Below are 110,554 nucleotides of genomic sequence, written 5' to 3'. Positions count from 1 at the left end.
TCGCGCAGGGCCTCCAGGAGCCGGCCTTGGATCGCCGGCAGCAGTTCCTGGCGCTGCCAGTCCTGCAGGTCCTTCTGCAGGGCCTGCGCCGCCAGGCTGGTGCGTGCGCGCTGCGCGGCGCGGGCGGGCGTGCGCTCCGCGGCGAGCAACGCGGCCAGTTCCCCGGGCGGGATGCGCGCGGCCACCGCCTGAGCCAGCACCGGCAGGGCGTGGCGTGCCTCGAAGGCGCGCACGCGGGCGGAAATCTGCTGGCGCCACGCGGCCTGCTGGGCGCGCGTGGTTTCGGGGGGCCAGTGTGGTTCGATGGATTCCAGCGCCTGCACCTTGGCCTGCATCAGCTTGCGGTAGGTCTCGCCCGGCGCGAGCAGCAGGATGAGTTCGCCCGCCTGGCGCTCGTGGTCGCTGCGGGGCGCAGGGGCGTCGGCGTCCGCGAGAGGCCCGGCTCCGGCCACTGCGGCCTGCTGCCAGGCCAGGACTTGGGCGTGGATGTGCTGCGCCAGCGCGGCCTGCGCTGCCTCGACGGCGGGCAGGGCCTGGCGCACGAAGGTTTGCCCCGCGGGCGTGCGGTAATAGGCGCGCAGGGCCTGTGCCTCGTCTTCGCCCAATACGCGCTGGTAGGCGGCGGTGGCCATGGGCAGCAGACGGGTGCTCCAGTCGAACTGCGCGCGCAGCCAGGGGGAGAGCTCGGCGTGCAGGCGCTGCTTGCGCGCGCGGCGCTGCGGATCGGCTTCGTCGTCGGGGCGCGGGGCGTAGCGGGCGTCGATCTGGTCGAACGACGTGGCCAAGCGGGCGGGCAGGCCTTCGTCCTCGAACAGCCCGGCGAGCGTGTGCGCGCTGGCCGGCGTTGCGGGTGGCTGCGGCGCGGATGCGGCCGCCGCGGGGGGCGTGGCCGGGGCGGCCGGCGCCTGCGCGAACGCTGCATGCCAGGCCAGGGGCGCTGCCAGCAGCCAGGCCGCGCGGTGCGCGAGCGGCCTGCGGGAACGGTGCAGGATCATGGGGACTCCCGGGATGCGGTACGGGCGGAAGCAGGCAGGGCGGCTGCCACGGCGCGGCCCAGCTCGATCACCGCCAGCGCGTAGTAGCTCGACCAGTTGTAGCGCGTGACGGCGTAGAAGTTCTCCGTGCCCGCGACGTAGCTGGGCGGCGCGGCGCCGTTTTGCAATTCCACCAGCGCCAGCGGGCCGGCATGCTGGCTGCCTTCGGCGTCCAGTACCGCACCCAGTGCGGCCATGCGGGCAGCGCTGAAGCTGGGCAGGATGTCGGGGGCGAGCAGGGTGTCCAGCTGCACCCGCGCCGGGTCGGGGTCGAACGCCACGGCGTAGTGCGTCGGCATGCCGGTCTTCCAGCCGTGGCCCACGAAATAGTGGGCCACGGAGCCGATGGCGTCCACGGGGCTGTTCCACAGGTCGATGCGGCCGTCGCCGTCGAAGTCGACCGCGTAGCGTGCCCAGCTCGACGGCATGAACTGGCCCAGGCCCATGGCGCCGGCATAGCTGCCGCGCGGCGCGTGCGGGTCGATGCCGGTGCGGTCCATGAGGGTGAGGAACTGCTCCAGCTCGCGCGCGAAGAAGGCCTGGCGCTCGGCGGCGCGCGGGTGGGCGGCGGGGAAATCGAAGGCCAGCGTGGCGAGGGAGTCGATGACGCGCAGGCTGCCCATCTGCTGGCCGTACAGCGTTTCCACGCCGATGATGCCGACGATGAGGTCGGCCGGCACGCCGTATTCGCGCTCCGCGCGCGCCAGCGCCTCGGCATGGGCCTGCCAGAAGCGTACGCCCGCGCGGATGCGGATGGGCTCGACGAAGCGCGCGCGGTAGGCGGCCCAGTTCTTCGGCGTGCCCTTGGGTGGCGGCAGCACGAGGCGCGGCACCTGCGGCAGCAGGCGGGCCTGGCCGATGGCCTGGCGTACCCATTCGCGGTCCAGGCCGCGGCGCTCGGCCAGGTCGTCGGCGAACTGCATGGCCTGGGCGCTTTCAGCGTAGTGGTAGGCCGGTGCGGGTTTTTTGGGGGGCTTTTGGGCTGTAGCGCTTATGGAGAAAGCGCAAGCAGCTATCGTAAGAATAGCGTTTCGGATCGCAGCGTTCATGGTGCGGGGGCGGGCCAGGGCAGGCGGCGCAGTTCGCGCCGCAGTGAGGTGAGGGTGGTGGCGGGCCGGGGGCGTAGCGGGCCTGCTCCACGCGCAGCAGCCATTGGGCGGCGGGCTCGGCCGGCGGGCCGAAGCGCTCGCGCGCCTGCCGGGCCATGCTGCGCGGCGGCGTGTGCGGGGGGAGCGGCAGGCCCGCGCGGGCCAGGCGGGTGCGCGCCTGCAGCAGCAGGCGCTGCCAGGGGTCGTGGCGGCGGCGCTCCCAGGCGGCCCAGAGCACACCGCCGGCGGCGGCCAGCGCGGCCAGCACGCCCATGAGGCGCACCAGGTCCTGCGCGCTGGGCGACTGCATGCCCAGCGACTTGAGCAGGTCGAGCTGGCGCCCTTGCGTGTAGTTGAGCACCCACTGGTTCCAGCCGTTGTTCATGGCCTCCCAGGCAGCGCGCAGGTGCTGCACCATCGTGCGGCCGACCACGGCGTCCATGGCCGTGCCGAACACGCCGCGCGGCGCCTGCAGGCGCTGGAACAGGCCCACGCGGTCGGGGGCGATGGCGCCCGTGGGGTCCACGCGCAGCCAGCCGCGGCCTTCCTGCCAGACCTCGGCCCAGGCGTGGGCGTCGCTCTGGCGCACGGTCCAGTAGCCGTCGATCGCGTTCATCTGCCCGCCCTGGTAGCCGGTGACGATGCGCGCAGGCACGTCCAGGGCGCGCATCAGCACGACGAAGGCCGAGGCGATGTGCTCGCAGAAGCCCTCCTTGCGGTCGAACCAGAAGTCGTCGGCCGTGTGCTCGCCGTACACGCCGGGTTCCAGCGTGTAGGTGTAGCCGCCGGTGCGCAGCCGCGCGAGGGCGGCGTCCACATAGGCCTGCGCGCCGCCGGCCGCCAGTTGCGGGTCTGCCTGCATCTGCCGGGCCAGGGCCTGGGTGCGCGGGTTCAGTCCGGGGGCAGCTGCACGTAGGCGCGCATCTCGGGCGTGCGGCGCTGCGGGCCGTGGCTGAAGCGCAGGTGGCTCTCGGCACGGTAGCGCAGCACGCTGAGGATGGGGCGCGAGGCCATCCATTGCAGCTCGGGCGACATTAGCGCCCAGGTGCCCTGGGGCAGCTCGGGGCGCTCCCGCGCGGCATCCAGCGTGAGCAGCCAGGGGCGGCGGCTGGGCTCCAGCGTGACCTCGTAGCGCAGCGGCTCGCCTTCCACCTGCAGGTGCGCGGGCGTGGGGCTGGCCCAGGTGATGGCGCGTGCCTCGGGCTGCGAGAGGGCGTACCACTCGCGCCCGTTGAAGGCCGTGAGCACGGGGCCGCGGAAGTACAGGCTGCTTTGCGGCGGAGGCTCCCCGCCGGGGCTGCCGTCGGGGGTAAGGAAGCGCACGCGCAGGGCCACGCTGTCGTCGAGCACCAGCGAGGCCATGCTGCCGATGCTCATCTGCCCCGCGAGGCCGCTGCGCCCGGCCAGCGTTTCGGCGGGCACGCCCCACAGCGGCGCCATGCGCGGGAACAGCAGGAAGAGCGCCAGCATGATGGGCGCGCCCAGCAGCGCCATGCGCGCGGCCGTGCGCATCGATTGCGCCAGCGGCGGGCGGCCCACGGGCAGGTGGGCGTTGACCAGGGCCGTGAGCAGGCCCAGCAGCGCCACCAGCATGGCGGCGGCGGTGGCGAGCGACTGCGAGAACAGGAAGTTGGCCAGCAGCGTGAAGAAGCCCAGGAAGAACACCACCATGGCGTCGCGCCGCGCGCGCAGCTCCAGCGTCTTGAGCGCCAGCAGCATGACGATGAGGGTGACGCCCGCCTCCGTGCCGACGATGGTGCGGTGCGTGAGCAGCGTCAGCCCCACGGCCAGCGCCAGCAGCGCGCCTACCACCCAGCGCCCGGGCAGCGGCCGCGCGCGCCAGGCCAGCCAGCCGCGCCAGGCCAGCAGCGCGATGGCCAGCGCGATGGTCCAGGCCGGCAGGTGGCCCGCCAGCGGGCCGATGCAGCAGGCCACGACGGCCAGCAGGAACAGCGTGTCGCGCGCATCGCGCGGCAGGTGGGCGAGGGTGCTACCTTTGTGATAGCTGCTCGCGCTTGTTGGTATTGGGCTGGAGGCCATTTCCGTTCTTAATGCAGGGCCAGGGCTTCCAGGCAGCGGTGGCGGTGGGCCGCGCCGCTGCCCTGGCCGATGGACTGGCCCGGCAGGCGCAGGCCGTAGTCCACGCCCAGGCGGTCGGCCTGCAGCACCCAGGCGGCCAGGCGGGCGATGCGCGCCTCGGGGTCGTGCAGGCCGGTGGCGGCGGCGTCCAGCCAGAGTTCGTGGCGCTGGGCCTGCTGGGCGTCGCGGCTCACCATGTCGCCGGTGCCAGTGGCCAGCGCCTGGGCGGCTTTCTTCCAGACCACCAGCTTGAGCGGGTCGCCGCGGCGGTAGGCGCGCACGCCATCGAATTCACCCGCGCCGCGCGCCTGGGCGCTGCCGCCGCTGCCGGCGCGCGGCTCGCCGGGGGGCAAGGGCGGGGCGGGCACCTCGGGGCGCGGGTAGACCAGCACCTGCGCGGCCGGGCGCCACAGCGCCCACACGCGGAAGGTGCCCAGCGGGTAGAGCGTCTGCGCCGTGAGCGTGGGCACGTCCTGCAGCCCGCGCCGCTCGGGCCGGAAGGCCACCTGCACGCTGGCACTGCCGCCGGCGGGCACGTCGCTCCAGACCCATTCGGTGGCGCGGCCGCCGCCGTGCACGGCCACCGCGATGGCATGGCGCGGCGTGCGCCGCGCGTTGTGCAGCTGCACCTGCAGCAGTGTGGCGCTGCCCAGGAACTGCGGCTCGGGCGCCGCCAGGTGCAGCGTGAGGCCGCGCAGCGTGGCGTGGCACAGGTGCATGCCCACGGCCACGCTGCCGGCCAGCAGGAAGGTGAGCAGGTAGCCCAGGTTGAGCTGGAAGTTGATCGACGCCACCAGCAGCACCAGCAGCGTGAGCGCCAGCATCCACCCGGCGCCGGTGGGCAGGATGTAGACGTTGCGCTGGGTGAGCGCGAGCGTGTCGGTGCGCGGCAGGCGCGCGGTCCACCAGCGGCGCCAGCGCTCGGCGAGGGCGGCGCGCATCAGGGCAGCGGCACGGACTCGACCATGGCGCGCACCTGCTCCACGCTGCCCCGGCCCGCGTCGCTCACGGGCACCAGGCGGTGGGCGATGGTCTGGGGCAGGATGGCCTGCACGTCGTCGGGCGCCACGTAGTCGCGCCCTTCGATCAGCGCCTGCGCCTTGGCCGCGCGCATGAGCGCGATGCCCGCGCGCGGCGACAGGCCCTGCAGGAACCAGCGGCCCGAGCGCGTGGCGGCGATCAGGTCCTGCACGTAGTTCAGCAGCGGCTCGGCCGCATGCACGGCCAGCACCTGCTGCTGCAGCGCGGCCAGCTCTTCTAGCGAAAGCAGCGGCAGCAGGCTGCCCACCATGTCGCGGCGGTCGCTGCCGGCCAGCAGCAGGCGCTCGGAGGCGCGGTCGGGGTAGCCCAGCGAGATGCGCATCAGGAAGCGGTCGAGCTGGCTCTCGGGCAGCGCGAAGGTGCCCAACTGGTCGTGCGGGTTCTGCGTGGCGATCACGAAGAACGGATGGGGCAGGGCGCGCGTCTCGCCCTCCACCGACACCTGCTTTTCCTCCATGGCTTCGAGCAGCGCGCTTTGCGTCTTGGGGCTGGCGCGGTTGATCTCGTCGGCCAGCAGCACCTGCGTGAACACCGGGCCGGGGTGGAACACGAAGGACTCCTTGCCGCGCTCGTAGACCGACACGCCGGTGAGGTCGCTGGGCATCAGGTCGGCCGTGAACTGCACGCGCGAGAACTGCAGGCCGAAGGTGTGCGCCAGCGCATGCGCCAGGGTGGTCTTGCCCACGCCCGGAACGTCCTCGATGAGCAGGTGACCGCCCGCCAGCAGGCAGGCCACGCAGTCCTGGATTTGTAAGCTTTTCCCAATGATCACCGTGTTAAGCTGGTCCAGGAGCGATTTGATCTTGTGCTGTGCGTGCATGGCGCGACGTTATCCGAAAAACGAACGAGAGACGGGGTTGACTGTGAGCAAAACGGGCTATTACACCCATCGCGACTGCTGGAAGCACGAGATGGGGCCAGGACACCCCGAATGCCCGGCACGGCTGGACGCCATCGAGGACCGGCTGCTGGTGACTGGCATCGCCGACGCGCTGGACCACCGCGAAGTGCCGCTCGCTCCCCTGGCCGATATCGAACTGGCCCACGACCGCATGTACATCGCCTCGCTGCGGGGCCTGTCGGACCGCCTCATCGATGAAGAGGACGCGGGCGGCCCGGCCCACATGCAGCTCGACACCGACACCTCCATCAACCGCCACACCTGGAACGCCGCGCTGCGCTCGGCCGGCGCGGCGCTGGCGGCCACCGACGCGGTGATGGCCGGCGAGATCGAGAACGCCTTCTGCAGCGTGCGCCCGCCCGGGCACCACGCCACGCGCGACAAGGCCATGGGCTTTTGCTTCTTCAACAACGTGGCCGTCGCCGCCAAGTACGCGCTGCAGCGCTACAACCTCCAGCGCGTGGCGGTGGTGGACTTCGACGTGCACCACGGCAACGGCACGGAGGACATCCTGGCCGGCGACCCGCGCGCGCTCATGGTCAGCATCTTCCAGCACCCGTTCTACCCCTACAGCGGCGACCAGAACCCCGCGCCCAACATGCTCAACGTGCCCGTGCCGGCCTATACCAAGGGCATGGACGTGCGCGACATCGTCGAGATGGTCTGGATGCCGCGCCTGGAGCAGTTCAAGCCCGAGATGATCTTCGTTTCCGCAGGCTTCGACGCCCACCGCGAGGACGACATGGGCCAGCTCGGCCTGACCGAGCAGGACTACACCTGGATCACCATGCGTATCAAGGACGTGGCGCGGCGCTTTTCCAACAAGCGCATCGTCTCGTGCCTGGAGGGTGGCTACATGATGGGGCCGCTGGCGCGCAGCGTCGAGGCCCACATCCGCGTCCTCGCCGATCTGTAAGGACCGCCATGACCGCCACCGATTCCCTGCTCCACGTTGCGCGCGATGCGCGCGGCGTGGCCACCCTCACTCTGAACGACCCGGCCCGTTTCAACGCCCTGGGCAGCGACATGCTCGCCGCCCTGCAGCAGGCGCTGGACGGCGTGGCGGGCGACGAGTCCGCGCGCGTGGTGGTGCTGGCCGCCAACGGCCGCGCCTTCTGCGCCGGGCACAACCTCAAGGACATGGCGCAGAACCCCGAGCTTGCCTACTACCAGCAGCTCTTCGCGCAGTGCAGCCGCGTGATGCTCGCCATCCACCAGTTGCCGGTGCCGGTGATCGCGCGCGTGCACGGCATGGCCACGGCGGCGGGCTGCCAGCTCGTCGCGCAGTGCGACCTGGCCGTGGCCAGCGACGCCGCGAGTTTCGCCACCAGCGGCATCCACTACGGCCTGTTCTGCGCCACGCCCAGCGTGCCGCTGGTGCGCAACGTGCCGGCCAAGCAGGCCATGGAGATGCTGCTGACGGGCGACTTCATCGACGCGCGCACGGCGCTGGAGCGGGGCTGGTCAACCGCGTGGTGGCGCCCGAGGCGCTGGACGCCGAGGTGGAGAAGCTCGTGCAGTCCATCCTGGACAAGCCGCGCGTGGCCGTGGCCATGGGCAAGGCGCTGGTGTACCAGCAGCGCGAGCTGGGCATCACGGCCGCCTACCAGCTCGCCGGGCAGACCATGGCCGTCAATATGATGGACGAGGCCGCGCAGGAGGGCGCACGCGCCTTCGCGGAGAAGCGCCAGCCGGCCTGGAAGCAGCAGGCGTGAGCGATGGAGTGGCTGGACCGGCTCGCCCATGACTTCCAGCGCTCCAGTACCTGGCTGGAGCTGGCGCTGCTGGTCGGAGCCGTCGCGGTCGCCTACGCCCTGAGCCGCGTGGCCGGGCGCGGCCAGCCGCCCGACTCTGTATGGTTCGGGCGCCGCACGCTCGACGGGTTGCTGTTCCCCATGCTGGCGCTGGCGCTGGTCTACGCCTGCCGGCTGGCCGTGGCGCACTACCAGCCCGTGTTCCTGCTGCGCGTGGCCGTGCCCGTGCTCACATCGCTGGTGCTGATCCGGTTCGTGGCGCGCGTGCTGGCCATGGCCTTCCCGCGCTCGGCGCTGATGCGGCTGCTCGAGCGCATCGTTTCGTGGCTGGCCTGGGGCGTGGCGGTGCTGTGGATCGCGGGGCTATTGCCGCGCGTGCTGCAGGAGCTCGACGAGATCACCCTGTCCTTCGGCAAGTCCACCATCAGCCTGCTCATGCTGCTGCAGGGCGGCCTGTCGGCGGCGCTGGTGCTGGTTACGGCGCTGTGGGCGTCGTCCACCATCGAGCGGCGCGTGCTCGACGGCGCGGTGAGCGACCTGTCCATGCGCAAGGTGGCAGTGAACGCCACGCGCGCGCTGCTGCTGTTCATCGGCCTGATGTTCGCGCTGTCGGCCGTGGGCGTGGACCTCACGGCGCTGTCGGTGCTGGGCGGCGCGCTGGGCGTGGGCCTGGGCTTCGGGCTGCAGAAGCTGGCGTCCAACTACGTGAGCGGCTTCGTCATCCTGCTGGAGCGCTCGCTGCGCATCGGCGACAACGTGCGCGTGGATGGCTTCGAGGGGCGCATCACCGACATCAAGACCCGCTACACGCTGATCCGCGCAGGCAACGGCCGCCAGTCCATCGTGCCCAACGAAAGCCTGATCACGCAGCGCGTGGAGAACCTCACCGATTCCGACCGCAAGTTCAACCTGACGACGAATCTCACCGTGGCCCACAGCAGCGACGCGGCCCGCGTGCAGCGCATCCTGTGCGACGCCGCGGCGGCGCAGCCGCGCGTGCTGGCCGAGCCCGCGCCCGTGGCCTACCTGGTCGACTTCGTGCCCGACGGACTGGCCTTCACCCTGAACTACTGGATCGCCGACCCCGGCGCCGGCACGGCCAACGTGCGCTCGGCCGTGAACCTGGCCGCGCTCGAAGGGCTGCGAGCGGCAGGCATCGACATTGCCCCGCCGCAGCGCGTGGTGCGCGTCGCGCAGGCGGCATCCGAGGGAGGAGCAGGGCTCGACCCCGGCACGCCGGGCTGGCATAATCCATAAAAGCACGATCGTTCTTTTTGTGATTTTTCCCACCGGCCGTTTTCCCGATGCGGAGCATGCTGCGGTGCGCAATAGAATGGATCGGTTTACGTGAACGTCAAGCATCAACAACTGAAGGAGCCGCAGCAATGAAGGTCTTGGTCCCCGTCAAGCGCGTGGTGGACTACAACGTGAAGGTCCGAGTGAAGTCGGACGGCACGGGAGTGGACATCGCCAACGTGAAGATGAGCATGAACCCCTTTGACGAAATCGCCGTCGAGGAAGCCGTGCGCCTGAAAGAAAAAGGCATCGCCACCGAAGTGATCGCCGTCAGCTGCGGCGTGGCGCAGTGCCAGGAAACCCTGCGCACGGCCATGGCCATCGGCGCCGACCGCGCCATCCTGGTGGAAACCGACGCCGAGTTGCAGCCCCTGGCCGTCGCCAAGCTGCTCAAGGCCCTGGTCGACAAGGAGCAGCCCCAGCTCGTCATCCTGGGCAAGCAGGCCATCGACGACGACGCCAACCAGACCGGCCAGATGCTCGCGGCCCTGGCCGATCTGCCCCAGGCCACCTTCGCCAGCAAGGTCGAAGTCGCCGACGGCAAGGCTGACGCGCCCCGGGCCAGCGTCACCCGCGAAGTCGACGGCGGCCTGGAAACCCTCTCGCTCACCCTGCCGGCAGTCATCACCACCGACCTGCGCCTGAACGAGCCGCGCTACGTCACGCTGCCCAACATCATGAAGGCCAAGAAAAAGCCGCTCGACACCCTCAAGCCCGAAGCGCTGGGCGTCGACGTCGCCCCGCGCCTGAAGACCCTCAAAGTCTCCGAGCCCCCGAAGCGCGGCGCCGGCGTCAAGGTGCCCGACGTGGCCACCCTCGTGGCCAAGCTCAAGAACGAAGCCAAGGTGATCTAAAAATGCCCGTACTCGTCATCGCAGAACACGACAACGCCTCCATCAAGAGCGCCACCCTCAACACCGTCACCGCCGCGCAGGCCTGCGGCGGCGACGTGCACGTGCTCGTCGCCGGAGAAAACGCGGGCGCCGCAGCAGACGCCGCCTCCAAAATAGCCGGCGTCGCCAAAGTCATCCACGCCGACGGCGCCAGCCTCAAGGACGGCCTCGCCGAAAACATCGCCGCGCAGGTGCTGCAGATCGCCGGCAACTACAGCCACATCCTGTTCCCCGCCACCGCCAGCGGCAAGAACGCCGCCCCGCGCGTGGCCGCCAAGCTCGACGTGGCGCAAATCAGCGACATCACCAAGGTCGACAGCCCCGACACCTTCGAGCGCCCCATCTACGCGGGCAACGCCATCGCCACCGTGCAAAGCGCAGACAGCGTCAAGGTCATCACCGTGCGCACCACGGGCTTCGACGCCGCCGCCGCCACGGGAGGCAGCGCCGCCGTCGAAACCGCAGCCGCTGCGGCAGACAGCGGCAAGAGCGCCTTCGTCGGGCGCGAAGTCACCAAGAGCGACCGGCCCGAGCTGACCGCCGCCAAGATCATCGTCTCGGGCGGGCGGGCGCTGGGCAGCAGCGAGAAATTCCAGGAAGTGCTCACGCCGCTGGCCGACAAGCTGGGCGCGGCCATCGGGGCCAGCCGCGCGGCGGTGGACGCGGGCTACGCGCCCAACGACCTGCAGGTGGGCCAGACGGGCAAGATCGTGGCGCCGCAGCTGTACGTCGCGCTGGGCATCTCGGGGGCCATCCAGCACCTGGCCGGCATGAAGGACTCCAAGGTGATCGTGGCGATCAACAAGGACCCGGAGGCGCCGATCTTCAGTGTGGCCGACTACGGGCTGGAGGCGGACCTGTTCGCGGCCGTGCCGGAACTGGTGCAGGCTTTGTAAAGCCGCCCCGCAGGCAAGAAGGCATCGCGTGCGATGCCTTTTTTTGAGATTTGCATTGGAGTTGGAGATCCCCATGAGTTACACCGCCCCCGTGAAGGACATGCTGTTCACCATCGAGCATCTGGCGAACATCGGCCAGGTCGCGCAGATCCCGGGTTTCGAGGATGCGGGCCTGGACACCGCCGCCGCCGTGCTGGAGGAGTGCGCACGGTTCAACGAGGGCGTGGTGGCTCCGCTCAATGTGGAAGGGGACCGCAACCCTTCGTGGTTCAAGGACGGCGCGGTCACCACTACGCCCGGCTTCAAGGAGGCCTTCCGCCAATTCGCCGAGGGCGGCTGGCAGGGCCTGCAGCACCCGGCCGACTTTGGCGGCCAGGGGCTGCCCAAGACCATCGGCGCGGCCTGCGGCGAGATGCTCAACAGTGCCAACCTCAGCTTCGCGCTGTGCCCGCTGCTGACCGACGGCGCCATCGAGGCGCTGCTCACCGCGGGCAGCGACGAGCTCAAGGCCACCTACCTGGAAAAGCTCATTTCCGGCCAGTGGACCGGCACGATGAACCTCACCGAGCCCCAGGCCGGCTCCGACCTGGCGCTGGTGCGCAGCCGCGCCGAGCCGCAGCCGGACGGCACGTACAAGGTCTTCGGAACCAAGATCTTCATCACCTACGGCGAGCACGACATGGCCGAGAACATCGTGCACCTGGTGCTGGCGCGCGTGTCGGGCGCTCCCGAGGGCGTCAAGGGCATCAGCCTGTTCGTGGTGCCCAAGTTCATGGTGAACCAGGACGGCAGCCTGGGCGCGCGCAACGACGTGCACTGCGTGAGCATCGAGCACAAGATGGGCATCAAGGCTTCGCCCACGGCCGTGCTGCAGTATGGCGACAACGGCGGCGCCGTCGGGTATCTGGTCGGCGAGGAGAACCGCGGCCTGGAGTACATGTTCATCATGATGAACGCCGCGCGCTACGCCGTGGGCGTGCAGGGCATCGCGGTGGCCGAGCGTGCCTACCAGCACGCCGTACAGTACGCGCGCGAGCGTGTGCAGAGCCGCCCCGTGGACGGCAGCGTCCGGGGCAGCGCTGCCATCATCCACCACCCCGACGTGCGCCGCATGCTCATGACCATGCGCGCCTTCACCGAGGGCTGCCGCGCCATGGCCAGCGTGGCCGCCGCCGCCTACGACGCGGCGCACCACCACCCGGACGCGCAGGTGCGCGCGGACAACGCCACGTTCTACGAATTCATGGTGCCGCTCGTGAAGGGTTACAGCACGGAAATGAGCCTGGAGGTCGCCTCGCTGGGCGTGCAGGTGCACGGCGGCATGGGCTTCATCGAGGAGACCGGCGCGGCCCAGTACTACCGCGACGCCAAGATCCTCACCATCTACGAGGGCACGACGGCCATCCAGGCCAACGACCTCGTGGGCCGCAAGACCGCGCGCGACGGCGGCCAGACCGCCAAAGCCATCGCCGCGCAGATCGAGAAGACCGAGGAGCAGCTGCGCGCCAGCGGCACGGCCGACGCGCAGGCCGTCGCCACGCGCCTGGCCGCTGCGCGCCAGGCCTTCCTGGATGCGGTGGACTTCGTCGCGGGCGGCGCCAAGGCGCAGCCCAACGACGTGTATGCGGGCAGCGTGCCCTACCTGATGCTCGCGGGCAACCTCGTGGCAGGCTGGCAGATGGCGCGCGCGCTGCTGGTGGCGCAGGAGCTGTCCGCCAAGGGACAGGACACGGCCTTCATGCAGGCCAAGATCACCACCGCGCGCTTCTATGCCGAGCACATCCTCACCCGTGCGCCCGGCCAGCGCGACGCCATCGTCGACGGCGCGGCCAGCGTCACGGCGCTGGCGCTCGACGCGTTCTGATCGATGCTTCTTTTTTGATAGCTGCTGGCGCTTGATGGATAAGCGCTGCAGCCCATTTTTATTCAGGAGACTGCCCGCATGTCCAAGCTGCCGCCCGCGCTGCAAAAACTCTCGCTGCCCGTCATCGGGTCGCCGCTGTTCATCATCAGCAACCCGCAACTGGTGATCGCGCAGTGCCAGGCCGGCATCGTCGGCTCCATGCCAGCGCTCAACGCGCGCCCGGCCGCGCAGCTCGAGGACTGGCTGGCGGAAATCACCGAGACGCTGGCTGCCTGGGACAGGGCGAACCCCGACAAGCCCTCGGCCCCGTTCGCGATCAACCAGATCGTGCACAAGAGCAACGACCGGCTGGAGCACGACATGCAGGTGTGCGCCAAGTACAAGGTGCCGATCGTCATCACCTCCCTGGGGGCGCGCGAGGATGTGAACCAGGCCGTGCACGGCTGGGGCGGCGTGGTGCTGCACGACATCATCAACAACAAGTTCGCGCACAAGGCCATCGAGAAGGGCGCCGACGGCCTCATCGCCGTGGCGGCCGGCGCGGGCGGCCACGCGGGCGTGAAGAGCCCGTTCGCGCTCATCCAGGAAATCCGCCAGTGGTTCGACGGCCCGGTGGCGCTGTCGGGCTCCATCGCCTCGGGCGGCGCCATCCTCGCCGCGCAGGCCATGGGAGCGGACTTCGCCTACATCGGCTCGGCCTTCATCGCCACGCACGAGGCGCGCGCGGTGGATGCGTACAAGCAGGCCATCGTGCAGGGCAGCTCCGACGACATCGTCTACAGCAACCTGTTCACGGGCGTGCATGGCAACTACCTCGCACCCTCGATCCGCGCGGCGGGGCTGGACCCCGACAACCTGCCCGAGTCCGACCCGAGCAAGATGAACTTCGGCGGCGGCGCGCAGAAGGCCTGGAAGGACATCTGGGGCTGCGGCCAGGGCATCGGCGCGGTGACCGAGGTGACCTCGGCAGCGGCGCTCATCGAGCGCCTCCGGCGCGAATACCAGGCCGCGCGCGAGCGCCTCGCGCTGGCCTGAGCGGCGCCCTGCAGAGCTGGGCCAAAAGGCGCACAATGCCGCCTTTCCGTGCGCCGCCGCAGGCGGCGCCTCCAGCGCCCACCTTCCCATGTCTCACGCCCGCCGCAGTGCATTGATCGACTGCGCCAAGGCGATGGCCTGCACGGCCATCGTGTGGCACCACCTCGCGTTCTACGGCCCCCTGTCCGACGTGGTTCGCCAGGGCCTGCCGGGGCTGGTCGACTGGCTGGCCGAAGACGCGCGCATGGCCGTGCAGGTGTTCCTGGTGCTGGGCGGCTACCTGGCCGCCGCCAGCCTGGCGCCGCAGGGGCGGGCGCGCTTCGGCGACCCCTGGCCCAAGGTGGCGGGGCGCTTCGTGCGGCTGGTCGTGCCGTATGCGGTGGCGCTGGTGCTGGCCATCGTGGTGTCGGCGGCCGTGCGTCCGTGGTTCGACGATGCATCGGTCTCCGGCGAGCCGGAACTGGGGCAGCTGCTCGCGCACGCGCTGCTGCTGCAAAGCATCCTCGACGAGGAATCGCTCTCGGCCGGCGTGTGGTACGTGGCCATCGACTTCCAGCTCTTCGCGCTGACCACGCTGCTGCTCGCGGGCGTGGCGCGTGCAGGCGCCGCGCTGGGCGATCGCGCGCTCTTGTGGAGGCCTGCAGCGGTGACCGGTGCGCAGGCGCTGGTGGTGCTGGGCGTGGCGGCGTCGCTCTACGGCTTTAACCGCGATGCGCGCTGGGACATGTGGGCGGTCTACTTCTTCGGCGCCTACGGCCTGGGCATGCTGGCCTACTGGGCCGCGCATGCGCCCGATGCGCGGCAGGCCCTGGGCTGGGCGCTGCTCATCGCGGCGCTGGCGCTGGGTGCGCTGCTGCTGCAATGGCGCGCGCGCATCGCGCTGGCCGCCGGCATGGCACTGCTGCTGGCGCTGGCCCTGCGGCGGCCCGTGCTGGCGCAGTGGACGGGCTGGGCGCCGCTGCGCAGGCTGGGGCTGATCTCGTACTCGGTCTTCCTCGTGCACTTTCCGGTCTGCCTGCTGGTGAACGCGGCGGTCAGCCGGCTGTGGCCCGGCTCCGTGGGCCTGGCCCTGGGCGGCATGGCGCTGGCCTTCGCGCTGTCGGTCGCCGCGGGCCACCTGCTGTACGAGCGCGTGGAGCGCCACATGCCCACCTGGCGCGTGGCGCTGCGCTGGCAGGCATCCCTGGTGGGCACGGGCCTGCTGGCGGCATTGCTGGCGGGCGTGCGCTGAGCAGAAAAAGCAGCCCTGGGGCTGCTGCGGCAGGGGGCGGGCGCTGTGTTCAGCGGTGCAGTTCGCCCGCGCTTTCGGGCTGGAACTCGAGGGCATCCACGCGCACGGTGACTTGGCCCGTGGGGCTGGGCATCTGGAATTCATCGCCCACGGCCAAGCCCAGCAGGGCGATGCCCACGGGCGCGAAGATGGACACCTTCTCGCCCGAGCCGTCCATCTCCTTGGGATAGACCAGCGTCAGCGTGTTGGTCTTGCCCGACTCCAGCAGGGTGAAGCGCACCGTGGAATTCATGGTCACCACGTTGGGCGGCATGTCCTTGGGGTCCAGCACGTCGGCGCGGTCCAGTTCGGCCTCCAGGGCCTCGCGGCCGGGGAAGGGGGCCGCCTGTTTCTCCAGCAGCGCCTCGATGCGCTCCAGGTCCAGCGACGACAGGGTGATAGGGGGCTTGCGCAGCATGGTATGGCTCCGTTGCGAATGGTCTGTACGGTGGCGGGTGCCGTGCCTCGCGGGGTGCATGCGGCCGGCGCCCTGGTGTTCAAACGGACAAAAGCCCGGGCAACGGGGTTGTCCGGGCCAAGGCGTTGTCTCTGGGGAAGCACCATGGTGGTGCAACGGACCGATTGTGCAGGCGGACAGGCCGGCTGCCAAGCTATCCCGCACGGCGCGGGTGCGGATTGCGCGGGACTTGCCAAAAGGCCGGGGATTGCGTAAGCGCAAAATAACTGTATATTTATACAGTATCATGCCTACCCCAGCTCCTCCCTTTGACGATTCGCCGCCCGCCGTCTGGGTGCCCGTGCACGCCATCAAGGGCCGTGGCGCCGCGAGCCGGCTGGCGCACCGCTTTGAGCGGCAGGCGCGCGAGGCCTTCGACGATGGGTGGGACGCCCCAGGCGAGAAAGCGGACACTCCCGGCGCGCCGCGCACCCAGGTGATCTGGGAAGACGCGCGCAGCGCCCTGTGCAGCAACGACTCGCCGGACATCTTCTTCGAGCAGTCCGTGAACCCCTACCGCGGCTGCGAGCACGGCTGCGTCTATTGCTACGCCCGGCCCACGCACAGCTACCTGGGCCTGTCGCCGGGGCTGGACTTCGAGACCCGCATCATCGCCAAGCGCAACATCGCCGAGGTGCTGCGCGCCGAGCTGGCGCGGCCGGGGCACCGCCTATCGGCGATCAACATCGGCTCGGCCACCGACTGCTACCAGCCCGTGGAGCGCGAGCTGCTTCTGACGCGCGGGCTGATCGAGGTGATGCGCGATGCGCGCCACCCCTTCACGCTGATCACCAAGGGCAGCGGCGTGGAGCGCGACCTGGATTTGCTCGCGCCGCTGGCGCGCGACCGCCTCGCGGCGGCCTGCGTCACCATCACCACGCTGGACGGCGATCTCGCGCGCATCCTGGAGCCGCGCGCCGCAGCGCCGCACCGGCGGCTGCGCACCATCCGCATGCTGGCCGACAGCGGCGTGCCCGTGGGCGTGAGCGTGGCGCCGCAGATCCCCTTCATCACCGAAGACATGGAGCAGGTGCTGGCCGCCGCGCGCGAGGCGGGCGCGACGAGTGCCTTCTACACCGTGCTGCGCCTGCCGTGGGAGCTGAACCCGCTGATGCGCGAATGGCTGGAGCTGCACTACCCGCAGCGCGCCGCGCGCGTGCTGGCGCGCGTGCAGGATCTGCACGGCATCGGCGAGGAGGCACGTGCCGCAGGCAAGGCCTATGCAGCCAGCCACGCCTCGCGCATGAAAGGCACGGGCCTGTGGGCCGACCTGCTGCGCCAGCGCTTCACGCAGGCCTGCGCGCGCCTGGGGCTGAACCGCGAGCGCATCGAGCTCGACTTGTCGCAATACCGCCCGGCGCTGGCGCGCGGGCAGGGCGTGCTGTTCTAGCCCAACTGCTGCGCGTGGTGCCGCAGGTGGTCGCCGATGAAGCTCTGGATGAAGTAGTAGCCGTGGTCGTAGCCCGCATGGCGGCGCAATGTGAGCGGCTGGCCGATGGCGGCGCAGGCGGCCTCGAAGGCCTCGGGCAGCAATTGCTTTTCGATCAGGAATTTGTCGGCCAGGCCCTGGTCGACGAGGATGCCGCCGGGGTAGGGGGCGATGGGCTGGTTCTGCATCAGCACCGTCGCGTCGTGCTCGCCCCAGGCAGTGCGGTCGGCGCCCAGGTAGCCGGTGAAGGCCTTCTCGCCCCAGGGGCAGTTCATCGGGTTGGCGATGGGCGCGAAGGCCGAGACGCTTTGGAACCGGCCCGGATGGCGCAGCGCCAGCGTGAGCGCGCCGTGGCCGCCCATGCTGTGGCCGAAAAGCCCCAAGCGCCTGCCGTCGATGGGCAGGTGGGCTTCGAGCAGCGGCAGCAGTTCCTTGAGCAGATAGCTTTCCATGCGCCAGTGCGCGGCCCAAGGGGCTTGCGTGGCGTCGAGGTAGAAGCCCGCGCCCACGCCGAAGTCCCAGGCGTCCGATTCGCCCGCCACGCCCGCGCCGCGCGGGCTGGTGTCGGGCGCGATCAGGGCCAGGCCCAGCTCGGCGGCGAGCTGCTGCGCGCCGGCCTTGATAGGGAAGGTTTCCTCGGTGCAGGTCAGGCCCGCCAGGTAGAGCAGGGCGGGCACCTTCTCGCCCGCCACCGCCTTGGGCGGCAGGAAGACCGAGAACTTCATCGGCAGCCCCGTTTCGCGCGAGGCGTGCTGGTAGAAGCGCTGCGCGCCGCCGTGGCAGGCGTGGGCGCTCTGGAGTTCGAAGGGAGTGGCCATGGCGTGTCAGGCGTAGTGCACGACGCTGCGGATGGATTGGCCCGAGTGCATCAGGTCGAAGGCTTCGTTGATGCCGGTGAGCGGCATGGTGTGCGTGACGAAGGGCGCGAGCTGGATCTTTCCGCTCATCGCGTCTTCCACCATGCCGGGCAGCTCGCTGCGGCCCTTCACGCCGCCGAAGGCCGTGCCCAGCCACTTGCGGCCCGTCACCAGCTGGAACGGGCGCGTGCTGATCTCCTGCCCCGCGCCGGCCACGCCGATGATGACGCTCTGGCCCCAGCCGCGGTGCGCGCATTCGAGCGCGGCGCGCATCACGTTCACGTTGCCGATGCACTCGAAGCTGTGGTCCACGCCCCAGCCGGTCATCTCCACGATCACCTGCTGGATGGGCTTGTCGTGGTCCTTGGGGTTCACGCAGTCGGTCGCGCCGAAGGTGCGCGCGAGGTCGAACTTGCCGGGATTCGTGTCGATGGCGATGATGCGCCCGGCCTTGGCGATCTGCGCGCCCTGGATCACCGCGAGGCCGATGCCGCCCAGGCCGAACACGGCCACCGTGTCGCCCTCCTGCACCTTGGCGGTGTTCTTCACCGCGCCCAGGCCCGTGGTCACGCCGCAACCCAGCAGGCACACCTGCTCGGGGTTGGCGTCGGGGTTCACCTTGGCGAGCGACACCTCGGCCACCACCGTGTACTCGCTGAACGTGGAGCAGCCCATGTAGTGGTAGATGGGCTGGCCGTTGTAGCTGAAGCGCGTGGTGCCGTCGGGCATCACGCCCTTGCCCTGGGTGGCGCGCACGGCCACGCACAGGTTGGTCTTGCCGCTCTTGCAGAACAGGCATTCGCCGCACTCGGCGGTGTAGAGCGGGATCACGTGGTCGCCGGGCTTCACGCTGGTCACGCCTTCGCCCACTTCCACGACGATGCCCGCGCCCTCGTGGCCCAGCACGGCGGGGAACACGCCCTCGGGGTCGTCGCCGCTCAGGGTGAAGGCGTCGGTGTGGCACACGCCGGTGTGGGTGATCTTGACCAGCACCTCGCCCTTTTGCGGCGGGGCGACGTCGATCTCGACGATCTGCAGAGGTTCTCCGGCCTTGAAGGCCACGGCGGCGCGGGATTTCATGGGTGGTGCTCCTTGTGGGGGTTCTCGGGCTACTTCAGGTACGAGCGCAGCAGGGCCAGCGTTTCCTCCACCGCCTGGGGCGTGGGGGCCGGCTGCTGCGCCAGGGTTTCGCGCAGGTGGCTGCCCAGCAGGTCGGCCATCAGCCCGTGCACCGCGCCGCGCATCGCGGCGAGCTGCTGCAGGATGGGGGCGCAGTCGCTGCCTGCCTCCACCGCGCGCTCCAGCGCCTCGGCCTGGCCGCGGATGCGGCGCAGGCGGGAGATGGCGCGTTGCTTGTCTTCGGCGGTGTGAGGCATGCCAGTGCTGTATGGGTACTAGGGATAAGTATATAAGCGTTACGCTTGATGGATGTGCGCAAAAACCATGAAATATGCGTCTACTAGGGGGTAGTATGTGCCGCTGCAGGCAAAAAAAAGCCCGGGCGGGCCACCCGGGCGGTGGGTGAGGCGGGCCTCAGGCGCCGTGTTCCCAGTGCCGCACGCAGGCCCGCGCGAGCGCCTGGGCCGGGTCGGTGCTGACCGCCAGCAGCTGCGGCGCCGCATGCCGCAGAGCGATGGGCACCTCGGTGCAGGCCATCACGAGCTGCGTGGCACCGCGGCCGAGCAGGCGCTGCGCCGCATCGGCGATCAGCCGCCCGCCGGTGGCGATGTCGCCGGCCTTGATGGCGTAGCAGCCGGGGGTGAACAGGTCGTCCAGTTCCTGCGGACTGTGCGTCAGGTAGTCCAGCCCGGCCGCCTCCAGGCGCGCCTGGTAGAGCCGCTGGGCCAGCGCGCCCCGCGTGGCGATGATGCCGATGCGCTCGCCGGGGCGGTGCCGCGCGCGCAGGGCGTCGATGGTGGCGTCGACGATGTGCAGGATGGGCGCCGCGCTGTGCGCGCCGAGCGCGTCCCACCACAGGTGCGCGGTGTTGCACGGGATGGCGATGCAGGTCGCGCCTGCCGCATTCAGGCGCGCGATGCCCTCCCGCATCGCGGGCAGCGGGTCCTCGCCGGTGCCCGCCAGCGCCAGCTGGCGGTCGGGAATCTGCGGCACGTTCCAGGTGACGGTGGGCACATGGTCCTGGTCGCGCCGCGCGGCGCGTGCCTGCAGGAGCTGGTGCAGGAAGTCCAGCGTGGCCAGCGGCCCCATGCCGCCCAGAACACCTATGAGCCGGGCCATGTCAGCTATCCATAGTGTTGTGCGCCGCCCGCTTCGCACGGAACGGGCGCGCCCCATGCGCGGGCCACCGCGCAGGGACCGCCCCGCCGCGCTGGTGGCGTCCGCCTCCCGCAGCGCGCAGCGCGAAGAGAGAGGGGGAAGGCGCGAAGCGACTCAGGGGGTGTTTCACTTCAGGGCGCGAGCGTGGAGCGGTAGGCGAACAGGCCCGCCGCGCCGCCGGTGTGCACGAACACGATGTTCTGCCCCTCGGTGAACACGTCCTTGCACACCAGGTCGATGAGGCCCGCGAGGCCCTTGCCGCTGTAGACCGGGTCGAGCAGGATGCCTTCGGTGCGCGCCAGCAGGTGCACGGCCTCGACCATGCCCTCGGTCGGCACGCCGTAGCCGCCGCCCACGTAGTCCGCGTTGGCGACCACGCGCTCGCCGGGGAAGTCGCCGCGCACGCCGAGCAGCGCCCAGGTCTCGCGCGCGAGCCGGCGCACGTTGTCCTCCTGGCGCTCGCGGGGCGCGCGCACGCTGATGCCGAGCACGGGGATGTGGCTGCTCACCGCCTCGAAGCCCACCACCAGCCCCGCCTGCGTGCCGGTGCTGCCGGTGGCGTGCACCACGTGGTCCACGCGCAGGTCGAGCGCGTTCGCCTGCGCGATGATTTCCTGCGCCGCCACCACGTAGCCCAGCGCGCCGATGGCGTTGGAGCCGCCGCCGGGGATGAGGTAGGGCACCTCGCCGGCGGCGCGCAGGCGCTCGCCCACGGCGGCCAGCTCGGCGTTCATGTCCAGGCCCGCGGGCCGCGTCTCGATGGCCGCGGCGCCCAGGATCTGGTCGAGCAGCACGTTGCCGTTGCGGTAGTAGTCCTCGGGCGCGCCGCTCACGCGCTCCTCGAGCAGCACCGTGGTCCTGAGCCCGTGCCGGTTGGCCGCGGCGATGGTCTGGCGCACGTGGTTCGATTGCGTGGCGCCCTGGGTGACGATGTGCGTCGCGCCGTGCGCCAGCGCGTCGCCGATGAGGAACTCCAGCTTGCGCGTCTTGTTGCCGCCCAGCGCCAGGCCGGTGTTGTCGTCGCGCTTGATGAAGATGTGGGGGCCGCCCAGCGTCCGGGTGAGGTTGGGCAGGTATTCCAGCGGCGTGGGCGCCTGCGTGAAGCGCACGCGGGGGAAACGGGTGAGGTTCATGGCGGGGGGGCATGCCTTGTCAGGCGATGGTGGTGTCGAGGGATTTGGCGGCTTCCTGCCGCACGATGTGCAGGATGTCGCGCTTGAGCTGGCCGAAGCGCGCATCGGCCACCAGATCCTCGAAGCGGCGCGGGCGCTCGAAGGGCACGCGCAGTTCCTCGCGCACGCGGCCCGGGCGCGACGACAGGATGACGATGCGGTCCGCGAGGAACAGCGCCTCGTCCACGTCGTGCGTCACGAAGAGGATGGTGGTGCGCTTGTGCTGCCAGATGCTGGTGAGCAGTTCCTGCATCGCCAGGCGCGTCTGCGCGTCGAGGGCGCCGAAGGGCTCGTCCATGAGCAATATCTCGGGCTCCGGCAGCCAGGCGCGCGCCAGCGCCGCGCGCTGGCGCATGCCGCCCGAGAGCTGCCAGGGCGCATGCCCGGCGAAGCCTGCCAGGCCCACGAGGCGCAGGTATTCGTCCACCCGCGCCGCATAGCCCTGCGCGCGCTGGCCCGCCATGCGCGGGCCGAAGCCCACGTTCTGGCGCACGCTGAGCCAGGGGAACAGCGTGGGCTGCTGGAACACCATGCCGCGGTCCGGCCCCGGCCCGGCGATGGCGCGGCCGTCGCACAGCAGGCGGCCGCTGTCGGGCTGCTCGAAGCCGGCCACGAGGTTCAGCAGCGTCGATTTGCCGCAGCCCGAGGCGCCCAGCAGGCAGACGAATTCGCCATGCCGCAGCTCCAGCGAGATGTGGCTCAGCACCTGCTGCGCGGCAGCCTGGCCCGGCGCGGGGAAGCTCTTGCTCACGCCGTCGAGGCGGATGCGCACGTCGCGGTCCATGCTCATGCGTCCTTTCCCGACCAGGGCGCGAAGCGCCGGTGCAGCAGCACCAGTAGCGCGTCGAACAGGTAGCCCATCAGCCCCAGCAGCAGGATGCCGAGCATCACCACGTCGGTGCGCAGGTAGCCGCCGGCGTTGATCACCATCCAGCCCAGGCCCGCGTTCGCGGCCACCAGCTCGGCCGCGATCAGCGAGGTCCAGCCGATGCCGATGGCCAGGCGCACGGTGGTGAACAGCTCGGGCAGCGCGTTGGGCAGCACCACGTGGGTGAAGAGCTGCGCGCGGCTGGCGCCCAGCGTCTGCGCCGCGCGCAGCCGCGCCTGGCCCACGTGGGCGACGGCGGCGGCAGCACCCACCATGATGCTCAGCACCGTGGCGATGAAGATCAGGAAGAACTTGGCGCCCTCGCCGATGCCGAACCACACGATCACCAGCGGCACCAGCGCGATCTTGGGCAGGGGCCGCATGAACTGCACGAACGGGTCGAGCACGGCCGACAGCGTGGGCGACAGCCCCATCGCCAGACCGAGCGGCACGCCGACGAGCACCGCCGCCGCGAACGCTGCGAGCGCGCGCAGTGTGCTGATGAGCACGTGCTGCCACAGCGGCGTCTGCCGGTAGCCGTCGGTGAACAGCTCCACGGCCGTGTGCCACAGCTCGGTGGGCGGCGGCAGCATCAGCGGGTCGGCCCAGCCCAGGCTGCCGCTGGCCTGCCACAGCAGCAGCACGCCCGCGACGGCGGCGGTGCTGACCAGCGTGCGCCGCGACCGGGCGCCGGGCCAGGCCCGGCGCCGCCGCGGCAGCCCGCCCGCCGCGGGCAGGCGCAGTTGCGTCTCGGTGCCCATGCGCACCTCACCGGCCCGCAGCGGCGCGCTGCAGGTAGGTGGTGTTGATGAAGGGGCGGTAGCTCGCCGGAATCTCCCGCGGGCGCACCTCGCCGATGCTGGCGAGGAACTCGGCCGAGTCCTTGTACGCCTGGGTGATGAGCGATTGTCCCTTGGTCTGCGCGTCGCCGATGAAGGCGGGCGTGAGCTGTTCCTGCAGCGACGGGTATTCCAGTCCGCCGAGCGTGCTGCGCACCGTATCGGCCGGAATGTCGAGGTGCCTGGCGATGGCCTGCACCGCGCCTTCCGGGTCCTTCTTGTACTGGTCCACCTTGTCCTGCGCCACGCGCAGGAAGCGGGCGACCAGCTCGGGGTGCCTGTCGGCGAACTCCTTGCGCACCACGAAGTTGTTGAACACCAGCACCTTGTGCTTCTGCAGGTCCTTGGTGGCGAAGATTTCCTTGCCGCCGGAGGCCTCCATCTGCTGGGTGAACGGGCCCCAGACATAGGCCGCGTCGATGTCGCCGCGCTTCCACGCGGCCACGATCTCGGCGGGCTTGAGCGCCAGCGTCTTGATCTTGCGGCGGTCCGCCCCGGAGTGCTTCACCGCCACTTCGAAGGCGTATTGCGCCGTGGAGTTGGCGGGGTAGGCCACGGTCCTGCCTTCCAGGCCCCGGACGCCCTGGATGCCCTCGCGCGCGATCAGCCGCTCGGACGTGGCGATGATCTCGGGCACGCCGATGACCTCGATCGGCAGCTTGCGCGCGATGCCGGCGGCGGCGGGGCTGGAGCCGAAGCGCGCGATGTCGATCTCCCTGGCGGCGAACAGGCTCAGCACGTCCGCGCCCGAGGCGAACTGCACCCACTTGACCTTGGTGCCGAAGGCCTGCTCGAACGCTCCGTCGATCTGGCCCAGCACCCACACGCGCGGGCCGCCCGCCCAGGCCAGGCGCACCTCGGGCGGCCCACCCTGTGCCTGGGCCTGCCCGACGACGGCGGCAAAGCCCGCGGCGGCCAGCGCCAGCCATTTCCCCACACGAAAACCCGACATAACCATTCCTTAAAAAATTCGATATGAAGAACTGTATTTAAGAAACTTGTGGCTATGTAGTAAGGTTTCTGCATAACGATGCGCGCAAAACGCAGATGCGGCCGCCCATGAAAAAACCCCATGGCCGCGGGCGCATGGGGTGCGGGGGCCGGCGCGGTGCCGGCCGGGAAGAAGGTGGGCGCCGTCAGTCCTCGACGAACGCCTCCTCGCGCTTCTTGCGCACGTTGGGCAGCAGCACGATCACCAGCAGCACCGCCGCGACGGTCAGCAGCGAGGCCGACAGCGGGCGCGTGACCAGCACGCTCCATTCGCCGCGCGAGAGCAGGAGCGCGCGGCGCAGGTTCTCCTCCATCATCGGGCCCAGAATCAGGCCCAGCAGCAGCGGCGCGGGCTCGCAGCCGAGCTTGTGGAACACGTAGCCGAGCACGCCGAAGATGGCCACCATCCAGATCTCGAAGGTGTTGTTGTTCTCCGAATAGACGCCCACGGCGCAGAACAGCACGATGGCGGGGAACAGCCACTTGTAGGGGATGGACAGCAGCTTGATCCACAGCCCGATCATGGGCAGGTTCAGGATCACCAGCATCAGGTTGCCGATCCACATCGAGGCGATCAGGCCCCAGAACAGCTCGGGGTTGCTGGTCATCACCTGCGGGCCGGGCTGGATGTTGTGGATGGTCATGGCGCCCACCATCAGCGCCATCACGGCGTTGGGCGGGATGCCCAGCGTCAGCAGCGGGATGAAGGAGGTCTGCGAGCCGGCGTTGTTGGCCGACTCGGGCCCCGCCACGCCGCGGATGTTGCCCTGGCCGAAGGGCACCTCGCCGGGTTTCATCTTCGCCTTCTTCTCGATGGTGTAGGCCGCGAAGGCCGACAGCAGCGCGCCGCCGCCGGGCAGGATGCCCAGCGCCGAGCCGATGGCCGTGCCGCGCAGCACGGCGGGGAACATGCGCCTGAAGTCCTCCTTGGTGGGCATGAGGCCGCGCACCTTGTCGGTGAACACCTCGCGCTTCTCGGAGGGCACCGAGAGGTTGGCGATGATCTCGCCGTAGCCGAAGATGCCCATGGCGATGGCCACGAAGCTGATGCCGTCGGTCAGCTCGGGGATGTCGAAGCTGTAGCGCGCCACGCCGGAGTTCACGTCCGTGCCCACCAGGCCGAAGGCCAGGCCCACCAGGATCATGGTGATGGCCTTGAGCAGCGAGCCCGAGGCCATGACCACCGCGCCGATCAGGCCCAGCACCATCAGCGAGAAGTATTCGGCGGGGCCGAACTTGAACGCCACCTCGGTGAGCGGCGGCGCGAACGCTGCGATCACCAGCGTGCCCACGCAGCCCGCGAAGAACGAGCCCAGCGCGGCGGAGGCGAGCGCCGGCCCCGCGCGGCCCTTGCGCGCCATCTGGTAGCCGTCGATCACGGTGACCACCGACGATGACTCGCCCGGCAGGTTCACCAGGATGGCGGTGGTGGAGCCACCGTACTGCGCGCCGTAGTAGATGCCGGCCAGCATGATGAGCGCTGCCGTGGGCGGCAGCGCATACGTGGTGGGCAGCAGCATGGCGATGGTGGCCACGGGGCCCAGGCCCGGCAGCACGCCGATGAGGGTGCCCAGCAGGCAGCCCAGGAAGGCATAGAGGAGGTTCTGCGCCGTGAAGGCGACCTGGAACCCCATGGAGAGGTGGTCGATCAGTTCCATGATGGGTAGTAGTTATGTGATGGAGGTGGAACGATCAGCCCACGATGAAGGAGGGCCACACGGGGAATTGCAGGTTCAGCGCCACGACGAAGGCCAGGTAGCTGCCTATGGCGAGGACGGTGGCGAGGATCAGCACGCCCTTGAGGTTGAACTGGTCGCCTGCCAGGCTGGCGATCAGCGTCAGCGCGTAGATGGCGACGATCATTCCCATGGGCGGCAGGCCGATGCCGGGCAGGCCGCCGAGCAGCACGCCGAACAGCAGGTTGGCGCCGATGATGAACACCAGCGGGCGCCAGGCGATGGCGCCGACGGGCTCGCCGTCCTCGGTGGGCACGGTGAGTGCGCGCGCGGTGATGACCGCGCCCAGCAGCGCGATCAGCACGCCGACGATCAGCGGGAAGTAGCCCGGCCCCATGCGGGCGCCGGTGCCCACGCTGTAGGTGGTGGCACCCCAGGCGAAGGCGACGCCGAAGGCGCTGAACAGCAGCCCCGCGGTGAAATCTCTCTGGCTGTGGATCTTCAAGGCAAAAGTCTCCTGATGGGCCCGTGCGAGGGGCCTGGTTGGTTGGCTGAAGGGGAGACGAAAATCGTAGGCGCGCCACGCCGCGCGCCGCATGACCGAACCATTGCCGGGCGGTAATGAAAGGCGCCCGGTTTGCTATCGAAACAGGAGCTGCTTGCGCTTGCCAGTCAAGCGCTGGAGGCCGATTTGGCTTGTATCCTGCCGGCCAGGGTCTTCATGACAAGGGCAATCGCAGGGTCACGCGCAGGCCCGGCTCGGCCGGCTCGATGCGCATGCCGCCGCCATGCAGCCGCATGACGGCCTGCACGCTGGCCAGCCCCAGGCCGTGCCCGGGCAGCTCGGGCCGCAGGCGCACGAAGCGCTCGCCCAGCGTGGCGATGGCCTGCGGAGGGGCGCCGGGGCCGTCGTCCTGCACCACGATCTCGCTCCACGCGGTGCCGTCGCAGGCCTGCACCTGCGAGCGCACCTGCACCCGCGCGCCGCGGCCGCCGTACTTGATGGCGTTGTCCACCACGTTCACGAGGGCGCCGGCCAGCAGGTGGCGGTCGCCCAGCACGGGCGCGGGGTGCGTGCATTCCCAGTGCAGCGACACGCCATCGTGCTCGGCCAGGTCCTCGTAGAGCTCCACCACGTCCTCGCCGATGGCCTGCCACGACGTGGGCGCGAACGGCGCGCGGCGCGTGCCGGATTCGGCCTGGGCGATGGACAGCAGCTTGTCCAGCACGCGGCTCAGGTCGTCGATGTCGTGCATGGCCGACTGCAGCGCGGTGCGCAGGGCAGGGGCGTCCGCTGTGCCGTCGTGCGCGGCCTGCAGCCGCAGGCGCAGGCGGGTCAACGGCGTGCGCAGGTTGTGCGCGATCGCGTCGGAGACGTGGGTCACGCCCTCCATGAGCTGGCCGATGCGGTCGAGCATGTGGTTGAAGTCCTGCTCCAGGCGCACGAACTCGTCGCCGGAGGCATCTTCCACGGGCACGCGCTCGTGCAGCTGGCCGCCCGCGATGCGGGTGATGGTCTGGTGCAGGGCGTTCACGCTGCGGCCCAGCTCGCGCCGCAAGAACCAGGCGCTGGCCAGCGCCAGCGCGAGCGAGAACAGGCCCGCCACCACGCTGGCCGTGGCCACGGTGGATTCGATGCGGCGCAGCTCCCGCAGGTCGTGGCCCAGCACCAGCAGCGCGCCGTCGGGCAGCGGGTGGGCGAGCAGCTGCGCATCGACGGTCTGCGCGCCCAGCGCGAGCTGCTGTACCGTGGCTGCGGTGGTGCGCAGCGGGGGCAGCGCCTCCACGTCGATGTTGCCGGCCAGGAAACGGCCGTCCGGCGTGGTGAGCAGCACCAGTTCGAGGTCGGTGTCGCGCCCGTCGTGCAGCACGCGGTGGATGGCCTGGGCCGTGGCCTCGGGGCCTTCGTGGGCGTATTGCAGTGCCAGGCGCTGCTGCGTCTGCAGCAGCTGGCGGTCCACGTTGCGGTGCAGGACGGAAGACACCTGGATGTACACCAGCGCCAGCGCGGCCAGCATGGCCAGCAGCACCAGGAAACCCGACAGCGCGGCCAGGCGCAGGCCGGCGGAGCGCCACAGGCCGTGCCCGCTGCCCGTCACGGATCGCTCTCGGGCGAGAGGGCGATGCGGTAGCCCACGCCGCGCACGGTGTGGATCAGCGGCGCCTCGCCCGGCGCCTGGAGCTTGTGGCGCAGGCGGCTGATCTGCACGTCGATGAGGTTGGTCTGCGGGTCGAACCGGTAGTCCCACACGGCTTCCAGCAGCATGGTGCGGGTCAATGGCTGCCCGGCGTGCATCAGCAGGTAGGCCAGCAGGCGGAATTCGCGCGGCTTGAGCGCGATGGCCCGGCCGCCCCGCTGCACCGTGCGGTGCACCAGGTCCAGGCGCAGGTCGCCCAGCTGCAGGGCCTTGGCCTCCTCGCCCGTGCGGGTGCGGCGCACCAGGGCTTCGATGCGCGCGGACAGCTCCGAGAACGCGAAGGGCTTGGTCAGGTAATCGTCGCCACCCGCCTTCAGGCCGCGCACGCGCTCGTCCAGCGCGCTCAGGGCCGAGAGCACGAGCACCGGCGTGCGCAGCCCCAGACCGCGCATGCCGTGCAGGATGTGCAGTCCGTCCACCTGCGGGCCCAGCATGCGGTCGAGCACGACCACGTCCCACGGCTCGCCGCAGGCGCGCCGCAGCGCGTCGCGCGCCTCGCTGGCGATGATGGCCACGTGCCCCTGCGCCCGCAGTCCGTCGGCGATGTAGCGCGCGTTCTCCAGATCGTCTTCGATCACCAGGCAGCGCCACATCATGGAAGGCATGGCGGCGGCGGGGGACTCGGTCATGGGGCCGGAAGCTCTTTCAAGGAAGGGAAGGGGAGGGGCGTCCATGGTAACGGCGCGCACCGGACGGGCAAGAAAAAACCCGCAGGCGGCGGGCGCCTGCGGGTTCTGGCTTGGCGGCCGGTGGCCGGAGATCAGCGCTTGCCGAGGTTCGGCACGTCGCGGCGCTCGGAGCCCACGAAGAGCTGGCGCGGGCGGCCGATCTTGTACTCGGGGTCGCCGATCATCTCGTTGAGCTGGGCTATCCAGCCCACGGTGCGGGCCAGCGCGAAGATGCCGGTGAACAGGTTCACGGGGATGCCGATGGCGCGCTGCACGATGCCGGAGTAGAAGTCCACGTTCGGGTAGAGCTTGCGCTGCACGAAGTAGTCGTCTTCCAGGGCTATCTTCTCGAGCTCCTTGGCCAGGGCGAACAGCGGGTCCTTCTCCAGGCCCAGCTCGGCCAGCACTTCGTTGCAGGTTTCCTGCATGAGCTTGGCGCGCGGGTCGTAGTTCTTGTACACGCGGTGGCCAAAGCCCATCAGCTTGACGCCGCTGTTCTTGTCCTTGACCTTCTCCATGAACTCGCCGACCTTGGCCACGCCGCCGTTGCGCTGGATGTCCTCCAGCATGTTCAGGCAGGCTTCGTTGGCGCCGCCGTGGGCGGGGCCCCACAGGCACGCCACGCCGGCCGCGATGGCGGCGAACGGGTTGGTGCCGGAGGAGCCGCACAGGCGCACGGTGGAGGTGGAGGCGTTCTGCTCGTGGTCGGCGTGCAGGATGAAGATGCGGTCCATCGCGCGCTCGATCACGGGGTTGACCTTGTAGTCCTCGCAGGGCGTGCCGAACATCATGCGCAGGAAGTTGCCTGCGTAGCTCAGCTCGTTGCGGGGATACATGTAGGGCTCGCCCTTGCCGTACTTGTAGGCCATGGCCACGAGCGTGGGCATCTTGGCGATCAGGCGGATCGCGGCGATGGCGCGGTGCTCGGGATTGTTGATGTCGGTGCTGTCATGATAGAAGGCCGACAGCGCGCCCACCAGGCCGGTCAGCACGGCCATGGGGTGGGCGTCGCGGCGGAAGCCGCGCAGGAAGAACTGCATCTGCTCATTGACCATGGTGTGCTTGGTCACGAGCTGGTGGAAGTCGCTGCGCTGCGTATCGTCGGGCAGCTCGCCGTTGAGCAGCAGGTAGCAGGTGTCGAGGTAGTCGCACTTCTCGGCCAACTGCTCGATGGGGTAGCCGCGGTACAGCAGCTCGCCCTTGTCGCCGTCGATGTAGGTGATGGACGACTGGCAGGCCGCCGTGGACAGGAAGCCCGGGTCATAGGTGAACATGCCCGTTTGCGCGTACAGCTTGCGGATGTCGATCACGTCCGGGCCGATGCTGCCCTGGTACACGGGAAGCTCCATGCTGGGGCTGCCGTTGCTGAACGATAGCGTCGCTTTGTTGTCTGCCAGTTTCATTTCCAGTTTCCTTCTGTAGTTGACCCGCACAGTGATGCGTGGGGGCTGCTACGCGCGGTGGCGCAGCTGTTCCAGCACTTCCTTGACTTCCGGGGTGTCGAGCGCTTCCGTGGGTTCCTTGCGGCGCAGCAGCAGGTCCAGCAGGTCGTTGTCCGACAGGTCCATCAATGCCGTGAGTCCCCGTGCCTGGCGTTGGGTCAGGCGCGGGCCGTGGTCCGCGAAGAACCGCTCGATGAACAGGTCGTTCTCGACCAGCCCGCGGCGGCTGCGCCACCGCAGAATGGCCACTTCGCGTTCGTCCAGCAGTGCTTCTTCGGCCATGGTTCTTCGTTTCTTCAGATGGCGCGGCGCACCATCAGTTCCTTGATCTTGCCAATCGCCCGCGTGGGGTTCAGGTGCTTGGGGCACACGTCCACGCAGTTCATGATGGTGTGGCAGCGGAAGAGCCGGTACGGATCTTCCAGGTTGTCCAGGCGCTCGCCCGTCTTCTCGTCGCGGCTGTCGGCGATGAAGCGGTAGGCCTGCAGCAGGCCGGCGGGGCCCACGAACTTGTCGGGGTTCCACCAGAACGAGGGGCAGCTCGTGGAGCAACTCGCGCACAGGATGCACTCGTACAGGCCGTTGAGCTCCTCGCGCTCCTCGGGCGACTGCAGGCGCTCCTTGGAGGGAGACACCAGGCTGTCGTTCTGCAGGTAGGGCTTGATCGAGTGGTACTGCTTGAAGAACTGCGTCATGTCCACGATCAGGTCGCGGATCACGGGCAGGCCGGGCAGGGGCTTCAGAACGATGTCGCCCTGCAGGGTCTTCATGTTCGTGAGGCAGGCCAGGCCGTTCTTGCCGTTGATGTTCATCGCGTCCGAACCGCACACGCCTTCGCGGCAGGAGCGGCGGAACGAGATGGAGGGGTCCATGGCCTTGAGCTTGACCAGTGCGTCCAGCAGCATGCGCTCGTGGCCGTCGAGTTCGACCTCCACGGTCTGCATGTAGGGCTTGGCGTCCTTGTCCGGGTCGTAGCGGTAGATCTTGAAAGTGCGCTTCATGTGACTGTTCTCTCGTGGGCTGCTGGTTTAGAACGTGCGGACCTTGGGCGGCACGCTGTCCACCGTGAGGGGCTTCAGGTTCACCGGCTTGTACTCCAGGCCGTTGTTGGCGCTGTACCAGAGGGTGTGCTTGAGCCAGTCCTTGTCGTTGCGGCCCAGCGGGAAGTCGGGGTGGTCGGCCGGGTGCTCGTAGTCGTAGACCGTGTGGGCGCCGCGGCACTCGTGGCGCGCGGCGGCCGAGGTCATCGTCGCCTGGGCCACCTCGATGAGGTTGTCCACTTCGAGCGCTTCCATGCGCGCGGTGTTCCAGACCTGGGACTTGTCCTTGAGCGTAACGGAGCCCACGCGCTCGCGGATGGCGTTGATCTTCACCACGCCCTCGTCCATGCCCTGCTGTGTGCGGAACACGCCGGCATGCTGCTGCATGGAGGCGCGGATGTCGTTCGCGATGTCCTGGGCGTAGGTGCCTTCCTTGGAGTCCTGCAACTCGTTGAGGCGCGCCAGCGTGCGGTCGGAGCCGTCGGCCGGCACGGCAGCGTGGTCGCCGAAGCCGTTGACGAACTGCACGATGTGCTTGCCGGCGGCCTTGCCGAACACCAGCAGGTCGAGCAGCGAGTTCGTGCCCAGGCGGTTGGCGCCGTGCACCGACACGCAGGAGCATTCGCCCACGGCGTAGAGGCCGTTGACCACCTTGTTCTGCTGGCCGTCCCACACCACGACCTGGCCGTTGATGTTGGTCGGCACGCCGCCCATCTGGTAGTGGATGGTGGGCACCACGGGGATCGGTTCCTTGGTGATGTCCACGTTGGCGAAGTTGTGGCCGATTTCTTCCACCGACGGCAGGCGCTTGCGGATGGTGTCCGCGCCCAGGTGGTCGAGCTTCATCAGGATGTAATCCTTGTTCGGGCCGCAGCCGCGGCCTTCCTTGATCTCCTGGTCCATGGAGCGGGAAACGAAGTCGCGCGGCGCCAGGTCCTTCAGCGTAGGCGCATAGCGCTCCATGAAGCGCTCGCCATTGCTATTCAGCAGAATCGCGCCTTCGCCGCGGCAGCCCTCGGTCAGCAGCACGCCCGCGCCGGCCACGCCGGTGGGGTGGAACTGCCAGAACTCCATGTCCTGCAGCGGGATGCCGGCACGCGCGGCCATGCCCAGGCCGTCGCCGGTGTTGATGAAGGCGTTGGTCGATGCCGCGAAGATGCGGCCCGCGCCGCCCGTGGCCAGCAGCACGGCCTTGGCGTGCAGTTCGTACAGGTCGCCGGTTTCCAGCTCCAGCGCGGTCACGCCGACCACGTCGCCCTGGGTGTTGCGGATCAGGTCCAGCGCCATCCACTCGACGAAGAAGTTGGTCTTGGACTTCACGTTCTGCTGGTACAGCGTGTGCAGCATGGCGTGGCCCGTGCGGTCGGCGGCCGCGCAGGCGCGCTGCACGGGCTTCTCGCCGTAGTTGGCGGTGTGGCCGCCGAAGGGGCGCTGGTAGATCGTGCCGTCGGGGTTGCGGTCGAACGGCATGCCGAAGTGCTCGAGCTCGATCACGACGTTGGGCGCCTCGCGGCACATGAACTCGATGGCGTCCTGGTCACCCAGCCAGTCGGAGCCCTTGATGGTGTCGTAGAAGTGGTAGTGCCAGTTGTCCTCGCTCATGTTGCCGAGCGATGCGGAAACGCCGCCCTGCGCGGCCACGGTGTGCGAGCGGGTGGGGAAGACCTTGGACAGGCAGGCCACGTTCAGGCCCGCGCGCGACAGTTCCAGCGAGGCGCGCATGCCGGAGCCGCCGGCCCCCACGATGACCACGTCGAACTTGCGCTTGGTGATGTTGGCTTTGGTGTAGCTCATTGTTTTCTTTCAATCGCGGGAATCAGAGACGCCACAGAGTCTGGAAGCCCCAGCCGGCGCAGGCCACCAGCCAGACGATGGTGAAGACCTGCAGCAGCAGGCGCAGCCCGGCCGACTTCACGTAGTCCATCCACACGTCGCGCACGCCGACCCAGACGTGCCAGACCAGGGCCACGATGACGGAGAACGTGAGCACCTTCATCCACTGGGTCGAGAAAATGCCGGCCCAGCGGTCGTAGCCGATGGGGCCCTTGCTGAAGATCACCTGCGCCAGCAGCGCGATGGTGAACAGGGCCATGAGGGCGGCGGTCACGCGCTGGGCCAGCCAGTCGCGGATGCCGTAGTGGGCACCGACCACGGTGCGCTTGGAGCCGTAATTCACGGACATGGGGAGTTCCTTATCGTGGGTGGGGAGAGCGATCCGCGCGGGATCAGTACAGGCCGAACAGCTTGGCGCCCAGCACCAGCGTGAGGCCGATGCTCAACACCAGCGTCACGATGGCGGAGCTCTTGCCGAACTCCTTGCTGACGGCCTCGTGGCTCACGTCCATCCACAGGTGGCGCAGGCCGGCGATGAAGTGGTGCAGGTAGGCCCAGATCAGGGCCAGCGCCACCAGCTTGACGAACCAGCCCGGCACGAAACCCAGGCCGGCGGTGAACGCGGAGGTGAAGCGGCCGAACGAAATCTCCGAGGACACCGAGGTATCGAACATCCACAGCACGAAGGGCAGCAGCAGGAACATGATCATGCCGCTCGCGCGATGCAGGATGGAGACCCAGCCCGCGGCCGGCAGGCGGTAGGTCCTCACGTCGTTGAAGATGTTGATGTTGCGGTATTCGGGCCGTTTCTTGGCGAGCTCTGTCATGGCGGGTGCTTTCGTGGATGTAACTGCGTTGTAATCGCGCTGAAGGCAGACAACCCAAAATTCTATTGCAATGCAACACCAGGAGGCTGCGGAGACTGCGTATTCTCCCCGCGGGCGTTTGCATGCGGGCTGCGGTGGATCAGCTCAGTTCGTTGTGGTAGTGGTGGGTATCGGTCCGGTACAGGCCTCGACGTAACTCCATGGGAACATCGTTATATGTGTAAGCAAGCCGCTCCACGCTGAGCAGCGGGGTGCCGGGGGGATGCCCAGCCCTTCGGCCTGGGCGGCGTCCGGCAGCACGGCGCGCAGCTTCTCCTCGGCGCGCACCATGCGCACGCCGAAGTCCAGCTCGAACATGGCATAGGTGGGGCCCTGGTAGCCGGCCATCTGCTCGGCGGTCAGGCCCTTGAAGGCCTGGCCGGGCAACCAGATGTCCTCCAGGATGGTGGGCACGCCCGCGAAGGCGAGCACGCGGCGGGCCTGGACCACTGGGTCGCCCGCGCGCAGCGCGAGGGCGCGGGCCACGTCGGCGCTGGCGCGCACGCGCCGGCATTCCAGGATGGTGCGCTGGGCGGGGCCTTCGGTGCGCGCGTCGCCCGCGTCGGGAATCAGCTTGAGGAAGCGGTACTGCACCTGCCGCTCCGCATGGGTGGACACGAAGGTGCCCTTGCCCTGGCGGCGGGTGACGAGGTTCTCGGCCGCCAGTTCGTCGATGGCCTTGCGCACCGTGCCCTGGCTGACGCGAAAGCGCGCCGCCAGCTCGATCTCGCTGGGGATGGCCTCGCCGGGCTTCCACTCGCCGTGCTGGAGGCTGTGCAGGATGAGCCCCTTGATCTGCTGGTACAGGGGGCTGAAGGCCGGCGTCGGGCTGCCCGCCCCGCTGGTGGCAGGGGCTGCGTCGGTGGCGCTTGCGGGTGTGGAGGACATGTCCTGGTCGAAGACGGGCGGGTGCGGCGCTCCGCTGTCCAACATGGTGCGGAGCTGTCGGATCATATCTTATATAAGACATAAGACAAATTGACCCTGCGGGTGAATCGGCGGTAAACTCCAAGGCTGTTCTGCGGGGCACGGGCTGCTGATGAATGGCGCTGGTGCGACCTTGCACCAACACCCTTTTTCTTCCCTTCTCTCTGGAGTCTTTTCATGAGCAAGAAACCCGTTCGCGTCGCCGTCACCGGCGCCGCAGGCCAAATCGGCTACGCCCTGCTGTTCCGCATCGCCTCCGGCGAAATGCTGGGCAAGGACCAGCCCGTCATCCTGCAGCTGCTGGAAATCCCCGACGAGAAGGCCCAGAACGCGCTCAAGGGCGTGATCATGGAACTGGAAGATTGCGCCTTCCCGCTGCTGGCCGGCATCGAGGCCCATTCCGACCCCATGACCGCGTTCAAGGACACGGACTACGCCCTGCTGGTCGGCGCCCGTCCGCGCGGCCCCGGCATGGAGCGTGCCGACCTGCTGGCCGCCAACGCCCAGATCTTCACGGCCCAGGGCAAGGCGCTCGACAAGGTCGCTAGCCGCAACGTGAAGGTGCTGGTGGTGGGCAATCCCGCCAACACCAACGCCTACATCGCCATGAAGAGCGCGCCCAGCCTGCCGCGCGAGAACTTCACCGCCATGCTGCGCCTGGACCACAACCGCGCCGCCAGCCAGATCGCCGCCAAGATGGGCGTGGCCGTGGGCGACATCGAGAAGCTGGCCGTGTGGGGCAACCACTCGCCCACGATGTACGCCGACTACCGTTTCGCCACGGTGAACGGCAAGTCCGTCAAGGACGCCATCAACGACCACGACTGGAACGCCAACGTGTTCCTGCCCACCGTGGGCAAGCGCGGCGCGGCCATCATCGCCGCGCGCGGCCTGTCGTCTGCCGCCTCGGCCGCCAACGCCGCCATCGACCACATGCGCGACTGGGCCCTGGGCACCAACGGCAAGTGGGTCACCATGGGCATTCCGTCTAACGGCGAATACGGCATCCCCAAGGACGTCATGTTTGGCTACCCCGTGACCACCGAGGGCGGTAAGTACAAGATCGTCGAGGGCCTGCCCATCGATGCGTTCTCGCAGGAATGCATCGACAAGACCCTGGCCGAACTACAGGGCGAGCAGGACGGCGTCAAGCACCTGCTGTAAGCCGGCCTCTCCATGCTCGACTGGAACCCCGCGCTCTACCTGCGCTTTGCCAATGAGCGCACGCGCCCCGCAGCCGAGCTGCTGGCGCGTGTCCCGCTGGCCCGGGCCCGCCACGTCGTGGACCTGGGCTGCGGGCCGGGCAATTCCACCGAGCTGCTGGTGCAGCGCTTCCCCGAGGCGCGCGTCACCGGCATCGATAACTCCGAAGCCATGCTGGCCGCCGCGCGCCAGCAGTTGCCCCAGGCCGGCTTCGCGCTGGGCGACATCGCCGCCTGGGCCCCCGATGGCGACGAGACGCCCGACCTGATCTATGCCAACGCCTCCCTGCAATGGGTCGGCGGGCATGCAGCGCTGATCCCCCGCCTGTTCTCCCTTCTGGCGCCGGGCGGCGTCCTGGCGATCCAGATGCCCGACAACCGCGAAGAGCCCACGCACCGCCTGATGCGCGAAGTGGCGGGCCTGCCGCCGTTCGCCAGCCACATCGCGGACGCCTCGCGCGTGCGCACCGACATCCTGCCCATCGGCCACTACTACGACCTGCTCGCCGCGCCCCAGGCGCGCGCCGCGTCGGTGGACGTGTGGCACACCATTTACCAGCATCCCATGGCCTCGGCCGGCGCCATCGTCCAATGGCTGCGGGGCACGGGACTCAAGCCCTTCGTGGAGGGACTGCCGCCCGCGCTGCAAGGCGACTTCCTGGCCGAATACGAGCGCCGCGTGGATGCTGCCTATGGTGTGCGCGCAGACGGCCAGCGGCTGCTGGCCTTCCCGCGTCTTTTCATCGTTGCCCAGCGACAGCCATGACGAATCCCTCCACCGCCCATCCCGCCCAGGTGCTGCTGGATGCCCAGGCCGGCGCCCAGCGCATTCCCGTGTGCGACCACTACAGCGGCGTGGAAGTGCGCATGCGCAAGAGCCTGCAACTGCAGCAGGAGCTGATGGCCGAGTTCGGCCACTGCGTGTTCGACGTCACGCTGGACTGCGAGGACGGCGCCCCTGTGGGCAGCGAGCGTGAACACGCCCGGCTCGTCGCGCGCCTGGCGCAGGAGGCGGCACCCGGCGCGCGCGTGGCCGCGCGGGTGCACACCATCGACCACCCCGCGTTCGCCGAAGACATCGCGATCATCGCGGGCGAGGCGGGCCGGCACCTGTGCCACATCATGCTGCCCAAGGTGGAGTCGGTGGACGACGTGCTGCGCGCCGAGCGCGCGCTGGCCGCCGCCGGCGCGGACCACCTGCCGCTGCATGCGCTCATCGAATCGCCCGGCGCCGTGCACCGCGCCTTCGACATCGCCGCGCACCCGCGCATCCAGAGCCTGAGCTTCGGGCTGATGGACTTCGTCTCGGCGCACGGCGGCGCCATTCCCGCGTCGGGCATGACCTCGAAGGGGCAGTTTGAGCACCCGCTCGTGGTGCGCGCCAAGCTGGAGATCGCCGCAGCCTGCCATGCCAACGGCAAGGTGCCCTCGCACTGCGTGGTCACCGAGTTCAGCGACGCGGCCGCCATGCAGGCAGCCGCCGGCCGTGCCGCGCAGGAGTTCGGCTACACGCGCATGTGGAGCATCCATCCCGCGCAGATCCGCCCCATCCTGGCGGCTTTCGCCCCCGGGGAGGCCGAGATTGCCCGGGCCGCCCGCATCGTTTCCGCCGCCGTGCACGCTGACTGGGCCCCCATCAGCGAGGACGGCGTTCTGCACGACCGCGCCAGCTACCGGTATTTCTGGCAGGTGCTGGAGCGTGCACACCAGACCGGCCGTGCGCTGCCCGAAGAGGCGCGGGGCTGGTTTGCAGAGGCTGCGGCCCCCGCACCGTGACCAGCCCCGTTGCTTCGCCCCGCTATCCTTGAGTCCCTCAGCCCACTTATCTCCCTGAACGCAGGAGCCGCCCCATGAAGACCCTCATCGCTTCCGCACTGATGCTGCTGGCCCCCGCCCTGGCGCTGGCGCAGTCGTCCACGACCCAGCCGGCCCCCAAGGCCGCCAGCAAGCCCGCCGCCAAGGCGCAGCCGGCCAAGCAGAACACGGCCAAGAGCACGGCGGCCAAGTCCACCAAGCCCGCCGCCGGCAAGACCACGGTGGCCAAGGCGTCCCCCACCAGCAGCCGCACCCAGCTGCACAGCGGCGCCGTGCAGGTGGCATCGGGCATCGCCGCCGCCGAGGCGGCGCTGACGCCCGAGGAGCTGGCCATCGCCGAGCGCGTGCACACGGGCCGCATCGCCTGCGAGCTGGGCGCCTTCGTCCAAGTCGATGCCGACCCGCAGTCGCCCGGCCGCTTCCACGTGGAAGGCAAGGGCTTCAAGTACCACATGGCGCCGGTCGCCACGTCCACCGGCACCGTGCGCCTGGAAGACCAGCGCGCGGGCGCGGTGTGGATCCAGATCGCCAACAAGTCCATGCTCATGAACCAGAAGCTGGGCCAGCGTATGGCCGACGAATGCATGAGCCCCGCGCAGGTGACCGTGGCCGAAGCCATCAAGAAGAATCCTCCGCCGAGCCTGCTCGACGCCCCGGCTCCCCGATAAATAAACCCCATCGTCTGCCGGCCTGGCCACGCCGCTGCCTTCGAGGCGGCAGGGACGTGGCCGGTCGGTTGCCGCCCCACTTGAAAACCACACCTTTCCGGAGAACGTAGACATGCTGAAAGCCTACCGCGACCATGTGGCCGAACGCGCCGCACTGGGCATCCCCCCGCTGCCCCTCGATGCCAAGCAGGTGGCCGAGCTGATCGAGCTGATCAAGAACCCGCCCGCCGGCGAAGACACCTTCCTGCTCGACCTGCTGACCCACCGCGTGCCGCCGGGCGTGGACGATGCCGCCAAGGTCAAGGCCTCGTTCCTGGCCGCCGTGGCGCACGGCGACATCCAGGTGGGCCTGATCTCCAAGGCCAAGGCTACCGAACTGCTGGGCACCATGGTGGGCGGCTACAACGTGCACCCGCTGATCGAGCTGCTGGACGACGCCGAGGTCGCCGGCGTGGCTGCCGAGGCGCTCAAGAAGACGCTGCTGATGTTCGACTACTTCAACGACGTCGCCGCCAAGGCCAAGGCCGGCAACGCCAAGGCCAAGGAAGTGGTGCAGTCCTGGGCCGACGCCGAGTGGTTCACGAGCCGCCCCAAGGTCGAGCAGAAGATCACCGTCACCGTGTTCAAGGTGCCCGGCGAGACCAACACCGACGACCTCTCGCCCGCGCCCGACGCCACCACGCGCCCCGACATCCCCATGCACTACCTGGCGATGCTCAAGAACACCCGTCCCGACGCGGCCTTCAAGCCCGAGCAGGACGGCGTGCGCGGCCCGATGCAGTTCATTGAAGACCTGAAGAAAAAGGGCAACCTCGTGGCCTACGTGGGTGACGTGGTCGGCACGGGCTCTTCGCGCAAGTCGGCCACCAACAGCGTGATCTGGGCCACGGGCCAGGACATCCCCTTCGTGCCCAACAAGCGCTTCGGCGGCGTCACGCTGGGCGGCAAGATCGCCCCCATCTTCTTCAACACGCAGGAAGACTCCGGCTCGCTGCCGATCGAGGTGGACGTGTCCAAGCTCGAGATGGGCGACGTGATCGACGTGCTGCCCTACGACGGCAAGCTGGTCAAGAACGGCGAGACCGTGGCCGAGTTCCAGCTCAAGAGCGACGTGCTGCTCGACGAAGTGCAGGCCGGCGGCCGCATCAACCTCATCATCGGCCGCTCGCTGACCGCCAAGGCGCGCGAGTTCCTGGGCCTGCCCGCATCGACCGCCTTCCGCCTGCCCCAGGCGCCCGCCGAATCCAAGGCCGGCTTCACCCTGGCGCAGAAGATGGTCGGCCGCGCCTGCGGCCTGCCCGAAGGCTTCGGCATCCGCCCCGGCACGTACTGCGAGCCGCGCATGACCACCGTGGGTTCGCAAGACACCACCGGCCCCATGACCCGCGACGAACTCAAGGACCTGGCCTGCCTGGGCTTCTCGGCCGACATGGTGATGCAGTCCTTTTGCCATACCGCCGCCTACCCCAAGCCCGTGGACGTGAAGACCCACCGCGAGCTGCCCGCCTTCATCAGCAACCGCGGCGGCGTGGCCCTGCGCCCGGGCGACGGCGTGATCCACTCCTGGCTCAACCGCCTGCTGCTGCCCGATACCGTGGGCACGGGCGGCGACAGCCACACGCGCTTCCCCATCGGCATTTCCTTCCCCGCGGGCTCGGGCCTGGTGGCCTTCGGCGCTGCCACGGGCGTGATGCCGCTGGACATGCCTGAATCGGTGCTGGTGCGTTTCAAGGGCGAACTGCAGCCCGGCGTGACGCTGCGCGACCTGGTGCACGCGATTCCGCTGTATGCCATCAAGGCCGGCCTGCTGACGGTGGCCAAGGCCGGCAAGAAGAACATCTTCTCGGGCCGCATCCTGGAAATCGAGGGCCTGCCCGACCTGAAGGTGGAACAGGCGTTCGAGCTGTCCGACGCATCGGCCGAGCGCTCGGCCGCCGGCTGCACGATCAAGCTCAACCCCGAGCCGATCGCCGAGTACCTGCGCTCCAACGTCGTGCTGATGAAGAACATGATCGCCGACGGCTACCAGGACGCGAAGACGCTGCAGCGCCGCATCGAGAAGGTGGAAGCCTGGCTGGCCAAGCCCGAGCTGCTTGAAGCCGACAAGGACGCCGAGTACGCCGCCGTGATCGAGATCGACCTGGCCGACATCAAGGAGCCCATCGTCTGCTGCCCGAACGACCCGGACGACGCCAAGTTCCTGTCCGAAGTGGCAGGCACCAAGATCGACGAGGCCTTCATCGGCTCGTGCATGACCAACATCGGCCACTTCCGCGCAGCCGCCAAGCTGCTCGGCGGCCAGCGCGACATTCCGGTCAAGCTGTGGGTGGCGCCGCCCACCAAGATGGACCAGAACGAGCTGATCAAGGAAGGCCACTACGCCGCCTTCGGCACGGCCGGCGCCCGCACCGAGATGCCGGGCTGCTCGCTGTGCATGGGCAACCAGGCGCAGGTGCGCGAGGGCGCGACGGTGATCTCCACCTCCACCCGCAACTTCCCGAACCGCCTGGGCAAGAACACCAACGTGTTCCTGGGCTCGGCCGAGCTGGCTGCCATCGCCTCGCGCATGGGCAAGCTGCCCACCAAGGAGGAATACCTCAAGGAAATGGGCGTCATCGACGCCGACAAGGCCAGCGTGTACCGCTACATGAACTTCGACCAGATCGAGGAATATGCCGAGGTCGCCAAGGGCGTGGCGGCCTGACCGCCGCCTGACGCCAGGGCCGCGCAGCGGCCCGTGACGACCCCGCCGGGCGCGAGCCCTGCGGGGTTTTGTTTATTTGCTCATGTATTGGTAGCTGCCTGCGCTTGCTGCATAAGCGCTGGAGGCTGTTTCGGCCTCAAGCGTTTCAGCCCTGCGCCAGCACACGCAGCGCGGCGGCGCTGGCGTCGTCCGCCGGGAAGAAGGTCTCCAGCGCCAGCTCCTGCAGCGTCACGTCCACGGGCGAGCCGAACACGGTGGTCGTGCTCACCAGGTTCAGCATGCCGGCCGCTGTGCGGAACTGGAACGGCATGAGCACGCCCAGGTGCTCGTCGGGCAGCTGCAGCGCGGGAGCGTCCGGGGGCTGCGGATAGGCCTGCAGCTCCTGCAGCAGGGCCGCGAGCACGGCGTCGCCGCTTTCGTGGATCTGCTGGCGCAGGCGCTCGAAGAGGTGGGTGCGCCACTGCCCCAGGTTGGCGATGCGCGTCGCCAGGCCGCGCGAGTGCAGGCTCAGGCGCAGCACGTTCACGGGCGGGCGCAGCAGTTCGGCGTCCGCGTCGGCCAGCAGCAGGGGCACGATGCGGTTGGCCATGACCAGGTTCCAGTGCCGGTCCATGGCCAGCGCGGGCCAGGGATCGTGGCAGTCCAGGATGCGCTGCACCGCGGCGCGCGCGCCCGCCATCTCGGGCGCGTCCAGCGGGCGTTCGCGGTACATCGGCGCGTAGCCGGCGGCCACCAGCAGCGCGTTGCGTTCGCGCAGCGGCACGTCCAGGCGGCGGGCCAGGCGCAGCACCATGTCGCGGCTGGGGCTGGCGCGGCCCGTTTCCACGCAGCTCAGGTGGCGCGTGGAGACCTCGGCGGCGTGCGCCAGGTCGAGCTGGCTGAGCCGGCGGCGCTGGCGCCAGTGGCGCAGGCGCTCGCCGAACGGCGCGGGGATGGAGTGCGGGCTACTGTGCATGGCCCGCATGGTAGGCCCGCCGGCGCCGCACGGGCATGACCTGCCAGGTCATGGACGCACCGCGCCTCCGGGACTGACGATGGCAACCCTGTTCAACCCCCTCGGGAGTCTTCCATGTCCTTCATCGCTTCTCTCACCTCCGCCACCGGCCTGCGCCGGGTGCTCTGGGCCGATGCCGCTGCGGGCGGCGCCATGGCCGCGCTGCACCTGGCCGCGGCCGAGCCGCTGGCCGGCCTGCTGGGGCTGTCGCCCGCGCTGCTCTCGGCCAGCGGCTGGCTGGTGCTGCCCTTCGTGCTGCTGGCGGGATCGCTGGCGCTGCGGCCTGCGCCCGCAGGGGGCGCTCTGGCGCTGCTCGTGGCGGGCAACTTCCTGTGGGTGCTGGCCAGCGCGGCGGTGCTGTGGGACACGGCGCTGGTGCCGGGCGGCTGGGGCCAGGCCTACGTGGCGGTGCAGGCAGCGGCCGTGCTGGTGCTGGCGGAGCTGCAGTGGATGGGCCTGCGCCGCGGCCGCACCGCCGCGCGGGCGGTGCAGCCGGCTTAGCCTTGCTCGGCCAGCAGGTCCTGCAGTGCCTTGACCTGCTGGCGCAGGCGCTCGTTCTCCGCCTCCAGCTCGGCCACGCGCTGGCGTAGTTCGTCGGCCGATGCGGCGGGTGCGGCGTCCTGCGCGGCGGCGGGCGATTCTTCGGCCTTGGGCTTCTTCTTCGCGTCGCGTACCCGCTTGGCGGCCTGCTTGAGTTCCTGCGCGCCTCCCGTGGCAGCGGCTTTTTGCTCGTCCACGGGCAGCTGGGCGACCACGGCGGCAGCGTTGAGCGACAGCTCGCCCGACTTGACGGCGGCCACCACCTCCGGCGCGGCGTTCTGGTGGATGGTCTCGATCGCCTTCACCTGCGCGGCCGTGAGGCGCGCGGCGCGGGCCAGGGCCTCGCGCGTGTCCAGCGCGTCGTCGGGCACCTTGGGCACCTTGGCGAGCGCCTGGGCCACCACGGGGTCGGTGTCGCCTTCCCACGGGGCCTGGGCGTCGGGGGACTGGGCGGCCTCGGCCTTGGCGGCCACCACGGCGGCGGCCGCGGTGGCGCGGCGCGTGGCGATGATCTCGCGCTTGCGCAGCGCCAGCACGCCGCGCTGGAACTCCGACACGCTGCGCCGGCCCAGATGCTGGTCGATCATCCACAGGTGCACGTCCTCCATGTTCTGGAAGCGCGTGTTCTGCACCGTCTGGAACGGCAGGCCGTGCTTGGTGCAGATGCGGTGGCGGTTGTGGCCGTCCACCAGGATGTCGCCCCACAGCACCAGCGCGTCGCGGCAGCCTTCTTCGAGGATGCTGCGCTCCAGCGCTTCGTCTTCTTCGGGGGTGAGGGGGTCGATGTAGGCCAGCAGTTCGGGAAGGACGGTGATGTCGGTCATGGAAAGTCGCAAAAACAAAAGGCCCGCAGGGCCTTCATAAGGAAACTGGCCGCCAGCGCTTGGTGGCCAAGCGCTGGAAGCTATGGAATTCAGAGCAGCCGCGCGATCAGCGCGCCCTCCACGGGCCCTTCGAGCGGGATGCGCACGCGCACCGGGTTGCCCTGGGCCACCTGCACGGGCTCGCCGTCGAGGTTGAACATGGTCTCCAGCCGCACCTGGCGGTTGCCCTGCGGGTGGATGATCTCCAGCGTGTCGCCGACCTGGAAGCGGTTCTTGGTCTCCACCTCGGCCATGCCGCCCGCGTAGCCGCGCACCTCGCCGACGAAGTGGGCGCGCTGCAGTACGCTGTTGCCCGTCTCGTAGTTCTGGTAGTCGTTGGCCGGGCGGCGCTCCAGCAGGCCGCCGGTGTAGCCGCGGTTGGCCAGGCCTTCCAGCTCGGTGATGAGGTGCGGGTTGAACGGACGGCCGGCCACGGCGTCGTCGATGGCGCGGCGGTAGACCTGGGCGGTACGGGCCACGTAATACAGGCTCTTGGTGCGGCCCTCGATCTTGAGCGAATCGACGCCGATCTTCACGAGGCGCTCCACGTGCTCCACTGCGCGCAGGTCCTTGCTGTTCATGATGTACGTGCCGTGCTCGTCCTCCATGATGGGCATCAGCTCGCCGGGACGGCCCTTTTCCTCGATCAGGTAGACCTGGTCGGCCTGGGGGTGGCGCGCCCCGCCACCGCAGGTGCTGGTGAACTGGCTGTCGGCCTCCTCGCGCGCCTGCGCGAAGTCGAAGCCGTTCTCCATCGTCTGCGCCAGCGCCTCGCCGGTGTTGGGGTCGACGGCCGCATCGTACGTCTTGTATTCCCAGCGGCAGGCGTTGGTGCAGGTGCCCTGGTTGGGGTCGCGCCGGTTGAAGTAGCCCGAGAGCAGGCAGCGGCCCGAGTAGGCGATGCACAGGGCCCCGTGCACGAACACCTCGATCTCCATGTCCGGGCATTCCTGGCGGATCTTCTCGACCTCGTCCAGGCTCAGCTCGCGCGAGAGGATGATGCGCGACACGCCCGCCTTCTGCCAGAACTTCACCGTCGCCCAGTTGGTGGTGTTGGCCTGCACGGAGAGGTGCACCTCGGTCTCCGGCCACTTCTCCTTGACCATCATGATCAGGCCGGGGTCGGCCATGATGAAGGCGTCGGGCTTGCACTCGATCACCGGCTCGATGTCGCGCAGGTAGGTGCGCACCTTGTCGTTGTGCGCGATCAGGTTGCTGGTGACGAAGAATTTCTTGCCGCGCTGGTGCGCTTCCTGGATGCCCTGGGCGATCTGCTCCAGGCGGAATTCGTTGTTGCGCGCGCGCAGGCTGTAGCGCGGCTGGCCGGCGTAGACGGCATCGGCGCCAAAGTCGTACGCCGCGCGCATCTTGTCGAGCGAGCCGGCGGGCAGCAGCAGTTCGGGGGCTTTCAGGGTCATGGGGCGGGATTTTCGCCGATGCGCCATGGCGGGGCGAGCCACGCGGGTAATTTTCGCTTCAAAAAAAATAGCTGCTGGCGCTTGCTGCGCAAGCGCTGGAGGTAAAAAGACTATGAATCCGTCCGCAGGTGCTCCACCAGCCGCCGCGTGAACGGCGGCAGGGCCGCCAGGTCCTGCATGCACAGCACCAGCGAGCGCCGGGCCCAGCCGTCGGCCAGCGGCACGGGGCGGATGCGCAGCGCCCGCGCATGCCGGCGCGCCGCCGCCTGCGGCACCACGGCCACGCCCGCGCCCAGGCCCACGAGGCGGCACACGGCCTCCAGATGGCCCAGCCGGGCGCGGTAGTCCAGCCGCCGGCCCAGGCGGCGCGCCTGGGTGCCGACCATGGCCTGCAGCGCGCTGTCGTGCGGGAGGCCGATGAAGTCTTCATGGAGCACCTGCTCCAGGTGCACGGCCCGTGCGCCGGCCAGCGCGTGCGCGGCGGGCACGGCGAGCACCAGAGGGTCGGGGCGGAAGGGCAGGGTGGCCAGGCCCTGCAGGTCCACCGCGTCGGAGGCCACGCCCAGCTCGGCCAGCCCGCCGCGCACGGCGTCGGCGATGTCCTGGCTGCCGCGCTCCTGCAGTTCCACCGACACGCGCGGGTGCGCGGCCAGGAAGGCGGGCAGCAGCGGCGGCAGGTGCTCGCCCAGCGCCGAGGTATTGCACAGCAGGCGCACGTGGCCCGCCAGGCCCGCGCCGTGGCCGGCCATGTCGCCGCGCAGGTGCTCCATCTGCCGCAGCACCTGGCGCGCGTGGTGCAGCAGCGTGCGGCCCGCCGCCGTGGGCTGCACGCCGCGCGGGCCGCGCACCAGCAGCGGCGCGCCCAGTCCGGCCTCCATGGCGCGGATGCGCTCGCTGGCCGAGGCCAGCGCGAGGTGGCTGCGCTGCGCGCCGCCGGTGATGGAGCCGGCCTCGTGCACGTGCACGAACAAGCGCAGGTCGGTCAGGTCGAAATGCATCTCGCCACCTTAGCAGCCTTCGGCCAGGGCGAAGGCGGGGTGCGCCAATGCCGCATTGGCATGCGCGCACCAGGGCGGAACAATCGGCCGCATCTTCATGGAAAGGATTCCCGCATGACGCTCGCATCGCTGCCGCCCTGGCTGCCCGTGGCCCTGGCCATCTTCGTGCTGGCCGGGCTCGTCAAGGGCGTGGTGGGGCTGGGCCTGCCCACCGTGGCCATGGGCCTGCTGGCGCTGCGCCTGCCGCCGGCCGAGGCGGCGGCGCTGCTGGTCGTTCCCTCTCTCGTCACCAACGTCTGGCAGATGCGGCCCTGGGGCACGCTCGCGCCGCTGGCGCGGCGTCTCGCGGGGCTGCTGCTGGGCGTGTGCGTGGGGACGTGGCTGGGTGCGTGGTTGCTGGGCGCACCTGCCGGGGCCTGGGCACGCGTGGCGCTGGGCGGGGCGCTGATCGCCTATGCGCTGTGGTCGCTGGCCGGGGCGGTGCTGCATGCGCCGCCGCGCGTGCAGCGCTGGCTGGGCCCGCTGGTGGGTGCGGCCACCGGGCTGGTGACTGCCGCCACCGGCGTCTTCGTGGTGCCGGCGGTGCCTTACCTGCAGGCGCTGGGGCTGCAGCGCGATGCGTTCGTGCAGGCCATGGGCCTGAGCTTCACCGTCTCCACCCTGGCGCTGGCCGTGGGATTGGCGGGCAACGCCAGCTTTTCGGGTGCCGCGCTGGGCTGGTCGCTGCTGATGCTGGCGCCCGCGCTGCTGGGGATGGCGCTGGGCGGGCGGCTGCGCCAGCGCCTGTCGCCGGTGTGGTTCCGCCGCTGCCTGATGGTGGGGCTGCTGCTGCTGGGCAGCCACATGGTTCTGGCTTAGAGCGTAAACACGTTCTCAGACGCGGCGCTTGTCGAGCTTGCGCGTGAGCGTGCGCCGGTGCATGCCCAGGCGCCGTGCGGCCTCGGTGATGTTGAAGCCCGTCTCGGCCAGCACCTCATGGATGCGCTCCCACTCCAGCGTCTTGATGGAACTGGAGCGGTTGGTGAGTTCCATGTCGGCGTTGCCTTCGGCGAGGCCGAAGGCGGCCTCGATGTCGTCGGTGTTGGAGGGTTTGGCGAGGTAGTGGCAGGCGCCGAGCTTCACGGCTTCCACGGCGGTGGCGATGCTGGCGTAGCCCGTGAGCACGACGATGAGCATTTCTTCGCTGTGCGCGTGCAGCGCGCGCACGCAGGCCAAGCCCGTGGCCTCGCCCTTGAGCTTCAGGTCCACCACCGCGTAGCCCGGCGTGTGGGTGGCGAGCAACTCCTGGGTGCGCGCGAGGCTGTCGGCGTGCAGCACGCGGTAGCCGCGCCGCTCGAAGGAGCGCGCGAGCGTGCGCGCGAAGGCCTCGTCGTCCTCCACGATGAGCAGCAGGCGTTCGGTGTCGGCGTTCATGGTGTCGTCAAATCTCCCGCATCGCGACGGAGGCCAGCGGCAGCGTGATGGTGACGACGGCGCCGCCATCGTCGCGGTTGCGGGCCTGCACGCTGCCGCCCAGGGTGCGCGCGACGTTCATCGCCAGGAACAGGCCCAGCCCGCCGCCGGGGCGGCCCTTGCTGGACTGGTAGGGCTTGCCGAACTGCTGGAGCATGGCGGGCGCGAAGCCGGTGCCCCGGTCGCTGACGATGATGCGCAGCGCATCGCTGCCTGCGTCGCGCTCGGCCTCCAGGCCGACCCAGTGGGGCGATGCATCGCGTGCATTGTCCAGCACGTTGAAAACCATTTGCTCCAGCGTGGCATCGGCGACCATGGGGCTGTCCTCGCCGAAGCGGTTGTCGTAGGCGAACGTGTCTACCGAGCGCGTGGTGCGCCAGTCGCGCGCCAGCGTGTCGAGGAACTGGCAGACGGTGGTCTGGGCCGAGGCCTCGCCGCGCGCCTCGCCGGCCGACAGCAGGATGCCGCTGACGATGGTCTTGCAGCGCTGCACCTGGGCCTGCATCTCGGCGATTTCCTCCTGCAGCGCGGCGTCGCGCGCCAGCGCCGGGTCGCGCCGCCAGTCGCCCAGGATGACGGCCAGGGTGGACAGGGCGTGCCCAGCTCGTGCGCCGCGCCGGAGGCCAGCAGGCCCATGCGCACGATGTGCTCCTCCTCAGCCGCCCGCTGGCGGATGGCGGCCAGGCGCGTGTCGCGCTGGCGCAGGTTGCGTCCGATGCGATGGATGAAGATCACCACCAGCCCCGCGTTGAGCATGAAGCACACCAGCAGCCCCAGCACGTAGGGGCTGGCCAGCCCGCGCGAGAAGTCGGGCGCCAGGGGCAGCGGCAGGGCGTAGCGTGTCAGCAGCACGACGCACAGTGCCGCGATGAGCACCATGCCCCACACGTAGGCGCTGCGCAGCAGGGCGGCGCCCAGCGTGATCTGCAGCAGGTAGAGGAACACGAAGGGGTTGCTGGCGCCGCCGCTCAGGTAGAGCTGCACGGTGAGCACCGCCACGTCCACCAGCAAGGCCAGGAACAGCTCCACGTTGCGCACGCCGCGGCCGGTGCGCCAGCGCAGGAAGCTCACCACGTTGAATGCCGCGAGGCAGCCCACCACCATGAGCATCTCGCGCAGGGGCAGTGCCAGGTTCAGGCTGTAGTGCGCGACCTCGATGGTGAAGATCTGCCCGATGACCGCGATCCAGCGCAGCTGGATGAGCTGGTGCAGGTTCTTGAGCCCTGCCGCGGCGTCGGCCGAGCGGGCTTTCAGGGCAGGGGGCGTGGCGGAGTCAGAGCGGGGGCTCATGGCGGGTGGACAGGCGATGGGCGGCACGCAGCCGGAGCTCGTAGCGTGCCACATACACCGCCGCCGCCGCCACCATGGCCGCCAGGCCGAACCAGGTGACGGCGTACACGAAGTGGCTGTTGTGGAAGCGCACCACCGTCATGCCCGGGCGCGGCCAGGGGCCGGCGCTGGCGGGCGCATCCTCCGGCGCGGGATGCGGCGCGCGCGCGTCCGGAATGCCGGCGTCGATGAAGAAGGGCGCCGCCTGCGCCAGCCCCTGCGCCTGGGCGATGGCGGCCACGTCGCGCGAATGCCAGCGTTGCTGCGCGGGGTCGTTACGGCGCAGGAAGCCGCCGCCGGGCTCGGCCATGCGCAGCAGGCCCTCGACCTGCACGGAGGGGCTGTCCGGCGCCTGGGCCGCGGCGGCCAGCCAGGGCGCGCGCTGGGCTTCGGGGATGAAGCCGCGGTTGACCAGCACCTGGCCGCCGGTGTCGAGCTGCAGCGGGGTGAGCACCCAGAAGCCCGCGCCCAGCACGGTGGCGGCCTGGGTCAGCACGGTCTTGCGCTCCAGCCAGCGGCCCTGGGCGCGCACGGGCTGGTATTCGTGGCTGGCGGCAGTGACCTGCGGCCAGCCGGCGGGCGGGGGCAGGGGGATGGGCGCGGCGTGCAGGCGCTGCTCCACGCGCTCCATCAGCGCCAGCTTCCAGGTGCGGCGCTCCACCTGCCACCAGCCGAGCGCGCTGAACACAACGAACAAGGCGATGCCCGCCAGCGCGAGCATCGCCATCGTCAGATCGGAGTGCGGGCGCGGCAGCGGGCCCGCCTGCGCTGCGCTCAAGGCGCGGTGTGGTGGTGTTCGCCCACCTGCGGCTGACCGGTCATGGGGTTGGCGTGTGAGGGCATCATGTTCGCGTTCATGTGGAACATGACCCACAGCGTACCCGCGAGGGTGACGGCCACGAAGACGATGGTGAACAGGGTGGACAGCATGGTCCAGCCGCCCTGGATCTTGCCGTTCATGTGCAGGAAGTAGACCATGTGGACGACGATCTGCACGGCCGCGAGCACGCCCAGCACGAGCACGGCGGTAGTGCGGTTCTGGATCACGCCGGCCATGACCAGCCAGAACGGGATGGCCGTGAGGATGACGGCCAGGATGAAGCCCTTGACGTAGTCCGAGCGGGTGACGTGCAGGTCGTCGTCATGGCCGTGGTGGTCGTCGTGGTGGTCGCCGCCATGGCCGGCGTGGAGTTCATGCGCGCTCATTCAAAGCACCCCCATGAGATAGACAAAGGTGAAGACGCCGATCCAGACCACGTCCAGGAAGTGCCAGAACATGGACAGGCAGTTGACGCGGCGCACGTTCTCGGCAATCAGGCCGTGCTTGCGGATCTGCAGCATCAGCGTGACGAGCCAGATCAGGCCGAAGGTGACGTGCAGCCCGTGGGTGCCGACCAGCGTGAAGAACGCCGACAGGAAGGCGCTGCGCTGGGGCGTGGCGCCCTGGTGGATGAGGTGGGCGAACTCGTACAGCTCCACGGCCAGGAAGGCCAGGCCGAGCAGGCCGGTGACGGCCAGCCAGGCCAGCGTGCCGCGCACGTTCTTCTGCTGCTTTTGCAGCATGGCGAAGCCGAAGGTGATCGACGACAGCAGCAGGAAGGCCGTGTTCAGGGCCACCAGGCCCAGGTCGAACAGCTCCTTGCCCGTGGGGCCGGCCGCGTAACTGCGGCCCAGCACGCCGTAGGTGGCGAACAGGGCGGCGAAGATGAGGCAGTCGCTCATCAGGTAGAGCCAGAAGCCCAGCGAGGTGCCGTTCTCCGGATGGGGCTCGTGCGCGGGGTGGTAGGCGCGCGGTGCCAGGGCGGCCGCGCCGCCGGCTGCGAGGGTGTGGGTATCAGACATGGGCTGCTGCAAGCTGCTGGGTGCGCGTCGCTTCCACGGTGGCCACGTCGGCGGCCGGGATGTAGTAGTCACGCTTGTAGTTGAAGGTATGGATGATCGACGCCAGCACGGTGGCCGCGAACGAGGCGGCGGCCAGCGGCCACATGTGCCAGATCATGGCGAAGCCGAACAGCGTGGACAGCGTGGCGATCACGATGCCCGCGCCGGTGTTGGCCGGCATGTGGATGGGCTGGAAGCCGGCGAGCGGGCGCTTGTAGCCGTGCTTCTTCATGTCCCACCAGGCATCGATCTCGTGCACCATGGGCGTGAAGGCGAAGTTGTACTGCGGCGGGGGCGAGGAGGTGGCCCACTCCAGCGTGCGGCCGCCCCAGGGGTCGCCGGTCACGTCGCGCAGCTGGTCGCGGCGCAGGTAGCTCACGACGAGCTGCACGAAGAAGCAGGCGATGCCCAGGGCGATCAGCGCGGCGCCGCAGGCGGCGATGATGAACCAGATCTGCAGCGACGGGTCCTCGAAATGGTTGGCGCGGCGCGTCACGCCCATCAGGCCCAGGATGTACAGCGGCGTGAACGCCACCCAGAAGCCCACCAGCCAGAACCAGAACGAGCACTTGCCCCAGAACTCGTCGAGCTTGTAGCCGAAGGCCTTGGGGAACCAGTAGTTGATGCCGGCGAACACCGCGAACACCACGCCGCCGATGATGACGTTGTGGAAGTGCGCGATCAGGAACAGGCTGTTGTGCAGCACGAAGTCGGCCGGGGGCACGGCCAGCAGCACGCCGGTCATGCCGCCGATGGCGAAGGTGCACATGAAGCCCACCGTCCACAGCATGGGCACGGTGAAGTGGATGCGGCCCTTGTACATGGTGAACAGCCAGTTGAAGATCTTGGCGCCCGTCGGGATCGAGATGATCATCGTCGTGATGCCGAAGAAGGTGTTCACCGTGGCGCCCGAGCCCATGGTGAAGAAGTGGTGCAGCCACACCAGGTACGACAGGATGGTGATACACACCGTCGCATACACCATGGAGGTGTAGCCGAACAGGCGCTTGCGGCTGAACGTGGCCACGACCTCGGAGAACACGCCGAACGCGGGCAGCACCAGGATGTAGACCTCGGGGTGGCCCCAGATCCAGATCAGGTTCACGTACAGCATGGAGTTGCCGCCCAGGTCGTTCGTGAAGAAGTTCGTGCCCACGTAGCGGTCCAGCGTCATCAGCGCCAGCGCGGCCGTCAGGATGGGAAAGGTGGCCACGATCAGCGCGTTGGTGCACAGGGCGGTCCAGGTGAACACGGGCATCTTCATCAGGTTCATGCCCGGCGCGCGCATCTTGATGATGGTCACGATCAGGTTGATGCCCGACAAGGTGGTCCCCACTCCCGCGACCTGCAGGCCCCAGATGTAGTAGTCCAGCCCCACGCCCGGATTCTGCGCGCCCAGGTTGGAGAGGGCCAGCCAGCCGGCTGTGGAGAACTCGCCCAGGAACAGCGACAGCATCACCAGCACGGCGCCGCCCGTGGTCATCCAGAAGCTGAAGTTGTTCAGGAACGGGAAGGACACGTCGCGCGCGCCGATCTGCAGCGGCACGAGGTAGTTCATCAGGCCCGTGACGAACGGCATCGCCACGAAGAAGATCATGATCACGCCGTGGGCGGTGAAGATCTGGTCGTAGTGGTGCGGCGGCAGGTAGCCCATGCTCTCGCCGAAGGCCATGGACTGCTGCAGGCGCATCATCACCGCGTCGGCGAAGCCGCGCAGGAACATGACCAGGCCGAGGATCATGTACATGATCCCGATCCGCTTGTGGTCGATGCTGCAGATCCAGTCGCGCCACAGCGGGCTCCACAGGCGGAACTTGGTGAGGGCGGCCAGCATCACGAGGCCGCCCAGGACCACCGCGACGAAGGTCCACAGCACGATGGGCTCGTGCGCCATCGGGATGGAGTCCCAGGTGATGCGTCCCAGCAGCCAGTGGGCTTGGGCCGGGGTAGTGTGTTCAGACATATCGGATTTCTCGGCTCGGATTCACTGTGGGGTGGTGGCCTGGACGGCGTCTGCCTCCAGCGCGGCGACGATGCGGGGCGCGTCGCTCGCCGTGCACACCTCGCGCGGCAGCGTGGCGCCGCTGGCCTTCAGGAAAGTTTCGCCGCCGCGCGCGTCGATGGCCATCATGTCGTGCATGCACATCCGGCCGTCTTCCACGCAGCGGTTGAGCACCTTGTGGTACAGGCCTTCCTCCACGCTGGAGAAGCGCTGCACCGGGTCGCGCTCGCTGGGCTTGGCCAGCTGCAGGTACGTGGTCTTGTCCAGCGGCTTGCCCTCCTGCTGGGCCTTGTGCACCCACTGGGCGAAATCGCCCTCGGACAGCCCATGGAACTTGAAGGTCATGCCCGAGAACCCCGGCCCGCTGTAGTGCGAGGCCAGCCCGTGGAACACACCGGGCTTGTTGATCACGGCGTTCAGCTCGGTCTGCATGCCGGGCATGGCGTAGATCATGCCGGCCAGGTCGGGCACGTAGAACGCGTTCATGGTCGAGGTGGCCGTGAGCTTGAACAGGATGGGGCGGTCCACCGGCGCGGCCAGCTCGTTCACCGTGGCGATGCCCTGCTCGGGGTAGAAGAACAGCCACTTCCAGTCCATCGCCACGACCTGCACCTCCAGCGGTCGGGCGTCGGCGGGCAGGGTGCGGGTGGCGTCGATGCGGTCCAGCGGCCGGTAGGGGTCGAGCTTGTGGGTGCTGATCCAGGTCAGCGCGCCCAGGGCGATGATGATCATCAGCGGCACGGTCCAGATCACCAGCTCCAGCGAGGTCGAGTGGTGCCAGTCCGGGTCGTACTCGGCCTCGGTGTTGCCCTGGCGGTACTTCCAGGCGAACAGGAGCGTGAGCAGGATCACCGGCACGATGATGATCAGCATCAGCAAGGTGGCGGTGACCACGAGGTCGCCCTGCTGGGCGGCGATGTCGCCCGCGGGGTTGAGGACGACGGCCTTGCTGCAGCCGGCCAGGGCGGCGGTCGCGGCGGCGGCCGTCAGCCAGGCGGGCCTGCGGAGGTGCGTGGGTATGGGCATGCTAGAGGCGAGACAAAGGCGCGCTTAGGTGTAAACGCGAATTACGGGGTGGCGGACAATGTAATAGCGCCTAGCGCGCCTGTCGATTGGACATTTTGTCCAGGGTCAAAACCAGGGGCTTGCACCAGGGTGAAACCGCCCATGGTTGATATGGCGCGAGGGTTTCTGACGGCCGATGTCAGTGAAAGCGCACTTGTTGACCGATGGGCTTGCGTGTAGAACGGTGCCGTGCATATGTCTTGAGCCAAGGAGCATCGGTATGAGTAGCGGTTCCATCGCATATCCCGTGTACGGACACGAGAGTGCGGCCTCCCTTTCGCGCGCCCACACGGACGAGGACGTCACCCCTGGCGAGATCGCCGTGGGCGTGATCATCGGGCGCTCGTCGGAGTATTTCGATTTCTTCGTCTTCGGGATCGCCTGCGTGCTGGTCTTTCCGTCGTTCCTGTTCCCCTTCCTGTCGCGCCTGGACGGCACCTTGATGGCATTCGCCATCTTCGCCATCGCCTTCGTCGCGCGGCCGTTCGGCACGGCCCTCTCCATGGCGGTGCAGCGGCGCTGGGGGCGCGGCACCAAGCTCACGCTGGCGCTGTTCCTGCTGGGCTCGTGCACGGTGAGCATGGCCTTCCTGCCCAGCTACAACGCGGCGGGCATGGCCGCCATCGTCGCGCTGGCCGTGCTGCGCTTCGGCCAGGGGCTGGCGCTGGGCGGCTCGTGGGACGGCCTGCCGTCGCTGCTGGCCATGGCCGCGCCCAAGGAGCGGCGCGGCTGGTATTCGATGGTGGGGCAGCTGGGCGCGCCGCTGGGCTTCATCCTGGCGGCCGGCCTGTTCGCCTACCTCTACGGCAGCCTCACGCACGAGGAATTCCTCTCCTGGGGCTGGCGCTATCCGTTCTGCGTGGCCTTCGCCATCAACGTGGTGGCGCTGTTCGCCCGCCTGCGCCTGGTGGTGGGCCAGTCCTATGCCGAGCTGCTGGAGGAAAAGGAGCTGGAGCCCGTGGGCGTGGCGCGCCTCATGCGCGACGAGGGGGGCAACGTGGTGCTGGGCGCCTTCGCGGCCCTGGCCAGTTTCGCGCTGTTCCACGTGGTGACGGTGTTCCCGCTGTCGTGGATCTCGCTGTACTCCGAGCGCTCCATGACCGAAGTGCTGGGCGTGCAGATCGTGGGCGCCTTCCTCGCGGCGGGTGCCGTGGCCGTGTCCGGCAAGCTGGCCGACCACGTGGGCCGGCGCACCCTGCTGGGCTCCATGGCGGTGCTGATCGGCCTGTTCAGCCTGGCCACGCCCTGGCTGCTGGACAGCGAGGGGGCAGCAACATCTTCCTGCTGGCGGGCTTCGTGCTGCTGGGGCTGTCGTACGGGCAGGCGTCGGGCACCGTGACCGCCAACTTCTCCACGCACTACCGCTACACGGGCGCTGCGCTCTCGGCCGACCTGGCCTGGCTCTTCGGCGCGGCCTTCGCGCCGCTGGTGGCGCTGGGGCTGTCCGCGCGCTTCGGCCTGGGCGCGGTGACGCTGTACCTGCTCTCGGGCGTGGTGTGCACTCTGGCGGCGCTGCGCATCAACCGCATCTTCGAGCAGCAAAAGGACTGATTGCTATTGAAAATGTAGCTGCCAGCGCTTTATGGATAAGCGCTGGAGCCCGATTGGGCTCATATCCTCATCCGCTGTCCCTGGCCAGCCGGAACCCCACGTGCGACATGGGGCTGTGCGGGTCGCTGCCGCGCCGCGCGCTGGGGCGGTAGGACAGGCAGTAGTCCTCGTTGCACAGGAACGAGCCGCCCCGGATCACGCGCTTGGGTGCGTCGGCCGGCGCGCCGGGCTCGTCGGGGTCGAACGACCGGGCGGGGCCTTGCGGGTTTTCCATCGGGCCGCGCCCGCCGCCCGCCGACTCCCGGGCGAACTGGTCCGCCCGGTACCAGTCGGCCACCCACTGCCAGGCGTTGCCGGTCATGTCGTGCAGGCCGTAGCCGTTGGCGGGGAAGGTCTTCACCGGCAGCGTGCTCGCCGCGCCGCCCGTTTGGGCGCTGACCACGGGGAAGGGACGGGAGCGCGTGTCCCAGTAGTTGGCCTGCAGCTCGCCGCCGGGCCGAACCTCGTCGCCCCAGGCGTAGGTGGCCTGCTCCAGTCCGCCGCGCGCGGCGAACTCCCATTCGGCCTCGGTCGGCAGGCGCTTGCCCGCCCAGCGGGCATAGGCCCGCGCGTCCTCATGGCTGACCTGCACCACGGGGTGGTCGCCCTTGCCGTCGATGGAACTGCCTGGGCCCTGGGGATGGCGCCAGTCGGCGCCGGGCACGTAGCGCCACCATTGGGCGTAGTCGTCCAGGCGCACAGGGGCGCTGGTGCCCACGAACACCATGGCGCCGGGCACCAGCACCGCATCGGGCGGGCGGGGCGTGCCGGGGGGCAGCTGCACGCGGATGGTGTCCCAGTCGGGCTTGCGCTCCGCGGTGGTGACGTAGCCGGTCTCGCGCACGAAGGCGGCGAACTGGTCGTTGGTGACATGGGCCGTGTCCATCCAGAAGCCCTGGACGCGCACCGGGTGCGCCGGGCGTTCGTTGGGCTGGGCGAGCGGGTGGTCGCTGCCCATGAGGAAGGTGCCGCCCGGCACCCAGGCCATGCCCTGGGGGCCGTTCACGCCGTCGCCCAGCACGACGGCGGGGCGAGCGGGTGCGGACCGCAGGGCCCGCCAGCCGGTGATGCCCGCCGCCGCCAGGGCAACGCCGCCGCCCAGCAGCCAGCGCCTGCGCATTTCAATAGACGCCATGGCGCTTGGGGCAGGCCATGCCCATGTGCTGCTGGATGACCTGCTCGTCCGCCGCGTCGGTGCGGCCGTCGAACAGGAAGTCGTAGACGCTGGACAGGCCCCAGCCCTGGGCGATGCGGCGCCAGTTCGAGAGATCCTGCGCGTCCACCACGCCGTCCTTGTTGCCGTCGCCGGGACAGTCGGGCTCGGAGGCCAGCAGCTCGTCCAGCTTGGCGGTGAGCGCGGTGTAGGCGTTCTGCTGCGCGGGGGTGAGCGGGCCGCGCAGCAGGTCGTTGGCGGCGGGGTCTTCCAGCAAGGGGGTGCCGGGGGCCTGGTCGATGGCGTAGAACTCGGTGGACACGTCCTCGCGGCTGCCACCCGTGGCGCTGTCGTGATTCACCGTGGTGTTGCGCACCAGCTTGTAGTGCTCGTCGCGGATGGCGAGCGTGCGCTCGGGCAGCACGGCCAGCGGCCCGGGCGCGGCGCCCGCGGCGGTGATGGCGCGGTTCACCTCCCAGCACTGCGCGTAGCCCGCGCCGCCGTTGCCGACGACGGAGGCGTCGGTATAGCCCGGCCCCCACCAGACGCCGCCGTTGTCCTCGCAGACGCCCTTGGAGGTGGGGATCTGCGTGCAGCTTCCGGCCTGGCTGCTGGTGCGGTTCATCACGCAGGGGCCGTTGCGGCCGCCCCCGCCTGGATATTGACACCCGACTGGGTGAAGTTGACGGTGCGCAGGCTGGCCTGGGCGGGCGTGGTCAGGTAGGGCAGCAGGCCCGCCGAGTCGACGGTGCGCGGCACCTGCGCGTGCACGTCGGCGATGCCCGCCAGCTCGCCGAAGAGCTGGAACAGGTCCACGGTGTTGACCATGTGCTCCACCGCGCGGCCCGGCGCGGCCACCTGCGGCCCGGCCACGATCAGCGGCACCCACACCCCCGTCTGGTACGAGGTGCCCTTGGCCAGCGGCAGGCTGAACGGCGGCTTGACCGCGTAGCCCAGCGAGCCGTTGTCGCCCACGACCACGATGACGGTGTTGGCGGCCTGCGGGTCGTAGCGCAGGCTGCCGTCGTCGGCGCGCGCGGCCAGGCCGGTCTCCACCAGCAGGCGGCCGAACTCGGTGTCCATGGCCTCGGTCATCTGGTTCTGGATGGCGCGCCCGGCCACGGGGCTGGTGCAGTCCAGCACGTTGCCCGACAGGCGCGGGCTGCTCAGGGGCGTGAGGCGCTTGGGCGCGTGCTGCCAGGGTGTGTGGGCGGCGGAGTAGCTCACGGTCGCCATCCAGGGCGTGCCCGCCGGGCGGGCCTTGATCCAGCGGATGGCGGCGTCGGTCTCGATGGTGGTGCGGTAGCCGCGGGCGCGCGCGTCGGTGAGCGGCACGACCTCGGTGCGGCCGCCGTCGATGACGACCAGGGGCGAGACGTAGTAGGCGTTCTCGCGGCCGAAGTCCAGCCGCGCGCTGGCGGGCAGGGGCGTGCCGCACCGGTGGCGGTCCACGAAGACGCCGCCCTTGGCCAGGCATTGCAGGCCGGTCGCGTCCTCGGAGAGCGCGGGCTGAGGCATGTCCTCGCACGCGCCGTCCGCGAAGTGGCAGGCCCCGGCGAAATGGTGCGGGTAGAAGCCGCAGGACCACGCGCCCGCGCCATAGGCACCGCCCGCCGTGGTGTCCACCGAGCCGGGCAGCCCGCCGACCCAGCCGTAGAAATGGTCCCAGCCCAGTTGCAGCGGGGTGGAGTTGCCCGCCTCGTTGTGCTCGGGGCCGGCGAGGTGGAATTTGCCGAACATCGCGTTCTCGTACCCCGCCGCCTTGAGCAGCTTGGGCACGGTCGCGTCGTGCGGCGAGAGCTGCGAGTTGGCGAGGTCGTTGGGCCCCAGCGCCTGGTACATGTTCGTGCGCAGCGGGTAGCGCCCGGTGAAGAACGCGGCCCGGCCCGGCGAGCATTCGGGCATGGACCAGGTGTTGCGGAACTTGACGCCCGCATTCGCCACGGCCTCCATGTTGGGCATGGGCGGCGCGTCCTGGCCGCCGTAGCCGAAGCTGCGCATCTGGTCGATGCCCACGTCGTCCATCACCACGAACAGGATGTTCGGCGGCTGCGGGGTGGGCGCTTCGGTGGCGGGGCCGCTGGACGAGCCGCCGCAGGCGGCGAGCATGCAGGCCGCTGCCAGCGCGGCCCCTGTTGTGGTCGTGGGGTGCATCACGTGTCTCCTCAGAATGCCGGCGGCGTGCAGCGCTTGCCGATATGGGCTTCGATGACGGCCCGGTCGGCCGCGTCGGTTTTGCCGTCGTGGTTCAGGTCGTACCAGCTCGACTGGCCGCCGTTGAGCTGGCTCAGCTCCCGCCAGTTGTCCAGGTCCTTCTGGTCCACCACGAGGTCGCGGTTGCCGTCGCCGGGGCAGTGGGTGCTGTCGTAGTTCTGGTGGTAGTCGGCCACCTTGTCGCGCTGGTCCAGTTCGGCGCACAGCGTGGCGTAGGCTTGCCGCGCCTGCGCGTCCAGTCCGGACACGTCGAGCGGCGAGGCGCCGGAGGCCAGCTCGCTGCCGTCTTTGTCGATCACCGGGTTCGGCGGGGTCATGTCGATGCGGTAGAGCTCGTCGGTGTTGGTGTTGGTGCCCGTGTAGGTGGAATTCACGGGATTGGTCAGGTCGATCGTGTAGGTCTTGCGGTTCATGCGCACCAGCTTGTAGGTGCCGTCGCTCGCGGCCTTCGACGCATCGGGCAGCACCTTGACCGCGTCGCCCGGGTTGCGCGCCTGGCGGTAGGACATCACCTGGCCGCAGTGGGCGAAGCCCTTCTCGGGCACGCCCGCGAGGCCCGAGCCGGCGCCGTACCAGACGCCGCTCTGGTCATCGCACAGGCCCTTGTACGGGAAGATGCTGAAGCAGACTTCGGCGGCCTCCACCACGCAGGGCTGCGGCGCGATGGCCGTGGCCGGGTTGGTGAAGTTGGTGCCCATCTCGGCGAAGTTGACCGTGCGGAGGCGGCGCTGCCGGGGTCGGTCAGGTAGGCGTACATCGGCCGCGCGTCCAGCGGGCGCTGGGCGGGGATGGCCGCCTCGACGTCGGCGCCCGCGATCTCGGCGAACAGGCGGTACAGGTCGGGCGAGCTCACCTGGTGAGGCACCTCGCGGCCCGGCTCCTTGACCATCGGGCCGGCCACGAGCAGCGGCACCGCCACGCCGGTCTGGTAGGGCGAGCCCTTGCCGCGCGACGGGTCGAACCGGCCCGGCGCGGTGAACTTCACGCTGTTCACGTAGGTGCCGTTGTCGCCCATCACGACCACCACGGTGTTGGTCTTCTCGGGCTGGTAGTCCAGCGTGCCGTCGCTGCGGTAGGCGGCCAGGCCCAGCTCCACCAGCAGGCGGCCGATCTCCTTGTCCATGGCCTCGATCATCAGGTTGGTGACGAGGTGGGCGTCCACCACGGCAGCAACCTGCCCCGGCACGCCCTCCATGTCGCTGGCGGGAGAGCAGACGAGGTTGTCGTTGCGGCCCGGCGTGGTCTCGGAGATCAGCGCCAGCGGCGGCAGTTGCAGCGGCGTGTGCACGGCCGAGTAGCCCAGCGAGAGCATCCAGGGCTTGTCGCCCGGCTGCCGCTTGGCCCAGGCGATGGCGCGGTCGGTCTCCATCGTGCTGCGGTAGCCGCGCGCGGCAGGATCCTCGGCCGTGATCTTGCGGGCGCTGCCGTCGGGCTCGCTGATGACGAACTCGCCCGTGTAGTAGCCGTTCTGCGTGGAGAAATCGAGGGCGGCGGGCGCCCGGGTCTGGCAGGACTGGCCGGGGTCGAAGATGCCGCCGCGCTCCAGGCAACTGCGCCCCGGGGTGGCGATGCCCGCGCCGCGCTGGATGGGCTCGCAGGTGCCGGTGGCGAAGTAGCAGGCGCCGGCATCCGCGCCGTAGGCAGGGTCCATCGTGCTGTTGGGCACGAAGCCGCAGGGGTAGGTGCTCTCGGCCACGGTGCTGCGGCCCGCGCGCGTGTCGATCGGGTAGGGCGCGCCGTCGAGGTAGCCGTCGAAATGGTCCCAGCCCAGCTTCCACATCGTCTGGTGGCCGTAGGGCAGGTTGGGCGCGCCGTTCAGGTCCGTGCCCGTCAGGTGCATCTTGCCGATCATGGCGCTGGTGTAGCCCCGGGTCTTGAGCAGCTTGGGCAGCGTCACCTCGTAGGGCGAGATCTCGGAGTTGGCGAGATCGGTGGCGACCACGGCGTTGAGGATGTTGGTCGCCGAGGGGTTGCGCCCGAGGAAGAAGGTCGCCCGCGTGGGCGTGCACGTGGGCATGGCCCAGGCATTGCGAAAGCGCAGGCCCGCGCTGGCGATGGCGTCGAGCGAGGGCGTCCTGGGCGGCACGGCGCCGCCATGGCCGTAGGAGGTAAGCTGGTCGATGCCGAAGTCGTCCAGCACGATGAACAGGATGTTGGGCTGCTGCGCCGTGGGCGCATCGGGCGGGGCGGTGCTGCCGTCGCCGCTGCCGCCGGAGCAGGCGGCCAGCAGGGCCAGCGTGGCTGCGGCAAGGGGGGCGGGGGCCCAGTGTCTTGGGGTGTGCATGGCAGATCTCCTCTGCCCGGCAGTGTCCAGCGCACGGGCGGCGGTGCCAATACCATGAACGGGGTATTCAACCGGGCGTGCCCGCTGTGTCAGAGTCGGGCCATGGACCCACATCAAGAGGACACATGCCGCGTGCTGCTCGTCGAGGACGACGAGCCCCTGCGCGACCGTTTCGCGCGCATCCTCGCAGCGTGGCCCGGCGGGCAACTGGTGGCTGCCTGCGCGACGCTGGCCGAGGCCGTGCAGGCGCTGCAGGGCGGGCGCGTGGACTTGCTCATCACCGACCTGCGCCTGCCCGACGGCCACGGCACGCAGGCCATCCGCCTGCTGCGCAGCCTGTACCCGGCGGCGGAGGCCATGGTCATCTCGGTTCTGGCCGACGACGCCACGGTGATCGAGGCCATCGAGGCCGGCGCGGCGGGCTACCTGCTCAAGGACGCGGACTCCATCGAACTCGTCGAGGCCATCGAGGAGCTGCGCGCCGGGCGCTCGCCCATCTCCTCGTCCATCGCGCGCATCATCGTGCGCCGGCTGGGGGCGCGCCCGCCGTGCCGCTGGCCGAGGCGCTCACCTCGCGCGAGACGGAGATCCTCTGGGGCATCGCGCGCGGCCTCACCTATGCCGAGCTGGCGCAGCAGCTGGGCATCTCCAAGCAGACCGTGCCCGTGCACATCAAGAACGTCTACCGCAAGCTGGAGGCCACGAACCGCTCCGAGGCCGTGTTCAACGCCACGCAGCGGGGGTTGATCCGCCTGTGAGCGGAGCGCTTTTCCATCCAGGGGCGGCCCGGCGATGAAAAAGGCCGCCCTCGCCTTGCTCGCCTGCCTGGGCCTGCTGCTGCTCGCGGGCGCACCCTTCCTGCCGCGCCTGGTGCAGATCGAAGGTGGGCAGGTTCTGGACCGTGCCTTCGTGCTGGCCCCTGGGGCGCAGCAGGAAGTGGAAACCGCGCTGCCCCACACCTGGCCGCCGCGCCACCAGGGCGGCGACGCCGAATACCGCTATCGCCTGCACTTCGGCCTGCCGGAGGCGCCGCGCGAGCCGCTGTACCTGTTCCTGCCGCTGGTGAGCCAGCGCGCCGCCATCGCCCTCAACGGCGTGGAGCTGATGGACACGGGCAACCGCTCGCTGCCCACGGGCATCACCTCGGGCGTGACGGTGTTCGTGCGGCTGCCGGCCGACCGGCTCGCGGCGGGCGCCAACACCCTGGACGTGCGCGTGGCGGCGGCAGGCGTGATGCGGGGCCACCTCTCGCCGCCGCGCGTAGGCAGCGCCCAGGCGCTGGGGCCGCATTACCGCCTGGGCCTGTTCCTGCTCGAACACCTGCGCCTCATGGCGCTGGCGGGGCAGCTGCTGCTGATGGTGGCCGTGCTCGCGGCCTGGCTGTACCGGCCCGTGGAGCCGCTGTTCGGCTGGCTGCTGCTCATGCAGGTGCTGAGCCTGCCGCAGTACGCGGGCCTGCGGTCGGACCTGCCGGGCGTACAGGAGGCGCTGCCCTACGTGCTCATGGCCAGCTCGTCGGCCTCCTTCATCCTGCCCATCATCGCGCTGCTCATCAACGGCATGGCGGTGCCGCGCTGGCTCCAGTGGTGCGTGGCGGCGGTGCCGTGCCTGGGCATCGCGCTCGCGCTGCTGCCGGCCCTGCCGGTGTGGCAGGTCATGCTGGCGCTGAGCCTTCCTGCGGTGGTGCTGGCGGTCTGGGCGGCGGCGGCCATCACCGCCGCGGGCGCGCTGCGCGGCGTGCGCGAGGCGCGGCTGCTGCTCGTACCCATGCTGCTGTTCGCGCTGGCGCTGCTGCACGACGTGGCCCAGGTGGCGGGATGGATCGACGGGGCCGTGCTGCTGGGGACGTACTACCGCATGGTGCTCATGATCGGCATCGCGGTGATCCTCATGCGCCGCCTCGGCCTGAGCCTGATGCGGCTGGACGGCGCCAACGCCCGCCTGCGCCAGGAGCTGGCGCAGCGCGAGGCCGAGCTGGCGCGCCTGCACGAGGAAGAGCGGCGCGAGGCCGCGCAGCGCGTGCGCAGCGAGGAGCGCCAGCGCCTCACCGTGGACCTGCACGACGGGCTGAGCGGCCACCTCGCCTCCATCATCGCGCTGGCCGAGCGCGAGCGCTCCGCCGTCATCGAGCGCAGCGCGCGCGAGGCGCTGGACGACCTGCGCGTGGTGATCCACTCGCTGGACATCGGCGACCGCGAGCTGACCGTGGCGCTGGCAGGCCTGCGCGAGCGCCTGGCGCGCCAGCTCAAGCGGCTGGGGGTGGAACTGGACTGGTCCACCGCGCGGCTGCCCGAGATCTCGGGCGTCACGCCCACGCACGCGCTGGCCGTGCTGCGCATCGTGCAGGAGGCCGTCACCAACGCCGTGCGCCACGGCCCGGCCACGCGCATCGCCGTGCGCGGCGAGCCGCACGGCGCGGCGCAGGCGGCGATCGTGGTGGAGAACGACGGCGCGCCTTTTCCGCGCAGTGGATGCGGCGGCGGCGCGGGGCTGGAGAACATGCGCCGCCTCGCGGAACTGCTGGGCGGCGAAGTGCGCTGGGAGGCGCCGCAGGGCGGCGGTGCGCGCGTGGCGGTGCTGCTGCCCTTGCAGCTGCCGGTGCACGGAGGCGCTATTTAAAAGGTAGCTGGTCGCGCTTGCGATGCAAGGGTTTCATGGTATTTTTCCATTGAAACCCTTGTGCAGAGAGCGCAAGCTGCTCACTTTTTGGAAATCAATCCTTGGGGCGGAAGCTGATCACCATGGACGAGGGCACGCGCCCGTCCACGTCGCGCGGCAGCGTCTCGGTCTTGTGCAGGGCGCGCACCACGGCATCGTCCCATGCCTTGTTGCCGCTGGCCTTCACGATGCGAACGCCGACGATGGTGCCGTCCGGCGCGGCACGCACCTCTACTTCGGCGTGCGGGTTGCCGGTGATGGCGTCGGGGAAGACGATGTTCGGCAGCACCTTGGCCTTGACCTTGCCGCCGTAGCTTCCGGAAGGGCCGGCGCTGCGCTGTGCAGTGCCCGTGGCGGTCTCGCCGCCCGTGGCGCCGGCCAGGCCCGCGATGCGGCGCATCTGCTCCTGGCGGAATTCCTCGGCGCGCTTGGCCTCGGCGGCTGCCTTGCGTTTGTCCTCGGCCAGCTTCTTCTGCTTTTCCTGCTCGGCCTTGGCGGCCTTCTCGCGCTCGGCTTTTTCGCGCTCGGCCTTATCGCGTTCAGCCTTCTGCTGGGCCAACTGGCGGTCTTTCTTTTCCTGCTCCAGTCGCTCGCGGCGCTCCTCTTCCTTGCGTTCGCGCTCGCGCTTTTCGCGTTCGAGCTGCTGCTGGCGCTTCTTTTCCTCTTCGAGGCGTTTCTTCTCCTTCTCGCGCTCGAGGGCGATGTCGGCCTCGCGCGTATCGGGCTGGACCTGGCGGGGCGGAGGAGGGGGCGGCGGCGGCGCCGGTGCCGGCCGCGGGGCCGGTTCGGGCGCGGGCGCGGGCGGCGGCGGAGGCGCCACGGCGCGCGGCGCGGCCTGCTGGGGCACGGCAGCCCACAGCTCGGCTTCCACGGCGGGCTGGTCCGCGCTGGTCTTCCAGTTCACGCCCCAGGTCAGGGCGCCGATGAGCACGGCATGGGCGAGCACGGCCAGCGCCACGGCCCGCATGCGGCCAGGCGGGCGGGGCGGGGCGAATTGGTCGCGGTCGTTGGTGGCGTGCATGCGGGTCGCTTCAGCCACCGCCCTTGACGGCCAGGGCGACGCGCGGCACGCCCGCGGCCTGCAGCGCGGACATGGCCTGCATCACGGAGTCGTAGGAGACGTTCTTGTCCGCGCTGATGAGCACGGGCGTGTCCTCGGGCTGGTCCTTGAGCCAGTTCCTGGCCGTGGCGCCCAGGTTCTGCAGCTGCACGGTGCGCTCGTTGCCGTCGGCCTTGAAGCGCACGCTGCCGTCCTTCTCGACGAACACGTCGGCGCGCGTCTTGGGCACCTTGGCACCCTTGCCGACCGAGGGCACGTTGACCGAGCTGGGCGTGAGCATGGGCGCGGTCACCATGAAGATGATGAGCAGCACCAGCATCACGTCGATGAACGGCACCATGTTGATCTCGTTCATGGAGCGGCGGCGCGATCCGCCGCGCGAGGCCATTGCGGGCATGCCGTGTCTCCCTTCAATGCCCCGAGGGCGATGCGGGGTGCGCGCCCAGGTTGCGCTGCAGGATGTTGGAGAACTCCTCGATGAAGGTCTCCTGGTGCGTGGCCACGCGGTCGATGTCGCGCGCGAAGCGGTTGTAGGCGATCACGGCGGGGATGGCGGCGAACAGGCCGATGGCCGTGGCCACCAGGGCCTCTGCGATGCCCGGCGCCACGGTGGCGAGCGTGACCTGCTCCATGCCCGCGAAGCCGGTGAAGGCGTGCATGATGCCCCACACGGTGCCGAACAGGCCCACGTAGGGGCTGACGGAGGCGACGGAGCCGAGGAACGAGAGGCTTGATTCGATCACGTCCATCTCGCGCTGGAAGCTCGCGCGCATGGCGCGGCGCGCACCGTCCAGCAGCGTTCCGGGGTCGCCGATGCGGCGCTCGCGCAGCTTGTGGTATTCGCGCATGCCGCTGGCGAAGATGCGTTCCATGGGGCCGGCGTGCTTGGCGTTCTGCGCGGCGGCGGCGTACAGGTCGTTGAGGCTGGTGCCGGACCAGAAGTCGCGCTCGAACTCGTCGTTGAGCGACTTCACGCGCTTCAGGGCGAACAGCTTGCGGAAGATGGCGGCCCAGCTCGCGATGGAGACGCCGATCAGCAGCAGCATGACGAGCTGCACCACCCAGCTCGCGTTGAGCACGAGGCTCAGGATGGACATGTCTTGGGAATTCATGATGAAAGTCGTTCCAGCAGGGAGCCCGGGATGCGCGCGGGGCGCAGGGTAGCGGCTTGGACCCAGCCGATGCGGATGGTGCCTTCGCACAGCAGGGCGGGGGAGGTATCTGGGTTCATCTGCTCTGGTTTCAGGAGCGCCTGCTGCTCGATTGTGAGCGATGCCCGGCCGCTTTCCCGCACGCTGGCGGTAACAATCAGTTCATCGTCCAGCCGGGCGGAGCGCAGGTAGCGCAGGCGCGCGTCGGTTACGACAAACATGCCGCCCGTGAGTTCCCGCAGCCGCTGCTGGCCCAGGCCCCGCGAGCGCAGCCACTCGGTGCGCGCGCGTTCGAAGAACTTGAGATAGTTGGCGTAGAACACGATGCCGCCGGCATCCGTGTCCTCCCAGTAGACGCGCACCGGCCACTCGAACGCCATGCGCCTCAGCCCAGCAGGGCGCGCAGGCGCGCCACCGATTCCTGCAGCTGCGCCATGGAGCTGGCGGTGGAAAAGCGCACGAAGCGCCCCGTGTCCGCCGTGCCGAAGTCGCGCCCCGGCGTGATGGCCAGGTGCGCGCGGCGCATCAGCGCGAAGGCGAAGTCCCAGCTGCCCGACACGCCCAGCGTCTGCGCGGCCTGCGTGCAGTCGGCCCAGGCATAGAAGGCGCCGTCGGGCATCACGGGCACCGTCAGGCCCAGCGATTGCAGCGCGGGGATGAAGAAGTCGCGCCGCGCCTTGAATTCCGCGCGGCGGCGCTCGTACTCGGCGATGCTGTCCTTCTCGAAGCAGGCCAGCGCGGCATGCTGCGAGATGGCCGAGGCGCAGATGAACAGGTTCTGCGCCAGGCGCTCGACCACGGGCACCATGGCGTCGGGCACCACCATCCAGCCCAGGCGCCAGCCGGTCATGTTGAAGTACTTGCTGAAGCTGTTGATGCTGATGACGTCGTCGCCCAGCGCCAGAGCGGTCTGGCCGAAGGCCTCGTCGTAGGACAGGCCCAGGTAGATCTCGTCGATCAGCGTGATGCCGCCGCGTGCGCGCACCACGCCCTGGATGCGGCGCAGTTCATCGGGGGCGATGGAGGTGCCCGTGGGGTTGGAGGGCGAGGCCAGCAGCACGCCGCGTGTCTTCGGGCCCCAGGCGGCCTCGACCTTCGCGGCGCTCAGCTGGAAGCGTTCTTCCGCCGTGGTGGGGATCAGCACCGCCTTGCCCTCGGCCGCGCTCACGAAGTGGCGGTTGCAGGGGTAGCTGGGGTCGGGCATCAGGATCTCGTCGCCCGCCTCGATCAGCGCCAGGCAGGCGAGCTGCAGCGCGGCCGACGCGCCGGCCGTGACCACGATGCGCCGCGCGGGCACGTCGACGCCGAAGCGCTGGGCATACCAGCCGCTGATGCGCTCGCGCAATGCGTCGAGCCCCAGCGCCTGCGTGTACTGCGTGCGGCCCGCGCGCATGGCGCGGTCGGCCGCTTCCTGCACCAGCGGCGGCGCGGTGAAGTCGGGCTCGCCGATGTTCAGGAAGATCATGGGCTCGGCCGTGCCTGCGGCCTCGCGCGCCAGAGCCTGCGCGGCCTTGGCGACTTCCATCACGTAGAAGGGTTCGATGCGCTCGGCGCGGGTGGAAAACCTCATGCCTTGCCCGCCGCCTTGTCGGCCGCCACCTCCGCCTCGCGCAGCTGGGGCGCCAGGCCGCCCAGCACGCCGTTGACGTACTTGTGCCCGTCGGTGCCGCCGAACTCCTTGGCCAGCTCGATGCATTCGTTGATGACCACGCGCCAGGGCACGTCCAGGCAGTGCTGGAACTCGTAGACGCCGATCCACATCACCGCGTGCTCGATGGGCGAGATCTCGCTCATCTTGCGGTCGAGCTTGGGGGCGATCAGCGCGTCCAGTGCCTGCGCTCCCTCAATGCAGCCGTGCAGCAGCGCGTCGTAGTGCGCCGCGTCGGCCTTGTGGAAGCCCGAGAGGTCACGCGTGAACAGGTCGATGGCGGTGGCGTCGTTGCCGCCCACCAGGTGCTGGTAGAGCGCCTGCAGCGCGAATTCGCGCGCGCGGCTGCGGTTGGACTTGGAGCCGGCCTTGCGCGCCCCGGTGCTGGTGGTGCCGGTGCGCGGCTGGCGCGGCGGGCGCCCGGGTTGCTCGGGCGTGGTGGTGGGTTCGGTCACGACAGCTCCTCCAGCAGGTTCGCCATTTCCACGGCCACGCGGGCCGCGTCCACGCCCTTGTCCGTCTGGCGGGCGATGGCCTGTTCCAGGTTCTCGGTGGTGATGATGGCGTTGGCGATCGGCACCTGGTAGTCCAGCGCCAGGCGCGTGACGCCCGCGCCCGACTCGTTGGCCACCAGCTCGAAGTGGTAGGTCTCGCCGCGGATGATGCAGCCCAGCGCGATCAGCGCGTCGAACTCGTCGCGCTCGGCCATGGCCTGCAGCGCCACCGGCACCTCCAGCGCGCCGGGCACCAGCACGTGGCGGATGTGCTTGTCCTGCACGCCCAGCCGCAGCAGCTCGGCGCGGCAGGCCGCAGCCAGGCTGTTGGTGATGCTCTCGTTGAAGCGGGCCTGCACGATGCCGATGTGCAGCTTCTTGCCATCGAGCTTGTCAGCGGTGCCTTTGTCTGCGCCAAACATGGTTTATTCCTTGGAGATGTAGCCGGTGATTTCGAGCCCGTATCCCGCCATGCTGGGCATGCGGCGCGGCTGGCCCATGAGCTGCATGCGGGCCACGCCCACGTCGCGCAGGATCTGCGCGCCCACGCCGTAGGTGCGCAGGTCCATGCGGCCGCGCTCGGGCGCCTGGGCGGCGCGGGCCTTGCCCTCGAACTGCTCCAGCAGCTGCTCGGCCGTCTCGCCGCAGTTCAGCAGCACGGCCACGCCGCAGCCGTGGCTGGCGATGTGGTGCAGGCTGGCGTCCAGGCTCCAGGAGTGCATGGCGCGGCCGGTTTCCAGCGCGTCCAGCACCGACAGCGGCTCGTGCACGCGCACAGGCACGCTGGTCTGTGCGTCCCACTGGCCCTTGACCAGCGCCAGGTGCACGGCCTGGCTGGGCGCGTCGCGGAAGGCATGGGCGGTGAATTCGCCGAAGGCGGTGTGCAGCACGCGCGAGCCCACCTTTTGCACCAGCGATTCGGTGCGGCTGCGGTGCTCGATCAGGTCGACGATGGTGCCGATCTTGATGCCGTGCTCGGCCGCGAAGAGCTGCAGGTCGGGCAGGCGGGCCATGGTGCCGTCGTCCTTCATCACCTCGCAGATCACGGCGGCGGGGCTGCAGCCGGCCATGGCGGCCAGGTCGCAGCCGGCCTCGGTGTGGCCGGCGCGCATGAGCACGCCGCCGTCCACCGCCTGCAGCGGGAAGATGTGGCCGGGCTGCACCAGGTCGGCGGCCACGGCGCCGGGCGCCACGGCGGCCTGCACCGTGCGCGCGCGGTCGGCGGCGGAGATGCCGGTGGTCACGCCCTCGGCCGCCTCGATGGAGACGGTGAACGCCGTGCCCATCTTGGTGCCGTTGCGCGCCGCCATGGGCGGCAGCTGCAGCCGCTCGCAGCGCTCGCGCGTGAGGGTCAGGCAGACCAGGCCGCGGCCGAAGCGGGCCATGAAGTTGATGGCCTCGGGCGTCACGTGGTCGGCGGCGATCACCAGGTCGCCTTCGTTCTCGCGGTCTTCCTCGTCCACGAGGATCACGATGCGGCCGGCAGCCAGCTCGGCCACGATGTCCTCGACGGGCGAGATCGGCACAGGCGTGAGGGGGGAATTCATGCAGGGCTTTCGGGTGGATGGCCGCGCGCCCAGGTCAAGGAACAGGCGATGCGCCTCACGGGCCGCACGGCTTAAGGGATGCGTCGATCCCGAAGCGCGCGATTTTAGTCCAGCCGGTCAGATGCCGGGCGCCTCGAGTTTGACGTCGCTCAGCGGATAGGCCACGCAGGGCAGCACGCAGCCCTCGGCCTTTTCCTCGGGCGAGAGGCCGGGCCATTCCACCTCGTAGCGCACCTGGCCCTCGGCGAGCATTCCGATGCAGGTGCGGCAGGTGCCGTTGCGGCAGGAGCTGGGCCAGTCGATGCCGCCTTGCTCCAGCGACACCAGCAGCGGCTGCTCGGGCCAGGCGTCGCATTGCGTGCCGTCGTCGCCCACGCGGGCGGTGAAGAAGGGCAGGGGGGCGGGTGCGTTCATGTCGGTCAAGGGTAAAAATCGCCTCCAGCGCTCGTCCATCAAGCGCTGGCCGCTATGAAATCGATAGTCTGCGGTGGCCGGCCGGCGTGCTTAAAAAACAGGCAGCGCAGCGTGCCGCCTTGCAAATCAAGCACTTGGGCACGCCATACAGCGGTTGTCCAAAGTTATCCCCATGATTGTCCAACGGCGGGTGGGATAACCCGCGGCCGGCCTGCCCAAATTTTCAGCAATACAAGAGAAATCCTTGCGGATCAACCACTTGCGCGGGCCATACAGCGCTTGTCCAGGGTTATCCACACGATTGTCCAGTGCCCGCAGGGATAACCCGCAGCAGCCGCTCGAATGCTTCGAGCGGCATGGCGGCGCCGGACAGGTGGCCCTGCATCAGGTCGCAGCGGCGGGCGCGCAGGAAGTCGCGCTGCATCGGGGTTTCCACCCCTTCGGCCACCACGTCCAGCCCCAGGCTGTGGCCCAGGTCGATGATGGTGGCGCAGATGGCCTCGTCGCTCTCATCGCGGCCGATGTCGGTGACGAAGGAGCGGTCGATCTTGATTTGCGTGAATGGCAGCTGTTTCAGGTAGGTGAGCGATGCGTAGCCCGTGCCGAAGTCATCGAGCGAGAAATCGACGCCGTCGGCGCGCAGCGCCTGCATCTTGCGCTTGGCGTCGGCCACGTCGCCCAGCACCACGCTCTCCGTCAGCTCGATCGTGAGCTGCCCGGCCGGCGCGCCAGCGTGCTCCAGCATCTGGCGCACCTCGGTTTCGAAGCCGGGCTGGCGGAACTGCCGCGCGCTCACGTTGACCGACAGCTGCAGATGCCGCGCGTGCGCCTGTCCGGCCCAGGCGCGCAGCTGGGCGCAGGCGGTTTCCAGCACCCAGCGGCCGATGGGGGCGATGAGGCCGCTGTCTTCGGCCACGTCGATGAATTCGGCGGGCAGCACCAGCGGCCCCTCGGGCGGCTGCCAGCGCAGCAGCGCCTCGGCTGCCACGATGCGGCCTTGCGCGTCCACCTGTGGCTGGTAGTGCAGCTGCAGTTCCTTCGCCGCGATGGCCTGGCGCAGCGCGGTTTCGGTCTGGATGCGCTGCTCCACCGCCGCCTGCATGGCGGGGTTGAAGAAGCGGATGGCGTTGCGGCCCGCGTCCTTGGCTTGGTAGAGCGCCATGTCGGCCTGCTTGAGCAGCACGTCCACGGGTTCGGCGGTGCCCTGGAACAGCGCTACGCCGATGCTGGGGCTGATGTGGTAGCCGTGCGTCAGCCGGGCGATGGCGTAGGGGCGGGCGATCTGCTCGCGCACGCGCTCGGCCAGTGCCTCGGCATGCCGCGCGGCCTCGGCGTCGCTGGCGCCCAGCGTTTCCAGCATCACCACGAACTCGTCGCCGCCCAGGCGGGCCACGGTGTCGCTCGCGCGGGCGGTCGTCACCAGCCGGCGTGCCACCTGCTGCAGCAACTGGTCGCCCACGTCGTGCCCCTGCGTGTCGTTGAGCGTCTTGAAGTGGTCGAGGTCGAGGAATAGCACGGCGCCCCACTGCCCGCTGCGCCCGCTGGCGGCCAGCGCCTGCTGCAGCCGGTCGATGAGCAGGCGCCGGTTCGCCAGGCCGGTGAGCGGGTCGTTGAAGGCCATGGCGCGCATCTCCTGGCCCACGCTCTGCAGCTGCGCATAGGCGCGCTGCTGGCGCACCAGCGAGGTCAGCAGCGCCAGCGCGGCCAGGGCCACCAGGGCGATGCCGGCGAACAGGTGCCTGCGCAGCGTCAGCAGATGGTCGCGCTGGGCGATGGCGCGCTCCACGGCGTCCTGGAACACCTGGTCGGTCAGGCCGCGCGCCTGGCCGCGCAGTTCCTCCCAAGCCTGCGCATGCCGCGCCAGCAGCGCACGGCTGGGGGGCGGGCCATCCGCCAGCAGGGGCTCCAGGCGCTCCAGCGCTGCTGCGATGCGGCCATGGAAGGCCTCCACTTCCTCGTCGCCGCGAGGGTAGAGCGCGGTGTTGTCGCGCACGCGCAGCAGCACCAGTTCGAAGGCGAAGCGGGCTTCGTCCAGCGCCTCGGGACCGGGCGCGAGGCGCGCCACGGACAGAGCGCGGTCCAGCCGGGTGATGTCGAGCAGCAGCGCCGCGAAGTCGCGCTGGCGGTGCATGCTCTCCAGCGGCAGCGCCTGGCTGATGCTGCGCAGGCTGGCCGTTAGGGCGATCACGCTGGCCACGGTGCCCGCCAGCACCAGGGCCATGAGAAGGAGGAAGCGGCGGCGCGGCATTGCGCGGAGGGAGCGCGGTATCAGGGCGCTATGCGCTGGATCATCCACACCCAGCGCAGCCGGTACTGTGCGTCGTGCAGGGCCTGGGCCATGTCGCGCGGATAGATGATGCGCAGCGGCCCCTTGTCGCGCACGCCCAGGGGGAGCCGTTCTTGCGGGTGGCCACCATCACGGGCCAGCGCGTCCAGTCCTCCCGCGGGATCGTCTGGGTGAAGCCGTCGCGCGCGACCACCTGCACCTGCGCGGCGCCAGCGAGGCCGGCGGCGGCCAGCACGTCGCGCAGCAGCGGGCCTTCGTAGGTGCCGTCGTCGGAAGGCCAATACGTGGAGGTGGTGACCCGGTGCATGCCGGCGGCCTCGATCTGCGCGAGGGTGAAGGCGCGCTCCTTGCCCTGCGCGCCGGCCTGCAGCACCACCCGGCTGGAGGCTGGCAGGGCTGCCAGGGCGCCGGCCTGCACCGGCTCGGGCGTGGGGCCCGCCATCGCGGCGGCGGCGGCGCACAGCAGCGCCAGGCCCATGCTGGCGGGGTGGAACGGGGTGCGCTGCGAGGGCGTCGTGGAACGGATTTTTAGAAACATTTGAATACAAGTGTAGGGGATGGCACTTGCCGCCGGCATGCGTCCCCCCGGAAGGGCCGCGAACAGCTCTTACAGTACGGGGGCAACAGATACAAAGGAGCAATATCCATGGCAATCGATTTCAACGGCCGCGTGGCCATCGTGACCGGCGCGGGCGGCGGACTGGGGCGCCAGCATGCGCTGGCGCTGGCCGCGCGCGGCGCCAAGGTGCTGGTCAACGACCTGGGCGGCGCGGTGGACGGCAGCGGAGGCACGGCCACGGCCGCGCAGGCGGTGGTCGACGAGATCCGCGCCGCGGGCGGCGAGGCGCTGGCCAACGGCGCGTCGGTCACCGACTTCGCCGCCGTGCAGGCCATGGTGCAGCAGGCCGTCGATGCCTGGGGCCGCGTGGACGTGCTGGTCAACAACGCCGGCATCCTGCGCGACAAGTCGTTCGCCAAGATGGACATGGCCGACTTCGCCCTGGTGGTGCAGGTGCACCTCATGGGCGCGGCGCACTGCTGCAAGGCCGTGTGGCCGCACATGCAGGCGCAGAACTACGGGCGCATCGTGATGACCACCTCGTCCACGGGCCTGTACGGCAACTTCGGCCAGGCCAACTACGGCGCGGCCAAGCTCGCCCAGGTGGGGCTGATGCAGACCCTGGCCATCGAAGGCGCCAAGTACGGCATCCGCGTGAACGCCCTGGCGCCCACGGCGGCCACGCGCATGACCGAGGGGCTGTTCCCCCAGGAGGTGTTCGACGCCCTCCAGCCCGAGGCCGTCGTGCCCGCCATGCTGGTGCTGGCGCACGAGAGCGCGCCCACGCGCACCATCCTGTGCGCGGGCGCGGGCACGTTCGAGGCGGCGCACATCACGCTCACGCAAGGGCTGCACCTGGGCATCGGCGCCGACGTGCCCGAGCAGCTCGCCGCGCGCCTGGCCGAGGTGACCGACCGCGCGGGCGAGCAGGTGCCGCAAAGCGGCGCCGCCCAGGGCACGAACGAGGTGGAAAAGGCGCTGGCCGCGCGGCGTTAAGCCCCTGCGGGCGCGGCGGCCGCGCCGCGCTCGCGCGCCCACAGCACCAGCCCGCACGCCAGCACCACCGCCTGCGTGCCGATCAGCGCCGCGAAGCCCGCGAAGAAGCCTGCCTGCGGGCTGCGGCTGGACACCGCGCCGATCACCGCGCCCATGATGGCCGGCATGAATCCCGCCACCAGGCTGCCCGCGCCGTTGACCACGCCGTAGGCGCTGGCGATGTGCTCGGGCCGCGCGCAGTGCTGCACGGTGCTGGGGATGGCCGGGCTCATCAGGCCCCAGCAGAAGTTGGCGGCGATCAGGCAGTAGGCGGCGGCGTAGCGGTCTTCCATGTGGATCGCCAGCCACACCGACAGCGCCACGCCCACGCTGCCGAAGACGAAGATCAGCGGCACGCTGCGGCGCTGGATGCGGTCGATGAGCATGCCGCCCACGAACACCGCCGCCACGCTGGCGTACTGCGGCAGCGAGGCCAGCCAGCCCATCTCGCGCATCGAGAAGCCGCGCGACTCCTTCAGGTAGGCGGGCAGCCAGTTGCTGCTGCCCCACAGGTACGACAGGAAGGCCGCCGTCAGCACGGTGATGAGCCACAGGTAGCGCGTGTGCATGGCGCCGCGCACGATGGAGCCCACCTGCGCGACGGCCTCGCCCAGCGAGCGGGGCTTGGGCAGCCCCGTTTCCACCTGGGGCATGTGGATGAAGGCCAGCACCAGCGGAATGCCCAGCAGCACGTTGACCAGGCCCAGCACGTGGAACGACGTTTCCCAGTCGTGCGCCGCCACCAGGTAGCCCACGAACGGGTAGCCCACCGCCAGCCCCAGGCCCGTGCCCATGTTGACGAGGGAGTTGGGCTTGCCGTTCTCGCGGCTCTCGAAGTGCGCCTTGATGTAGCTGCCCGCCAGCGAGAACAGCGGCCCCTCCGACACGCCCAGCAGGATGCGCGAGGCCAGCAGCAGCCCGTAGCTGTTCATGGTGGGCGAGAGGAAAGTGACCACGCCCCAGAGCATCAGCCCGCCGATCAGGCTGCGCCGCACGCCGAACAGCGCCGCGCAGAAGGGCGTGAGCACCAGCGACGACACGCCGTAGCCCACCATGAAGGCCGTGGCCAGCAGGCCCTGGCGCGTGCGGTCGTCCGGCGTCAGGCCGATGTGCGACAGGAAGTCCCGGTCGGTGATGAGGACCGAGATGTTGATCCGGTCCACATACGAGATGGCGACGATCACGAACAGCGTGACCACGCCCCACCAGCGCAGCGCGCGAGTATCCTGCATGGCGAGCCTCTTTTTGAATGAAATTGGCATCCAGCCAGCGCCCATCAAGCGCTGGCAGCTATCAAATCGATAGTTCAGAAGAAATGGCGGATGCCGACTTCGATGCCGCTGGAGCTGCCGCCGGGCGAGGTGCCCGTGGCGCCCAGGCCCTGCACGCCGATGGAGCGGCTGGCGCCGTCCTTGTTCTTCACGTAGCCGTAGGTGCCGTAGACCTGCGTGCGCTTGGAGAAGTTGTAGCCGTAGCCCACGCTGATCTTGTTCCAGTCGGCATTGCTGTCGGCCGTGTTGTAGTGGCCGTAGGACGCGCGCAGTTCGCCGTTGCCCAGCGGCGCGGTGGCGCCCAGTTGCAGCGCCGTCACCTTCAGCGAGCCGCGCTTTTCGCTGGCCCACAGCAGCATGGGCTTGACCATGCCCAGGTCGTAGGACAGTCCGACGTTGCTCGCGGTGAGGTCGTTGGCCGAGGTGTCGCCATGCAGCTTGCCCGCCGCCAGCGCGGCGTGCAGCGGGCCCTGGCGGTAGCCCAGGCGCAGGCCGCGGTAGTTGCCCTGGTTGTGGTTGGGCGCGCCGCTGGGCTGCTCGCCGCGGGCGATCTGCGCCTGGCCGTAGAAGCCGCCCAGGTTCGGGGGCAGGAAGTAGCTGACCGCGTTGCTGATCTGGATGGGCGCGCCGCCCGTGGCGTTGGCCGCGCCGGGAATGCCCAGGATGGTGAAGGCCATGGTGCCGCCCACGCCGTTGGTCAGGAAGGGGTCGAAGATCAGCGTGTTCAGGAAGCTGGCCGAATCGTCGCGGCCCAGGCGCACCTCGCCCCAGTGGCCCAGCAGGCTCACGGTGGAGCGGCGGTTGAACGCCAGGCCGCTGCTCCCCGCGGCCTTGCCGGCGCCGGTGTCCACGTCCATGCCGGCTTCGAGCCAGAAACCGGCCTTCAGGCCGCCGCCCAGATCCTCGGTGCCGCGAAAGCCCAGGCGGCTGATGTTGGCGCCGCCGGTGGACAGGCCCGTCTTCGAAACGCCCGTGCCGGACACGCGCGCCACGCCCACGTCCGCCACGCCGAAGATCTCGACCTTGGACTGGGCCGGCGCCGCGCTGGCCAGGGCCGCCAGGCCCGCGGTCAACAGAATTCTTTTCATGGATATGTCTCCTTGTGGTTGAAAAAATCAGAGGTCCAGCACCAGCGTCTCGCTCTTGCAGCCGGAGACGCAGACCATCATCACCTTGTTCTTTTCGCGCTCCTTGGGGCTGAGCACGGAGTCGCGGTGGTCGGGCGTGCCCGCCAGCACGCGCGTTTCGCACGAGCCGCACACGCCTTCGCAGCAGCTGTGGTCCACGTCGATGCCGGCGGCCAGGAGCGTGTCCAGCAGCGACTTCTCGGGCGTCACCTGGATGAAGCGGCCGCTCTTTTTCAGCTCCACCGTGTAGTGGTCGCGGGCGTCGGAAGACGCCTTGACCTCCACGGGCGTGAAGCGCTCGATGTGCGCGTTGTCGTGGCCCAGCTCGGCGCAGAACTTCTCGAACGCATCGAGCATGGGCGTGGGGCCGCATGCGTAGTAGTGAGTGCCCGCCGGGCCTGTATCTGGCGCGCGCCGGGCCAGCAGGGCGCGCAGGTCGGGCGGGCCGCCCGCCTCGGCGTCGACGTGCAGGTGCAGCGGCATGCCCAGCGCCTGCAGCTCGGCCAGGAAGGCTGCGCTCTTGCGCTCGCGGGCGAAGTACAGCATCTCGAACGAGCGGCCCAGGCCGTGCAGCCGGCGCGCCATGCACAGGAGCGGCGTGATGCCGATGCCGCCCGCCACCAGCACGGTGTGCGCCGCGCCCTCGTCGAGCGCGAAGTGGTTGCGCGGCGCGTCGATGGTGATGGTGCTGCCCACGCGCAGCGACTCGTGCACGCAGCGCGAGCCGCCGCGGCTGGCGCGGTCGCGCAGCACGCCCACCACGTAGCGGTGGCGCTCGCTGCTGTCGTTGCTGAGCGAGTAGCTGCGCACCAGCCCGTTGGGCAGGTGCAGGTCGATGTGCGAGCCGGGCGTGAAGGCGGGGAACTCCCCGCCCTCCACCGGCCGCAGTTCGACGCTGAGGGTGTCCTGCGCCTCGTAGCGCAGCGTGTGCACCAGGGCTTGCAGGGTGGTGGTCATGCTGCGCCGCCTTCTTCGATCTGGTCTTCGGCCAGGCGGCGCAGGTGGCGGCGCAGGCGCACCAGGCCGATGTCGTGCTGGTACAGGTTCTCGCGCTGGTTGGCGTCCAGCTCCATCTGCTCCATCATCACGCGGTCCTGCTCCAGCACGGCCCAGTGGCGCGCCTCCAGGCGGTTGCGGTACAGGAAGCGCCAGGTGTCGCGCATCCAGCCGTCCACCTTGCGGCAGCGCCAAAGAACACGGCGCACAGCTCGGGGCTGATGGGCGTGGTGCAGCCGATGATGGCGAAGTTGCCGCCGGGGCCGCCGGTCTTGGGGTAGGGGATCTCCAGGCGCATCCAGTGCGTGCCGGTGTCGCCCCATTCGGTCCAGTCGAAGTTCACGCCGCGCTGGCCCACCTTCTCGAACACGAAGCCGTGGTCGGTCTCGCGCACCTGGAAGGTGGCCTTGCTGTCGCCCTCGGCCATGGAGTGCGACTGCTTGTGCAGGAAGGTGCCGTGCATCGGGTCCATCACGTTGTCGAGCGCGTAGCGGTAGTCGCTGCGCCACTCGGCATAGCAGAGGAAGTGGGAGTACGCGGGCGAGGTCAGTTCCTCGGGCAGGGAGAACTCTGGCGGCTCGTCCACGTTGCTCTCGCTGGCGTAGAGGAAGACCGCGCCATGCGCCTCGCGCACGTGGAAGGCCAGCGCCGCGCGCGCGCCTTCGAGCTTGCAGCCGGGGCTACCGGGCACCTTGGTCACCGTGCCGTCGCAGCGCACTTCCACGCCGTGGTAGGGGCAGGCCAGCCGGTCGCCCAGGATCACGCCCTGCGACAGCGGCGCGCCGCGGTGGGGGCAGTGGTCTTCGAGCGCGTGGACCGCGCCTTCGGCATCGCGCCACAGCGCGATCTTCATGCCGAAGCGGCGCAGCGAGATGGGCTGGGTCTTGACGAAGTCCGACGGGCAGACCGGGTACCAGAGCTTGCGCAGGCCCTTGGCCAGCAGGGCATCCACGGGGTCGATCGCAATGGTGTGCATGTTCATGATGGGGCGCTCCTGTCGTGTGTTTTTCACTGGCCCAGGCGCGCCATCAGCGCCTGGAAGCTCTGCTCCGTCCACGGCTCGCCGTTTTCGCCGGCGGGGCCGCTGCGGTTGATGGCGGCCACGAGTTCGGGCAGCGTCTGCACGCCTTCGCCGAAGGCGCGCTCGATGGCGTCGCCCAGCAGGTCTTCGAACAACGTGGCGGGGCGCTGGCGCGCCTGGTGCGGTTCGAGGTAACGATCAACGGCCATGGTGGTCTCCTTGTCGAAAAAGATGTCAGTCGGCCTGGATGTTCAGGTCCTTGATGAGCTTGCCGAAGCGGTGGTAGTCGGCCGCATTGGTCTTGTCCAGCCGGGCCGGGTCGCCGCCCGCGGGCAGCGCGCCGAACACGGCCATCTTGGCTGTCACGTCGGGCATCTTGAGGATGTCGTTGAGCTGCGCGTTCAGCAGCTTGACCACCTCGGCGGGCGTGCCCTTGGGTGCGAACAGGCCCTGCCATGCGGCCACTTCCACGTTCTTGATGCCGGCCTCGGCGAGGGTGGGCACGTTGGGCGCGAGGGGCGAGCGCTGCGCGTCGGCCACGGCCAGGGGGACGACCTTGCCGTCGCCGCTACCGCCCAGGTTCTTGCCAACGTAGGGCGCGAGCGGCCCCCAGGTCATGAAGGTGGTGGGCACGTGGCCGCCGATCAGGTCGGTCACCGCCGGGGCCACGCCCTTGTAGGGCACGTGGGTGATCTTCACGCCCGTCGCGCGGTTGAACATCTCGCCCAGGATGTGCATGGGCGAGCCGCTGCCGGGGCTGGCGTAGGTGAGTTCGGTCTTTTTGGCCTGGTCGGTCAGGCTCTTCACGTCCTTGATGCCCGAGGCCAGGCTGGCCGCCACGAACAGCGGCTGCACGCTGGTCTGCACGATGGGCGTGAGGCCGGTGAGCACGTCGTAGCTGGTGCTGGACGAGGTCTTGAGCACGAACTGCGCGATCGAGAAGGTGCTGGGCGCGAGCAGCAGCGTGTAGCCGTCCGGCGCGGACTTGGCCACGTAGGCGGTGCCGATGGTGCCGCTGGCGCCGGGGCGGTTGTCGATCACCACGGGCTGGCCCAGGCGCGTGGAGAGCTTTTCGGCGTAGAGGCGCGCCATCGCGTCCGTGTCGCCGCCCGCCGGGTAGGCCACGACGATGGTGATGGGCTTGTGCGGGTAGCTCTGCGCCAGGGCGCCGCCGCAGGCGGCGAGCAGGGCGGCGGCCACGGCAAGGCGGCGTCGGGTGGGGTGCATGGTGGGGGTCTCCGTGGTGGTTTGCTTATTGCGCCGCGATGCGGCGGCTTTGGATGACGGGCGCCCAGGAGGCGGTCTCCTGGCGAATCAGTTCGCCGAACTTCGGGCCTTCCACGATCCAGACCGCGAGCCCTGTTTTCTGCAACTGGGCCTTGTTCGCGGGGTCGTCGAAGATCTGGCGGATGTCGCGCTGCAGCCGGGCGAGCACGGGCGCGGGCGTGGCCTTGGGGGCCAGCACGCCGTACCAGGACGACAGGGCCACGCCCTTCACGCCCGCCTCGGCCAGCGTGGGCACGCCGGGCAGCTCGGGCGCGCGCTGCGCGTCCGTCACGGCCAGGGCGCGCAGCTTGCCGTTCTGGATGTGCGGCAGCAGCGTGGGCAGGTTGCCGATGATCATGGGCACCACGCCGCCGATCACGTCCGTCAGCCCCGGGGGCGTGCCCTTGTAGGCCACGTGCAGCAGGTCGATGCCCGCCTGCTGCGCGAACAGCTCGCCCGCCAGGTGCAGGCTGCTGCCCACGCCGGGCGTGGCGTAGCCGATGCTGCCGGGCTTGCTTTTGGCCAGCGCGATCAGCTCGCCGATGGTCTTGGCGGGCACGGCCGGGTTCACCGCGATCACGTTCGCCGTGCGGGCCAGCGAGGCCACGGGCGCGAAGTCGCCCTCCACGCTGTAGCCCAGTTGGGGCATCAAGGTGGGGTTGATGGTCAGGTTGCCCTGCGGCACCACCAGCAGCGTGCGCCCGTCGGGCTTGGCGCGTTTCACCGCCTCGATGCCGATGTTGCCGTTGGCGCCCGTGCGGTTGTCCACGATGGCGGGGCGCTGGTGCAGGGCGGCCAGGCCGCTGGACAGCATGCGCGCCAGCGTGTCCACCGGCCCGCCGGGCGGGAACGGGGCCACGATGGTGAAGGCGCCCTCCTGCGCGCGCGCGGCGGGCAGGGCGCAGGCCAGCAGGGCCGTGGAGAAGTGGCGGCGCTGCATGGTGTTAGTGGCGCTTGTCGGTGATGAACTTGCCGTCGGCGCCGCCCGCGCCCTTCTGGCGCCGGGTGTTGCCGTCCAGCCCGCCGTCGATCGCCCATTCGGCGAACACGGTGGGGCCGGGCTCGAACTCGCGCGGCTGCCAGTCGGCGGTGAGCTGGTCCTCGTCGGCGTAGTACTCGATCAGGCCGCCCGCGGGGTTCTTGAAGTACCAGAAATAGGCCGACGACACCGGATGGCGGCCCGGGCCGAGCTGCGTCTCCCAGCCCTGGCGCGCGATGTGCATGCCGCCGCCGAACACCTCGTGGATGTCGCGCACGGTGAAGGCCACGTGGTTCAGGCCGGCGTGCCCGTCGGGGCGCTGCAGCAGGAAGATGTCGTGGTGGCCGCCCTCGGGCGCGCAGCGCAGGAAGGCGCCGCGCCCGGGGTAGCGGTCGGAGGCGGCGAAGCCGAAGTGGTCCACGTAGAAGCGCTCGCACGCGGCCACGTCCTTGGCGAAGAAGACCACGTGGCCCACCTCGATGGGCGTGGCGCGCTCGTAGGCGGGGCTGGCCTGATTGATGCGGCCCTTGCGGTCCCAGGTGTTGTATTCGGCGCTGCCCACCTGCACGTCGCGCTTTTGCGTGACTTGAAAGCGCACGGCCAAGCCGTTGGGGTCGGTGCAGCCGATGCGGTTGCCCTGCTTCACGAAGCCCGGCAGTGGCGCGATGCGGCTTTCGTAGAGCGCGAGGTCGGCCGCGCTTTCCACGCCCCAGACGACTTCGCGCAGCGTGGGCCCTTCCTCGATGGCGGGCGGCAGGCCGGGGCGGCTGTTGGCGGCCACCCGCACGCGGCAGCCGTTCAGCGTTTCGAAGGTGAGCTGGTCGGCTTCTTCCGCCACCAGCTTCAGGCCCCAGTCGGTGAAGAAGCGGCGGCAGGCCGGCAGGTCGTCCACGCCGTAGGTGATTTCGTCGATGCCCAATACGCTCATGGTCGGCTCCTCAATTTGCCCAGGCCAGGGGCGATTCGTTCAGGCCCCAGTACAGGCTTTTCTGTTCCATGTACTGCTGGATGCCCATGCGGCCCTTCTCGCGGCCCAGGCCCGAGTCGCGCCAGCCGCCGAAGGGGGTGGAGATGGAGAACTGCTTGTAGGTGTTGATCCACACCGTGCCCGCCTGCACGGCGCGGCCGATGCGCCAGGCGGCCTTGTAGTCGCGCGTCCAGATGCCGGCGGCCAGGGCGTACACGCTGTCGTTGGCCTGGGCGAGCAGGTCGTCCTCGTCGTCGAACGGCATGGCGACGAGCACGGGGCCGAAGATTTCCTGCTGGCAGATCTGCCAGTCGTTCCGCACGCCCTCGATGATGGTGGGGCGGTAGTAGTAGCCGCGCTCGTACAGCGCGCCTTCGGGCCGGTGGCCGCCGGTGCGCAAGGTGCCGCCTTCGGAGAGGCCGAGCGCCACGTAGCCCTCGATGGATTCGCGGTGCTTGGCGGTGATGAGCGGGCCCATCTGCGTGCGCTCGTCCGCCGGGTCGCCCACGCGCAGCGCGGCGGCCTTGGCGGTGAGGCGTTCCATGAACTCGCCGTAGAGCTTGCGCGCCACGAACAGGCGCGAGCCGGCGATGCACGACTCGCCCGAGGAGCTGAAGATGCCGTAGAGCACGCCGTTCACCGCGTGGTCCAGGTCGGCGTCCTGCAGCACCATGGTGGCCGACTTGCCGCCGAGTTCGAGCGAGACGGGCATCATCTTGTCGGCCGCGATGCGGGCGATGTGCTTGCCGGTGGAAGTGCCGCCGGTGAACGACACGCGCTTGACCAGCGGGTGCTTGGTGATGGCGTCGCCGATGACCGAGCCGCGGCCGGGCAGCACGCTGACCATGCCCTTCGGAACGCCCGCTTCCTCGCAGATCTTCGCCAGCTCCAGCGCCAGCAGCGGCGTGGCCTCGGCGGGCTTGACGACCACGGCGTTGCCGGCCGCCAGCGCGGGGGCGAGCTTTTGCGCCTCGCTGGCGATGGGCGAGTTCCACGGTGTGATGGCCGCGACCACGCCCATGGGCTCGTAGACGCTCATGGTCATGAAGTCGCCGCGGGGCGGGGTGAGCGTTTCTTCCATGGTCTCGCAGGCGGCGGCGATGTACTGGAAGGTGCCTGCGGCGCTGGCCACCAGGGCGCGCGTCTCGTTGATGGGCTTGCCGTTGTCCAGGCGCTGCAGCTGGGCCAGCGGCTCGGCGCGCTCGCGGATCAGCTGGGCCACGCGGTGCAGCACGGCGGCGCGCTCGTGCGGCTTCCTTTGCGCCCAGCCGCTGGTGCGGAAGGCGTGGTCGGCCTTCTGGATGGCCTCGTTCACATCGTCCAGGCTGGGCGCGCGCAGGCGGCCCACGACTTCGCCGGTGGCGGGGTAGAGCGTGGCGGACTCGTCGCCGCCGCCCAGGCGCCAGTCGCCTGCGATGTTGATGGGGAGCAGTTCACGGTGGGGCATCGGGGTTCCTTGGGTTGTGCTCTTAAAAGAGAGCTGCTTGCGCTTGCTGTAAGCCGGTTTCAGATATGAAAGTGCATGAATTGCTTGTGCAGCAAGCGCTGGCAGCTCCTTTTTTTGATCAGATCGCCAGCGGCGCCACCCGGGCGCGCAGCGCGCGCACCGCGCTGAACACCGTGAGCGCCGAGGTCTTGGGATTGGCCGCCAGCGGCTGGTTGCGCATGGTCAGCTCGAAGCGGCCGAAGGCGCCCGCGGCCTCGACCTGGTGCACGTTCTCGGCCACGGCCGGGTCGGCGATCAGGCGCACGGTGGTGCGGTCCAGCCCCAGCCCGGCCAGCGAGACGGTGGCGGCCACGTTGGCGTTCTTGGGGTACTGCGCGGCGGCCTCGCGGGCCGTGCCTTCGAAGATCACCGTCTCGGCGGTGAGCGCGTCCAGGTCGCGGCCGTGCTCGGCGGGCGTGCCCTTCCACGCGTGGGGCGGCTTGCGGCCGGTGTAGCGCACCACGTCCAGCCCGCCGATGCGCGCGGCGGCCAGCGCGTCGATGGCGCCGATGGCGCCGGCGATCAGCTGCGCCTGCGTGCGGCCCGCGCGGGCGGCGGCCTCCAACTGCTCGGGCAGGCCCGGTGCCGACAGCGCGCCCACCGAGGCCACGATGCACGGCACCCCACGGCGCAGCGCGGGCAGCACGTGCTGCTCGATGGCGGCGTGGCCGGCGGCCTCCACCACCAGGTCGATGCCTTGCGCGGGCACGGCCTGCACCACCTGCGCCCGCAGGCCCAGGCGCTCGGCCACGGCCCGCGCCGCGCCAGCGCCTTCGGCGGGCACGACGATGGCGGCGACGTGAAGGCCCGCATCGTCCTTCACCAGTTCCAGCAAGGCGGTGCCGATGGCGCCGCAGCCGATCAGGGCAATCTGCATGGCGTGTGTCCTCTTATTGCGTCTTGGTGGCCGGGATCTGGTCGAGCTTGTTCACCGGCGGGCCGGAGAACGTGGCCTTGAAGCCGCCGATGGCGCGCATGTCGATCTCCAGCAGGAAGGGGCCCTTCTTCGCCCAGGCGGCCTCCAGCACGGCGGGCAGGTCCTGCAGGTTCCGGATGCGGGCGTGCGGCAGCTGGAGGGACGCGCACAGCTGCGCGTAGTCCGGCGTGTGCAGCTCCACGTAGCAGCGGCGGCCGCCGTAGGAGGCGTCCTGGATGTTCTGGATCACGCCGTAGCGCTGGTCGTTCATCAGCACGATCAGGCAGTCGCACTTTTCCTGCACCAGCGTGGCGAGTTCGCCCAGGTTCAGGATGAAGCCGCCGTCGCCCGCCAGGCCCAGGGTCTTGCGGCCCGAGCCGTGCTCCAACGCGCCCACGGCCGCGCCGATGGCCATGGGCATGCCCATGCCGATGCCGCCGCCCGTGGCGTGCACGCCGGCGTTGGGCTCGAAGAAGCGCAGCTCGCGGTTGCCCCAGGTGCTGTTGGAGACCGTGACGTCGCGCACCCAGTTGAAGTTGCGGCCCGCCACCTGCTGCAGCTGCTGCACCAGCGCGGCGTAGGGGCCCAGGCCGTCGCGCATGGTGGCGACGACTTCATCGCGCACCTGGCGCAGGTCGGCCAGCAGCGCGGGGTCGGCCCGGTAGCCGCGCGCCTCCAGCCGGTCGGCCAGGCCGTTCAGGGCCAGGGCCGCGTCGCCGCAGACGAAGCCGTCGTCGGCGTAGCAGCGGCCCTGCTGGGCGGCGTCCACGTCGATGCGCAGCAGCGGGCGCGGCAGCTTGAGTTCGTACTTCAGCGTCTCGTTGCTGCGCAGGCGCGTGCCCACGGCCAGCATGGCGTCGCAGCGCTGGTAGAACGCCTCGACGGGCTTCTGGATGTTGTAGGCGCCGAGCGTCGCCGGGTCGTCCTCGGGCACGATGCCCCGGCCCTGGCCGGTGCTGACGATGCCGAAGCCCAGGGCCTTCAGGCGCTGCACGGCCGCGCCGGCGTGGCGCGCGCCGCCGCCCAGCCACAGCAGCGGGCGCCTGGCCTGGGCCAGCGTGTCGGCCAGCGCGTCCAGCGAAGCCTCGCTCGGGGCCAGCACGGGCACCGGCAGCGGCGACCAGTCGCTGGGCATGGCTATCACGCTCTGCTGGATGTCGATCGGGATCTCGACGCTCACCGGGCCGGTGGGCGCGGTCATCGCGGCCTGCACGGCGGCTTTCAGGGTGGACAGGCAGGTTTCGGCGCTCAGCACGCGGAAGGCGGCCTTGGAGACGGCCTTGAGCATGGTGAGCTGGTCCGGCGCCTCGTGGATGTACGAGAGCTTCTTGTCCAGGTACTGGGTCTCGATCTGGCCGGTGATGTGCAAGAGTGGCGTGCCGGCCGTGTAGGCTTCCACCAGGCTGCCGGCGATGTTGCCCGAGGCCGGGCCGGTGCTGGTGATGCACACGCCCAGGCTGGAGGTGGAGCGGGCGCAGGCATCGGCCATGTTGCCCGCGCCGGCCTCGCCGCGCGCCATCACGAAGCGCACCTTGCCGCGCGCATGCATCGCGTCGAGGATGGGCATGTTGTGGATGGAGATCACCCCGAACGCGGCGCGCACGCCGCAGTGTTCGAGGAATTGGGCAACGGCGGCGCCGACGGTGATGTGTGCGGTGGATGTCATGGTCTTGTTTGAATCGTGTGGTGATCGAAGGCGCTGCACTCGGAACCGGCGCGCCCCATCAGCGAGACGCCGAGCAAGGGCCTAAGCTGGCCGCGCCGCCCCGCAGCGAGGGCGGGGGGAAGCGGCGTAAGCCGCTCAGGGGGTGTTACGCATACCTTGAAAGACCTCCGGAAACGTCGATGTGGCTGCCCGTCGTGTACGACGACAGCGGGCTGGCGAGGAAGGCGATGGCCTGCGCGGCCTCGCGGGGCAGGCCCAGGCGGGCCAGCGGAATGGATTTCCGGGCGGCGAGCGCGCCGGTCCAGGCGGCCCAGTCCTGCGTCTGGTCCTCGCGCGCCTCGAAGCGGCGGCGCCACTGGCCGGACTCGATCAGGCCGACCAGGATGCCGTTGACGCGCACGTGCTGCGGCGCGAATTCGGTGGCCAGCGAGCGCACCAGGTTCTTGAGGCCCGCGCGCGCGGCCGAGGTGGCGACCATGTGCGGCTCGGGCTGCGCGGCCAGCAGCGAGTTCACGCAGACGATGGCGGCGTCGCCCGTCTGCCGGGCCTGCTGCGCCAGTTGCGGCAGGAAGGCCCGCGTGGGGTGGATGACGGAGAAGAACTTCAGGTGCAGCTCCTGGCTCCACGCCTCGTCGGTGGTGTCCGCGAAGGTGGAGACGCGGCCCTGGCCGGCGTTGTTGACGAGCATGTCCGCCGCGCCGAAGGCGTCCTGCACCTGCCGGGCGAACGCCTGCACCTGGGCCGGGTCGAGCACGTCGCACGGCGCGGCCAGTAGGCGCGCCTGCGGGTGGCTGGCGCGCAGGCGGGCTTCGGCGCCGCGCAGGCGTTCCACGTTGCGGCCGCAGAAGGCCACGGCGGCGCCGTGCTCCAGCAGCAGCTCCACGGTCGCCAGGCCGATGCCGGACGAGCCGCCCGTGACCACGGCCACGGTGTCTTGTACCTGGAAAGCAGTCATCTGCGCCAATCCCTTCTTTCTTGTCTAGATGGAATGCACCCGCGCGCCCTTGGGCGCCTGCGGGCGGTAGTTGAGCAAGCCGGAGAGTTCGTCCGCCGCCGCGCGCACGTGCGCGATCAGCTCGTCCGCGCGCGCCCCGTCCAGGCTCGATGCCGAGATGGTCGAACCCAGCGCGGCGACGATGCGGCCCGTGTGGTCGCGCACCGGCGCGGCGATGGTGGAGATGGACGCTTCGTAGAAGCCTTCGCCCGCCACGTAGCCGCGCTCGCGGTCGGCCTCGATCAGGTTGAACAGCGCCAGCGTGGTGGCGGGCGTGTTGGCCGAGAAGGCTTCGAGGTGCTCCTCGGGGTAGAGCAGGCGCAGCTCGGCCAGCGACATGTCGCACAGCAGCACGCGGCCGAACACCGTGCCGTGCGCGGGCAGGCGCGTGCCCACGCGCACCGAGCTGGTCAGCGGCGTGGGCGGCGTGACCTTGGCGACGTAGACGATGGAGCGCTTGTCGCGCACCACGATGTTGCAGGGGTAGCGGATCTCGTCGCACAGCCGCGTGATGACGGGCTGGCCGAGCTCGGTCAGCTCCAGCGACGAGAGGTATTCGAACCCCAGGCGCAGCACGGCCATGCCCAGGCGGTATTCGCCGCCCGCGCGTTCGAGAAAGCCCATGCTCTCCAGCGTGTTGAGCATGCGGAACACGGTGGCGCGCGGCAGCTCCAGGCGGCGCGCGAGTTCGGGCGCGCCCAGGGTGCGGCTGTCGCGGCCGAATTCCTGCAGCAGGCGCAGGCCGCGTTCCAGGGCGGGCACCATGTACTTGTCGGCGCCGGTTTCGGTGGGGGTGTTGGTCATGGAAGGCTCGCTGTGTGGTGAACGATCCATGAGGCTACCGCGCCGGGTTGCTCGGTCGGGCTGGCGTGGCCGGCGCCGGGGAGCAGGGTGAAGGGCGCCTGGTAGGCCCTGGCCCAGCGCTCGCACGCGGCGGGCGGGGTGACCACGTCGTGCTCGCCCACTGCCACCGTCACGGGGACGGGCGCCGGCGCATGGCGGCCCAGGTCGCTGTCGCAGAGCATGTGCACGGCCTGGCGGTAGCCGCCGGCGTGCAGGCGCGCCGTGCTCCAGCGCACCCATTCGCGGGCCTGTTCATCCGCTGCGGGGCTGAGCAGGCGCTGGTCGATGCGCTGCGCGAGACCATGAACGCCCAGCGTGTCGAGCGCGGCGAGGCGCTCGGCGCGCACCTGTTCGCGCTTGTCGCTGCCGGCATAGCCGCCGGCGGGGCTGATGAGCAGCAGGCCCGCCGCCTGCGCCGCGCAAGGGGCCGCCATCAGCGCGCCGAGCGAGTGGCCGACGAGTGCAACGCGGCCCGCGGCTTCCTGCGCGATCCAGGCGCGCAGGCGGTCGGCGTAATCGGTGTTGACTGGCGTGGGCGTGGCCAGCGGCGTGCTGGCGCCGTAGCCCGGCGCGTCCCAGGCCAGCACGCGCAGGCCGGGCGGCAGGGCCAGGGCCACGTCGTACCACGACGCGGCGGAGGAGCTGATGCCATGCAGCAAAACCACCGTCAGCGCAGGCGTGGCGTGCGCTGGTCGCTCTCGAAATGAGAGCGTCGCGCCGTCCGGCAGCGTGATGGCGCGCTGCGGGAACCGCGCGTCCATCGCGCGCGCCTTGGCGTGCAGGGTTTCGCTCCAGTGCATGGCCGTGTGCCCGTTCAGCGCTTGATCTTGGCCAGGGGGTGGTCGGCGGGGTAGGTGGGCGTGATGGGCTTCTTGGAGCCCAGCATCACGCACATCAGCGCGTCTTCGTCGCCGATGTTGATTTCCTCGCGGTACACGCCGGGCGGCACCGAGATCACGTCGCGGTCGCCCAGGATGGCCTCGTAGCGCTCGCCGTCCTTTTCCAGGATGACCTTGAGCTTGCCGCGCAGCACGAAGAAGATTTCCTCCACGTCCACGTGCAGGTGCGAGGGCCTTCGTGCCCGGCGGGGATCACCATGGTGGAGAAGGTGAAGTGCTCCGCCGGGATGGTGTTGCTGTCGGCGTTCACGCCGGTGCCGCCCGTGCCCACGTAGCGCATCTGGCCGCGGCGGTACTTGGGATCGAAGTCGGCCTGGAACTTCAGCGCGTCGAAGTCGTACTTGCGCGTGGAAAAGCGCGCGATGCGCGTCTCCATCCAGTCCTTGAAGCTCGCGCCCTCGGGGCGGTCCCAGCTGCGGGGGGTGTTGTTGTCGCTCATCGTGTGCTCCTCGTTTCAATGCATGACAAAGCCGCCGTTGACGGCGAGAACCTGGCCGGTGACGAAGCGCGCGCCGTCGGACAGGGCATAGACCACCGCGCCCGCCACGTCCTGGGGGCGCTGCTCGCGCTGCAGCGCGCGCTGGTCGATGTAGAGGCGGTGGCGCGACTCGGGCACGTACTGCGTCGCCTCCACCAGCACCAGTCCGGGGGCCACGGCGTTCACCGTGATGCCGTCCGCGCCCATCTCGCGGGCCATGGCGTGCGTCATCGCGATCACGGCGCCCTTGCTCGCCACGTAGGCCATGAGGTTGGGCGCGCCCCACAGGGCCGTGTCGGACGCGAGGTGGACCACCGCGCCCCGGCCGCTCTCGCGCAGGGCGGGGCGGCAGGCGCGGGTCATGAGCCAGGTGCCGCGCACGTTCACGGTCATCACCTGGTCCCACTTGTCGAGGGCGATGTCGTCCATGCCCTTGCCGCCGGAATCGGTGACGGCGGCGTTGTTCACCAGCCCGTCCAGCCCGCCCAGCAGGCGCACGGCCTCGTCGGCGCAGCGCTGCACCGAGGCGGGGTCGGCCACGTCCACCGGGACGCCTACCGCGTCATGGCCCCGCGCCCGCAGGTCGGCCACGGACTGCTGCAGCAGGTCGCCGCGCAGATCGGCCAGCGCCACCCGCGCGCCGTGCTCGGCCAGCGCCTGCGCGAACGCCAGCCCCAGGCCCCGCGCGGCCCCGGTCACCAGGATGCGGCGGCCTTGCAACTGGCCGATGGAAGGCATGGATGGGGTCACAGGCATTGTTTCACCTAAGAGACATTGATTAATTAATGAAACGAGCGCAGTGTACCGACGGCCCAAAAGGGAGTTGAAGACGGGAAAACCCTAGCTTGTGGACCGGGCGCCAAATCCGCAGCCCGGCAGCCGGGGGCGCGGCGTGCTAAGTTCCGGCACCTTTTGAAAGACGACCGACACGAATGAGCACCCTGCAGCAGCGCATCGCCGCCCTGTCCGCCGACCGACTGGCGGGCATGCGTCGCGGCATAGAAAAAGAAGGACTGCGCGTGCAGCCCACGGGCGCGCTGGCGCTCACGCCCCACCCGGCGGCGCTGGGGGCGGCCCTGACCCACCCCAGCATCACCACCGACTACAGCGAATCGCAACTGGAGCTGATCACCGGCGCCCACCGCACGGTGCAGGCCGCGCTGGACGAGCTGACCGAGGTGCACCAGTTCGTGCACCGCGTGCTGGCCCAGCAGCAGCCCGGCGGCGAGATGCTCTGGGCCTCCAGCATGCCGTGCATGCTGCCCACCGACGAAACCATCCCGCTGGGCCGCTACGGCGGCTCCAACATCGGGCGCGCCAAGAGCGTCTACCGCATGGGGCTGGGCCACCGCTACGGGCGGCGCATGCAGACCATCTCGGGCATCCACTACAACTGGTCGCTGCCGGGCATCACCAGCGAGCAGTACTTCGGGCTGATCCGCAACTTCCGCCGCCACGCCTTCGTGCTGCTGTACCTGTTCGGCGCCTCGCCCGCGCTGTGCCCGTGCTTCGTCGAAGGGCGCCAGCATGCGCTGCTGCCCCTGCAGGGCGAAGGCGGGGGCAGCGCGCGCTGCACCTGCCGCACGCCACCTCGCTGCGCATGGGCCGCCTGGGCTACCAGAGCGATGCGCAGGCCACGCTGGCCGTGAGCTACAACGGCCTGCAGGGCTATGCGGCCTCGCTCTACGAAGCGCTCACGCGGCCGTACCCGGCCTACGAGGCCATCGGCATTCGCAACCTGGGTGGCGAATACAACCAGCTCGGCACCAGCCTGCTGCAGATCGAGAACGAGTTCTACGGCACCATCCGCCCCAAGCGCACCGTGCAAAGCGGCGAGCGCCCGCTGCACGCGCTGCGCGAGCGCGGCGTGGAATACGTGGAGGTGCGCCTCATGGACCTCGACCCGTTCGAGCCCGTGGGCATCACGGCCCAGACCATGCGGCTGCTGGACGTGTTCCTGCTGCACTGCCTGCTGTCCGACAGCCCGCCCGACACGCCCGAGGAAATCGCCGCGCTCAAGCGCAACCAGCACCTGACGGCCGAGCGCGGGCGGGAAGAAGGCCTGCGCCTGGAACGCGGCGGCGCCCAGGTGCCGCTCACCGCATGGGGCGCCGAGGTGCTGGCCGAGTGCGGCCCGATCGCCGCCGCGCTCGATGCCGCCCACGGCGGCGAAGCCTACGCCCATGCCCTGGCCGCCGCCCAGGCCGCCATGGCCGCGCCGCACGTCACGCCCTCGGCCCGCGTGCTGGCCGAACTCACGCAGCAGCACGGCGGCGACTTCACCGCCTTCGCGCGCGCCTATTCGCAGTCCGCGCGCGACGTGCTCCTTGCCCAGCCGTGGACGGAGGCGCAGCAGCAGCGCTATGTGGCCCTGGCCGAGCAGTCGCTGGAGGCGCAGCGCGCCATCGAGGCTGCCGACACGCTGCCGTTCGAGCAGTGGCGCGAGCAGTACATGGCGGTCGAGCAGCTCGGCTGAAATAAGCGACAACCCCCTGAGGCGCTTTGCGCCTTCCCCTTCTCTCTACGCGCTGCGCGCTATGGGAAGGGGGACGCCGCCCGTGCGGCGGGGCGGCCCTTGCACGGCGGCCCTCGCTTGGGCCGCGCCAGTTTCATGCGGCGTGGTGATGCGCGGCATCGGTTTGAGGTGTTTTCGGCCTCAAACCCTTATGTGGAAAGCGCAGAAAGCTATCTTTTTTGCATGCGCTCCAGCGCTGCCTCGCGAATCCCGTCCAGCGTGCCGGTGGGCGTGATGGCCTGCGGGTCGATCAGGCAGTGCAGCACCGCCGGCAGGCCGCTCGCGCGGGCGCGGGCCAGGGCGGGGGCGAAGTCCTCGGTGCGCTCCACGCGCTCGCCGTGGCCGCCGAAGGCGCGGGCGTAGGCGCAGAAGTCCGGGTTCTTCAACTGCGTGGCGCTGATGCGGCCGGGGTATTCGCGCTCCTGGTGCATGCGGATGGTGCCGTACATGGCGTTGTCCAGCAGCACCACGATGATCGGCAGCCCGTACTGCACGGCGGTGGCGAACTCCTGGCCGTGCATGAGGAAGTCGCCGTCGCCCGCGAACACCACCACCTCGCGCTCGCGCCACAGCCGCTTGGCGCCCACGCCGGCCGGCAGGCCGTAGCCCATGGAGCCGCTGGTGGGCGCGAGCTGGCTGCCATACGTGGTGAATGGCCAGAAGCGGTGCACCCAGGTGGCGAAGTTGCCCGCGCCGTTGCAGAAGATGGCGTCCGCCGGCAGCACCTCGCGCAGGTGCTGCATCACCGCGCCCATCTGCAGCGGGCCGGGGATGCGGATGGCTGCCGGGTCGCTCCAGGCCAGGTATTCGGCGTGCGCCGCCTCGGTGTGCGCGGCCCAGCGCACGGGCGCCGTGGGCAGCATGCTGGCCAGCGCGGCGGCCATGGCCTGCGGCGTGGCGTGGATGGCCTGCGCGGGGCGGTACAGGCGCCCCAGCTCATCGGCGTCGGCATGCACGTGCACCAGCGGCTGCGCGGGCGTGGGGATGCCGAACAGCTCGTAGCCCTGCGAGGGAATCTCCGACAGCCGCCCGCCCAGCACCAGCACCAGGTCGCTCGCGCGGATGCGCGCCAGCAGCTTGGGGTTCACGCCCAGGCCCAGGTCGCCCGCATAGCTGCCGTGGCTGGCCGGGAACAGCATCTGGCGGCGGAACGAGCAGTAAACCGGCAACTGCCACGCGCTGGCGAAGGCGGCCAGGTCGCGCACCGCCTGCTCCGACCAGCGGCTGCCGCCCACGATGGCCACGGGCCGCTCGGCCGCCTGCAGGCGCGCCGCCAGCTCCTGCAGTGCAGGGGCGCCGGGGTAGGTCTCGGGCACGGTGTAGGGCAGGGCGTCGGCCACCTGCACGGCGTCGGTCAGCATGTCCTCCGGCAGCGCCACCACTACCGGGCCGGGGCGGCCCGAGGTGGCGACGTGGAAGGCGCGCGACACCAGCTCGGGCACGCGCCGCGCGTCGTCGATCTGCACCACCCACTTGGCCATGGTGCCGAACACGGCGCCGTAGTCGATCTCCTGGAACGCCTCGCGCCCCAGCGCGCCGCGCGCCACCTGGCCCACGAAGACGATGAGCGGCGTCGAATCCTGGTGCGCGATGTGGATGCCCGCCGACGCATTCGTCACCCCCGGCCCGCGCGTCACGAAGCAGATGCCCGGCCGCCCGGTCAGCTTGCCTTGCGCCTCGGCCATCATGGCCGCGCCGCCCTCCTGGCGGCAGACCGTCACGGCGATGCTGGCGTCGTGCAGCGCGTCCAGCACGGCCAGGTAGCTCTCGCCCGGCACGCAGAACAACTGCTGCACGCCGTGCACGATGAGCTGCTGGACAAGGATCTGCCCGCCCGTGCGGGCGGCGGCGGTGGCGGATTGCGGCATGGCGGTCGTCGGAGAAAAGGCGAAACCGCGACTATCGCCCAGCCGCGCGCCGCTGCATAGCGAAAAAGCGGAACGACTTGTTGCGTCGTGCGCATGAACTGGCAAGATGTGCGCCAAGGCCCGCATGCCGCCAGCGCTTGTCCCTAAAGCGCCAGGGCCTGGTAGCCCTCCGTCGCGGGAGGGCTGGTTCATTCGCACACTGCATGAATTCGCGCCATGTTCCGCAAACTCTTCCTGCCCCCGTGGCCGACCTGCTGGCCTTCGAGGCCGCCGCGCGCCACGCCAGCATCTCGCGCGCCGCCGAGGAACTGCACCGCACGCAAAGCGCCGTCTCGCGCCAGGTGCGCCAGCTGGAGGCGCAGCTCGGCCAGGCCCTGTTCACCCGCGTGCGCCAGCGCGTGGTACTCACCGACGCGGGCCGCCTCTACGCCGCCGACGTGCGCGCCGCGCTGCAGCAGCTCAGTGCCGCCACGCAAAAGGCCATGGCCCTGGCCGACGGCGGCGGCCTGCTGCACCTGGCCGTGCTGCCCACGTTGGGCGCGCGCTGGCTCGTGCCGCGCCTGCCCGCCTTCGCCGCGCTGCACCCGGAGCTGACGGTGAACCTCTCCGCCCGCAGCGAGCCCTTCGACTTCGCCCAGGAGCCGTTCGACGCCGCCATCCACTACGGCGCGCCCCACTGGGCTGGCGCCGTGTGCGACTACCTCATGCGCGAGGAGGTCGTGCCCGTGTGCAGCCCCGCGCTGCGCCAGCGCCAGCGAATCGCCACCCCTGCCGACGTGGCCGGCTTCACGCTGCTGCACCAGACCACCCGCCCCACGCTGTGGGCCGACTGGTTCGAGCAGGAGGGCGTGCCCGCGCCCCAGGCCCTGCGCGGCCCGCGCTTCGAGCAGTTCGCCATGATCGCCCAGGCGGTCATCTCCGGCCTGGGCGCGGCCCTGCTGCCGCGGTTTCTGATGGAGGAGGAACTGGCGAGCGGAGCGCTGGTGGAACTGCCGGGCGGGGTGATGACCAGCAGCGATGCGTATTACCTCGTGGTGCCGCTGGCAAGGGCGCAGGCGCCGGGGGTGAGGGCGTTCAGGGCCTGGATGCGGGAGGTGGCGGCAACGCTACCTTAGGTAGAAACCGAACAAGCCTATGCCGCAGACCAAAGCCAACGTACCCAGCCATATCCACAGACGATGCTTTCGAGGTAACGAGTCGTCGATGTACTCGGCCTCTCGCCCAGTATTCGCTGGCTGGGCTGAAAATAACAACGCGAAAGCCGCCGGGATTGATCCGATACGTCGAACGCCAAACACCAAGGCGACGATGAGTAAGACGATCAACCAGTGCCAAATGCTGAATCCGTTCATGCTATGAAGTCTTTCCGCAGCGTGTGTTTGCGACGATACCTGACGTGGAACTGGGAGCAAGCAGTCCAAACGTCGCAATCAGGAGTGTTCTATCCCGAGTTTTCTCACTGTCTCCAGCGCATCTTCGCACCACCACTGCGCCGCCGCATAGAACCCTTCCCACACGCACCCATTGCACCCCCGCCCGCAGCAACTCGTGGGCTCGGGCGGCGGCAAACGGAGGATCACACCCGCGCGCTCAGCCTCGGCCTGCAGCGCGGCGAAGCGCTGGCGCGTGGCTTCGAGCATGTCAGCGGCGGCGGCCGCGCCAGCGGATGAGGCCGTAGCGCGCCAGGAAGGCGCAGCCCAGCACCAGGGCGAACCAGCCGGCCAGGTAGGCCTGGCCCATGATTTCGCGCACGTCGGGCGAGCGCGCCACGTAGGGGGCCAGGAGGACGATCACGCCGATGAGCGCGCACACGGCGCCCTTGAGCAGCAGCTCGGAATCCTGCTTGCGCTGTGGCGACTGGGAAGAAGAAGGCATGGCGGGCATTATCCTTGGCGCCTTCGTTCTCCCCATTCGTGAAAGTACACAGCCCCATGGCCATCCAGTGGTTCCCCGGTCACATGCACCTGACGCGCAAGGCGATCGGCGAGCGCATCAAGGACATCGACGTGGTGATCGAGCTGCTGGACGCGCGCCTGCCCGCGTCCAGCGCCAACCCGCTGCTGGCCGAGCTGACGGGCCACAAGCCCGCGCTCAAGATTCTCAACAAGCAGGACGTGGCCGACCCGGCGCGCACCCCGGCGTGGCTGGACTGGTACAACGCCCGCCCGGGCACGCGCGCCATCGCCCTCGATGCGTCGGACGCCGCGCCCGCGCGCCGCCTCGTCGACGCCTGCCGCCAGCTCGCGCCCAGCCGGCGCGGCCTGTCAAAACCCATGCGGGTGCTGATCTGCGGGATTCCGAACGTGGGCAAGTCCACGCTCATCAACACTCTCTCGGCCAAGCGCGAGGCCAAGACGGGCGACGAGGCGGGCATCACCAAGCAGGAGCAGCGCATCGTGCTCGACGATGACTTCTACCTGTGGGACACGCCCGGCATGCTGTGGCCGCGCATCACCGTGCCCGAGAGCGGCTACAAGCTCGCCGCCAGCGGCGCCGTGGGCCGCAACGCCTACGACGAGGAGGAGGTGGCGCTGGAGCTGCTGGCCTACCTCAAGCACCAATACGCGCCGCTGCTCGACGCGCGCTACAAGCTGGGGCTGCAGGCCGACGCCATCGCCGCGCTGCACGACGACGAACTGCTGGAGCGCATCGCGCGCAAGCGCGGCGCGGTGATGGGCGGCGGGCGGCTCAACCTGCAGAAGGCCGCTGAGATCGTGCTCACCGACCTGCGCAGCGCGGCGCTGGGCCGCGTGACGCTGGAGACGCCGCAGGAGTTCGAGGGCTGGCTGGCCGCCGCCGCCGTGCAAGAGAAGGAGCGCGCCGAGCGCAAGGCCGAGCAGCAGCGGCGCAACGAGCGGCGGGCGCGCAACGCGCCGCCGCAGTAGGGCGTCTCATTCATCCAATCCCCCGCGCGCTGGCCCCGCAATGGGGATGGATGCGCGAAGCGCGGCGCAGCCAATAGCCGTAGCTATGGGCAAGCCGTGCGACAAAGCAGACGCCCCATTGCGGGGCCGGCCCGTAGGGAGGGGGCATCCGGGCGGCGCATTGCGTCGTTGCGGCTCGCTTGTGTAGCAGAGCTACACGGCACTCACCGCGCCTAGCACTGCACCGTCCGGACGCCCCTCGCGCGGGGGATTGGATGGATGAAACGCCCTGGTCACGCCACCGGCTCGCAGCGCACCTCGGTCTTCACCGAGTTGGCGATGAAGCACTCCGCGTGCGCCTCGTGGTGCATGGCGTGCAGCTGCTCCGGCGTGGGCTGCGCGCCGCCGAAGCGCACCTCGGGCCGCAGCGTGACCAGCGTCATCGCCATGCGGCCCTGCGCGTCGTGCGCCATCACGCCTTCGGCGGCGTCGCGGTAGCGGTCCACGCACCACCCCTGGCGCGCGGCGATGGAGAGGAACCACAGCATGTGGCAGCTCGACAGCGCGGCGACGAAGGCCTCCTCGGGGTCCACCGCCGCAGCGTCCGACCAGGGCAGCGGCACCACGTGCGGGGACGAGGAGCCGGGCAGCTCCGCCCCGCCGTCGAAGCGCAGCAGGTGGCGGCGGCTGTAGCGATTCTTCAGGAAGTCCTCGGGCGGCGCGGTGCGCTCCCAGAGGGTTTCGGCGTGGTAGGTGGCCATGGCGCGTCCTTGAAGTGAAAAATGCCTCCAGCGCTTGCCGGTCAAGCGCAGGCAGCTATCAAATTCTAGGCATTGCGCTGCCCCAGCCAGATGCCACCCAGCACCAGCGCCACGCCGGCGATCTGCGGCCCGGCGAGCGTCTGGCCCAGGAAGGCCCAACCGAGCAGGATGGCCGTGACCGGGCTCAGGAACCCCAGCGACGCCACCACGCCCGGCTCCAGCCGTGCGATGCCGCGGAACCACAGCACATAGGTCAGCGCCGCGCCCACCAGGCCCAGCCACGCCAGCCCCAGCAGGTGGCCCGCCGTGGGCGCAGGCCAGTGGGGGCCGGCCAGCAGCGCGACCGGCACCAGCAGCAGGCCGCCCGCCGTGAGCTGCCATGCGGCGAAGGTGCGCAGCGGCACCGGCGGGCGCCATTTGCGCGTGAGCACCGTGCCGCAGGCCATGGAGACCGCGCCGGCCAGGCCCGCCGCGATGCCCGTGGCGTCCAGCGCCGCGCCGGGCGTGAGCACCAGCAGCGCCACGCCCGCGAGGCCGGCCAGCGCCCCGAGCACCGCCGCCGGGCGCACCGCGCTGCCCAGCACCGCCGCCGCCAGGAAGACCACCACCAGCGGCTGCACCGCGCCCACGGTGGCCGCGGCTCCGCCCGGCAGCCGGTAGGCCGAGACGAACAGCAGGCTCCAGAACACCGAGAAATTGAGCGCGCCCAGGATGAACACGCGCAGCCACCAGATGCCCTGCGGCAGCCGCCGCGCGGCCAGGAGCAGCAGCAGGCCCGCGGGCAGGGCGCGCAGCAGGGCCACCGTCATCGGCGGCACCTGCGGCAGCAGCTCGGTGGTGACGATGTAGGTGCTGCCCCAGATGGCCGGGGCCAGCGCCGTCAGCAGCAGGTCCCGTGTCCGTGTGGTCATTGGAAAACCCCCGTGCTGCGCACTGCGGTGCGAGTCCCCTTCGGAACGGCCGGGCGGGGGCTCATGCGAACTCCAGCACCTGCGCCAGCGGGCGGCGCGGCTTTTGCGGCCAGTTGCCGGGCGCGGCGCGGCCTACGGTGGCGAGCATCACCGGCACTTCGCCGGGTGCCAGTTGGAACTCGCGCGCCACGCCTTCGGCATCGAACCCCGTCAGCGCGCAGGACACCAGGCCCAGCGCCTGCGCCGCGTGCATCAGCGTCATCGCGCCGAAGGCGGCCGAGCGCACGGCCTCGTCGCGCGCCGCCTGGGGCGTGGCGTATTGCAGGCGCGCGGCCTGCTGCCAGCCCTGCGCCATCCCGGCCGGCATGTGGCCCGCCTCCACGAACGGCTGCAGCCGCCCGGCCAGGGCCTGCGGGTCGGCGAGAACTCCGCAGACGATGAAGCAGACGGCCGCCTCCGCCACCTTGGCCTGGTCCTGCGCCACGGCGCGCAGCCGGGCCTTGGCCGCGGGCGTGCGCACGGCGATGAAGCGCCAGTTCTGCAGGTTGTAGGCGGTGGGCGCGCGCGTGGCCAGGCGCACCAGCCGCTCGATCTCGGCGTCTGCCAGGGTGTGGGTGGCATCGAAGCGGTTGGCCGAGATGCGCTGCTCGATGAGGGTGAGGGCGGGGTGTGTCGTCGTCATGGCATGACTGTAGGTAATTCACTCTCAATTGATAATTGGCGAATATTGAAAGAAACTGTTCACCAACAGATGGGAATGCCATGGACCGCCTGACCGCCCTGCAGGTCTTTCGCCGCGTGGCCGAGCGCGGCAGCTTCGCCGATGCGGGCCGCAGCCTGGGCCTGTCGCCCGCGGCCATCAGCAAGAACATCGCCGAGCTGGAAGCCCACGTGGGCGCGCGCCTGATCCACCGCACCACGCGGCGCATGGCGCTGACGGAGGAAGGCCGCCTGTACCTGGAGCACGTGACGCGCGCGCTGGACGCGCTGGCCGAGGCGGACACGGCGCTGTGCCCCATCAAGGCGGCGCCCAGCGGCCTGCTCAAGGTGAGCGCGCCGATGACGGTCACGCTGACGCGGCTGTCCAGCGCCATCCCCGCCTTCCTGGAACGCCACCCGGGCCTGCGGCTGGACCTGCAGCTGGACGACCGGCGCGTGGACATCGTGCGCGAGGGGTTCGACCTGGCCATTCGCGGCAGCGACCGGCTGGAGGATTCGTCGCTGGTCGCCCGCCCGCTGGCCACCATGCCGCACGTGCTGTGCGCCGCGCCGGCGTATTTCGCGCGGCGCGGCCGGCCCGCGGCGCCGGCCGACCTGAACGCGCTGGACTGCGTGCGCTTCAGCCTGTCGGGCCATGCGGACGTGTGGGAGTTCCACCAGGGCGGCCGCACCGAGCGGGTGGCGGTGGATGCGCGGTATTCTGTGTCGTCGAGCCTGGCCGTGCGCGATGCGCTGCGTTCCGGGTTCGGCGTCAGCCTGATCCCGCGCCCCTACGTGGAGGACGACCTGCGCACCGGCCGGCTGCAGGCCGCGCTGGAGGATTGGGGCACGGTGGAGACCACGCTCTACGCGGTCTACCCGTCGCGGCACTACGTGGCGCCCAAGCTGCGCGCGCTGCTGGACTTCCTGGTCGAGGCGTTCGAGGAACAAGGGTGAAATAGGGCTCCAGCGCTTATCCATAAAGCGCGGGCAGCTATGGAAAAAGGAGCTACCACGCCAGCGGCGCGGGCCCGTCCGTCCAGAACAGGATGCGCCGCGCCTCGGCGTAGCGCGAGGTGCCGTACTGGCAAGGGTCGGGCCCGCCGGCCCTGCGCAGCAGCGCCAGCGTGCCGCCCGCCGTGCCCACGGCCAGGGTGTCGCCCGGCCCGGGGGAGATGCACAGCACCGCGCCGCCGCCCACGTGGTGGTGCCACAGCGCGCGGCCGTCCTCGGCCAGGCCGAGCAGGTTGCCGCGCGCGTCGCCGTGCACGGCGGTGCCGTGGAGCGCGGCGCGGGGGGCGGGTCTTGGAGGGGCGGGTCTCCCTCGGCCGGGGTGATGCGCAGGCCGTCGGCGCTCACGCGCCAGCAGCGGTCCGTCCAGGCCAGCAGCGAGCCGTCGGGTTGCCAGCGCAGGGCGTGCACGCGCTGGCCGTGGCGCGAGGCGTGGCGCGCATAGGCGCCGGGCGCGAAGGCGAAGCGGTGGTGGAAGCGCTCGGACAGGCTGGCGTCCGCCAGGGCGTGCACCGTGCGCGCCAGGTGCAGCACGGCGGCGGCGTGCAGGCCGCGCGGGTCGGCCAGGGGCGGCGGGCCGTCCTCGGGCTGGGCGGCCCAGTGCTCGCGCACCACGGCGGCGTGCGCGCGGCCGGCGGCTTGCCAGTCGCGCGACAGGGCGGTGAGCGCGGGGCCGAAGACTTCGGCGTCGGACTCGTGCGGCGCGAAGGGGGCGTGCGCGGCAGGGCGGGGAGCGGGCCATCGGCCGTCTGCGCATCGGGCGGCTGCTGCTCCACCGCGGCGAACAGGCGCAGCAGGCGGTCCATGTGCTCCACCGCGTCGTTGGGCAGCAGCTCCAGCGCGTCGCCCTCGCGCTGGTGGTAGCTGATGCGCAGGCCCGGCGGGTGGGCCGTGCCCGCGCCTTCGGCCAGATCGATCTGGTAGCTGGCGCGGGTGTCCTCGGGCGCGCCGTCCCCGTTGCGCCAGTCCAGCCGCAGGGCGCGCCCGCCGTGCGGGTGGGGCTGGAGCGTGCAGGCCCAGGCCTCGCCTTCCCAGCCGTCGATGCGCTGGCCGGTGAACACCGGCAGCCGCGTGAGCGCCTCCACGCGCGCGGGAGTGAGCAAGGCGTGCAGCCGTGCGCGCAGCGGCCGCCCGGCGCGGCGCTGGGCTTCGGCCAGGCGCCAGTAGCGCAGCACGCCGTGCCAGCCTTCGGTGCAGGCTTGCAGCGCCTCGGGCGGGGCCTGCGCGTCCAGCGGCAGCCAGGAGCCGGGGCGGCCGGTGCCGTCATGGCGGCGGTACTGGCATTCCAGTGTGTCAGGCGCGGCGGGGGTGGCGGCGCCGCGCAGCCGCGCCCAGGCCCGGGCCAGCGGGCGGCCGGGCGCATGCGCGGGCAGGGCGATCCAGAAGTCCCAGCGCTTCCAGAGCGTGATGAACAGGGCGTCGTGGTAGGCGTCCTGGTCCTCGTCCACATGGCTGCGCGTGAGCAGGAAATCGGTCTGCCCGAACCAGCCGGCCGCCTTGTGGCGGCCCTTGTCGGGCAGGGCGGCGCGCAGCAGCTGGCGCAGGTGCTCGGCGCTCAGGGCGTCGCCGGGGCACAGCGCGGGGTCTTGCGGCAGGTCGAAGAAGGCAAGGGGCATGGCTGCGGCGCATGGTAGCGCCGCCGGGGCGTCAGTTCTGCAGGGCGATGAGGCCCTCCCGCACATAGCGCTCGAACTGGTCGCGCGGCAGCGCGGCCAGGCCGGCCGCGCCGTTGCTTTCCTGCCAGCTCAGCGTGACGCTGTCGGCGGCATGCGTGAGTTCCACGGGGCCTTGGGGAATGGCGATGGGCATGCCGTCTCCTTCCCGGTAGGTCACGTGGCCTTGGATGATGGCGTACTGCGGCATGGGCGGGCTCCTGGGCAAAAAAGTCTCTTGCCGTATTGCAGAGCAGGGGCCGGGCGGTGTCTGTCGGACCAGCGCCCGTTTCAGCCCTGCCAGGGCAGGGTGAACACGCGGCGCTGCCAGTCGTGCAGGTCGAATGCTTCGTGCGGCGCGGCGGCGCCCGGCGCAACGGCGCCCGGCGCAGCGGCGTCCGTAGCGGGCCAGCGCAGGCCGCTGTGCAGCGCGACGGGCCGGCCGTCGGCGGGGTGCGGCAGGTCGAGCTGCCAGGCGTGCAGCCACAGGCGCTGCAGGCCCAGGCGCTGGGCCCACCAGCGGTTGAGCGGCCCCTTGCCGTGCGTGGCGTCGCCCAGCAGCGGGTGGGCGATGTGCTTGAGGTGCCGCCGGATCTGGTGGCGCCGCCCGGTGGTGGGCTCGGCCAGCACCAGCGAGGCGCGCGTGGTGGCGAAGCGCGGGTCGCTGGGCTCGGGCAGCTCCAGCCGCGCCAGGGCGGTCAGGCGCGTGTGCGCGGGCTGGGCCGGGGCATCTGACGGCGCGTCGTCGGGGCGCAAGGGGTGGTCCACCTCGGCCTGGGGCGGCGCCCAGCCGCGCACCAGGGCCAGGTAGCGCTTGCGCACCGCGTGGCGGGCGAAGGCGTCGGCCAGGGCGCGCGCGGCCGCGGGGTGCAGGGCCATGGCGAGCACGCCGCAGGTGCCCTTGTCGAGCCGGTGCACCGGGTAGACGTGCTGGCCGAGCTGGTCGCGCAGCGCCTGCACGACGAAGCGCGTCTCGCCCGCGTCCAGCCCGGTGCGGTGCACGAGCCAGCCCGCGGGCTTGTAGACGGCGACCAGGTGCTCGTCGCGCCAGAGCAGGGGCAGGCTCAAGCGCGGCGCCCTGGGGTGAGCTGGATGGTGCCCAGGCCGGAGTCGGGGGGCGCGTCCTGGCGCGGCGCCACCCAGTACACCCACAGGCCGCGCAGCCAGGCGCACAGGTAGATGGCGGAGACGGTGAAGATGCCCCATTGCCCCGTGGTCCACGAGGCATAGAACCAGAACGGCTGGCCCAGCAGCCCGAAGATGCAGGCCCAGCGGCGCGCTGCCGCGCCGCGCGCCTGGGACAGCCAGGCGGCGGCGGCGCCCAGCAGGGCAATGGCGATCTGGTCGATTCCCATGGTGTTGGCGTGAGGCTGGATGTTTATACAGTCATCATAGCAGGCAGCGCTAGGCGAGGTGCTTGTCCTTCAGCTCCCGCTCTCGCAGGGCCAGCACTTCGCGCGCGCGCTGCGCCCGCAGCGAGGCATGGCCCATGCCGGTGATGGCCGTGACCTGCGCGCCCTGGCCGGGGCCGTCGGGCAGCGTGGCCTGCACCATGCCCGCGGCGCGCAGCACGCGCAGTTTGTCGATGTCCGATTCGTCGGTCACGACGGCGGGGAACTGGTCCCGCTGAGCCAGTTGGCGCAAGAACTCCAGGGGCATGTCCGTGTCTCTCCGGTGGGAACCTGCCGCGCGGGGCGCGGCGCAATGCCCGGCCATCATGCGGGCCCGCGGCCGACGGCGCTGTAGGAGCCCGGCGCATGTTGCCGGGCACAATGCGCGCCCATGACGATTTCCGCACGCACCACGATCCTGCCGCTGCCCCTGCTGGCCGCGCCCAGCCCGCAAGACCCCCGCCCCCTGGTGCTCTACCACGGCCGCTGCGCCGACGGCTTCGCCGCCGCGCTGGCCGCGTGGCGCTTCTACGCAGGGCAGGTGGAATGCGTGGGGCTGTCGCACGGGCAGGCCACCTCGGTAGGCGACCTGCCGGCCCTGGAGGGGCGCGCCGTCTACGTGCTGGATTTTTCCTTCGCGCCCGAGCTGCTCGCCGCGATCGACGCGCGCGCCGCCAAGCTGGTGCTGCTGGACCACCACAAGAGCGCGGCCGAGCAGCTGGTCGGCTTCGCCTGCTGCTGCGGCGCAGTGCATTTCGACATGGGCAAGTCCGGCGCGCGGCTGGCGTGGGAGTTCTTCTTTCCCGAAGCGGAGCTGCCCGACCTGGTGCGCTTCGTGGAAGACCGCGACCTGTGGCGCTGGCAGTACCCCGAGACGGCGGGCTTCGTCGCCGCGCTGGACATGGAGCCGTTCGACTTCGAACGTTGGAGCCAGATCGCCGCCTTCGCGCCCGACGCCACGGCCGCCTTCGTCGCGCGTGGCCAGGCCATGGACGAGAAGTTCCGCCACCTCGCGCAGGACGTGGCCGGCGGCGCGCAGCCGCTGGTCTTCAACGGCGAGGCGGGGCTGATGGTGAACGCGCCCGGCGCCTTCCACAGCCTGGTGGGCGAGCTGCTGTCGCAGCAGAGCGGCACCTTCGCGCTGATGTGGGCCGTGGGCAAGGACGGGCAGGTGAAAGTGGGCCTGCGCTCGCAGCGCGGCTACGACTGCTCGCCGCTGGCCGTCAGCATGGGCGGCGGCGGGCATGCGCAGGCGTGCGGCTTCCGCATGCCGGTGCAGCGCCTGCCGGAGCTGCTGGGCGGCACGTTCGATTCATAGCCAAAATGGCCGCCAGCGCTTGTCTGGAAAGCGCTGGCAGCTATGGTTTTGAGAGTCATCCGCGCAGCAGTGGGCACTTCGATTCCGCGGGGGGAATGAAGGCCTGTTCCCCGGGCACCGTCGAGATCTTCTTGTAGTAGTCCCACGGCGACTTGGAGTCCTCGGGTTTTTTCACCTCGAAGAGATACATGTCGTGGATCAGGCGCCCGTCGGCCCGGATGTAGCCCTTGTTGAAAAAGTCGTCGATCCTGGTGCTTTTCAGCGCTTCCATGACTTTCTTGCCATCCGTCGTGCCGGCTTTCTGGGCGGCTTTCAGGTAGGTCGTCGCGGCGGAATAATTCGCTGCCTGGATGTTGCTGGGCATCCGCTTGTATTTCTCGAAGAAGCGGCGGGAGAATTTTCTCGAACCCTCGTCCTGGTCCCAATACCAGCTGTCGGCCAGTTGCAGGCCCGCGGTGGTCTTCAATCCCAGGCTGTGGATCTCGTTGATGAACACGAGCAGGCCGGCCACCTTCATGGTCTTGTCGACGCCGAACTCCTTGATGGACTTCATGGAGTTCGCGAAGTCCTTGCCCGTGTTCGCCAGCGCCAGGATTTGCGCCTTCGAATGCTGCGCCTGCATGAGGAACGACGAGTAGTCGCTGTTGCCCAGGGGCGCGCGCACTTCGCCGACGATATTGCCGCCCATGGCCTTCACCACGCGCGCCGCGTCGCCCGCCAGGGATTGGCCGAAGACATAGTCCGCGGCCAGGAAATACCACGACTTGTAGCCCGCGTTGACGAGCGCCGCGGCACCCACCTTGGTCACGGCGCTGGTATCGAAGGCGGAATAATGGACCGCGTAGGGGTTGCATTCCTCGTTCGTGAGCCTGGCGGTGCCCGGGCCGGTGGCCAGGAAGGGAATGCTTCTCTCGGCCGAGATTCTCGACATGGCCAGCAGCGCGGCGGAATTGGTGCCGCCGATCAGCATTTGCAGTTTCTCCTTGTCCATCCATTCCCGCGCCGTGACGCTGGCCACGTCGGGCTTGTTCTGGTGGTCGGAGGTCAATACCTCGATGGGCCTGCCCAGCAGCTTTCCGCCGAAATCGCTCACGGCCCATTTGACGACCTCCGCGCCCGCCGCTCCGTCGATATCGGCATAGGCGCCGGACATGTCGGTGATGAAGCCGATCTTGATCGGGTCCGAGTTCTGTGCCTTGGCTCCCATGGCCAGGACCAGGGCCGCAGCGGCGAGCGTGATTTTGGAAAATTTCATATTGCCTCCAGGATCAGTTTTTCACGGGATTCTCGAATTCGTCGCGGAGCTTTCTCTTGAGCACCTTGCCCGAGACGTTCTTCGGGAGTTCTTCGCGGAAGACGACACGCTTGGGCAGCTTGTAGCCCCCCAGCAGGGACCTCGCGCGCTCGATGATTTCCTTCTCCGAGACCTGGGCGCCCGCCTTCTTCACCGCGAAGGCGGTGACCGCCTCGCCCCATTGCGGGTCCGGAATGCCGACGACCACCACCTCCTGCAATTCAGGAACGGCTTTCTGCAGCGCCAGCTCGACCTCGAGCGAATAGACGTTCTCGCCGCCGCTCTTGATCATGTCCTTCTTGCGGTCGACGAAATAAAGCAGGTTGTCCTTGTCGAAATACCCCAGGTCGCCCGTATGGAGCCAGCCGTTCCTGAGTACCTGCGCATTGGCTTCGGGGCGTTTGAAATACCCCTTGAAGACATTGGGGCCGCGCACGATGATTTCTCCGATGTCACCCGTGGGCAGCGGGGTGTCGTCGTCATCGACGATCCGCACGTCGTTGTACCAAACGGGCTGCCCCAGCGTGTTGGGCCTGGAGATCATGTGGATTGTGTATTCGCTCATGGTGACGGCCGGCGCGGCTTCCGTCAGCCCATAAATGAAATGCACGCTGTCCAGCCCCATTTCCTCGATGGCCTGGATGACCATTTCGGGCGTGTATTTCGCGGCAGCCGATATGAGCCGGCGCAGCGAGGTGAGGTCGTATTTCTTGCGGGCAGGGGAGGCCAGGAGCTGGATCAGCGGCGTGACCAGGATGTACGCCAGGGTCACCCGGTGTTTCTCGATGAGCCGGCAGGCTTCTTCCGGGTCCCATTGCGCCATGATGACCATGGGCAGGCCGCGCGCGAGGAAGGTGGTGGTTTGCGTGTGCAGTCCGCTGACATGGCTCATGGGCATGGACAGCAGGAAGCAGTCGTTCTGGCTGGGCGGCACGTAGGTCAGCGACGAGATCGAGTCCCAGCAGACATTCGAATGCGTCAGCACGGCCCCCTTGGGCAGCCCGGTCGTGCCGGAGGTGTACATGATGATGGCGTCGTCGCTGCCTTGCACCTCCACCTGCGGCTCGTCGCTGGAGGCATCCGATACCAGTGCCTCGTAGCGCAGCGCGTTCTTGATCTGGACGGGCCCGTTGTAGACGATGAGCTGGACGCCTTCCAGTTCGCCCGCGAACTGCGCAGCGAGGTCCTGCAGGGAGGCGTCGATCAGCAATGCCTTGTTCTCGGCATCCTTGATGATGAACAGCAGCTCCTGCGCAGCCAGGCGCCAGTTCAGCGGCCCGAAAACCGTGCCGATCTTGGCCGATGCGTGGCACATCTCCAGGTACTGGATGGAGTTCTTTCCCAAGACGGCGAAGTGGTCGCCCTTGGAGAGGCCCAGTTGCGCCAGCGCGTTCGCGCAGCGGTTCACCCGGGCGTTGTATTGGGAAAAACTCACCCGCTCGTCGCCGAAGATCATGGCAGTCCGGTGGGGGTACTGCTCGGCGGAGCGGCGGGCGATGGAGCCCATGGTCAAGCCATCGATCATTCTTGCGTCTCCTTCGCGGCCGGGGTTTCGTGGGGGTAGCTGACGGACATGCCGGCCCGCGCGTCCATCTGGATGCCGTACTGGGGAAAGGGGTAGCGCAGGCCGTTGCCCGCCAGCGCGCGCATGCCGTCCAGGGCCTTGGCGACGTCGGCCGCGGTCAGCGCCATGAGCAGTTCGTCGTCGAGCACGCCGCCGTAGCGGCGCTCGGCGAAGCAGGGGATGGACAGGCTGGGCTCGCGCGTATTGAGCGCCCGGCCCCAGGAGTCGGCGCAGGACGATTCGCCCACCACGCCCCACTGGAAGTTGCGGTAGCCGCTCCACTGGAGCCCGTTGATGAAATACATCATGGCGCCCGGCGTGGCATAGAACAGCACGATGTCCGGCGCGCCCAGCGGCGCGCCTGGCGTGCCGCTCCACTTGCGCAGCGGCGCCGCCACCAGGGCGCGGTACATGCCCTGGGGCACGCGGTGCATGGCCGCCTGGTGGCGCGTGGCGTCTTCCACGGTGGCGAACCACACGCCCGCCATGTGCCGGCCGGTGTGCCAGGCAGGGTCGTCCTGGCCCAGCCCGACGACGAAGCGGCACTGGTCGCCCACCAGGTCGTCTGCGGTGATGCCGACCGTCCAGCCCAGCCGGGTGGCCTGGCCGACGATTTGGTCCATGGTGTGCACGGCCTTGGGACGGCGCAGGCGGGGGATGGCCTGCAACTGCTCGGCGGTCTGGAGCAACTGCATGCCGATCGGCGGCACACGCAGCTTGAGCAAGGCTTCCAGCTGCTCGGACAGGGCCGCCAGCGAAGGCAGCGGCGCCCCAGGGGGCGGTGGCGCGTTGGTACCATGGGTGCTCGCCAAGGCGGCGTCGTTGTCCATGCTCTTTCCTGTGGGGTGGTCAATAAAATTCATTATTGGTCATTAAAATGACCTGTCAAAGGCGGGTTTTCCCTGCGGCCGCCTCACCCAACGCTCACTCCAGGCCATGACCGATATCAACCAGACCGTTGCCCGCAACGTGGAGCGCTACCGCCAGCAGCGCAAGATGTCCGCTTCGCAGGTCGCGAAGCTGGCGGGCATTTCCAAGGCCACCTTGCTCTCCATCGAGCTGGGACGCGCCAACCCGACGCTCGACACTTTGCAGCGCCTGGGCGATGCCCTGAATGTCCGGCTGGCGGAGCTGATCGCCGAAAGCGCGGAAGCGGTGGTGGACGTGCGCAGGGCCGGGGAGGGGCGCAAGCGCCAGCTGGACGGCATGCAGCAGCGGCCCCTGGCGACTTTCTACGGCGCCGAGCTGGTCTATGTGTTCACGGCCACCGTCAATGCGCAGGGGGTGACGTCCCCGGCCCACGAACCGGGCAGCGCCGAGAGCGTGCTGGTCCTGAGCGGCTCGGTCATCGCAGGGCCGTGCGATGCCCTGGTCGAGCTGGGCACGGGCGACTGGATCCGCTTTCCGACCGACCGCCCGCACACGTGCAAGGCCGCCGGGGAGACGGCCGAAGTGCTGTTCCTTGCCGTGCGGCGCAGGATTCCGGGCGTCGTGGACGAGCCCCAGGGCAAGCCGGTCTGCAGCCCCTGAACTTCAGCGCGGCTCCGCGTCCTCGAAGCGGTCCACCTCGCGCAGCGGCTTGAACCACGCCATCCAGGCGCCCACCACCCCCAGCGTGCACAGGCTGCCCAGCACGGCGGCCGGCATCACGCCCAGCCAGGCCGCGCTGGTGCCGGCGCGGAATTCGCCCAGTTCGTTGGACGAGCCGATGAACAGCATGTTCACCGCGTTCACGCGCCCGCGCATGTCGTCGGGCGTGGAGAACTGCACCAGCGCGCCGCGGATGTAGACGCTCACCATGTCCGCCGCACCCGCCACCATCAGCGCCGCGAACGACAGCGCGAACACGGTGGAGAGCGAGAACACCAGGTTCGCCAGCCCGAACACCGCCACCGCCGCGAACATCGTGCGGCCCACGCGCCGGTTGAACGGCCGCATGCTCAGGTAGAAGCCCGCGCCCACCTCTCCGATGGCCATGGCGCTGCGCAGCGCGCCCAGGCCCTGCGGGCCCACGTGCAGCACCTCGTGCGCGTAGATGGGCAGCAGCGCCACCACGCCGCCCAGCAGCACGGCGAACAAGTCCAGCGAGATGGTGCCCAGCACGATGGGCCGCGAGCGGATGAAGCGGATGCCCGCGCCGAAGCGCTGGAAGATGCTGCCCTGCGCCGGCCCGTGCGGGGCCGCGCGGGCCACCGCCACGCGCGCCAGCAGCAGCGTGCCCAGCGCGAAGCTGGCCAGGCACACCGCGTAGGCCAGCGCGCCGCCGCCCAGCGCGTAGAGCACGCCGCCGATGAACGGGCCGCCGATGGTCGCCGCGCGCATGATCATCCCGTTGGCCGCCACCGCCTGCGCCAGCTGCCCGCGCGGCACGATCTGCGGCAGCAGGCTGGACAGCGCCGGCGCCGAGAACGCGCGCGAGCAGCCGAACAGCACCAGCACCGCGTAGATCCACGACACCCCCGCCACCCCGTGCCCCGCCAGCCACCACAGCAGGCCGCTGCACACCGCGCCCACGGACCAGCTCGCGGCCAGGATGGTCTTGCGGCTGAAACGGTCGATCAGGTCGCCCGCGGGCAGCAGCAGCGCCAGCATGGGCAGGAACTGCGCCAGGCCCACGTAGGCCAGGGCCAGCGGCTCGCGCGTCAGGTCGTACACCTGCCAGGCCACCACCACGGCCTGCACCTGGGTGGCGAACACGGCCACCAGGCGCGCGGCGAGAAAGGCGACGAACCCCGTGTGGCGGTACACGCTGGGGGCGGCGGAGGGTTCGGTCATGGGAGAGCGGCGCGGGGCAAAGCGGGCGATGATAGGGCCTGCCATCGGATTATTCCCCCACGCGCTGGCCCCGCAATGGGGATGGATGCGCGAAGCGCGGCGCAGCCAATAGCCGTAGCTATGGGCAAGCCGTGCGACAAAGCAGACGCCCCATTGCGGGGCCAGCCCGTAGGGAGGGGCATCCGGGCGGCGCATTGCGTCGTTGCGGCTCGCTTGCGTAGCCGAGCTACGCGGCACTCACCGCGCCTAGCACTGCACCGCCCGGATGCCCCTCGCGTGGGGGAATGATCCGATGGCAGGCCCTAACGCGTGGGAATCAATCGCGCTTATGCCGGCGCCGATAGTCCCACGGCGCCGTCGGGCGCGGCTGCGACCACAGCCCCGTGCGCGCCTGCCGGGCCTGCGCCTGCAGCGCCGCCAGCCGAGGGTGCTTGCCCGCCTGGGGCGCATACACCCAGGCCAGGCCCGCGCGCACCTGGGCCGTGGCCACGTTCTGCCCGCCGCAGCGCACGTGGGCCAGCATGCGGCCGTAGGTGTCGTGCCCCAGCGCGTACAGCCGCGCCTGCTGGCGAAAGCACAGCCGCGCGAGGTTCTGCCGCGCGCGCTGGCCGAAGGCCTGGCGCAGCTCCGGCGCGTCGATGGCGGCCACGCGCACGCGCTGGGGGCGGCGGTCGCCGCAGCGCACGGAGAGGGAGTCGCCATCGCCGATGGCGATCACGAGGCAGAGCAGGGTGGCGGACATGGCGGCGGTGCGGTGAGCGCGAAGGGGGCGCACTATACCCGGCAGGCAGCGGCGCGATGCCCGACAATCGCCGGCGCGCATCCCGCGCGCTGCCTCTTTTTCTTTCTGCCCCTTCCCCGTGCTCAAAGGCCTTGCCGCTTCCCTCGTCGCGTCCGTGCTGTTCGGCGCGCTCTACTACATGGCGCCGCTGCTGGCGCCGCTCGACGGCGAGCAGATCTTCGGCTGGCGCGTGCTGTGCACGCTGCCCTTCACCACGGCGCTGCTGCTGGCGATGGGGCAGTGGGAGCGGGTGGCGGCGCTGGGGCGGCGCGTGCGGCGCCAGCCGCTGCTGGCGCTGGGCCTGCTGGGCAGCGCGGCGATGCTGGGGGTGCAGCTCTGGATCTTTCTGTGGGCGCCGCTGCACGGGCGCGCGCTGCCGGTCTCGCTGGGCTACTTCCTGCTGCCGCTGGTGATGGTGCTGACGGGGCGCGTGCTGTACCGCGAGCGGCTCACGCCCCTGCAGTGGGTGGCGACTGTGCTTGCCGCCGCAGGCGTGGCGCACGAGGTGGTGCGCGCGGGCGGCGTG

102 protein-coding genes and 11 pseudogenes (2 of these 113 cut by a window edge) are annotated in these 110,554 nt (G+C 70.0%); 28 read left to right on the top strand and 85 right to left on the bottom strand.

The annotated features are described in order from the left end of the window. From AAG689_RS14150 to AAG689_RS14130, 5 genes and pseudogenes are all read right to left on the bottom strand, one after another. Positions 1–995, bottom strand: partial view of a DUF2059 domain-containing protein gene (locus AAG689_RS14150; protein ID WP_406622585.1) — the 5' portion only. The gene continues 25 nt to the left of window position 1, outside the view; only the first 995 of its 1,020 coding nucleotides appear in the window; it begins with the start codon at positions 993–995; the stop codon falls past the left edge of the window. Continuing rightward, complete coding sequence (mltB, locus tag AAG689_RS14145; RefSeq protein ID WP_406622584.1) at positions 992–2,083, bottom strand: lytic murein transglycosylase B; 1,092 nt, start codon at positions 2,081–2,083, stop codon at positions 992–994. Before mltB ends, AAG689_RS14150 begins: the two co-directional genes overlap by 4 nt. After that, a pseudogene (locus tag AAG689_RS14140) lies at positions 2,080–4,162 on the bottom strand (DUF3488 and DUF4129 domain-containing transglutaminase family protein). Before AAG689_RS14140 ends, mltB begins: the two are co-directional and overlap by 4 nt. Positions 4,163–4,170: 8 nt before the next feature. Further along, complete coding sequence (locus AAG689_RS14135; RefSeq protein ID WP_406622583.1) at positions 4,171–5,142, bottom strand: DUF58 domain-containing protein; 972 nt, start codon at positions 5,140–5,142, stop codon at positions 4,171–4,173. Continuing rightward, the gene (locus tag AAG689_RS14130; protein WP_020228248.1) at positions 5,142–6,062 is read right to left on the bottom strand and encodes a MoxR family ATPase; all 921 of its coding nucleotides are present in this window, start codon (positions 6,060–6,062) and stop codon (positions 5,142–5,144) included. The genes AAG689_RS14135 and AAG689_RS14130 overlap by 1 nt, the downstream gene beginning before the upstream one ends. 91 nt (positions 6,063–6,153) lie before the next feature. Between AAG689_RS14130 and AAG689_RS14125 the strand changes: the two genes are divergently transcribed. The 8 genes and pseudogenes from AAG689_RS14125 (at position 6,154) to AAG689_RS14090 (ending at position 15,112) form a co-directional block, all read left to right on the top strand. Next, positions 6,154–7,059: a histone deacetylase family protein gene (locus AAG689_RS14125; RefSeq protein WP_406626342.1), complete on the top strand. Its 906-nt coding sequence runs from the start codon at positions 6,154–6,156 to the stop codon at positions 7,057–7,059. An 8-nt stretch (positions 7,060–7,067) separates the two neighbouring features. Then, a pseudogene (locus tag AAG689_RS14120) lies at positions 7,068–7,858 on the top strand (enoyl-CoA hydratase). A gap of 3 nt (positions 7,859–7,861) precedes the next feature. Beyond that, positions 7,862–9,154 (top strand): mechanosensitive ion channel family protein, encoded by a 1,293-nt coding sequence (locus tag AAG689_RS14115; RefSeq protein WP_406622582.1) that lies wholly within the window; start codon positions 7,862–7,864, stop codon positions 9,152–9,154. A gap of 128 nt (positions 9,155–9,282) precedes the next feature. Beyond that, positions 9,283–10,047, top strand: coding sequence for an electron transfer flavoprotein subunit beta/FixA family protein (locus AAG689_RS14110; RefSeq protein WP_406622581.1), 765 nt, complete (start codon positions 9,283–9,285; stop codon positions 10,045–10,047). Between the two features lie 2 nt (positions 10,048–10,049). After that, complete coding sequence (locus tag AAG689_RS14105) at positions 10,050–10,982, top strand: electron transfer flavoprotein subunit alpha/FixB family protein (RefSeq protein ID WP_406622580.1); 933 nt, start codon at positions 10,050–10,052, stop codon at positions 10,980–10,982. A 73-nt stretch (positions 10,983–11,055) separates the two neighbouring features. Then, positions 11,056–12,846: an acyl-CoA dehydrogenase gene (locus AAG689_RS14100; RefSeq protein ID WP_034690522.1), complete on the top strand. Its 1,791-nt coding sequence runs from the start codon at positions 11,056–11,058 to the stop codon at positions 12,844–12,846. A 78-nt stretch (positions 12,847–12,924) separates the two neighbouring features. Next, complete coding sequence (locus tag AAG689_RS14095; protein ID WP_406622579.1) at positions 12,925–13,881, top strand: NAD(P)H-dependent flavin oxidoreductase; 957 nt, start codon at positions 12,925–12,927, stop codon at positions 13,879–13,881. A gap of 88 nt (positions 13,882–13,969) precedes the next feature. Then, positions 13,970–15,112 (top strand): acyltransferase family protein, encoded by a 1,143-nt coding sequence (locus AAG689_RS14090; protein WP_406622578.1) that lies wholly within the window; start codon positions 13,970–13,972, stop codon positions 15,110–15,112. A gap of 49 nt (positions 15,113–15,161) precedes the next feature. On the opposite strand, the gene rnk is transcribed toward AAG689_RS14090, so the two are convergent. Further along, positions 15,162–15,569: a nucleoside diphosphate kinase regulator gene (gene rnk, locus AAG689_RS14085; RefSeq protein WP_020228239.1), complete on the bottom strand. Its 408-nt coding sequence runs from the start codon at positions 15,567–15,569 to the stop codon at positions 15,162–15,164. Positions 15,570–15,855: 286 nt separating this feature from the next. On the opposite strand from rnk, the gene AAG689_RS14080 reads away from it, so the two are divergent. Next, complete coding sequence (locus tag AAG689_RS14080; RefSeq protein ID WP_406622577.1) at positions 15,856–16,998, top strand: PA0069 family radical SAM protein; 1,143 nt, start codon at positions 15,856–15,858, stop codon at positions 16,996–16,998. Here the strand turns inward: AAG689_RS14080 and fghA are convergent. The 19 genes and pseudogenes from fghA to AAG689_RS13985 all read right to left on the bottom strand — a co-directional run bounded on the left by fghA (position 16,995) and on the right by AAG689_RS13985 (position 34,651). After that, entirely contained in the window at positions 16,995–17,855 is an 861-nt protein-coding gene (fghA, locus tag AAG689_RS14075) for an S-formylglutathione hydrolase (RefSeq protein ID WP_406622576.1), read from the bottom strand. The genes AAG689_RS14080 and fghA overlap by 4 nt on opposite strands. Before the next feature lie 6 nt (positions 17,856–17,861). After that, positions 17,862–18,974 carry an S-(hydroxymethyl)glutathione dehydrogenase/class III alcohol dehydrogenase gene (locus AAG689_RS14070; protein ID WP_406622575.1) on the bottom strand — a complete coding sequence of 371 codons (1,113 nt, stop codon included), beginning with the start codon at positions 18,972–18,974 and terminating at the stop codon, positions 17,862–17,864. A gap of 29 nt (positions 18,975–19,003) precedes the next feature. Next, the gene (locus tag AAG689_RS14065) at positions 19,004–19,270 is read right to left on the bottom strand and encodes a metal/formaldehyde-sensitive transcriptional repressor (RefSeq protein ID WP_020227455.1); all 267 of its coding nucleotides are present in this window, start codon (positions 19,268–19,270) and stop codon (positions 19,004–19,006) included. Positions 19,271–19,427: 157 nt separating this feature from the next. Further along, on the bottom strand, positions 19,428–20,132 hold the full coding sequence (locus tag AAG689_RS14060) for an aspartate/glutamate racemase family protein (RefSeq protein WP_406622574.1): 705 nt from the start codon (positions 20,130–20,132) through the stop codon (positions 19,428–19,430). 170 nt (positions 20,133–20,302) lie between these two features. Further along, positions 20,303–21,304, bottom strand: a complete 1,002-nt coding sequence (locus AAG689_RS14055; RefSeq protein ID WP_406622573.1) for a D-cysteine desulfhydrase — start codon at positions 21,302–21,304, stop codon at positions 20,303–20,305. Between the two features lie 19 nt (positions 21,305–21,323). Next, positions 21,324–22,133 (bottom strand): ABC transporter ATP-binding protein, encoded by an 810-nt coding sequence (locus AAG689_RS14050; protein WP_406622572.1) that lies wholly within the window; start codon positions 22,131–22,133, stop codon positions 21,324–21,326. Continuing rightward, the gene (locus tag AAG689_RS14045) at positions 22,130–22,972 is read right to left on the bottom strand and encodes an ABC transporter permease (protein ID WP_406622571.1); all 843 of its coding nucleotides are present in this window, start codon (positions 22,970–22,972) and stop codon (positions 22,130–22,132) included. Before AAG689_RS14045 ends, AAG689_RS14050 begins: the two co-directional genes overlap by 4 nt. A 7-nt stretch (positions 22,973–22,979) precedes the next feature. Then, complete coding sequence (locus AAG689_RS14040; protein ID WP_406622570.1) at positions 22,980–24,002, bottom strand: ABC transporter substrate-binding protein; 1,023 nt, start codon at positions 24,000–24,002, stop codon at positions 22,980–22,982. Positions 24,003–24,186: 184 nt separating this feature from the next. Beyond that, entirely contained in the window at positions 24,187–25,698 is a 1,512-nt protein-coding gene (locus AAG689_RS14035; RefSeq protein ID WP_406622569.1) for a tripartite tricarboxylate transporter permease, read from the bottom strand. 34 nt (positions 25,699–25,732) lie between these two features. Beyond that, positions 25,733–26,221 (bottom strand): tripartite tricarboxylate transporter TctB family protein, encoded by a 489-nt coding sequence (locus tag AAG689_RS14030; RefSeq protein WP_406622568.1) that lies wholly within the window; start codon positions 26,219–26,221, stop codon positions 25,733–25,735. A 214-nt stretch (positions 26,222–26,435) separates the two neighbouring features. After that, positions 26,436–27,815 carry a sensor histidine kinase gene (locus AAG689_RS14025; protein WP_406622567.1) on the bottom strand — a complete coding sequence of 460 codons (1,380 nt, stop codon included), beginning with the start codon at positions 27,813–27,815 and terminating at the stop codon, positions 26,436–26,438. Continuing rightward, complete coding sequence (locus AAG689_RS14020; protein ID WP_020227446.1) at positions 27,812–28,543, bottom strand: response regulator transcription factor; 732 nt, start codon at positions 28,541–28,543, stop codon at positions 27,812–27,814. Before AAG689_RS14020 ends, AAG689_RS14025 begins: the two co-directional genes overlap by 4 nt. Before the next feature lie 131 nt (positions 28,544–28,674). Beyond that, on the bottom strand, positions 28,675–29,985 hold the full coding sequence (locus tag AAG689_RS14015; protein WP_020227445.1) for a citrate synthase: 1,311 nt from the start codon (positions 29,983–29,985) through the stop codon (positions 28,675–28,677). Between the two features lie 48 nt (positions 29,986–30,033). Further along, positions 30,034–30,306, bottom strand: coding sequence for a succinate dehydrogenase assembly factor 2 (locus AAG689_RS14010; protein WP_406622566.1), 273 nt, complete (start codon positions 30,304–30,306; stop codon positions 30,034–30,036). Between the two features lie 14 nt (positions 30,307–30,320). Continuing rightward, entirely contained in the window at positions 30,321–31,025 is a 705-nt protein-coding gene (locus AAG689_RS14005) for a succinate dehydrogenase iron-sulfur subunit (protein WP_020227443.1), read from the bottom strand. A 27-nt stretch (positions 31,026–31,052) separates the two neighbouring features. After that, entirely contained in the window at positions 31,053–32,858 is a 1,806-nt protein-coding gene (sdhA, locus tag AAG689_RS14000; RefSeq protein ID WP_020227442.1) for a succinate dehydrogenase flavoprotein subunit, read from the bottom strand. Between the two features lie 22 nt (positions 32,859–32,880). Then, positions 32,881–33,246, bottom strand: a complete 366-nt coding sequence (gene sdhD / locus AAG689_RS13995; RefSeq protein WP_011805950.1) for a succinate dehydrogenase, hydrophobic membrane anchor protein — start codon at positions 33,244–33,246, stop codon at positions 32,881–32,883. 43 nt (positions 33,247–33,289) lie between these two features. Further along, a complete protein-coding gene (gene sdhC, locus AAG689_RS13990) occupies positions 33,290–33,724 on the bottom strand; it encodes a succinate dehydrogenase, cytochrome b556 subunit (protein WP_011805949.1) in 435 nt (144 codons plus the stop codon). A 139-nt stretch (positions 33,725–33,863) separates the two neighbouring features. After that, a pseudogene (locus AAG689_RS13985) lies at positions 33,864–34,651 on the bottom strand (GntR family transcriptional regulator). A gap of 216 nt (positions 34,652–34,867) precedes the next feature. Between AAG689_RS13985 and AAG689_RS13980 the strand changes: the two are divergent. The 5 genes from AAG689_RS13980 to acnB all read left to right on the top strand — a co-directional run bounded on the left by AAG689_RS13980 (position 34,868) and on the right by acnB (position 41,079). Then, the gene (locus tag AAG689_RS13980; protein WP_406622565.1) at positions 34,868–35,854 is read left to right on the top strand and encodes a malate dehydrogenase; all 987 of its coding nucleotides are present in this window, start codon (positions 34,868–34,870) and stop codon (positions 35,852–35,854) included. Between the two features lie 12 nt (positions 35,855–35,866). Next, positions 35,867–36,658: a trans-aconitate 2-methyltransferase gene (gene tam, locus AAG689_RS13975; protein ID WP_406622564.1), complete on the top strand. Its 792-nt coding sequence runs from the start codon at positions 35,867–35,869 to the stop codon at positions 36,656–36,658. Continuing rightward, entirely contained in the window at positions 36,655–37,668 is a 1,014-nt protein-coding gene (locus tag AAG689_RS13970; RefSeq protein WP_020227437.1) for a CoA ester lyase, read from the top strand. The genes tam and AAG689_RS13970 overlap by 4 nt, the downstream gene beginning before the upstream one ends. Positions 37,669–37,742: 74 nt before the next feature. Beyond that, positions 37,743–38,375: a hypothetical protein gene (locus AAG689_RS13965; RefSeq protein WP_020227436.1), complete on the top strand. Its 633-nt coding sequence runs from the start codon at positions 37,743–37,745 to the stop codon at positions 38,373–38,375. 112 nt (positions 38,376–38,487) lie between these two features. Then, entirely contained in the window at positions 38,488–41,079 is a 2,592-nt protein-coding gene (acnB, locus tag AAG689_RS13960; RefSeq protein WP_020227435.1) for a bifunctional aconitate hydratase 2/2-methylisocitrate dehydratase, read from the top strand. A gap of 145 nt (positions 41,080–41,224) precedes the next feature. Here acnB and AAG689_RS13955 read toward each other — a convergent pair whose 3' ends face one another. Next, positions 41,225–42,043, bottom strand: coding sequence for a helix-turn-helix domain-containing protein (locus AAG689_RS13955; RefSeq protein WP_406622563.1), 819 nt, complete (start codon positions 42,041–42,043; stop codon positions 41,225–41,227). Between the two features lie 105 nt (positions 42,044–42,148). On the opposite strand from AAG689_RS13955, the gene AAG689_RS13950 reads away from it, so the two are divergent. Further along, positions 42,149–42,574 carry a hypothetical protein gene (locus AAG689_RS13950; RefSeq protein WP_406622562.1) on the top strand — a complete coding sequence of 142 codons (426 nt, stop codon included), beginning with the start codon at positions 42,149–42,151 and terminating at the stop codon, positions 42,572–42,574. Here AAG689_RS13950 and AAG689_RS13945 read toward each other — a convergent pair. The 3 genes from AAG689_RS13945 to AAG689_RS13935 all read right to left on the bottom strand — a co-directional run bounded on the left by AAG689_RS13945 (position 42,571) and on the right by AAG689_RS13935 (position 45,892). Beyond that, positions 42,571–43,437 carry a plasmid replication/partition related protein gene (locus AAG689_RS13945; RefSeq protein ID WP_406622561.1) on the bottom strand — a complete coding sequence of 289 codons (867 nt, stop codon included), beginning with the start codon at positions 43,435–43,437 and terminating at the stop codon, positions 42,571–42,573. The two genes, AAG689_RS13950 and AAG689_RS13945, sit on opposite strands and share 4 nt — an antisense overlap. Positions 43,438–43,526: 89 nt before the next feature. Further along, positions 43,527–44,894, bottom strand: a complete 1,368-nt coding sequence (gene yegQ / locus AAG689_RS13940; RefSeq protein WP_406622560.1) for a tRNA 5-hydroxyuridine modification protein YegQ — start codon at positions 44,892–44,894, stop codon at positions 43,527–43,529. A gap of 110 nt (positions 44,895–45,004) precedes the next feature. Next, on the bottom strand, positions 45,005–45,892 hold the full coding sequence (locus AAG689_RS13935; RefSeq protein ID WP_406622559.1) for a LysR family transcriptional regulator: 888 nt from the start codon (positions 45,890–45,892) through the stop codon (positions 45,005–45,007). A gap of 114 nt (positions 45,893–46,006) precedes the next feature. On the opposite strand from AAG689_RS13935, the gene AAG689_RS13930 reads away from it, so the two are divergent. Next, the gene (locus AAG689_RS13930; RefSeq protein WP_406622558.1) at positions 46,007–46,750 is read left to right on the top strand and encodes a sulfite exporter TauE/SafE family protein; all 744 of its coding nucleotides are present in this window, start codon (positions 46,007–46,009) and stop codon (positions 46,748–46,750) included. Between the two features lie 15 nt (positions 46,751–46,765). Here the strand turns inward: AAG689_RS13930 and AAG689_RS13925 are convergent, their stop codons facing one another. From AAG689_RS13925 to cyoA, 7 genes and pseudogenes are all read right to left on the bottom strand, one after another. After that, positions 46,766–47,305, bottom strand: a complete 540-nt coding sequence (locus AAG689_RS13925; RefSeq protein ID WP_020227427.1) for a response regulator transcription factor — start codon at positions 47,303–47,305, stop codon at positions 46,766–46,768. 7 nt (positions 47,306–47,312) lie between these two features. Continuing rightward, positions 47,313–48,634: pseudogene (locus AAG689_RS13920) on the bottom strand (ATP-binding protein). Beyond that, entirely contained in the window at positions 48,618–49,394 is a 777-nt protein-coding gene (locus AAG689_RS13915; RefSeq protein ID WP_406626341.1) for an SURF1 family protein, read from the bottom strand. Before AAG689_RS13915 ends, AAG689_RS13920 begins: the two are co-directional and overlap by 17 nt. 53 nt (positions 49,395–49,447) lie before the next feature. Next, complete coding sequence (gene cyoD, locus AAG689_RS13910; protein ID WP_406622557.1) at positions 49,448–49,879, bottom strand: cytochrome o ubiquinol oxidase subunit IV; 432 nt, start codon at positions 49,877–49,879, stop codon at positions 49,448–49,450. Then, positions 49,880–50,515: a cytochrome o ubiquinol oxidase subunit III gene (gene cyoC / locus AAG689_RS13905; RefSeq protein WP_406622556.1), complete on the bottom strand. Its 636-nt coding sequence runs from the start codon at positions 50,513–50,515 to the stop codon at positions 49,880–49,882. Then, complete coding sequence (gene cyoB / locus AAG689_RS13900) at positions 50,508–52,517, bottom strand: cytochrome o ubiquinol oxidase subunit I (RefSeq protein ID WP_406622555.1); 2,010 nt, start codon at positions 52,515–52,517, stop codon at positions 50,508–50,510. Before cyoB ends, cyoC begins: the two co-directional genes overlap by 8 nt. A gap of 21 nt (positions 52,518–52,538) precedes the next feature. Next, positions 52,539–53,582 (bottom strand): ubiquinol oxidase subunit II, encoded by a 1,044-nt coding sequence (gene cyoA, locus AAG689_RS13895; RefSeq protein ID WP_406622554.1) that lies wholly within the window; start codon positions 53,580–53,582, stop codon positions 52,539–52,541. 259 nt (positions 53,583–53,841) lie between these two features. Between cyoA and AAG689_RS13890 the strand changes: the two are divergent. Then, positions 53,842–55,172 (top strand): annotated as a pseudogene (locus tag AAG689_RS13890) (MFS transporter). A gap of 67 nt (positions 55,173–55,239) precedes the next feature. On the opposite strand, the gene AAG689_RS13885 reads toward AAG689_RS13890, so the two are convergent. The 4 genes from AAG689_RS13885 to AAG689_RS13870 form a co-directional block, all read right to left on the bottom strand. Further along, positions 55,240–56,346, bottom strand: a complete 1,107-nt coding sequence (locus tag AAG689_RS13885) for a formylglycine-generating enzyme family protein (protein WP_406622553.1) — start codon at positions 56,344–56,346, stop codon at positions 55,240–55,242. Further along, positions 56,333–56,989 carry a hypothetical protein gene (locus AAG689_RS13880; RefSeq protein WP_406622552.1) on the bottom strand — a complete coding sequence of 219 codons (657 nt, stop codon included), beginning with the start codon at positions 56,987–56,989 and terminating at the stop codon, positions 56,333–56,335. Before AAG689_RS13880 ends, AAG689_RS13885 begins: the two co-directional genes overlap by 14 nt. After that, on the bottom strand, positions 56,989–58,518 hold the full coding sequence (locus tag AAG689_RS13875; RefSeq protein ID WP_406622551.1) for a sulfatase-like hydrolase/transferase: 1,530 nt from the start codon (positions 58,516–58,518) through the stop codon (positions 56,989–56,991). Before AAG689_RS13875 ends, AAG689_RS13880 begins: the two co-directional genes overlap by 1 nt. Before the next feature lie 568 nt (positions 58,519–59,086). Beyond that, a complete protein-coding gene (locus AAG689_RS13870) occupies positions 59,087–60,862 on the bottom strand; it encodes a sulfatase-like hydrolase/transferase (RefSeq protein ID WP_406622550.1) in 1,776 nt (591 codons plus the stop codon). A gap of 54 nt (positions 60,863–60,916) precedes the next feature. Here AAG689_RS13870 and AAG689_RS13865 point away from each other — a divergent pair. From AAG689_RS13865 to AAG689_RS13855, 3 genes and pseudogenes are all read left to right on the top strand, one after another. Next, positions 60,917–61,273: pseudogene (locus AAG689_RS13865) on the top strand (response regulator transcription factor); the annotation flags it as partial. A 137-nt stretch (positions 61,274–61,410) separates the two neighbouring features. Further along, positions 61,411–61,620 (top strand): response regulator transcription factor, encoded by a 210-nt coding sequence (locus AAG689_RS13860; RefSeq protein WP_406622549.1) that lies wholly within the window; start codon positions 61,411–61,413, stop codon positions 61,618–61,620. A 34-nt stretch (positions 61,621–61,654) separates the two neighbouring features. Continuing rightward, entirely contained in the window at positions 61,655–63,481 is a 1,827-nt protein-coding gene (locus tag AAG689_RS13855; RefSeq protein ID WP_406622548.1) for a sensor histidine kinase, read from the top strand. A gap of 94 nt (positions 63,482–63,575) precedes the next feature. On the opposite strand, the gene tolA is transcribed toward AAG689_RS13855, so the two are convergent. From tolA to AAG689_RS13800, 11 genes are all read right to left on the bottom strand, one after another. Beyond that, positions 63,576–64,541, bottom strand: coding sequence for a cell envelope integrity protein TolA (tolA, locus tag AAG689_RS13850; protein WP_406622547.1), 966 nt, complete (start codon positions 64,539–64,541; stop codon positions 63,576–63,578). 10 nt (positions 64,542–64,551) lie between these two features. Further along, entirely contained in the window at positions 64,552–64,977 is a 426-nt protein-coding gene (locus tag AAG689_RS13845; RefSeq protein WP_406622546.1) for an ExbD/TolR family protein, read from the bottom strand. 13 nt (positions 64,978–64,990) lie between these two features. Further along, positions 64,991–65,692 (bottom strand): protein TolQ, encoded by a 702-nt coding sequence (gene tolQ, locus AAG689_RS13840; protein WP_034690081.1) that lies wholly within the window; start codon positions 65,690–65,692, stop codon positions 64,991–64,993. Beyond that, positions 65,689–66,111, bottom strand: coding sequence for a YbgC/FadM family acyl-CoA thioesterase (locus tag AAG689_RS13835; RefSeq protein WP_020227411.1), 423 nt, complete (start codon positions 66,109–66,111; stop codon positions 65,689–65,691). Before AAG689_RS13835 ends, tolQ begins: the two co-directional genes overlap by 4 nt. Before the next feature lie 5 nt (positions 66,112–66,116). Continuing rightward, complete coding sequence (locus tag AAG689_RS13830; protein WP_406622545.1) at positions 66,117–67,301, bottom strand: pyridoxal phosphate-dependent aminotransferase; 1,185 nt, start codon at positions 67,299–67,301, stop codon at positions 66,117–66,119. Further along, positions 67,298–67,834, bottom strand: a complete 537-nt coding sequence (gene nusB, locus AAG689_RS13825) for a transcription antitermination factor NusB (protein WP_020227409.1) — start codon at positions 67,832–67,834, stop codon at positions 67,298–67,300. Before nusB ends, AAG689_RS13830 begins: the two co-directional genes overlap by 4 nt. Next, on the bottom strand, positions 67,831–68,295 hold the full coding sequence (gene ribH / locus AAG689_RS13820) for a 6,7-dimethyl-8-ribityllumazine synthase (protein WP_406622543.1): 465 nt from the start codon (positions 68,293–68,295) through the stop codon (positions 67,831–67,833). The genes nusB and ribH overlap by 4 nt, the downstream gene beginning before the upstream one ends. A 3-nt stretch (positions 68,296–68,298) precedes the next feature. Beyond that, positions 68,299–69,420 (bottom strand): bifunctional 3,4-dihydroxy-2-butanone-4-phosphate synthase/GTP cyclohydrolase II, encoded by a 1,122-nt coding sequence (gene ribBA / locus AAG689_RS13815; RefSeq protein ID WP_406622541.1) that lies wholly within the window; start codon positions 69,418–69,420, stop codon positions 68,299–68,301. A 117-nt stretch (positions 69,421–69,537) separates the two neighbouring features. Further along, on the bottom strand, positions 69,538–69,834 hold the full coding sequence (locus tag AAG689_RS13810; protein ID WP_406622540.1) for a 2Fe-2S iron-sulfur cluster-binding protein: 297 nt from the start codon (positions 69,832–69,834) through the stop codon (positions 69,538–69,540). A gap of 289 nt (positions 69,835–70,123) precedes the next feature. Next, positions 70,124–72,082, bottom strand: coding sequence for a putative bifunctional diguanylate cyclase/phosphodiesterase (locus AAG689_RS13805; protein WP_406622539.1), 1,959 nt, complete (start codon positions 72,080–72,082; stop codon positions 70,124–70,126). A gap of 40 nt (positions 72,083–72,122) precedes the next feature. After that, positions 72,123–72,659: a molybdopterin-dependent oxidoreductase gene (locus AAG689_RS13800; RefSeq protein WP_406622538.1), complete on the bottom strand. Its 537-nt coding sequence runs from the start codon at positions 72,657–72,659 to the stop codon at positions 72,123–72,125. 108 nt (positions 72,660–72,767) lie between these two features. On the opposite strand from AAG689_RS13800, the gene AAG689_RS13795 reads away from it, so the two are divergent. Further along, entirely contained in the window at positions 72,768–73,676 is a 909-nt protein-coding gene (locus tag AAG689_RS13795) for an SDR family NAD(P)-dependent oxidoreductase (protein ID WP_406622537.1), read from the top strand. On the opposite strand, the gene AAG689_RS13790 is transcribed toward AAG689_RS13795, so the two are convergent. From AAG689_RS13790 to AAG689_RS13715, 16 genes and pseudogenes are all read right to left on the bottom strand, one after another. Beyond that, entirely contained in the window at positions 73,673–74,947 is a 1,275-nt protein-coding gene (locus AAG689_RS13790; protein WP_406622536.1) for an MFS transporter, read from the bottom strand. The two genes, AAG689_RS13795 and AAG689_RS13790, sit on opposite strands and share 4 nt — an antisense overlap. Before the next feature lie 74 nt (positions 74,948–75,021). Then, positions 75,022–76,074: a porin gene (locus tag AAG689_RS13785; RefSeq protein ID WP_406622535.1), complete on the bottom strand. Its 1,053-nt coding sequence runs from the start codon at positions 76,072–76,074 to the stop codon at positions 75,022–75,024. A gap of 27 nt (positions 76,075–76,101) precedes the next feature. After that, positions 76,102–77,070, bottom strand: a complete 969-nt coding sequence (locus AAG689_RS13780; RefSeq protein ID WP_406622534.1) for a PDR/VanB family oxidoreductase — start codon at positions 77,068–77,070, stop codon at positions 76,102–76,104. Beyond that, a pseudogene (locus AAG689_RS13775) lies at positions 77,067–78,091 on the bottom strand (Rieske 2Fe-2S domain-containing protein). Before AAG689_RS13775 ends, AAG689_RS13780 begins: the two are co-directional and overlap by 4 nt. A gap of 26 nt (positions 78,092–78,117) precedes the next feature. Further along, complete coding sequence (locus AAG689_RS13770) at positions 78,118–78,339, bottom strand: recombinase-like helix-turn-helix domain-containing protein (RefSeq protein WP_406622533.1); 222 nt, start codon at positions 78,337–78,339, stop codon at positions 78,118–78,120. 25 nt (positions 78,340–78,364) lie between these two features. Next, positions 78,365–79,357: a Bug family tripartite tricarboxylate transporter substrate binding protein gene (locus AAG689_RS13765; protein WP_406622532.1), complete on the bottom strand. Its 993-nt coding sequence runs from the start codon at positions 79,355–79,357 to the stop codon at positions 78,365–78,367. 25 nt (positions 79,358–79,382) lie between these two features. Further along, positions 79,383–80,336 carry a Bug family tripartite tricarboxylate transporter substrate binding protein gene (locus AAG689_RS13760; RefSeq protein ID WP_406622531.1) on the bottom strand — a complete coding sequence of 318 codons (954 nt, stop codon included), beginning with the start codon at positions 80,334–80,336 and terminating at the stop codon, positions 79,383–79,385. A gap of 4 nt (positions 80,337–80,340) precedes the next feature. Beyond that, positions 80,341–81,303, bottom strand: a complete 963-nt coding sequence (locus tag AAG689_RS13755; protein WP_406622530.1) for a VOC family protein — start codon at positions 81,301–81,303, stop codon at positions 80,341–80,343. A 10-nt stretch (positions 81,304–81,313) separates the two neighbouring features. After that, positions 81,314–82,789, bottom strand: coding sequence for an aldehyde dehydrogenase (locus AAG689_RS13750; protein ID WP_406622529.1), 1,476 nt, complete (start codon positions 82,787–82,789; stop codon positions 81,314–81,316). Between the two features lie 118 nt (positions 82,790–82,907). Further along, positions 82,908–83,705: an aspartate dehydrogenase gene (locus AAG689_RS13745; protein ID WP_406622528.1), complete on the bottom strand. Its 798-nt coding sequence runs from the start codon at positions 83,703–83,705 to the stop codon at positions 82,908–82,910. 13 nt (positions 83,706–83,718) lie between these two features. Then, positions 83,719–85,410, bottom strand: coding sequence for a thiamine pyrophosphate-binding protein (locus AAG689_RS13740; protein WP_406622527.1), 1,692 nt, complete (start codon positions 85,408–85,410; stop codon positions 83,719–83,721). Positions 85,411–85,555: 145 nt separating this feature from the next. Next, positions 85,556–86,365, bottom strand: coding sequence for an SDR family oxidoreductase (locus tag AAG689_RS13735; RefSeq protein ID WP_406622526.1), 810 nt, complete (start codon positions 86,363–86,365; stop codon positions 85,556–85,558). 24 nt (positions 86,366–86,389) lie between these two features. Beyond that, positions 86,390–87,208 carry an IclR family transcriptional regulator gene (locus AAG689_RS13730; protein ID WP_406622525.1) on the bottom strand — a complete coding sequence of 273 codons (819 nt, stop codon included), beginning with the start codon at positions 87,206–87,208 and terminating at the stop codon, positions 86,390–86,392. Further along, positions 87,205–88,047: an alpha/beta fold hydrolase gene (locus AAG689_RS13725; protein WP_406622524.1), complete on the bottom strand. Its 843-nt coding sequence runs from the start codon at positions 88,045–88,047 to the stop codon at positions 87,205–87,207. The genes AAG689_RS13730 and AAG689_RS13725 overlap by 4 nt, the downstream gene beginning before the upstream one ends. Before the next feature lie 14 nt (positions 88,048–88,061). Then, positions 88,062–88,585: pseudogene (locus tag AAG689_RS13720) on the bottom strand (cupin domain-containing protein). Between the two features lie 15 nt (positions 88,586–88,600). Then, positions 88,601–89,362 carry an SDR family oxidoreductase gene (locus tag AAG689_RS13715; RefSeq protein WP_406622523.1) on the bottom strand — a complete coding sequence of 254 codons (762 nt, stop codon included), beginning with the start codon at positions 89,360–89,362 and terminating at the stop codon, positions 88,601–88,603. A 194-nt stretch (positions 89,363–89,556) separates the two neighbouring features. Here AAG689_RS13715 and gshA point away from each other — a divergent pair. Continuing rightward, positions 89,557–91,100, top strand: a pseudogene (gene gshA, locus AAG689_RS13710) (glutamate--cysteine ligase). 209 nt (positions 91,101–91,309) lie between these two features. On the opposite strand, the gene AAG689_RS13705 reads toward gshA, so the two are convergent. Next, positions 91,310–93,007 (bottom strand): thiamine pyrophosphate-binding protein, encoded by a 1,698-nt coding sequence (locus AAG689_RS13705; protein ID WP_406622522.1) that lies wholly within the window; start codon positions 93,005–93,007, stop codon positions 91,310–91,312. 216 nt (positions 93,008–93,223) lie between these two features. Here AAG689_RS13705 and AAG689_RS13700 point away from each other — a divergent pair. Continuing rightward, positions 93,224–94,122, top strand: a pseudogene (locus tag AAG689_RS13700) (LysR family transcriptional regulator). Between the two features lie 153 nt (positions 94,123–94,275). Here the strand turns inward: AAG689_RS13700 and AAG689_RS13695 are convergent. From AAG689_RS13695 to AAG689_RS13685, 3 genes and pseudogenes are all read right to left on the bottom strand, one after another. Next, positions 94,276–94,359 (bottom strand): annotated as a pseudogene (locus tag AAG689_RS13695) (twin-arginine translocase TatA/TatE family subunit); the annotation flags it as partial. Positions 94,360–94,437: 78 nt separating this feature from the next. After that, on the bottom strand, positions 94,438–94,647 hold the full coding sequence (locus AAG689_RS13690; RefSeq protein ID WP_406622521.1) for an oxidoreductase-like domain-containing protein: 210 nt from the start codon (positions 94,645–94,647) through the stop codon (positions 94,438–94,440). A 1-nt stretch (position 94,648) separates the two neighbouring features. Next, a complete protein-coding gene (locus AAG689_RS13685) occupies positions 94,649–94,882 on the bottom strand; it encodes a hypothetical protein (RefSeq protein ID WP_406622520.1) in 234 nt (77 codons plus the stop codon). A gap of 56 nt (positions 94,883–94,938) precedes the next feature. On the opposite strand from AAG689_RS13685, the gene ylqF reads away from it, so the two are divergent. Next, positions 94,939–95,892 (top strand): ribosome biogenesis GTPase YlqF, encoded by a 954-nt coding sequence (gene ylqF, locus AAG689_RS13680; RefSeq protein ID WP_406622519.1) that lies wholly within the window; start codon positions 94,939–94,941, stop codon positions 95,890–95,892. Between the two features lie 272 nt (positions 95,893–96,164). On the opposite strand, the gene AAG689_RS13675 is transcribed toward ylqF, so the two are convergent. From AAG689_RS13675 to AAG689_RS13665, 3 genes are all read right to left on the bottom strand, one after another. Next, positions 96,165–96,632, bottom strand: a complete 468-nt coding sequence (locus AAG689_RS13675; protein ID WP_406622518.1) for an OsmC family protein — start codon at positions 96,630–96,632, stop codon at positions 96,165–96,167. Positions 96,633–96,697: 65 nt separating this feature from the next. Further along, positions 96,698–97,543 (bottom strand): EamA family transporter, encoded by an 846-nt coding sequence (locus AAG689_RS13670; RefSeq protein ID WP_406622517.1) that lies wholly within the window; start codon positions 97,541–97,543, stop codon positions 96,698–96,700. A gap of 61 nt (positions 97,544–97,604) precedes the next feature. Further along, a complete protein-coding gene (locus AAG689_RS13665; RefSeq protein ID WP_406622516.1) occupies positions 97,605–98,225 on the bottom strand; it encodes a nitroreductase family protein in 621 nt (206 codons plus the stop codon). Positions 98,226–98,305: 80 nt separating this feature from the next. On the opposite strand from AAG689_RS13665, the gene AAG689_RS13660 reads away from it, so the two are divergent. Continuing rightward, positions 98,306–99,199: a LysR substrate-binding domain-containing protein gene (locus AAG689_RS13660; RefSeq protein ID WP_406622515.1), complete on the top strand. Its 894-nt coding sequence runs from the start codon at positions 98,306–98,308 to the stop codon at positions 99,197–99,199. A gap of 52 nt (positions 99,200–99,251) precedes the next feature. On the opposite strand, the gene AAG689_RS13655 is transcribed toward AAG689_RS13660, so the two are convergent. The 6 genes from AAG689_RS13655 to AAG689_RS13630 all read right to left on the bottom strand — a co-directional run bounded on the left by AAG689_RS13655 (position 99,252) and on the right by AAG689_RS13630 (position 102,564). Then, complete coding sequence (locus AAG689_RS13655; RefSeq protein ID WP_406622514.1) at positions 99,252–99,512, bottom strand: hypothetical protein; 261 nt, start codon at positions 99,510–99,512, stop codon at positions 99,252–99,254. Between the two features lie 85 nt (positions 99,513–99,597). Continuing rightward, on the bottom strand, positions 99,598–100,869 hold the full coding sequence (locus AAG689_RS13650) for a hypothetical protein (protein ID WP_406622513.1): 1,272 nt from the start codon (positions 100,867–100,869) through the stop codon (positions 99,598–99,600). 31 nt (positions 100,870–100,900) lie between these two features. After that, the gene (locus AAG689_RS13645) at positions 100,901–101,116 is read right to left on the bottom strand and encodes a hypothetical protein (protein WP_406622512.1); all 216 of its coding nucleotides are present in this window, start codon (positions 101,114–101,116) and stop codon (positions 100,901–100,903) included. 80 nt (positions 101,117–101,196) lie between these two features. Further along, positions 101,197–101,973 (bottom strand): pseudouridine synthase, encoded by a 777-nt coding sequence (locus AAG689_RS13640; RefSeq protein WP_406622511.1) that lies wholly within the window; start codon positions 101,971–101,973, stop codon positions 101,197–101,199. Beyond that, on the bottom strand, positions 101,970–102,260 hold the full coding sequence (locus tag AAG689_RS13635) for a hypothetical protein (RefSeq protein ID WP_020229259.1): 291 nt from the start codon (positions 102,258–102,260) through the stop codon (positions 101,970–101,972). Before AAG689_RS13635 ends, AAG689_RS13640 begins: the two co-directional genes overlap by 4 nt. Before the next feature lie 49 nt (positions 102,261–102,309). Beyond that, positions 102,310–102,564, bottom strand: a complete 255-nt coding sequence (locus AAG689_RS13630) for a hypothetical protein (protein WP_406622509.1) — start codon at positions 102,562–102,564, stop codon at positions 102,310–102,312. 123 nt (positions 102,565–102,687) lie between these two features. Here AAG689_RS13630 and AAG689_RS13625 point away from each other — a divergent pair, with 123 nt between their 5' ends. Beyond that, entirely contained in the window at positions 102,688–103,614 is a 927-nt protein-coding gene (locus AAG689_RS13625; protein WP_406622508.1) for a DHH family phosphoesterase, read from the top strand. Between the two features lie 55 nt (positions 103,615–103,669). Here the strand turns inward: AAG689_RS13625 and AAG689_RS13620 are convergent, their stop codons facing one another. The 3 genes from AAG689_RS13620 to AAG689_RS13610 are packed head-to-tail and all read right to left on the bottom strand — an operon-like array spanning position 103,670 to position 107,302. Then, positions 103,670–104,869 carry an ABC transporter substrate-binding protein gene (locus tag AAG689_RS13620; RefSeq protein WP_406622507.1) on the bottom strand — a complete coding sequence of 400 codons (1,200 nt, stop codon included), beginning with the start codon at positions 104,867–104,869 and terminating at the stop codon, positions 103,670–103,672. A 13-nt stretch (positions 104,870–104,882) separates the two neighbouring features. Continuing rightward, positions 104,883–106,433 carry a class I adenylate-forming enzyme family protein gene (locus AAG689_RS13615; protein WP_406622506.1) on the bottom strand — a complete coding sequence of 517 codons (1,551 nt, stop codon included), beginning with the start codon at positions 106,431–106,433 and terminating at the stop codon, positions 104,883–104,885. Further along, positions 106,430–107,302, bottom strand: a complete 873-nt coding sequence (locus tag AAG689_RS13610; RefSeq protein ID WP_406622505.1) for a DUF169 domain-containing protein — start codon at positions 107,300–107,302, stop codon at positions 106,430–106,432. Before AAG689_RS13610 ends, AAG689_RS13615 begins: the two co-directional genes overlap by 4 nt. A gap of 106 nt (positions 107,303–107,408) precedes the next feature. Between AAG689_RS13610 and AAG689_RS13605 the strand changes: the two genes are divergently transcribed. Beyond that, a complete protein-coding gene (locus AAG689_RS13605; protein ID WP_020229265.1) occupies positions 107,409–108,002 on the top strand; it encodes an XRE family transcriptional regulator in 594 nt (197 codons plus the stop codon). A gap of 3 nt (positions 108,003–108,005) precedes the next feature. Here the strand turns inward: AAG689_RS13605 and AAG689_RS13600 are convergent, their stop codons facing one another. Continuing rightward, positions 108,006–109,247, bottom strand: a complete 1,242-nt coding sequence (locus AAG689_RS13600; RefSeq protein ID WP_406622504.1) for an MFS transporter — start codon at positions 109,245–109,247, stop codon at positions 108,006–108,008. 316 nt (positions 109,248–109,563) lie between these two features. Next, positions 109,564–109,989 carry a thermonuclease family protein gene (locus AAG689_RS13595; protein ID WP_406622503.1) on the bottom strand — a complete coding sequence of 142 codons (426 nt, stop codon included), beginning with the start codon at positions 109,987–109,989 and terminating at the stop codon, positions 109,564–109,566. A gap of 118 nt (positions 109,990–110,107) precedes the next feature. Here AAG689_RS13595 and rarD point away from each other — a divergent pair, with 118 nt between their 5' ends. After that, positions 110,108–110,554: the 5' portion of an EamA family transporter RarD gene (gene rarD, locus AAG689_RS13590; RefSeq protein ID WP_406622502.1), read on the top strand. 432 nt of this gene lie beyond the right edge of the window; 447 of the gene's 879 nt are visible here — the first part of the coding sequence; it begins with the start codon at positions 110,108–110,110; its stop codon lies off the right edge, out of view.

The organism is Acidovorax sp. SDU_ACID1 (genome assembly GCF_045291395.1).
GTDB lineage: Bacteria > Pseudomonadota > Gammaproteobacteria > Burkholderiales > Burkholderiaceae_C > MR-S7.
The sequence above is the reverse complement of the archived record's forward strand: the minus strand, read 5'-3'. Positions and strand labels throughout refer to the sequence as shown.

Coding starts and splice junctions, on each gene's coding strand:
- AAG689_RS13625 (WP_406622508.1), top strand. CDS start 102,688: ATGACGATTTCCGCACGCACCACGATCCTGCCGCTGCCCCTGCTGGCC.
- tolA (WP_406622547.1), bottom strand. CDS start 64,541: ATGCACGCCACCAACGACCGCGACCAATTCGCCCCGCCCCGCCCGCCT.
- AAG689_RS13810 (WP_406622540.1), bottom strand. CDS start 69,834: ATGAACGCACCCGCCCCCCTGCCCTTCTTCACCGCCCGCGTGGGCGAC.
- AAG689_RS13765 (WP_406622532.1), bottom strand. CDS start 79,357: ATGCACCCCACCCGACGCCGCCTTGCCGTGGCCGCCGCCCTGCTCGCC.
- AAG689_RS13770 (WP_406622533.1), bottom strand. CDS start 78,339: ATGGCCGTTGATCGTTACCTCGAACCGCACCAGGCGCGCCAGCGCCCC.
- ribH (WP_406622543.1), bottom strand. CDS start 68,295: ATGTTTGGCGCAGACAAAGGCACCGCTGACAAGCTCGATGGCAAGAAG.
- AAG689_RS13970 (WP_020227437.1), top strand. CDS start 36,655: ATGACGAATCCCTCCACCGCCCATCCCGCCCAGGTGCTGCTGGATGCC.
- AAG689_RS14020 (WP_020227446.1), bottom strand. CDS start 28,543: ATGACCGAGTCCCCCGCCGCCGCCATGCCTTCCATGATGTGGCGCTGC.
- AAG689_RS14135 (WP_406622583.1), bottom strand. CDS start 5,142: ATGCGCGCCGCCCTCGCCGAGCGCTGGCGCCGCTGGTGGACCGCGCGC.
- AAG689_RS13595 (WP_406622503.1), bottom strand. CDS start 109,989: ATGTCCGCCACCCTGCTCTGCCTCGTGATCGCCATCGGCGATGGCGAC.
- AAG689_RS13835 (WP_020227411.1), bottom strand. CDS start 66,111: ATGGCGTTCGAGTGGCCGGTGCGCGTCTACTGGGAGGACACGGATGCC.
- AAG689_RS14080 (WP_406622577.1), top strand. CDS start 15,856: ATGCCTACCCCAGCTCCTCCCTTTGACGATTCGCCGCCCGCCGTCTGG.
- AAG689_RS13745 (WP_406622528.1), bottom strand. CDS start 83,705: ATGCAGATTGCCCTGATCGGCTGCGGCGCCATCGGCACCGCCTTGCTG.
- AAG689_RS14125 (WP_406626342.1), top strand. CDS start 6,154: ATGGGGCCAGGACACCCCGAATGCCCGGCACGGCTGGACGCCATCGAG.
- AAG689_RS13755 (WP_406622530.1), bottom strand. CDS start 81,303: ATGAGCGTATTGGGCATCGACGAAATCACCTACGGCGTGGACGACCTG.
- AAG689_RS13660 (WP_406622515.1), top strand. CDS start 98,306: ATGGACCGCCTGACCGCCCTGCAGGTCTTTCGCCGCGTGGCCGAGCGC.
- sdhC (WP_011805949.1), bottom strand. CDS start 33,724: ATGACAGAGCTCGCCAAGAAACGGCCCGAATACCGCAACATCAACATC.
- AAG689_RS13690 (WP_406622521.1), bottom strand. CDS start 94,647: ATGCTCGAAGCCACGCGCCAGCGCTTCGCCGCGCTGCAGGCCGAGGCT.
- AAG689_RS14065 (WP_020227455.1), bottom strand. CDS start 19,270: ATGCCTCACACCGCCGAAGACAAGCAACGCGCCATCTCCCGCCTGCGC.
- AAG689_RS13705 (WP_406622522.1), bottom strand. CDS start 93,007: ATGCCGCAATCCGCCACCGCCGCCGCCCGCACGGGCGGGCAGATCCTT.
- AAG689_RS14050 (WP_406622572.1), bottom strand. CDS start 22,133: ATGAGCATGGACCGCGACGTGCGCATCCGCCTCGACGGCGTGAGCAAG.
- AAG689_RS13830 (WP_406622545.1), bottom strand. CDS start 67,301: ATGAGGTTTTCCACCCGCGCCGAGCGCATCGAACCCTTCTACGTGATG.
- AAG689_RS13760 (WP_406622531.1), bottom strand. CDS start 80,336: ATGCAGCGCCGCCACTTCTCCACGGCCCTGCTGGCCTGCGCCCTGCCC.
- AAG689_RS14035 (WP_406622569.1), bottom strand. CDS start 25,698: ATGGAACTGATCGACCACCTCTCCATGGGGTTCCAGGTCGCCTTCACG.
- rnk (WP_020228239.1), bottom strand. CDS start 15,569: ATGCTGCGCAAGCCCCCTATCACCCTGTCGTCGCTGGACCTGGAGCGC.
- AAG689_RS13800 (WP_406622538.1), bottom strand. CDS start 72,659: ATGTTTCTAAAAATCCGTTCCACGACGCCCTCGCAGCGCACCCCGTTC.
- mltB (WP_406622584.1), bottom strand. CDS start 2,083: ATGAACGCTGCGATCCGAAACGCTATTCTTACGATAGCTGCTTGCGCT.
- cyoC (WP_406622556.1), bottom strand. CDS start 50,515: ATGTCTGATACCCACACCCTCGCAGCCGGCGGCGCGGCCGCCCTGGCA.
- cyoA (WP_406622554.1), bottom strand. CDS start 53,582: ATGCCCATACCCACGCACCTCCGCAGGCCCGCCTGGCTGACGGCCGCC.
- AAG689_RS13855 (WP_406622548.1), top strand. CDS start 61,655: ATGAAAAAGGCCGCCCTCGCCTTGCTCGCCTGCCTGGGCCTGCTGCTG.
- AAG689_RS13615 (WP_406622506.1), bottom strand. CDS start 106,433: ATGATCGATGGCTTGACCATGGGCTCCATCGCCCGCCGCTCCGCCGAG.
- AAG689_RS13980 (WP_406622565.1), top strand. CDS start 34,868: ATGAGCAAGAAACCCGTTCGCGTCGCCGTCACCGGCGCCGCAGGCCAA.
- AAG689_RS14040 (WP_406622570.1), bottom strand. CDS start 24,002: ATGTCGGGTTTTCGTGTGGGGAAATGGCTGGCGCTGGCCGCCGCGGGC.
- AAG689_RS13790 (WP_406622536.1), bottom strand. CDS start 74,947: ATGCAGGATACTCGCGCGCTGCGCTGGTGGGGCGTGGTCACGCTGTTC.
- AAG689_RS14060 (WP_406622574.1), bottom strand. CDS start 20,132: ATGGCCCGGCTCATAGGTGTTCTGGGCGGCATGGGGCCGCTGGCCACG.
- AAG689_RS13785 (WP_406622535.1), bottom strand. CDS start 76,074: ATGAAAAGAATTCTGTTGACCGCGGGCCTGGCGGCCCTGGCCAGCGCG.
- AAG689_RS13600 (WP_406622504.1), bottom strand. CDS start 109,247: ATGACCGAACCCTCCGCCGCCCCCAGCGTGTACCGCCACACGGGGTTC.
- ylqF (WP_406622519.1), top strand. CDS start 94,939: ATGGCCATCCAGTGGTTCCCCGGTCACATGCACCTGACGCGCAAGGCG.
- tam (WP_406622564.1), top strand. CDS start 35,867: ATGCTCGACTGGAACCCCGCGCTCTACCTGCGCTTTGCCAATGAGCGC.
- sdhA (WP_020227442.1), bottom strand. CDS start 32,858: ATGAGCTACACCAAAGCCAACATCACCAAGCGCAAGTTCGACGTGGTC.
- cyoB (WP_406622555.1), bottom strand. CDS start 52,517: ATGTCTGAACACACTACCCCGGCCCAAGCCCACTGGCTGCTGGGACGC.
- AAG689_RS13965 (WP_020227436.1), top strand. CDS start 37,743: ATGAAGACCCTCATCGCTTCCGCACTGATGCTGCTGGCCCCCGCCCTG.
- AAG689_RS13945 (WP_406622561.1), bottom strand. CDS start 43,437: ATGACCGACATCACCGTCCTTCCCGAACTGCTGGCCTACATCGACCCC.
- acnB (WP_020227435.1), top strand. CDS start 38,488: ATGCTGAAAGCCTACCGCGACCATGTGGCCGAACGCGCCGCACTGGGC.
- AAG689_RS13650 (WP_406622513.1), bottom strand. CDS start 100,869: ATGCCCCTTGCCTTCTTCGACCTGCCGCAAGACCCCGCGCTGTGCCCC.
- AAG689_RS14090 (WP_406622578.1), top strand. CDS start 13,970: ATGTCTCACGCCCGCCGCAGTGCATTGATCGACTGCGCCAAGGCGATG.
- AAG689_RS13915 (WP_406626341.1), bottom strand. CDS start 49,394: ATGCTCGCGCTGGCGGGCATCGCCTTGTTCGTTGTGTTCAGCGCGCTC.
- AAG689_RS14005 (WP_020227443.1), bottom strand. CDS start 31,025: ATGAAGCGCACTTTCAAGATCTACCGCTACGACCCGGACAAGGACGCC.
- AAG689_RS13845 (WP_406622546.1), bottom strand. CDS start 64,977: ATGCCCGCAATGGCCTCGCGCGGCGGATCGCGCCGCCGCTCCATGAAC.
- AAG689_RS13665 (WP_406622516.1), bottom strand. CDS start 98,225: ATGACGACGACACACCCCGCCCTCACCCTCATCGAGCAGCGCATCTCG.
- AAG689_RS13950 (WP_406622562.1), top strand. CDS start 42,149: ATGTCCTTCATCGCTTCTCTCACCTCCGCCACCGGCCTGCGCCGGGTG.
- AAG689_RS13885 (WP_406622553.1), bottom strand. CDS start 56,346: ATGGCGTCTATTGAAATGCGCAGGCGCTGGCTGCTGGGCGGCGGCGTT.
- AAG689_RS13870 (WP_406622550.1), bottom strand. CDS start 60,862: ATGCACACCCCAAGACACTGGGCCCCCGCCCCCCTTGCCGCAGCCACG.
- AAG689_RS14110 (WP_406622581.1), top strand. CDS start 9,283: ATGAAGGTCTTGGTCCCCGTCAAGCGCGTGGTGGACTACAACGTGAAG.
- AAG689_RS14100 (WP_034690522.1), top strand. CDS start 11,056: ATGAGTTACACCGCCCCCGTGAAGGACATGCTGTTCACCATCGAGCAT.
- AAG689_RS13725 (WP_406622524.1), bottom strand. CDS start 88,047: ATGCACTGGAGCGAAACCCTGCACGCCAAGGCGCGCGCGATGGACGCG.
- AAG689_RS14105 (WP_406622580.1), top strand. CDS start 10,050: ATGCCCGTACTCGTCATCGCAGAACACGACAACGCCTCCATCAAGAGC.
- AAG689_RS13730 (WP_406622525.1), bottom strand. CDS start 87,208: ATGACCAACACCCCCACCGAAACCGGCGCCGACAAGTACATGGTGCCC.
- AAG689_RS14070 (WP_406622575.1), bottom strand. CDS start 18,974: ATGAAATCCCGCGCCGCCGTGGCCTTCAAGGCCGGAGAACCTCTGCAG.
- AAG689_RS13925 (WP_020227427.1), bottom strand. CDS start 47,305: ATGAACGCCGACACCGAACGCCTGCTGCTCATCGTGGAGGACGACGAG.
- AAG689_RS13645 (WP_406622512.1), bottom strand. CDS start 101,116: ATGCCGCAGTACGCCATCATCCAAGGCCACGTGACCTACCGGGAAGGA.
- fghA (WP_406622576.1), bottom strand. CDS start 17,855: ATGGCCACTCCCTTCGAACTCCAGAGCGCCCACGCCTGCCACGGCGGC.
- AAG689_RS13670 (WP_406622517.1), bottom strand. CDS start 97,543: ATGACCACACGGACACGGGACCTGCTGCTGACGGCGCTGGCCCCGGCC.
- AAG689_RS13805 (WP_406622539.1), bottom strand. CDS start 72,082: ATGCCGCGCCGCCGCTTCCTCCTTCTCATGGCCCTGGTGCTGGCGGGC.
- AAG689_RS13875 (WP_406622551.1), bottom strand. CDS start 58,518: ATGCACCCCACGACCACAACAGGGGCCGCGCTGGCAGCGGCCTGCATG.
- AAG689_RS14095 (WP_406622579.1), top strand. CDS start 12,925: ATGTCCAAGCTGCCGCCCGCGCTGCAAAAACTCTCGCTGCCCGTCATC.
- AAG689_RS14010 (WP_406622566.1), bottom strand. CDS start 30,306: ATGGCCGAAGAAGCACTGCTGGACGAACGCGAAGTGGCCATTCTGCGG.
- AAG689_RS13620 (WP_406622507.1), bottom strand. CDS start 104,869: ATGAAATTTTCCAAAATCACGCTCGCCGCTGCGGCCCTGGTCCTGGCC.
- AAG689_RS13630 (WP_406622509.1), bottom strand. CDS start 102,564: ATGCCCCTGGAGTTCTTGCGCCAACTGGCTCAGCGGGACCAGTTCCCC.
- AAG689_RS13750 (WP_406622529.1), bottom strand. CDS start 82,789: ATGCCCCACCGTGAACTGCTCCCCATCAACATCGCAGGCGACTGGCGC.
- AAG689_RS14055 (WP_406622573.1), bottom strand. CDS start 21,304: ATGAACCTCACCCGTTTCCCCCGCGTGCGCTTCACGCAGGCGCCCACG.
- AAG689_RS14045 (WP_406622571.1), bottom strand. CDS start 22,972: ATGGGCACCGAGACGCAACTGCGCCTGCCCGCGGCGGGCGGGCTGCCG.
- AAG689_RS14015 (WP_020227445.1), bottom strand. CDS start 29,985: ATGAAACTGGCAGACAACAAAGCGACGCTATCGTTCAGCAACGGCAGC.
- AAG689_RS13935 (WP_406622559.1), bottom strand. CDS start 45,892: ATGCATTTCGACCTGACCGACCTGCGCTTGTTCGTGCACGTGCACGAG.
- AAG689_RS14115 (WP_406622582.1), top strand. CDS start 7,862: ATGGAGTGGCTGGACCGGCTCGCCCATGACTTCCAGCGCTCCAGTACC.
- AAG689_RS13740 (WP_406622527.1), bottom strand. CDS start 85,410: ATGACATCCACCGCACACATCACCGTCGGCGCCGCCGTTGCCCAATTC.
- AAG689_RS13605 (WP_020229265.1), top strand. CDS start 107,409: ATGACCGATATCAACCAGACCGTTGCCCGCAACGTGGAGCGCTACCGC.
- AAG689_RS13780 (WP_406622534.1), bottom strand. CDS start 77,070: ATGACCACCACCCTGCAAGCCCTGGTGCACACGCTGCGCTACGAGGCG.
- AAG689_RS13735 (WP_406622526.1), bottom strand. CDS start 86,365: ATGACTGCTTTCCAGGTACAAGACACCGTGGCCGTGGTCACGGGCGGC.
- AAG689_RS13880 (WP_406622552.1), bottom strand. CDS start 56,989: ATGAACCGCACCAGCAGCCAGGCCGGAAGCTGCACGCAGATCCCCACC.
- cyoD (WP_406622557.1), bottom strand. CDS start 49,879: ATGAGCGCGCATGAACTCCACGCCGGCCATGGCGGCGACCACCACGAC.
- AAG689_RS13685 (WP_406622520.1), bottom strand. CDS start 94,882: ATGCCTTCTTCTTCCCAGTCGCCACAGCGCAAGCAGGATTCCGAGCTG.
- AAG689_RS13610 (WP_406622505.1), bottom strand. CDS start 107,302: ATGGACAACGACGCCGCCTTGGCGAGCACCCATGGTACCAACGCGCCA.
- tolQ (WP_034690081.1), bottom strand. CDS start 65,692: ATGAATTCCCAAGACATGTCCATCCTGAGCCTCGTGCTCAACGCGAGC.
- sdhD (WP_011805950.1), bottom strand. CDS start 33,246: ATGTCCGTGAATTACGGCTCCAAGCGCACCGTGGTCGGTGCCCACTAC.
- ribBA (WP_406622541.1), bottom strand. CDS start 69,420: ATGAATTCCCCCCTCACGCCTGTGCCGATCTCGCCCGTCGAGGACATC.
- AAG689_RS14130 (WP_020228248.1), bottom strand. CDS start 6,062: ATGCACGCACAGCACAAGATCAAATCGCTCCTGGACCAGCTTAACACG.
- yegQ (WP_406622560.1), bottom strand. CDS start 44,894: ATGACCCTGAAAGCCCCCGAACTGCTGCTGCCCGCCGGCTCGCTCGAC.
- AAG689_RS13795 (WP_406622537.1), top strand. CDS start 72,768: ATGGCAATCGATTTCAACGGCCGCGTGGCCATCGTGACCGGCGCGGGC.
- AAG689_RS13930 (WP_406622558.1), top strand. CDS start 46,007: ATGACGCTCGCATCGCTGCCGCCCTGGCTGCCCGTGGCCCTGGCCATC.
- AAG689_RS13675 (WP_406622518.1), bottom strand. CDS start 96,632: ATGGCCACCTACCACGCCGAAACCCTCTGGGAGCGCACCGCGCCGCCC.
- AAG689_RS13955 (WP_406622563.1), bottom strand. CDS start 42,043: ATGCGGGCCATGCACAGTAGCCCGCACTCCATCCCCGCGCCGTTCGGC.
- AAG689_RS13715 (WP_406622523.1), bottom strand. CDS start 89,362: ATGCCTTCCATCGGCCAGTTGCAAGGCCGCCGCATCCTGGTGACCGGG.
- AAG689_RS13635 (WP_020229259.1), bottom strand. CDS start 102,260: ATGGGAATCGACCAGATCGCCATTGCCCTGCTGGGCGCCGCCGCCGCC.